The sequence below is a fragment of the Aneurinibacillus thermoaerophilus genome, assembly GCF_900099925.1.
Taxonomy (GTDB): Bacteria; Bacillota; Bacilli; order Aneurinibacillales; family Aneurinibacillaceae; genus Aneurinibacillus; species Aneurinibacillus thermoaerophilus.
In genome coordinates this window covers 1-115,343 of the sequence record NZ_FNDE01000003.1, presented here as the reverse complement: position 1 = coordinate 115,343, position 115,343 = coordinate 1, and the positions used below count along the sequence as shown (strand labels likewise).

Below are 115,343 nucleotides of genomic sequence, written 5' to 3'. Positions count from 1 at the left end.
ATATTAATCCGTTGCTTAATGTGGTGCTCGGTGTGCTGGTGCTGCGCGAACGCCTGACAGGATGGCAGATAACTGCGCTGGCGCTCGCGAGCGTTGGTGTGGCGATTTTGACGGTGCAGCACGGCAGAATTCCATGGATTGCTGTCGCGCTGGCGACTACCTTTGCGCTGTATGGCCTTGTGAAGAAAAAGGCGCAGACGGAGGCGCTGGTTGGTCTAGTCCTTGAAACCGCCTTTATGGCTCCGCTTGCGCTTATGTATATTCTGTTGCTGGAAACGCGGGGAAGCGGAGCGCTTGGATATGGTTCCAGCCTTACGCTGCTGATGTTGGTTGGCACGGGCGTTGTGACGGCGCTGCCGCTGCTTTGGTTTGCCAAGGGTGCGCGTGTCGTGCCGCTATCAACGATCGGCTTTATTCAATATGTATCGCCTACGATTAGCTTGTTAATTGGGGTGTTTGTGTTTAAAGAAGCTTTTACTTTTGTTCATTTGGTCAGTTTTTCGCTGATTTGGAGCGCGCTTCTGTTGTATTCCTTGTCGTACACGAATGTGTTGTCCCCGCTTTCCCGCTATCGAAAGCCGGGTTCGTATTCCGGGCAATTGCGCGAAAAAAAACACTTTCACTAATGATGTGAAAGTGTTTTTTCGCGCGTTTATTTTTTACAAATAATGAGAAAAATCTTTTCATTACTTCACATAAGAAAAAGGCTGTCCCCTCTTTGTGCTCGCATACAGTAAAGCAGGGAGGGAGCGGTATAATGTGGATAAAAGATGAAAAAAGTGTACTCGGCGAGTAGGCGGTATGGGAGTTTTTTGAATTTTTGCTACGGACCGGATTGCCGCAGCGCGTCGCCGCTGCGAAGCAAGAGGAGCGGAGGGAGGAAGGAGATGGAGAAAAGGAGAAATAAGCGTAAAATTTATGTAGGGTGGTATAGGATGTGGACGTAAGATCGTTCCATTTTTTATTTATGAATGCTTATGCGACGGAGTGGGCCTCCACTCCATCCCCATTCATATGTCATAATGATCACGAAATCGACGATGCGGCCGTGGGCGGCGTAATCATGTGCACCATGCCATTCGCCTGTTTTGAGATCGGACGATTTCGGGGCGAGCGCGGTGGACACGAGCAGGCCGTTGTTATGCATAAACGCGGTCAGGCGTTCTAGAAACGCATTGTATAAATTTCGTTGCTCTGGATAAATCCGTTCGAAGTTCACGTTGATGGCGCGGTAGCCTTTTTCCTTCGCGACCCGCAGCACGTTGTTAAATAGGCGGTTTTCCAGTGTGCGATTGGTAAAAATGGCGCTTGTAATCTCTGCTCTGAAGTTTCCCTCTGCAAAGTTCGTAATGACCATCATCGGCGCCACATTATTTTGCAGCGCAGCTTGGATTACGGACGTGTCGTTTATCGGCTCCAGCGAAGCGTCGGACCTTACATGATAGCTAAAAACGGACAGATATGTAAGGTGCGGCGCTGTTTGCCGGACAATCGGGACGTCACGGTTCGGAGCACGCGGCTCAATGTAGCCATTTGTTCCGATTGTTCCGTATTTTTTGCTTACGGAAGGGATAAGCAACACTTGACCAGGCGTGAGAACGTAGGGCGGCGGCAGCGGATTGAGCGTCAGCAGCGCGTCTACGCTGACCCCATAGCGGTTGGCGATGGACCAGAGCGAGTCGCCGGGCCTAACCGTATGTCGTCTGACCCTGGTTGGAATGACAAGCGTCTGGCCGACGACGAGACGATCTGGTGTTCTCCACTCATTAACGAGCGCAATTTCCGCCGGATCGACGCCGTATGCTTGGCCGATAGACCAGAGCGAGTCGCCTGGTTTTACAACATAAATATCCAGAAAGCATCCACTCCTTATTTTTTTCATGATATATTATTCGGCAACAGCCTATTTGGTGCCATTTTTTAGCAGAAGGAGGGATTTTTATGTTGATTTCCCGCATCGCTCTGCCTTCGTCCTTGCCCGATGTAAGCGTCTACCACATTCTGTACAAGTCGGGTGATGCGGTTGTGGCCGGATATTTAGCCCGCCCAAAGGCGCCTGACATATATCCGGGGCTTGTATACTGTCGTGGAGGAATTCGCCGGGTCGGTATGGTACAAATCACATGGATTGAGCATATGGCAGCTTGCGGCTTTGTCGTATGCGCCCCTTCTTATCGCGGGAATGAGGGCGGGGAAGGACATGATGAATTCGGCGGCGCGGACCGCGAGGATGTGTATGGCGCGTTTGATTTGCTTGCACATTTGTCGTGGGTGGACAAAAAGCGCCTCGCGGTTATCGGTTTTTCCCGGGGCGCGATGGGCGCGTTTCTCGCCGCGGCGGAGATGAACTTTGTGCGTGCCGTCGTTTCCTGGGGAGGGGTGGTCGATTTGCATCTTACATACGAAGAGCGCGCAGATTTACGCCGGATGCTCAGACGAGTGGTCGGTCATCCGGTTAAGGACGCGCGCGCCTATATGGAACGTTCAGCGCTGTACCGGGCTGAAGACATCACATGTCCTGTCCTTTTTATTCAGGGAGGAAAAGACGAACAGGTAAGTCCCCGTCATGCGCGCTACATGATAGAACGGCTTGAGCGCCTCGGCAAGCCGTTTACGGCTTGGTATTATCCGCAGTATGGGCACCACTTTCCAAAGGCAGCTCATTATGGAACGATCAGTGAGGCATGCCATTGGCTGAAAGACGTATTGTCGGTCCCATGAAGGGATTACCGAATGAAAAAAATGATAAAATTTTTGAGATTTAGAAATAATATGTTTTCCACTATATGTATGTTACGATTTTAAGATCTAGGTGAATACTAACGATACCACGGTAGAAAGCTATAGGAAAAAGGAGGACACACATATGGCATTTCTCTGGTCTTTGATTGTAGGCGGGATTATCGGCTGGTTGGCAAGCCTAATTGCCGGACGTGACATCCCGGGGGGAGTTATCGGTAACATTATCGCGGGTTTTGTCGGCGCCTGGATTGGTTCAGCGCTGTTTGGTAACTGGGGGCCGGTTATTGGCGGGTTTGCGATCATTCCGGCGGTTATCGGCGCAATTATCGTGGCGTTTGTAGTTAGCTTTATTTTGCGCAGCATGGGTCGCGCTACGAAATAAACAGCTGCGCCAAGAGAAAAACAAAAGAGCCTGCATCCGAAAATTTGGATGCGGGCTTTTCTCATCTGCTTACTTTTGGGAGCGTACTTTGGTCTCCATATAATGGAACATACCTTTTGCGTTCATCTGGATATCGAACTCGAATGTTTTTAGAATTGGATCGTTTTCCGGTACGCCCATTTTGACTAATTCGTTATGGAAGTAGCGGCGTAAACGCTCAGCCACATGCTCCCAGGTCGCATGTTCCGCATATGCCTCTTCGGCGATGCGGGCATACATATTTGTCCGTTCGATATTTTCCGCAATGATGCGTTGCGCGTCCGCATGACGGCCATAATGAGTCATATATATTTGTTCTACATCCAGGTTGGCGAAGCGGCGCAACGTGGCGCTCATTGCTTCCGGGTCAAATTGTGTGGGCGACGAGCTTGGCGTATAGAAGTCAACACCGAATGTTTCTTTTAACCAAGGAAAGCTGATGCCGATGGCGTCACCGCTGAACAATCCTTTACTTACCGGATCGTACACTACAAAATGGTGGTATGCATGCCCCGGACTGTCATAAAATACGAGCGTACGATTATCGTCGATGGCAAGCTCCATTCCGTCTTCCGCGATCATCATTCGCTCTTTTGCAATCGGTATGATCGGGGTAAACAGGCGGTCAAAATCGTCGCCATACACTTGTTTCGCGCCTGCAATTAATTTCGCAGGGTTCATCATATGTTTCGCGCCGCGCGGGTGAACCACCAGCTTGGCGTTTGGCAGTTTTTCGAGCAATAGTCCGGCTCCTCCCGCATGGTCAAGATGAATATGCGTTACGATAACGTATGTAATTTGTGCGGGGGCCACACCCAGCTCTTCAAGCGCGGCGAGCACACGTGGAACGGAAACGCTTGCGCCCATTTCTACGACCGTTTTTTGCTCGCTGTCAATAAAGTAGCCGGTTGAACGACCTTGCTGCATGCGATCCACAAGTTCAATCTGGTATATATTGTCACCGAGATTTACAATATGATTTGTTTTCACTACCATATCTCCTATCATTTTGATTTTTCTAAATTTACTTTATTATAACATAAAGAGCTTGTATATAAGCAAAGTTGAAATGATCACCACAGCGACATTCGGCCTGGAAGTGGTCGTGGTGCGCGAAGGTAAATAATGAGGATACGAAGATGGTAGCCGTGGATAACTTAATAGAATGTTCTGAGAAGAGATAATTGTTCCTTTGTGTGGATGTGATAGCCGTTACACGTACTCGGAATCAAAATCGTGTCGCCGCGTCTTAGTTCCAAATTCTCGCTGTTCGTATCGGTTTCGAGCACACCGCTTCCTTCCGCCACGATCAGTATGTCTGGATTCCCTTTTTTTCCGAGTGATAGGTCACATCCCCCATTTTTAATCAAAAGTTTCTCGATCGAAAAATAAGGGCATGTCAGTAGATGTTCATGTTTCATAGTAGATGTCTTCGAGATAAAAAAGCGCTCCTGGTTCGATTGTGTTGCCAGCGGATTGGAGTTATCGTAAATCATCACATCTGCCGCTTTATCAATATGTAGCTCTCGGCTTTTTCCGTTTTTGTCCACGCGCTCCCAATCGTATACACGATATGTAATATCAGACGTTTGTTGAATTTCGATCAAAATGGTTCCGGATAGTAAAGCATGAAGAGTTTGCGCAGGGACGAAAATCAGCTCGTCTTTTGTAATCTCTTTCGTTTGCAAAAAATAGGGAACTTGTTTCTCTGCAATAGCCCGTAGATATTCTTCCTTATTCTTGAACGTATGACCGTACACGATTTTCGCATTCGGTTTATGTTCCAGGATGTACCATGCCTCGGTTTTTCCAAAGTCACTTTCGACTTCCTTCGCGTAGCAATCGTTCGGATGGATTTGGACGGATAAATCTTCACGGGCCTCAATGAATTTAATAAGCAGGGGAAAACGATCCTGTGGAGAATGGCCTAAATAGTCCTGGGGAAATTCTTCCGTTAATTGAACGAGTGTTTTTCCGGAAAGAGGTCCGTTCATGACAACGCTCATTGCATTGGGATGACTGGATAACACCCAGTATTCCCCAATAGGCTTTGAAGTGCGTACATCAAACCACTCTTTTAATTGGTTTCCACCCCAAATTCGTTCTTGTGGAATAGGAAAGAACTTGACAGGATATGCCTTCATGTTTCATCACCCTACCGATGGATTTTTGAAAAATTCAACAGTCAGGATTAGAAAGATGAAGCAAAACAGCCTAATGCGAGCATTAAGGCGGTTTTTCCTACCATGTATTGGAATTTAGGAGAGGAAAGGTATTTATATTTTTATATCTAGTATGTTTATTCAATCAATTCAACAACGAAAAAAGAAAATGAAGCACAAATAAGGCTTATTTTTTGCAAAAAAAATGGATTTGTTTCTTTTTTCTCTTGCTGACATGCAAAAAAAATGAATCGTATTCAATGGAAAACTAAGCAGGCGTAAACAAGAAAAAAATTTATATTTCAAGAAAAAAATAAATGATTTTGCAAGGAATCGACAGAAAATAGTCAAACATTAACATTGATCGCCGTTGTAAAGAATACGAATGATTTTTATATTATTGTTAGCAGCCGTTTTATATGAGTGCTAATAAGTTGCGTGAGAGAAAATTTCATAAACAGTGGTAAGGTTTTCTCTTTGTTCTCGTTTGAACGTACATACTTTATTGTTAGATTCCCATTGTTGCTAAATTTATCAGATGAACCAGCTTCCATGTAAAGTCTTTCTTCTTGCATTTTCTGCTATTTTTAAACTTTATAACATTATGTAGGAGATGATGTAGATGAAAGCATTGCTGTTGGCTGGCGGATTGGGAACGCGTCTAAGACCGTTGACGGAGAATTTGCCGAAACCGATGGCGCTGATCGGAAATCGGCCGTGGTTAGAGCATCTCATACTGCATTTGAAGAGCGAAGGAATTGCTGATTTTGTGATCGCGGTGAAGCACTATCCAGAGATGATTCGTGATTATTTAGGTGACGGAACTTCATTAGGTGTGCGCATTCAATACGCAGTCGAAGAAACGTTGCTTGGTACGGCGGGCGCGATCAAAAATGCACAGGAGTTTTTGGATGATCGTTTCCTTGTTGTGAATGCCGATATTGTTCATCAAGTGGCTATCCAGCCTTTGCTGGATTTTCATCTGGAGCACGGAGGAGCGGTCACGATCGGATTGACTGAGGTTAAAGATCCTTCGCAGTACGGCGTGGTCGAGCAGGATCCGTTTGGGCAAATTGTCCGTTTTGTGGAGAAACCGAGTAAAGAAGAGGCTCCTTCCAACCGCATCAATGCCGGTATTTATGTAATGGAAAAAACGGTGTTGGAGTGGATTCCGAAAGGGGAAGAGGTATCGATCGAAAGAGAGACGTTTCCGCTATTGATCGAAAAGGGAATGAGAGTCTACGGTAAAGTCATTGATGGTTATTGGCTCGATATGGGAACGAAAGAACGCTACCGTAAGGTTCACTGGGACCTATTGGAGCGAAAGTTCAGGCTTCCTTTGGGAGGAAAGGAAGAAGAAAATGGCATCTGGATCGGTGAAAATACGAAAATTGGGTCAGGGGTGTTGTTTGTTCCGCCGGTGCTTATTGGAAATCGTGTGAAAATTGGTGATCGCAGCGTGATCGGGCCTTATGCGGTCATAGGGGACCACTGTGAAATCGGGCAAAACGTCCGCTGCTCGGAAACGATTATGTGGAACAGATGCAGGGTTCACAATGCTACACAGTTGAAGAACTGCATTTTTGGCTACGACCTGGAGTTAGGTTCCAAGCATATTCTTTATGAGGCCGTAATGAATCGATGGGCAGGTGGATTACAAGGATGAACGGTATAGCCTATGTAAGTACGTATATTCCAAAAAGATGCGGTTTGGCAACGTATACCCACCATCTAAGGCAAAACGTGAAGGCGGCAAAAGGATGGAAAGGGTTAGATCCGGTTATCGTTATGATCGGATCTAAGGAACAATCGATGTACCAAGAGCCTGATCCAGCTCTTTGGCCTTTGTTGCGTGATAAAAAAGAAGCGTATACCAAAATGGCCAGAAAAATTAACAACAGTCATGTTTCGCTCGTCTCGCTGCAGCATGAATTCGGTATTTTCGGCGGTCATGCGGGCGAGTATATTCTTGAATTTATTGAAAACGTAAAGAAGCCGCTCGTTACTACTTTTCATACGGTTTTTCAAAAGCCGGAAGAACCCTATCGTTCCATTCAACAAGTGATCGCGCAAAGAAGCGACCGTATTGTCGTAATGAATCGAAAGGCGATTCCATATTTAGTGGACGCTTTTTCGATACCGGAAGACAAAATTGTTTTTATTCCACATGGCACTCCGGTTCCGGAACCCGAAAAAAGGGAGCAGTTCAGGGAGCAACTGCAATGGACAGGCCGAAAGGTTTTGCTTACGTTCGGACTTCTAAGCAGGGGAAAAGGAATTGAAATGCTCCTGCACACATTATCAATGGTTGTAAAAGTGGTGCCTGATATACTGTATGTCATTGTTGGTCAAACACATCCTGAGGTAAAGAAACGGGAAGGCGAATCGTATCGGCAAGAGTTGCAGGAACTGATCCGCGAAAAAGGGTTAGAGCAACACGTGCTGATGATCGATCGGTATGTAGCGGAAGAGGACTTGGTGAAGTATATAACGGCATGCGATCTCTATGTCACTCCTTATCCGGGAATGCAGCAGATTACGAGCGGAACGCTCGCCTATGCCGTAGGATTGGGACGACCTGTAGTGACAACTCCTTACACGTATGCGCAAGACCTGTTACGAGGTTATGAAGAATTGTTGGTTCCGTACAAAGATTACACCGCCTGGGCGCAAAAACTGATCCGGCTTCTTTCCAATCCAGACGAATTAAGACAATGGGAAAAAAGGATGGAGCAAATCGGGCGAACGATGCACTGGCCGCATGTGGGAGCGGAATACGCCCGCCTTTTTGCCCGGGTCGCGCAAACGGCTCAGACGCTTTCACCTCGGGGAGAAGGGCAAAGAGAGGTGAAAGAAATTGTATCCTTATACAGTTAGTTTTCGCCATCTGGAACGGATGACGGATGACACGGGGCTGTTGGAGCATAGCTTAGGAATGATTCCCCGGCGCAAAGAGGGGTATACAACCGACGATAATGCGAGGGCGTTGTGGGTTTGTCTCGAGTGGCTTCATTATTATTCGTTAATCCCCAACGAGTCGCAAAAAGAAAAGCTTTTTCATCTTATTGACCGGTACCTGGCTTTCCTGTTATGGGCACAGCGTGAGGACGGCCATTTTCATAATAACTTCGCATATGATCGGACACCGGAACCAGAACGTCCTTCCGACGATTGTCTTGGGCGAGCGCTTTGGGCAAGTGCGATTACGATCGTCAAATTAAGGCATGATCAAGAGCGCTTGCTTGCAGCTGAACAGATATTCGATAAAGGAATGGAACCATGCGCCCAGATGGCTTATCCCCGTGGATGGGCTTATGCGCTCGCAGCATGCAGCTTACTGGCAGGTAATCTCACCAAAATTAAGGAAACGCTGGAGCGCTGGGGGGCGGGAATGGAATCCGTTTTACGCTCCCGTGTAAGACTTTTTGAAAATAAATTAACGGAACTTTATCGCTGTCACGCCCGGGCTGGATGGCATTGGTTTGAACCGGTGATGACCTACAGTAATGGTGCTTTTCCGTGGGCGATGCTTCATGCTTATAACGTCACGGAAAAACAGGAAACACGCCAGATTGCCAAAGAAAGCCTTGATTTTTTGATTGAGAAAATGACCGCGCCTCAGGGGTGGATCAGACCCATTGGGAACAGGGGCTGGTGTACGGAAGAGACGAGAAGCAAGTGGGATCAACAGCCGATCGAAGTGATGAAATTGGCGCTGGCCTCAGCGCAGGCGTATCGGGTACTGGGAGATCTTATATATTGGGAAGTGCTTAACAAATGCCGTTCTTGGTTTTACGGAAATAATGACTGGCAAACGCCGCTGGTTAATTTCCAGGAAGGTAGCTGCCATGACGGTTTAACACCGAAAGGAATCAATGGAAATCAAGGTGCTGAATCGACGATCGCGTACTTGCTAACGGAGGCCAACTATTCCATTTTGAAATTGGAGGTTGAGGCAAATGTCTGTTGTGTCTGAGAATGCTGTGATGCCCGCTCACGTTTTTAGGGAATATGACATAAGAGGAAAAGCGGGAGCGGATATTGATCAGCGGTTCGCGTATCTGTTAGGCAGAGCTTTTGGCGACAAAGTGAAAAAAAGAGGAGTAAGTCAGGCCGTAGTTGCAAGGGATAACCGAACGTCTTCACCGGAATTGCATCGTGCTTTAATTAGTGGGCTTCATCGGTCAGGTTGCGAAGTGATTGATGTTGGTGAAGTGACGACCCCGATGTTTTACTACGCGTTGGAACATTTTAATATATCGTGCGGGGTAATTATCACCGCAAGTCATAATCCGGGGGACGAAAACGGATTTAAAATTGCGATGGATAAGACTACCATTTACGGAAGTGCCATTCAACAATTGAAGACGGTGATGAAGGAGCTTAACGCTTCGGAAGCGATACCGGATTCATTTGATTGGGATAAGAATTTGTTGAAACCACGCGATATTGAAACCCCTTATTTGCATATGCTGCGGGAAAAAATCAAGCTGGGGCCGAGAAAATTGAAAGTGGTTGCTGACTGTGGAAACGGAACCCCGTCGCCTTTTGTGCCGAAGGCGTTAAAGGCTTGGGGATGCGACGTCATACCGTTATATTGTGAATCTGACCCGAGCTTTCCGAATCATCATCCCGATCCGGTCGACCCGAAAAATTTGCAGGATTTAATTTCTAAAGTAAAGGAAGAACAGGCGGATCTCGGTATCGCTTTTGACGGCGATGGTGACCGCCTTGGAGTGGTGGATGAGAAAGGACACATATTATGGGGCGATCAGCTCATGATTTTGTTTTGGCGTGAAATTTTGCCGAAGTATCCTGGATGCGAAGCGCTGGTGGAAGTTAAATGTTCCCAGGGGCTGGTTGAGGAGATCGAGCGGTTGGGAGGGAAGCCGGTCTTTCACCGGACGGGACACTCCCATATTAAAGCGACGATGAAAAGAATCAACACGCCTTTTACCGGAGAAATGTCGGGACACTTGTTTTTCCGTGACGAGTACTACGGTTTTGACGACGCACTTTATGCGGCGGGAAGATTGTTACGCATTCTGTCGCACAGCGAGCGTCGTTTGTCTGATTTATTTTCGGATGTGCCCCAATATTTTTCTACCCCTGAAACGAGAGTCCCATGTGAGGAAGGGCAAAAGCAGCCGGTACTGGAGCAGGTCAAACGGCATTTCAGCGGGAAGCATGATATTATTGATGTCGACGGAGTAAGGGTTTTATTCGGAGACGGCTGGGGATTGATACGAAGTTCCAACACTCAACCGATTTTGGTGTTGCGAGCGGAAGCCGAATCAGAACAGGGTTTGAAGCGGATCAAGAAAAAAATGGAAAAGGCGCTTCATGCGGCATGTTCTGACCTTTTTATTTCTTGGTGACAGGCATAAACTGATCAAACATGAAAAAGGAGTCCTACCTTTTGATAAATCCTGTGAGCTTTAAGGGAGGACTCCTTTTTTGTTAGCAGGCCAAGTTGATTTTGTTGGATAGGCGGAAGGATTGATTTATTTTAACGGCACTTGATATTTATATTTATATTATGAGATGGTGGATTCCAAGCTTGGGATCGCTATGTTTAATGCTATGTATAGAATAAATGTACATATTTTTTATTTATATCAGCGTTTTCGGCTTTCGGGTCGTGAGATTTCTAGAATTGGAACTTTGGTACAAGGGGGTATGGAGGTGAAAGTGAAACCTTTCGCTGTTGGAGTAGATATCGGAGGAACGAAAGTGGCGATTGGAATCATCGATGCCAAGGGCTGTGTTGCCGCATCGACGATAATTCCAACGAATGTATCGATCCTTGCGACGGAAATGGTTGCACAAATTGCAGAACACATTTTACGCCTGCTTGATAAGAAGGGAATAACAATGGAACAAGTTGCAGGAATTGGCATCGGTGCCCCGGGACCTTTAGACGCAAAACAGGGTAAGTTGATTTGCCCGGTGAATTTGCCGTCTTGGGACGATTTTTGCGTAGTTGAAGAACTAAAGCGAAAAAATTCGGTTCCGGTCCTGCTTCAGAATGACGCAAATTGTGCCGCTCTTGCCGAAAATTGGGCAGGTAATGCCCAAGGGTGCGAGCATTTTATCTATTTGACCATTAGCACCGGAATTGGGGCCGGTGTAGTTATCGATAAAAAATTGGTTTCCGGCTATCGCGGGAATGCGGGCGAGGTCGGCCATATCGTGATTGATCCGGCACAGGGAAGATGCGCTTGCGGACAGAAAGGCTGCTTTGAGTGGGTTGCATCAGGAACAGCGATTGCCAGGCGCGCGTCCGAGGTGATGGGAACGAAGCTTACGACAAAAGAGGTGTTTGCCCTTTACCGAAAGAACGAACCTCGGATCGTACCTCTAATCGAGGAAACATTTACATATATTGGCATGGGATGCGTCGCTTTAATTAATTTGTTTGATCTGGAGAGGATCGTGATCGGCGGCGGTGTAGCGGAAGTGCGATCCTCTATTTGCAGCGGTTCGAAAGTATGTGAGAAACCATACGCTAAACCCGGCGGCACGCAATACTCCGATCGTTCCAGCGCTGTTGAAAAAAGATGCGGGAATGATCGGCGCAGCCGCTTTGATACATGTAAACTTTGAAAAATGAGGAAGGCTCCGTCATTTTTTCGCGAAAGTAGGTGGGTCGGCGTGCGGCCTGGCCGTTTGGCTTCGTCATGGAAAACGGACGCGCGGGTACATTACTTTCCTTTTTCATTCAGTAAATAGCGCAGGGTGCGGACGCTAATATTTAATAGACGGGCAGCCTTTTTCTGATTGCCCAGTGTTTCACGTAGCGCTTTCGTGACAAAGGCTTTTTCAATTATTCGTTCCAGTTCTTTTATGCGTTTCATAATCGATGGGAAATCGATGTGCTCTATGCTGCTTTGCCATTGTGCAAGCAGCTCTTGTTTCCATGATTCAAGATAGTCTTCAAATGGCAGAAGCGCTTGTCCTTCGTTCCTGGGAGAAGGGGAGGAAGTTTGAGATATACGGACTGGCTTAACGATGGAAGCAGGTAAATAATCGGGAGTAATTCTTGACGTTTCTCCATCTGCCAGCGTAAGTGCGCGTGCTACCACATTGGATAGTTCTCTTATATTTCCAGGCCAGTCATACTCTTGCATCAGAGCCAGTGTTTCAGAGACGAAGAACATTTCGCCGGTTTTGTGTCGTTTGGCAAGGTATTGCACGAGATATGGAATATCTTCTCTTCGTTCGCGCAACGGCGGAATAGAAAGCTTGACTACATTCAAGCGGTAGAGTAAGTCCTCACGGAATTTTCCCTGCCTGACCGCTTCATGCAAATTGACATGAGAAGCGGCAATAATGCGTGCGTCCGTATGACGGTGCTGTTCGCTTCCGATCCGCATAAATTCCCTTGTCTCTAAGACACGCAACAGTTTAACCTGAATGGAAGGGGAAGCATCGCCAATTTCGTCGAAAAATAACGTGCCTTTGCTGGCGATCTCAAATAATCCTTTGCGTGTTTGGGTGGCGCCGGTAAAAGCGCCCTTTTCATGGCCAAACAATTCGCTTTCCAGCAATGTTTCCGTAAACGCTCCGCAGTTGACCCCGATAAAAGGTTGTTGCTGTCGTGCGCTGGCGTGATGAAGAAAGCGGGCAAGCACTTCTTTTCCTGTACCGGTTTCTCCTTCGATCAATACGGTAATATTTTTGCGCGCAATTTTGTAGGCGAGGGATAGCAAATGATGCATCTCGGTACTTTGACCGACAATAAATCCGGTTTGTTCGGCCAGGCGCAGCATTTCCGTTTGTCGCTGATTCACAGGAGAGGTGAAGAGACTGTGAATCAGCCTTTCTAGTTCATCAATATCATCGAACGGCTTCTCGATATAATCTTCCGCACCGAGTCGGATGGCTTCAAGCGCTGATTTTACCGTACCGTAACCGGTCATAATGATAACTCTGCACCCGGGCATTTTTTCCTTGATGGCTTTTAAAATATCGAGTCCGTTCGTATCTGGCAGCTTTAAGTCGACAAGAGCGGCCTGATATGGTTCGCCGGCGAGCGCTGCCATAACTTCATATGCATTGCTAGCAAATGAAAGATGGATATCTTTCCTGTGCAGTAGATAGGAAAAAAACGTTTGTACCTGTGTTTCATCGTCAACAATTAGCATTCGATTCATATCATTTCTCCTTATCATTGTTCGTTTCTTTCATACAGAGCCGGAAGAATAAGGGTAAAGCAACTTCCATGTCCAGCTTTGCTTTCCATTTCGATGGTTCCGCCGTGCGCCCGGGCGATACCAAGGCTGACGGAAAGACCGAGTCCTGTGCCTTGTTGCGCTTCCTTCGTTGTAAAGAAAGGGTGAAAAATCTCGTCTTTGTTTTCTTCTGCGATTCCGCAGCCGTTATCCCTGATGTGCAGGCATATAAACCGTTTGTCTTTTTGAACGGTTTGGATAGCGATGTTTTTTTGTTTTTTCCCGTTTGCGTTGACGGCATCTTTTGCATTGAGCAATAGATTGAGAATGATTTGCTCGATTTGCTGGATGCTTCCTTCTATAAGCGGTAAGTCCGTCTGGAGTTGTACGGTAAGCGAAATATTGCTGCGCTCAATTTGATAACGAACAAGGCTGAGCACCTGATTGACCGCGTCATTTAATGAGCATTCATAAAACATGTAATCTTCTTGGCGGGAAAACGTAAGAAGATTTTGAATAATGTTTTTGCATCGTTTACCGCAAATAAGAATATCGTGCAGCAATTGATTCTTGCGTGTTCCATTTTCACTTTCCCGCAATAGAAGTTGCGTATTTCCAAGAATGGCTGTGAGGGGGTTATTTAATTCGTGTGCAACACCAGCTGCCATTTCGCCGATTGCCGCCAATTTCCCGGATTGGATTAGCTGTGCTTCGATGTGTAGCTTTTTTGTTACATCTTTTATGTAAAGAATCGCTCCGTACATCTCGTTCTCTTCATTCAGAACCGGATAAGCAAATACATCACAAATGCGTTTGCCGACAAGCTGAAGTTGTTGATAGGCGGTTTGCCTCGTACGGTAGCATTCGCTTAACGGGCAAAGCGTCCATGTATGAGTCGGGGGACGAAATAATTCGTCGTATTTTTTTCCATAAATTTTGGTTTCGGGAATGCGGAGAAATTCACAAACTGCTTGATTGAAACGAAGAATATGATAATCCATGTCTACATATAATAGCAAGTCCTTCACGGCACTGAACGTTCGTTCCCATTCCCGCTTGCTTTGTAGCACCTCGTTATAGAGCCGCGAATTTTCGATGCAAACCGCTAGTTGGTCGGCCAGTTGCTGTAGAAATGTTAAATCGGAATGATTATATGTATCAGAAGATGTACCGCCAAGGTTGAGCGCGCCGATAGGACGATTTTTGCTGAATAAAGGAACAGCAAGCATTTGCACGATATTTACATTTGACAAGATTCGTTCTTCTGCATAAAGCCCTTGTTGATCCAGAGAAGGGGTGACAGTATGTAACAGCACTTTTTTTTCATGAATGGCTTTCCAGCATAATGAATCGTCCGGGGTTAATAGGGTGCCTGGTGGAATGACCACATGGTTCTGTGGATAGGCGTTGCTTAGGATAAGGCTACCGTTTTCAAACATAGAAAGGGATAGGTAGTCAAAGGAAAAGATATTTTTCAGCTTGTCCATGACATTTTTCAGCATATCGTCTATGGACATATCTACATTGAAACTTTTTACAACCTGATTAATAATTTCAAGTTGCATATTCTTCTTTTTAATTTTGCGCAGGTTCTTTTTTAATTCGGTGTAGTAGTTGCGTTTGGAAGAACGGGCGCCTGTAAGCAGCTCGATAATATCTCGCTTGTTTTCCATCATATATAACCGCCTCCTATAAAGCTTTCCGAAAGATCATTTCCAGTTCATGAATGCCGATGTCACGGGGATTGGTAACCAGGCACACGTCTTCGCTGGCCGCCTGGCTCATTGGCAGGATTAAGTCCTCAGTAAATCCGATATCAGAAAGACGTTGCGGGATGCCGATGTCTGAAGCGAGTTGCTTAACATGGTAGACCGCACGTTTCGCGGCTTCGGCCGCCGTCATATCGGTAATGTTTTGTCCCATCAAAGCGGCGATTTGTCCGAACCGCTCGGGAGCGGCCAAGAAGTTATATTCCATTACATAGGGCAAAAGAATCGCGTTTAGCTTGCCGTGCGGAAGATCGAGATACCCGCCTACCGCATGAGCCATAGCATGGACGGCGCCGAGAATCGCATTTGAAAAGGCGAGCCCCGCTTGCAGGCTGGCCATCGCCATGGCCGCTTTTGCTTCCTCGTTTGTGCGTGAAGCGGTGGAAGCTCGCAAATGCTTAGACACGAGTGAGATGGCGTTTTTAGCTTGTACATCCGTTAGCGGAGTAGCCGCCACGCTGACAAATGCTTCGATGGCATGAGTGAGTACATCCATTCCCGTTTCTGCCGTTAATTCCGCATCCTTTGTAACCAGCGTTTGTGGATCGGTAATCGCGATGTCCGGTACAAGTGACTTGGAAACAATGGTCATCTTGATTTTACGGGAAGAATCCACAATGACGGAAAACTGGGAAACTTCCGAGCCAGAACCCGCAGTCGTTGGAATCATCAGAAGCGGTGGGAGAGGTCGTTTGATTTTATCGGCTCCTTCATATTCATGAATGATCCCGCCATTCGTAGCAAGAATCGCGATCGCCTTGGCCGCATCCATTGCGCTGCCGCCTCCGATGCCAAGGACGGCATCACATTCGCTGAACTGGTAGCGCTGTACACCTTTTTCGATTTCATAGTCTTTCGGATTGGATGTAATATCATAGAATAGCTCATAGGCTAATCCGCTCGCCTGGCATACTTTGATAATCTTTTCGACCCAACCGGCAGCCATGACGCCTTCATCGCTAACAATGAATACCTTATTGGCTCCGATCCTTCGACAGCATTCTCCTGTCTGATGCAAGGAGCCTCGCCCGAAGAGAATTTCCGGTGCAGCGAATTTAGAAATGTGCATGTGTCGCCCTCATTTCGGAGATTTGATACATTGTAACAAAAAATTGGCTAAAAGCGCCGAATTCTTGCTCTTTTTTCCCGCGATTTTTTGCTTCTGAAAGCGGAAGCGCATAGAAAACGCTTATGAAATATATTTTTTGTCTATTTATACTAATCGGAAAATTTGGCATAATCTTTGCGTTAGATGAATAGTGGAAGCGAAACAGCAGGGAGGGAACTTCCGCCTTCCTTCTTTTTCTTTCCTTCATAAGTAGAATTATAGCAACGGTGCAACGAAAAAGAAAATATTTTCATGTAAAGAATTTGAAAGGAGAGAAGAAAAATGGAAAATCAAGTGTTTGGATTTTACATGCCGGCTGTGAATATAATGGGGATTGGCGCGGCAAAGGAAATCGGGGAACGTATGAAATCATACGGCAAAAAGAAAGCGCTTATCGTCACAGATGCAGGGCTTTATCAATTTGGCGTAGCCGATCAAATGGCTGCCTATGTGGAAGAAGCGGGTTTACAAGCTGCGATTTTTCCCGGAGCGGAACCAAATCCGACGGATAAAAATGTAGAAGCTGGTCTTGCCATGTACCGTGAAGAACATTGCGATTGTATCATTTCACTGGGCGGGGGAAGTTCACACGATTGCGCGAAAGGGATTGGTTTGGTCGCCGCTAATGGCGGAAGGATTCATGATTATGAAGGAGTGGATCGTTCCCAATCGCCAATGGTGCCCTTGTTTGCGGTAAACACGACTTCCGGTACGGCCAGTGAAATGACCCGCTTTTGCATCATTACCGATACATCGCGCTCGGTAAAAATGGCAATTGTAGACAAGCATGTAACGCCAACGATCTCCATTAATGACCCGATGCTGACAGTAAAAAAGCCGCCTGCTTTGACCGCGGCAACTGGGATGGATGCATTGACGCATGCGGTAGAAGCCTATGTTTCAACCGCCGCCACCCCGATTACAGACGCATGTGCGCTTCAGGCGATTCGCCTGATTAGCCGGAATTTGCGCGTAGCCGTAGCAAACGGCGAAAACCTACAGGCGCGCGAAAATATGTCGTACGCGCAGTTTTTGGCAGGCATGGCCTTCAATAACGCTTCACTTGGGTATGTGCACGCGATTGCGCATCAGTTTGGCGGTGTGTATAACTTGCCGCACGGCGTATGCAATGCGATTCTCTTGCCGCATGTCGAGCGTTTCAACTTAATTTCCCGAGCCGAGCGATTTGCCGATATCGCTGAAGCCATGGGTGAAAACATCAGCGGCCTGTCGATGCGGGAAGCGGCGGAAAAAGCAATTGAAGCGATTGAGACGCTGGCGCGCGATGTAGGCATTCCGAGAGGATTTGCCGAACTGGGTGCTAAGGAGGAAGATATCGAGCTGTTGGCCGTGAATGCGATGAAAGACGCGTGCGCATTGACCAACCCGCGCAAAGCAACGCTGGAAGATATAAAAGAAATCATTCGCGCCGCATTTTAACATGGGACAGGTCGTGCACCTTGTCCCTTCCACACAGAAGTAAAACCGCCTCCTTGCTGTTCTTTTCTGCTTACGCAAACAGGAGAAGAGCAAGGGGGCATGATAGGACGCTATTCGATCTGGATATTGTATTTCTTCATTCTGTTGTACAATGTTACACGCGAGATGCCAAGTAACTGAGCCGCAGCCGACTTGTTGCCGTATGTTGTCCGGAGCGCTTCCACCAGCTCCTCGTATTCATTTCGTCCTGTTATTTTGCGAGGAAGAGAAGCTTGAGGAACCAGTGGTGTCTGGGAGGGGAGAAACCCTTCGGGAAGATGCTCCGGCTCTATCCGTTTTTGATCCGTTAAAATAACAAGGCGCTCCATCAGATTGCGTAGCTGTCGGATGTTTCCTGGCCACGCGTATTCCAGCAGCAATACGATCGTTTTCGGTGCCAACTCTGGAAACGGTTTGCCATATTTGACTGCAAACTCCTTCAAAAACAGCTGTGCCAGTTCCGGAATATCCTCTTTTCGTTCGCGCAGCGGGGGGATAGCCACGGATATAACATTCAGTCGATAGAACAGATCCTGGCGGAACTGTCCCGCTTCCACCATTTCCTCAAGGTTGCGGTTGGTTGCGGCTACAATACGTACATTGGTCGGAATCGGTTTATGTCCTCCTACACGGTAAAACTGCCGTTCTTGCAGAACACGTAGCAGTTTCACTTGTTGATCAAGCGGAAGTTCACCGATTTCGTCAAGAAACAGCGTGCCTCCAGCAGCCATATCGATCTTTCCTTTTTTCCCTTCGTGAACCGCGCCGGTGAAGGCGCCTTTTTCATAGCCAAACAGTTCACTTTCAAACAGGGCAGCCGGAATTGCGCCACAGTTCAGCGCAACAAATGGCCCCTCTTTCCGCGGGCTTGCGCGGTGTACCGCTTCAGCAAACAATTCTTTTCCGACACCGGATTCTCCGGTGATTAACAGGGTTGCGTCAGTATGGGCCACTTTTCGGGCCAGTTCGATTGCGTGTGTGATCGCTGTGCTGCGCCCTTTAATCTTATAGAACGGATCTTCCTGCTGTTCGGCGTATCGTTCGGTTTCCAAATTGTGCAGGTGGGCAGTCGTGCTGGAAAGCTGGTCATGCAGGCGCACCACATCGCTGATGTCCTTTTCTGCAGAAATGCCGCCGATAATGCGTCCAGAAAGTATTACCGGAGATGTATTGATAAGTACGTGTGCTCCTTCGCGTGGCTGATTGTAATGACGGGAGATGGAAGAACCGTCACGAATGCTTTTGAGCAACATGATCGCGTCTTTTTTAAAATGGCGGGTAATGTGGTGGTGCAGAATGTCCTCCGACGGGATGCGATACATTGCTTCCGCCTGTTTGTTCCAGCCGATCACGTTTCCTTCCGCGTCGACAATAGTCAGCGAATCATCAACCGTATGCAGCACTCCTTCATAGAACGCGAAGCATTCGCGCAGTGCGCGGGAAAGCGCTTGTACCAGCGTTTCCGCCGAAATATATCCGACCGTTTCCCCGGCTTCGGAGATGACGTCGACATCGATGGCGTCCGGCTTGTCTGAAATTAAGTCGAACAGGCGAAGTGTTTCTTTAGCCCGAACGGAAGCGAAACGTTTGGGCAAAGTGGAAAGCGGTTGCATAAGATTATGAAGGAGCGGGTTATAAAAAGAAAAGGGATATTTTTTCATTTGTAATCACCTAGTTTATTATAATTAACAAAGTTGTATAAAATATGGACGGAAAAACCGGGATGATTTACAAAAATGTAAAGGTGGTAACAATATCATTATACAATTAAAAGAAATGAATGTACAATTTTTGGCGCATGGATGGCAGGAGAGAAGCGATCCTGGGGATACGGGAAAGACGTAGGACAGGAAGGTGAAAGATATGATCATCGAGACGGCTATGAAAAAATTTTTTCTATTTCTGTCGCAAAACAGGACGCTGAATCGGGCGGCGAAAAAGTGGGGCCTTCGCTTCGGCGCGCACCGTTTTGTAGCAGGAGAAACGATTCGTGAAGCGATCAACAAGGTAAGAGAATTGAATAAGCAGGGGCTCGTATGCACGCTTGACCATCTCGGCGAGTTTGTCTCGAGCCGAGAAGAGGCGGTGGAAGCAGCTGATTATTGTATTCGTACTCTTGATGCGATTCACGCGGCAAGAGTCAAAAGCAATCTTTCGCTAAAGCTGACTCAGCTTGGACTTGATATTGACAGAGACTTGTGCCGCGTCAATATGCAACGTATTTTGGAAAGGGCGAAGAAATACGGAAATTTTGTAAGGATCGATATGGAAGATTACAGTCATTGTCAGATAACGATTGACTTGTTGCGTGAATTGCGCCGGGAATACAGCAATGTGGGGACCGTAATTCAGGCTTATTTATACCGGGCGGAAAAAGATGTGGAAACGCTGCGTGGTGTGCCGCTCCGGCTCGTTAAAGGTGCGTATAAAGAATTACCTGAGGTGACGTATCCGGACAAGAAAGACGTGGATGAAAATTATAAGCGTATCATTAAAGCGCATCTTTTGAGTGGAAGCCATACGGCAGTGGCCACTCACGACGATAAAATTATTGAATTTACAAAGCAGCTTGTTGCAAGGTATAACATTCCACGGCACAGATTTGAATTTCAGATGCTGTACGGCATCCGTCCCCAGTCACAACTTGAACTGGTGCGCCAGGGCTATACGATGCGTGTTTATGTACCGTATGGCAATGACTGGTATGGATATTTTATGCGTCGTCTGGCCGAGCGCCCGGCTAACGTAGCCTTTGTGTTGAAAGGAATGCTGGTAAAATAATAGGGCAAAAGACTCTTTGTGTTTTCCTATCCACTTGTCTTCTACGATGAGAAACGAATGAATTTTATGGCAAAAGCCTTGAATATTTATATAAAGAGGAGGGAATAAATCATTCTAAATAACTATATTGTAGATAGATATATGCTGTTTTAGTGCTCATTTTCGTAGTATTATAATAACAGGAAAATGAGGTGGACGAATATGGGCACAGAAAATGGATGCACGATTCATAAAAAAAAGAGCAAAAAAATTAGTGATTCAGTATTCACTTTCCTTTTTGGAGATTTAGTAGAGTCGGAAAAGATTAAGTTGTATATGGATGAAGTGACACAGCGTGTTTACGAAGAGAAGATGGAGCCGGATGAACTCAGAAAGAGCTTGTCGGAATTGACTGATCGTTATGTTATGGATGAAATGAATCCGGCTGACCAAGCGAGTGTGATTCGTTATATTAGCGCGTTTGCCAAAATAGAAAATAACGTAAAGGCCAATCTTCGTATCATGAGATTTAGAGAAAGGCATCGAGGGCTAGAACAGGAAGAATTGAATGAAGCGATACGGAAAATCATTTGCCAGTATCAAGGGACACAGAAGGTAATGAACGAATGGGTTAGACAGTATGCCGCCCAGAGGGGGCTTAGACCGGAATGGGTGGCGACGCCGGACTTAGAGTGGATCGACAAGGAAGAGTAACGGGGGCGCATTAAAATATGTGGCCCCTAAGTTGTGCTACATAACTATAAAAAAAAGAGCCTGGAAGAAGGCTCAATTGAAAAGAGGTGTGCCCATATGCTCCTAAGCTCGGGTAAGAGGCAGTGGGACAAGACTATGCTTAGTTTTAGAATACACGCAGAATACGAATTTTGTATCATCATTTTGTTAAGATTGTGTTAAAAATTGTCCCGGCTAAATGGCCGGGACCAAAGAGAATGGGGCTGCCACAGAATGTGGCATGATTTTGGAGATCAATCCACTCATTATACTACTATAGGTATGTAAGTATTTTGTTTTGTTAGCATTAAGATTATATTAAGATTGGCACAAGTTTTTTTCATGTCCGACTAAGATAAAAAGGAGGAAATGTTATGCTTGGACAGGAGGCTGCAGCTTTGCTTTTGAAGCTGCGTGAAAAAAAACCGCTTGTACATAATATAACAAACGTAGTGGTAACAAATTTTACGGCTAATGGGTTATTGGCGCTTGGCGTTTCCCCGGTGATGGCGTACGCTCCTGAAGAAGTAGCTGATATGGCGAAGATTGCGGGTGCCCTTGTGCTGAACATGGGCACGCTCACGAGGGAAACGGTAGAGGCAATGTTGATCGCCGGAAAATCGGCCAATAAGCACGGGGTTCCGGTTGTGTTTGATCCGGTCGGAGCCGGGGCGACGCCATTTCGGACGGAAATGGCGCGTCGTATTGTCAACGAACTTGATATTGCCATTATTCGCGGCAATGCAGCGGAGATTGCCAATGTAATCGGCGAGTCATGGGAGATTAAAGGTGTGGATGCCGGAGAGAAAGGCGGAGATACGGAAGAACTTGCCAGAAAGGCGACGAAAGCGCTGGGCACGGTTGTTGCGATTACCGGTAAAACGGACGTGGTGGCCGGGCCTGACAAGCTGTATATGATTCGTAACGGAGACGAGATGTTGACCCGGGTTACTGGCACCGGGTGCTTGCTTACTTCCATTCTTGGGGCTTATGCCGCCGTAGAACAAGATTTCGTGTTCGCGGCAGCCGCGGGACTTGCGAGCTACGGTGTCGCTGCGGAACTGGCGCGACAAATTGTATCTGCCCCGGGTTCGTACCAGATTGCACTTCTTGATGCGCTGTACAATCTCGAAGAAGCACAAATTATCGAAATGGCAGATATTACAGAAAAATAAACAAACAAAAGAAAAGAGAGGATAGCAATGAACCCAGAAGCATGGCAGGAACGTTTGGGCGTCTATCTTGTGCTTGGCATCGATAACGCGGGAGGACGTAGCGCACTGGAAACTGTCCGCCTGGCTATCGAGGGCGGTGTCGATGTTGTGCAATTACGCGAGAAAAAAGCCCCTCTCCGGCGGGTATTGGAAGTGGGGCGGAAAATGCGGGAACTATGCCGTGAGCACGATGTGCTATTTGTTGTCAATGACAGGGTAGATGTAGCGATGTTGCTGGACGCGGACGGAGTGCATGTCGGACAGGATGACCTTCCAGCGGGTGAGGCGCGTAAACTGATTGGTGACCATATGTTTATCGGTGTTTCGGCGTCTTCGGTGGCAGAAGCGCGCTGGGCAATTGAGCAAGGAGCCGATTATCTAGGAGTCGGCGCGATTTACGCAACCGGTAGCAAAGCGGATGCAGGCGATCCAGTAACGCCAGCGTTGATCGGGGAAATTCGCAAGTTTTCGGCTTTGCCGATCGTGGGGATTGGTGGCATTACTGCTGAAAATTGCGCAGAAGTTATGGAACAGGGGGCAAATGGCGTGGCCGTCATTTCAGCGATCGTCGGGCAGCCGGACCCGAAACAGGCGACCGTTCGCCTGAAGCAGGCGGTAGCCCCGTTTATCGGAAAATAAACAGACATGGAGCGGAAGCTGTATCCGCTCCGTTTTTCTTTCTCTTTTAAAAATTCTGCACACAAACAAACGTTCTTGTTCTTTGAAGTTTTGTGTATAATAGAAGAGGAAACGAACGGCAGCTAAATTGGCGAATATTGCTTTTCGCTATAAAAACAAGTACATTGTAATGAAAGAAACAGGAGGGGATAGATTTGAGTCATCCAAGCGTATCACTGAATGTAACAGCATATAGCGATGATGATATTCGTGTCCTCAAAGGTTTGACCGCTGTTCGCGTCAGACCTGGGATGTATATCGGTTCAACCGGCAGCCGCGGCTTGCACCATCTTATCTGGGAAATTATCGATAACTCCAAAGACGAGGTGTTGGCCGGTTATTGCGATACCATTAAAATTACGATTCATCCGGATAAAAGCATTAGTATCGAAGACAATGGCCGCGGAATCCCGACCGGGATGAATAAAGACGAAGGCATTCCGACGCCTACTGTCGTCTTTACCGTTCTCCATGCCGGGGGTAAGTTCGGCGGCGGAGAAGGATACAAGAAGTCAGGCGGACTACATGGCGTGGGAGCCAGCGTCGTGAACGCGCTTTCCGAATGGCTTGAGGTAGAAATTTACCGTGACGGCCATATCTACCGCCAACGTTTTGAATATGTGGAGGGAGCGGACGGAGATTTTAAAGCCGGTCATCCTGTGACCGACCTTGAAATCGTCGGCACGACGCGAAAAACTGGAACAAAGGTCACATTTCTTCCAGATAAGCGTATCTTTGGCGACATTAACATCCAGTATAACATTTTGCGCGAGAGGCTGCGCGACAATGCATTTTTGTTAAAGGGCGTCACCATTCATCTGCACGATATGCGCCCGGGTGCGCCTGGGAAGGAGACGTTTCACTTTGACGAAGGCATTAAAGCGTTCATTGAATATTTAAATGATGGAAAAAATACGCTGCACGATATCGTATATTTTGAAGGCGAAAAGGACGGAATTGAAATTGAACTCGCTTTTCAATATAACGATAACACGTCGGAAAACCTGCTCTCCTATGTCAATACGATTCCGACCATCGATGAAGGAACGCATGTGTCCGGTTTCCGCAATGCGTTTACGAAAGTGTGCAACGAATACGCGCGTAAGAACGCGCTTTTGAAGAAAAATGACAAAAACCTGACCGGGAATGATTACCGGGAAGGGTTGATGGCGGTGCTCAGCATTCGGATGGACGATCCGCAGTTTGAAAGCCAGACAAAAGACAAGCTGGGCAGCGAGGAAGCTCGGTCTGCGGTCGAAGCGTTTGTCAGTGAGAAAATGAGCTTCTTCCTTGAAGAGAATCCAGATATCGCCCGCTTGATTATTGAGCGGGCCATTGAGTCACGCCGCATTAAAGAAGAAATTAAGAAGGCGGCGGAAGCGTTGCGGGGTTCCGGAAAGAAAGGCAAAAAGAAGGGCAAGCGAACCATAAGTGACAAGTACACGCCACCGAGCAAAAAAGACCCTGCGCGCAATGAATTGTTTATCGTTGAGGGTGACTCGGCGGGCGGTTCTGCCATTAATGGTCGCGACCGCAGTTTTCAGGCAGTGCTGAGTTTGCGCGGGAAACCGATTAACGTGGAAAAGAAGAAAATTTATGAAGTCATTGGCCCGAACGGGAATGAAGAAATCAACACGATTGTCGAAGTTCTTGGCACGGGGATCGGTGATGAGTTCAATGCCAACGATTGCGCGTTTGACAAAATTATTATTATGACGGATGCCGATTATGACGGCGCGCATATTCAGATTTTACTGCTAACGCTGTTCTACCGTTACTTCCCTGAACTTATCAAACGCGGCAAAGTATTTATTGCGCAACCTCCGCTGTACAAGGTGTACAAGCAGGGAAAGAAAGGGCAGGAAATCATCTATGCCTGGACGGACGAAGAGCGAATTGTTGCGCAGAAGAAAATGGGCAGCCAGGCAGAAATTCAGCGCTACAAAGGGCTTGGCGAGATGAACGCAGAACAGTTGTGGGACACGACGATGAATCCTGCTACACGCAAGCTGATTCAGGTGGATTTGGAAGAAGCGTCAGAAGCGGAGCGAATTGTCACTATTTTAATGGGCGATAAAGTACCGCCGCGCCGCGAGTGGATCGAAAACAACGTGAAGTTTGTAATGGAGGAGGAATAAAGAGCTAATGTCATTACCGCATGAAGAGTATTTACAGATGAGCGTGCGGGATGTATATCGCTCCAGGTTCAGCGATTATGCCCGCTATATCATTTTATCGCGGGCCATCCCGGATGTGCGGGATGGCTTAAAGCCTGTGCAACGCCGAGTATTGTATTCAATGTACAAAGAAAAAAACACACCAGATCGTCCGTATCGCAAGTCGGCGAAGACGGTTGGTGACGTTATGGGAAACTATCACCCGCACGGTGATTCATCCATCTATGAGACGATGGTGAATCTGGTTCAGCCGCACAAAATGCGCGAACCGCTCATTGACGGGCATGGTCATTGGGGTACGGTAGATGGCGATACCGCCGCGGCGATGCGTTATACGGAAGCGCGTCTTATGCCGATCGCGATGGAAATGTTGCGTGATATTGAAAAGGATACGGTTGATTTTATTCCGAACTACGACAATACATCGAAAGAGCCGACCGTGCTGCCTGCGCGTTTTCCGAATTTGCTCGTAAACGGCGTGACCGGGATTTCCATCGGGTTTGCCACCGAAATTCCGACGCATAACCTGCGGGAAGTTATAAATGGGACGATTGCGCTGCTTCATAATCCGGACATTTCGCTCGATGAGTTGATGAAATATATTCCGGGCCCCGATTTGCCGGGCGGCGGCATTATCCAGGGTCGGGAAGAGATTAAAAAAGCGTATGAAACGGGAGCCGGTCGGATGATTATCCGCTCAAGGACCCATATGGAAAACGGCAAGCAAGGACGAAAGCTAATCGTGGTCGATGAGATTCCGTATACGGTGAAGAAAAAAGCGCTTGTCACGCAAATTGAAGAAGAAATTATTGAGAAAAACGTGGATGGCCTGCTTGAAGTACGGGACGAAACGGATCGCGAAGGCATGCGAATTGTGCTTGAGGTGCGCAAGGATGCTGATGTGGATGGCATTTTACACTATCTGTTCAAAAAGACAGATTTGCAGATTTCATACAGCTTCAATATGCTTGTGATCGCTGACGAGCGTCCCCAGCAACTCGGTTTGAAAGGCATTCTCGGCGCTTATATCGCACACCAGAAAGAAGTAATTACCCGCCGGACGACACATGATTTGGAGAAGGCGCGAAAACGTCTGCATATCGTAGAAGGAATCATTAAAGCGATTTCCATTCTGCGCCAGGTGATCGATACGATTATGGATTCGGACGGACGGGAAGACGCGCGAAATCGTTTGATGGCGAATTTTGCTTTCACGTATGAGCAAGCGGAGGCCATTCTTGATATTCGCTTGCATCAGTTAACACGCCTGGATATTAAAAGGTACGAGAAAGAAGAAAAAGATTTGAACAAGAAAATTTCCGCTCTGGAGGGAATCCTAAAGAGCGAGAAAAAACTGAACAAAGTGCTGGAAAAAGAACTGAGCGAAATCCGCGATAAATACGGCGATGATCGCCGGACGACGCTCGAAGATGAAATTGAAAACCTAGAAGTTGATATTTCTGTTACCGTGCCGGCAGAGGAAGTGATCGTTACGATTACCGAGGAGCAATACATTAAACGGACGTCGCTGCGTTCGTTTAACAGTTCCGGTGCTTCTATCGAAACGGCTGGCGTCAAAGAAAGCGACACGATACGCTATTTTTTCAGGACAAATACAATCCACCACCTGCTTTTATTTACGAATGATGGATATTTCTATCAGATTCCGGTTCACGAAATTCCAGATGGCCGCTGGAAAGACATTGGCACCAGCTTGGTCAATGTCTTGCCCCTTAGCAAAGAGCAGAAAATTGTGGCCGCATACAAAGTAGATTCACTGGATCGTGTAGCGGATGAATCGTTCGCATTTGTGACCGAAGGCGGTATGATTAAGCGGACAAAAGGAGAAGAATACAGCAAAACCCAGAAAAAGCGCGGCATTGTCGCGGTGAAGCTAAAAGACGATGATAAGATTGAAACAGTGCATATGTGTGGCGAGGAAGATGAGTTCCTGCTTGTGTCTTCCGGTGGTATGGCGATTCGGTTTCCTGTGGCTGAGGTGCCGCTGACTGGACGAAATACGGCAGGTGTGCGTGGCATGAAGCTTGAGGAAGGTGAGCGTGTCGTGGCTTCTTTCGTAGTGAAGCCAGAAGCGGAAGATGTGTTACAAATCATCACAAAAGAAGGGGTCATCAAGCGCACTTTCGTCACCCAGTTTACCACGCAGGGCCGGAGCGGTAAGGGCGTGCTCGTAATTCGGCGCCGCAAAGTGCAGCCGCATGAGGTGAAAGTTGCGTTCCTTGAAGGAGAGATGAAGCACGGTCTACTGGGTCGCACGGATAAAGGCCGTGAAGTACGGATCGACTGGGAGGCGTACTGCAAGCATTTATCAGTAAACGATCAGGGTTCTGTCGGACGCACCATGGTACAGCTTGATCCTGGCGAAGAAGTAGCGTCTATTTTGTTTACAGCGCGCGCGGAGGAAAAACAAGCCGGAGAAGGTGTGGACAGTTGCTCCGAGTAAGCAAAGGAGTACCTTTTTGGTAAACTGGAAATACTGTAATAGAAAAATGACGCATGATGACTTGTATTTTGCTGGCCGCAAAGTTCTTTATTATTCTTTTTGTTTCATGTATAGTAAACGTATAGTAAATTCTTTTAGGGGGAACATTTTTTGAGTAACATCGCTGTCGGCAATATTTTGGAAGGTACCGTTGTAGGAGTTCAATCTTTTGGCGCTTTTGTTAATCTCGGAGAGAACAAGCAGGGACTCGTCCATATTTCACAAATTGCTTCTTCTTATGTCGAGGATATTAACCAATTTGTCAAAGTAGGAGACAAAGTGACTGTAAAAGTGCTGGAGATTAAAAACGACGGTAAAATCTCGTTAACTATGAGGATCAATGAAGAAAAGAAGGATGACCGTCGCGCTTTTAAGAAGCGGGATGAGAACCGCAGTCAAGGCGGACGTCAGAACAGCTCGAAAGAAGATTTTGAAGCCATGATGAAACGCTGGCTGAAAACGAGCGAGGACAAGATGGGCGACCTGGGCAAGCGTGAAAAACGGCGCTGAACGGGACCTTACCACTCTTTTAGTAGATTCAACCACTCTGATTTTCGTCAGAGTGGTTTTCTATGCACTCATATACATATGAAAGGAGAAACCATCGTGTTACTGTACCATGTATTAGGAGCAAAGCAATTTACCCGTCCGGAATTGGACGAGATTTTTGTAAAAACCAAAGAAATGGAACGGGTGGTGGCGGAAGGTGGAAGCGATCGCTACAGCAATAAAGTGATGACGACACTTTTCTTTGAGCCGAGCACCCGGACGCGCCTGTCGTTTGAGTCGGCAATGTCCCGTCTTGGCGGCAAGGTAATCGGAACAGAAAATGCGGCTCAATTTTCGTCCACCATTAAGGGGGAAACATTGGAAGACACTATTCGTGTCGTATCCAGCTACAGCGATGTTATCGTTATTCGCCATACGGATATTGGAGCGGCTGAACGCGCTGCTGCGGTGGCGACCGTACCGATTATTAACGCAGGAGACGGCGCGGGGGAACACCCGACGCAGTCGCTTTTGGATTTGTACACGATTAAAAAAGAACTCGGCCGTCTGGATGATCTGCATATCGTCATGATCGGAGATTTGGCGAACGGACGTACGGTTCATTCCTTGTCTTATTTGCTTGCCAATTATAACAAGATTCACATTTCGTTCACCGCTCCGGAAAACGTACAAATTCCCACATATGTGAAAAAATATCTGGATGAAAAAAGGGTTTCGTACGAAGAAGAACACGATTTGGAGAAAGTGGCAAAAACGGCAGATGTGCTCTATCAGACCCGCATCCAAAAAGAGCGTTTTACGTCGCTTGACGAGTATGAGAAAGCCTGCGGCAAGTATATCATTGATAATGCCTTGCTCTCGGTGATGAAAAAAGATAGCATCGTACTGCATCCACTGCCGCGTGCTGGCGAGATTGCGGTCGAGGTGGATCATGACCCGCGCGCCGCGTACTTCCGTCAGGCGGAAAACGGCCTGTTCGTCCGCATGGCGCTCATTGACAAGTGTTTCTCTATGTAGAAGAAGAAAATTACATATTTCCCTCTTTCTTTGCAAAAAATTAGGAAGAAAATGCAGAGAAGGAGGCGGATGGGGGCAATGCGCAAAAAGTTGCTGATTCCGTTCGCAGGTATGGCGGTTGGTGTATGGCTGATTGTGGGCAGCGGGGGACTCGGGGTTCCCACATTCCGCACAGCGGAGAGAGCAACTCCCCCTACCTTGCACGAGCGCCCCGCTATTGCGGATACATGGGACCTTACAAGGTTGTACGCTTCATCAGATGCTTGGCAAAAAGATATTCAATCGATTGTGAGAGAGGCTGCGCTTATCGCTTCTTATAAAGGAAAATTAGATCATGCACATCATTTATATGAGGCGCTTTCGAAGCAAGAAGAAGCATCCCGTAAGCTAGAAAAGGCATATGTATATGCCCAACTACAATTCGATACGCATACTACCGATTCAATCGCACAGCAAAGATTGCATGAAGCGCGGCGGACGGCGCAAAAGCTGACGCTCGCCACTTCATTTATTGGCCCGGAGCTCGCAAGGCTTGATGACAAAAAGCTGGAACGGATGTACCATGCAGAAAAAAAGCTGGTCAAATATAGGCGCTATATTAGTGAGTTACGCAAAGAACGAGGCCATATTTTATCCGAGAAAGAAGAAAAATTGCTTGCGTTGACCGGGGAAGCGATGGGGACAGCCGCTCAGGCTTACCGGTTTTTGCTTGATACGGATCTTGCGTTTCCTTCCATCAAAGATGAAAAAGGAAAAAGCGTGCCGTTGACCCGCGAACGTTACGTTTCTTTCATGACTTCCCCGAAGCAAGCCGTGCGCCGCCGTGCGTTTGAAGCGGTCTATGGCACATACGCGCAATATGGGAACACGTTCGCTTCATTGCTTGCAGGAGAAGTAAGAAGGAATGTCGTATATGCGCAGGCGCGGCGTTATCCGTCTGCCCGTTACGCCGCGTTGCACGCATCCGACATTCCGGAAAGTATATATGATCAATTAATTTCAACCGTGCGCCATCGCATTCATTTGCTGCATCGTTATACGGCGCTACGAAAAAAAATGCTGGGGCTTTCAGCGCTGCATAAGTATGATTTATATGTTCCTTTCATTCGAGGAAAAAAGCGGGAGTACACGCTTAGCGAAGCGAAAACGATGGTGCGGGAAGGACTTGCGCCGCTTGGCGCAGAGTATCAGCAGAAGCTGGAGGAAGCATTTAGAAACCGCTGGATGGACGTCTACAGCCGCACAGGAAAAACGGGCGGCGCCTACCAGACTGCGGTGTACGGGTATCCGCCGTACGTACTTTTAAATTACAACGGAAGGCTGGATGATGTGCTGACGATGGCGCACGAAATGGGACATGCCATGCATTCGTATTACGCCAATAAGACACAAAACTATTTGAACGCAAATTATGATATTTTTGTGGCGGAAGTCGCATCGACAGTCAACGAATCGCTGCTTTTGCGCCGCTGGATTGAAGAGGCCAAGGATAAAAAAGAACGGGCCATGTTGTTAAACCGCTACCTGGACACGTTTCAAGGGACGCTGTTTGCCCAGACGATGTTCGCCGAATTTGAACGCGATATATATCAGGCGGCGGAGAAGGGAGAAGCGTTGACAGCCGATGATTTGGTGCGACGTTATCGGAAGCTGGTGGCCGAGTATTACGGGCCGGCGCTTACGCTAGATCCGAATGTTGGCTATGAGTGGGCGCGTGTGTCGCATTTTTATAAAAATTTCTATGTGTACCAATATGCGACCGGTTTTTCGGCAGCGACCGCGCTCGCGGATAGGCTTTTGCACGGCGGCCCAGAAAAGCGGGAACAATACCTCGCATTCCTGAAAGCGGGCGGCTCGGCACCGCCGCTTGATGTACTTAGAAAAGCCGGGGTTGATTTGCGGAACCCTGAAGTTATTTCACGGGCGCTTGATGTGTTTGAACAAGCATTGAACGAATTGGAGAAATTGGCGTAAGAAGTGTAAGAGAAGCGGATGAGCTGGGCTGGGAGCCTATTTTGTGCAAAAAGAGGGGCATTCGCTTTGCATGATCATAGTGTAGTAGCATATGAAGACTACATTAAGAATGAATGTGGAGGCTCATTATGGAAAACAAACAACCCGCTTTTACCTATGAACAGCATTCATTTCCGTACACTGAATATGTGTATCCTGTGTCATATCCGCACCACTATGGTTATGTACAGGATGAGCGCGGCTCGATCTGGCCCATTATTCCGTTTTTGTTCCTAACCCCGTTCCTTTTTGGACACAGTAAAAAGTATGTGCCGTATCCATATCCGGCACCGTATCCGTACCCCGCTCCGTATCCGACACCATATCCATATCCGTTTGCACCGTATTAAAAAGTAGCTGAAGAATAAGGAGACAGAAACCAGAAAAACTTGCGAGACATTTGTTCACAAGTTTTTCCGGCTTTTTTTAATGATTTATTGCGCGATTTTGTAATAGCTTGGATAATTTTTTTCATATTCGGCGATTTTGTCTTCATGCATCAGAGTGATGCCAATATCGTCCAAACCTTTGAGCAGGCACTCGCGGCGGTATGCATCCACACTGAACGCAATTTCAAGGCCCTGCTCATCTGTAATCTTATTGTTTTCCAAATCGACGGTCAGCTTATAGCCTTCGGTTTCTGTTATGTTGCGGAACAGCCTGTCCACCGTCTCTTCCGGCAGTACAATCGGCAAAATGCCGTTTTTAAAGCAGTTGTTATGGAAGATGTCCGCAAAAGACGGTGCAATAATTACTTTAAAACCGTAATCGAGCAAAGCCCACGGCGCGTGCTCACGAGATGAGCCGCATCCGAAGTTGTTGCGCGCAAGCAAGATGTGCGCTCCTTTGTAGCGCGGCTTATTTAATTCGAAATTCGGATTCGGGTTGTTGTTTTCGTCAAAGCGCCATTCATAGAACAGGAACTGGCCGAAACCGGTGCGTTCAATGCGCTTCAAGAATTGTTTCGGGATAATTGCGTCTGTATCGACATTGACACGGTCGAGCGGAGCAACCACGCTTGTAATCTTTTTAAACGGTTCCATGTGCTTTTTCCTCCTTTGCTTTTACTTCCCAGTTACGGACGTCGACGAAATGGCCGGCGATTGCGGCTGCCGCTGCCATTTCCGGGCTTACGAGGTGCGTGCGTCCACCGCGGCCTTGGCGTCCTTCAAAATTGCGGTTTGAAGTGGAAGCGCAGCGTTCGCCGGGAGCGAGTACATCCGGGTTCATCGCTAGGCACATGCTACAGCCCGGCTCGCGCCATTCAAAACCAGCTTCAATGAAGATTTTATCCAGCCCTTCTTTTTCCGCCTGCTCCTTTACCATCCCGGAACCTGGTACAACCATCGCCTGCACATGCGGCGCAACTTTGTAGCCGTTGGCGATTTTCGCTGCGGCGCGCAAGTCTTCGATGCGTCCGTTCGTACAGGAACCAATGAACACGCGGTCGATCTGGATTTTAGTCATCGGCGTGTGTGGCTCGAGGCCCATGTATTCCAGCGCTTTTTGTGCCGCTTTGCGCTCATTTTCCGTCGCAAAATCTTCTGGCGCCGGAACTACGCCGGTAATGCCGATTCCCATGCCCGGGCTTGTGCCCCATGTAACCTGCGGTTCGATGGTGGATGCGTCGATGACTACGCGACGGTCGTATTCCGCGCCCTCATCGGTCACGAGCTTCCTCCAGGCTTCTACCGCCTTATCCCATTCTTCGCCTTTTGGCGCGAACTGGCGTCCTTTTAAATATTCAAATGTCGTCTCGTCCGGCGCGATCAGCCCTGCGCGTGCGCCTGCTTCAATTGACATATTGCAGACGGTCATTCTCTCTTCCATGGACAGTTTTTTGATAGCTTCGCCCGTATATTCAATGACGTATCCGGTGGCAAAATCTGTGCCCCACTTTGCGATAATAGCAAGAATCAAGTCTTTTGCCGTTACGCCGAGCGGGAGGTCGCCTTCCACATGCACTTCGAGCGTTTTTGGCTTTTTTTGCTGCAGGCATTGGGTCGCGAGCACATGCTCCACTTCGCTTGTACCGATACCAAAGGCGAGCGCGCCGAAGGCTCCGTGAGTAGATGTATGGCTATCTCCGCATACGATCGTTTTGCCCGGGTGCGTCAAGCCGAGTTCCGGGCCCATGACGTGAACAACGCCCTGCTCTTTGCTGTCAAGGTCAAACAGCGTGATGCCAAATTCTTTGCAGTTTTGCTGCAACGTTTCAATTTGCTGACGGGAAATTGGATCTTCGATCGGAAGGGAGCGGTTTGTTGTTGGCACGTTGTGGTCGACGGTCGCAAACGTTAAATCCGGACGCCGCACTTTACGGCCCGCGAGACGCAATCCTTCAAACGCCTGCGGAGATGTTACTTCATGCACAAGATGCAGGTCGATGTATAGCAGACTGGGTTTGTTTTCTTCCGCGTGGATGACGTGATTGTCCCAGATTTTTTCAAACATTGTGCGTGGTTTCATTCGTCTCTCCCCTTTTTCTGTAATTGTTTATTACTTTTTTGAATCTTTATATAAGTTTTAGCATAGAAAACTGAAAAGTTCAAAGATATAATATTTATAAAATGTATAGGTTTTTCCTATAAAAATGAAGAAGGAAGATTTGAATGGAATTTAGACAATTGCTGTATGCTGTGACGATCGCGGAAGAAAAAAGTTTTTCAAAAGCGGCGGAAAAGTTGCATTTAGCGCAACCATCGCTTAGCCAGCAAATCGCCAAGTTGGAGAAGGAATTGGATGTTATTTTATTTGAGCGTTCAAGTTCGACCCGCCTGACCGATGCAGGAGAGCGTTTTTATGAATCGGCGACGAGAATTCTTGATGCGGTGGAGCAATTGAAAAAAGAGATGCAGGATATGGTGGAATTGGAAAAAGGGACGCTTACGGTCGGTAGTCTGCCCATTACGGGAGCACACATTTTGCCGCTCGTACTTCCCGTGTTTAAAAGAAAGTATCCTGGCATCCAGGTGCGTTTGGTTGAAGAACCGACCCTTGTGTTGGAGCAATTGACGGCCCGCGGCACAACGGAAATGAGCCTGCTTTCACTGCCGATACAGGAGCCGAATCTTGAGTGGGAGCCGATATTGGAAGAAGAAATTTGTCTAGCTGTGCCACCTGATCATCCGCTTTCCCGGAGAAAGGAAGTAGAGATTCGCGAACTAAATGCTGAAGCGTTTATTATGCTGAAAAAGGGCCAGGGGTTTCGCACCCTGGCCGCCAAATGGTGTGAAGAAGCGGGATTCGTTCCGCAAGTTGTATTTGAAAGCAGCAACATTGAAACCGTACAGTCGCTTGTGGCCGCAGGAATGGGGATTGCCTTTGTCCCCAGAATGATCACGCGTTTCTCGAAAGAGGAGATGCTGCCCGTGTATGTATCGTTGCGTGATCCGACGCCGCGGCGCACGCTTGTTATAGCATATCGCCGCGGCCGTTACCGCTCGCGCGCGAGCCGTGCGTTTTTGTCTACCGTCAAAGAGGTGCTTAGGGAGATGGAACAATCGTTCCGTCGCTTTTAACTGTCGCTTTAGGTGAGATGCGGTCTATGAAGTTCAGAAAGCTTGCTTTTTCCGCTCCCGTCATCAGGCGTGGCCGTCCGTTTATGATGTGAGCTGGAACAAGATTTGCCTGTATGCGCTTGCCGTTGAGTGCCACTTCGAGAATCGCCGTCTGGTTACAGAGGTCCATTTTGCTTTTTGTGAAGACAAAATTGCCGAGCGAGTAGGCAATTAGCTTCCCTTTGTACCATTCCACCGGTTGCATGATGTGGGAGTGATGACCGACAACAAGGTCCGCTCCTGCATCCACCAATTTATGCCCCATTTCTGTCTGATATGCTTCAGGTACGGTCATGCGTTCTTTGCCCCAGTGGATAAAAACGATAACCATATCGGCATTTTTTCTTGCTTCCCGGACTTTGCTGTACATACCTTTTGGATTGTACGCGCTGGCAAGTCCCGGCTTGTTCGCGCCAGCCATCCAGCTTGTGGAAGGTAACACACGGCTATAGTTTAAGAATGCGATTGTTTTGCCGCGCTTGGTTATGTAGTGGATTTGCGTCGCTTCTGTAAGATTTTTACCCGCTCCCATGGGGATGAGCTTCGCTTTTTGCAGGTGCTTAATGGTATCGAGGAGCGAATCTTGACCGAAATCCATCGTATGATTATTTGCGAGTCCAACAAGATCATAGCCGCTATCAGCCATTGCCTGGGCCATGCGCGGGTCGGAGCGGAATGTGAATTGTTTATTTTGCGCTGCTCCTCTGGTTGTCAGTGTCGTTTCTAAATTGCCGACCGCAATATCTGCTCGCGCCAGTATAGGCTTCACGTCGGTGAACGGATAGCTTGTTCCGTTCTTTTTAATTTGTTTAGCTACCGTACCGGTGAACTGTAAGTCTCCTGTAAATGCCAGTGTCACGCGGTCAAGGCTCGTAATCATCACATCGGCGTTTTTGGTTTTGGCGTCAGCTATTACGTTCATTAAACCGCCCGCAAGGAGCCCGAGGGCAAGGATGCCTGCCGCAAGCCAAGCGAAGCGGTATTTTCGGTATGTTTTCATGCTATGTTTTTCCTCTCCCTTAGACATGTTCCTTTTATTTCCTTTCTATCCTTATAACATCATATCACACCTATGTTGAATGAAAAGATTATCTTTCAAAAAAATACCTTTGCGCATTCTTGGGCCCATAGTAAAATGAAAAGAAAAGAGAGGGTGGAAACCGTTGTTCTACGTTGTTTTGACTTTCCATCTGCTGGCGATCACGGCCAAGCTTGCCGTGCTGTTCTTGATTCCACGGCTGCGAAGCGTGGAGCAAACCCGGCGTTTTCTCGCCACATATCGGAAGTTGGACTGCGCGGCCGACGTAGTGCTCTGGAGTACGGGCATTGCGTTTTTCTTCGTTACTTCGTTTCAATATTTAATGCAGATGTGGCTGATTGTGTCCATGCTTTTATATATGTTTGTTTTCTATATGATGAAGCGGTTTCTTATGCGTGGTTTGGTAGAAGTAGCAAACAGTCGCAAAATTTATGCCGAGAAAGAATTGAAAACGCTTCGTTTTCAGAACCTGTGTGTCGGACTTTTTTCCATATTTTTAATGGGCTGTATCGCGTTTATGATGATGAACAAACCGTTCTAAATACGGTTGAAAAAAGAAAAAGCAGGGATGGGAAATTGCCTATCCCTGCTTTCATTTATGCCGTTAGTTAACCCATTCGGCCACGGTTTGCTTCGCTTCTTCCAGTTCGCTTTCATGCACATAGATAGCGGCCCTTTTTTCCACAAATGTCCGGATTCCTTTCTCTTCCAGACGTCGTTGCATAGCTCGTAACCGGAAGTCGTTGCGGTCAAGGAACACAACAACCCATCCTTCTTCCGGTTTTGCTGTACTGCTGAACATTCTGCGCAGTTTCTTCAACACGTTAAGATTCACCACCTTAGGATGCCTAAGTTTGTATAGTATGATCTTCGAAGCGTGGGTGGTTTTTTTGACCGGGGAAACGAGCGGAGCCGTTTGTCTTTCATGCCTGTACACAATCTATACAAATACGTATTGTCATCATGCCATGTGCAGGCGCAAAGGGCAATACGCGAAAAGTCCCGGAAACTATAAGATACAGCAATGCAAGTAAAAGGGACTATTGCCAATTCCATGCAATATTTGCACTGTTAATTAATTGTAGACTTGATAAAATTTAAGGTAAGAAAACAGTCAGCTATTTAAAGATAAAGCATAGGAGGGCATAAAAATGGCAATGAAAGCAACCGGTGTAGTTCGGAAAGTAGATGAGTTGGGACGTGTCGTGATTCCGATTGAGTTGCGTCGCAATTTGGGTATCGCCGAAAAGGATGGGCTGGAGATTTTCGTTGATGAAGAAAAAATTATTTTGAAGCGGTACGCTCCGGCCTGCATTTTTTGCGATTCGGCAGAAAATATCACAAGCTACCGTGGACGCAACATTTGCAAGAGCTGTCTGACGAATTTAAAAGAAATGGAGTAAAAAAACAGTCGGCCTTATATAGGGCCGACGTTCTTTTTTCTTTTCTCTATTTAAAAATTAATCACGATATTATTTAGCGCCGCTACTCCTTCGTATTGCTCCTTGAAATAGGCGAACCCTTTCACAATGATGGAATTTCCTTCAGGTGGTTTCGTAAGATGCAATGTAAAATTGGCAAAGACCAAGCGGTTGCCAGCCATCAATTCGTTGCAGAAGAGCGGAGTTAGCCAGTACTCCCCGTTGTTTTTTCCCTGTTCACTCTCGTTCTCTTGAATGTACTGCCATTCATTTGAAGAGGACGATTCAATCAAAAAGGATGTCTGCTTTTTCGTTTTTCTGATCTTTCCGCTCAGTGTTCCCGCTGGAGCGGGCGAAATCCGGATGCAAATGATCGGCGCATGTAGCGTCGCGTTTCCCGTATTTTTCACAATGAAGTCGCCCATAACAAGCACATTGTTTTCTTCATCTTCATCTGGCAAAATGACCGAGTAATTAAAAAAAGCCGCACTTTCTATCCTGCCCCCGTCGCTTGTTGCTCGCTCCTGGTTATCGTTTGGCTTCTGAATAGGCTTAGTCAATTCTTTTTCAATTAAAGCGGTGTAACGTGAAAGTTCAGCACAGTAAGATAGGATGGTTTGCGTATGGTTCTTGTCCATTCTATTCTCCTTTTTCTAAAAAAGTAATGTAGACAAGAAGAGAGGATTTCTCTCCTTGTCTGAGAAAGAATGCCGATTAACCTGGAAAAACAGTAGGGCATTGCGGCGGGAACGGGCGCGGTGGGCATTCGAATGGCAATTCTGGACGTGGCTGGCAGAAGTCGGCCAAAATTTCGAGCTTAACCATCGCTTCCATTTGAATGTCCTGGCACATGTTGATGGAAATATCGAGCTGGAATTCGTCGGTTCCATTTGTGCCGGTGCAAGGGAAGAAAATGAGCTGCGCATCGCATTCAAAATCAGTAATATGGCACTGTAGGAATGTTCCCGGAGGTGCGCACAGGAAAAACTTCTCTGCTACTTGGAACGGTTTTGTTACACAGCAGATAATTGGTTTCTCACATACGGTTGGCAGCACCTTTAAAACAACGGTGACGAATCCTTTTTTCAGCACTTTCACTTTTTGCAGTGTAACTACTTCGCCTGTAGGCAGCGTAACCTGCACATCTTGACGACCACCCGGCTGCGTGATTTCAACGCAGCAAATCGATCCTTCATCTAACGGATCAAGCGGTTTTCCGAACTCGTCGGATAAAAAGCATTCGACGGTTCCGAATTTTGCAACATCTTGGGTGGTTATTCCTGTGGGTAATGTGCAACCAGGGAAAACCTCAGTAAGAAGACCGCGCTGGCTAATGAGTGGAACGTCGACTTGGCGGGTTACCCAGTCAAACACTTTAGGCACTTTGATACATACAGTTTCTTGTTGTGCGCCTTGAATTGCTTCAGGGTTAAATTCATGGTTTATATGCATGCATAACCATCCTTTCTGAAGTATTGGTGGGGATTGGAACTACTTTATTTTATGGAGAGGGCTCGGAGGCAGTTCTAGGCATTCGCGGAATTTTTTACGATAGGTAAAAAAGAAAAAAATCGTTTAGCATTTTTCACGACGACTTCACCTATATCTAGACGGATGCATAAAAATAGAGAGACACAAGGGACATATATCAAGAAGAGGTGATTGATGATGAAAGATGGTTCGATCGTCCGGTTCGAATCAAGTGATTCGAGCCAATTGCAGTTAAAACAAAAGCTAATTAATTTACAATCTGAGCTTTCGCGCTATAAAGTCATTCTCTCGCGCTATAAAGCGGAGCTTTCTCGTTATAAAACAAGAGTCAAACAGTATAAGAATAGTGGAAATCTTAGCCAGATACAGGAAGAACTGAAGAACAAAATTTTATCACTGCAGGATGAACTGGAAGCACAGAACAGGCGTTTGCACGAATTGAGCGAAGAAAGAAGGCATCATATGGAGGAGAAGGAGCAGCTTTTACAGACAATAGAAAAGCTAGCGTGCGAAGTGGATGTCTTGGAAGGCAAGGTTGCGCAATATGAGAACGATAAAAAGGATTGGCAAAAGCGCGTCAAAAAAATGGAAACAGAAGCGAAGACCCTTCAGACACAGCTGTACGAGCAGGAGCAAAGATATAAAAAAGAATGGGAAAATCGGCTTGTGAAAAGAGAACAACAGATTGCGCAGCTCCAAACGCAGCTTGAGGAAAGAACTGAGGAAAATGAAAAGCAGAATCAGCGAGCACAGCAGCGCATGGAGGAGCTTGAATGCCAGCTAGAAGAAATGCAGACATGCCTGTACAAAAAACAGCAACATATTGAACAATTAGAATGGCAAGCGGCACAGTATGAGGCGGAGAAAGCGGAACTTAAGCAGCGTATGGTTGAATTTGAAGCGCAGCTTCAGCAGGCACAGCAGCAGGTTGCGGATGTGAAAGGAGAGAATGAATTAGCGTTGCGGCAGCAAATCGCGCGCTGCGAAGAAGAACTGAAAAAAGCGCAGGTACATGTAGAGGAACGAGATCGGCAGATTAAGGAACTTACATGGCAGCTAGAACAGCAAGCGGCACAGTATGAAGCAGAGAAAGGACAGTTGCAACAGCAAATCGCGCATTATGAAGCAGATTCGAAAAAAATGCAATGGCATGCAGAAGAACGCGATCGGCAAATCGAGGAACTTAAACAACAGCTAAAACAGAAACGAACGCAATATAAAGCGGAGAAAGCGGAGCTTGAGCAGCGTATGGTTGAACTTGAAGCACAGCTACAGCAGTCGCGGCAGAAACATACGAAAGAGAGAGAAGAGCATGAAAACGTGTTGCGACAGCAAATGGCGCATTATGAAGAAGAACTGGAAAAAGCACAACGGCATGCAGAAGAGCGCGAACGGCAGATTGAAGCGTTTAAACGGCAACTGGAACAGAAATTGGCGCAATATGAAGCGGAAAAAATGGAGCTTGAGCAGCGCGCCGCTGAGCTTGAGGCACAGCTTCAGCAAGTGCGCGAGAAGCGCGCGAACGAGAGAGAAGAAGAAGAAATAAGGCGGCTGCAACAGCAAATCGCGCACTATGAAGAAGAGTTGAAAAAAGCGCAGGTACATGTAGAGGAACGAGATCAGCAAATTGAGGCATTTAGATTGCAATTGGAACAGAAACTGGCACAGTATGGAGCAGAGAAAGCGCAAATTCAGGAGCGTATTCGTTATCTTGAAGAGGAAGTGAAATACGCCGAATCGTGTTTGTTGGAAAAAGAGCAGTTAATTGATGAACAAACACAGCAGCATATTAATGAATTAGAACAAGAATTGTTGCTGGCGCAGGAATATTTAATGGAAAAGGATCAATTAATCGAAGAGCTTAAGCTTCAGTTTGCACAAAAAGTTGAGCGGTATGACGCAAAGGAAAAGGAAGCGGAAGCGATACAAGCCATAAATGATGCATGGCAGCATGAACAATTCGCGGCACAATTACAGCAGCATATTCATGCGCTGGAGGAAGAGGTCAAGCAAGCGCAGGAACAATTGAGCAATAAAGAACAGGAATTTGATAAGTTAAACAGCCGGCTTGAAAAGAGAATTGCTGAACACGAGATAGAAAAAAGGCAATTGAGAGAAGAAATCGAGCGGTTGAAGCGACAGATTAAACGAATGGATGATGAGGTAACGCAAGTCCGGACAGAAATAGAAGAGAAAGAGCAACTTATTGCTAGATTGAAGCAGCGGGAAACCCGGCTGAAAAACGAAAAGGCGCAACTGGAACATCAGCTTGATGAGTACGAGGAAAAATCCAGCCGTGCGCAATTTGAACTTGATAAAAAGGATAAACAACTGCAACAATTGCAATCAAAGTTGGATGAAGAAGTGAAGCAGGCGCAGACACAATTATTTAATAAAGAACGGGAAATTCGTGAGCTAAACGGTCAGCTTGAGAAGAGCATGGTAGAACATGAAACAGAGAAAAAGCAACTCGTGGAAGAAATCGAGCGGTTGAAGCGGCAAATTAAAAAGATGGATGATGAGGTAGCACAAGTTCGGACAGAAATAGAAGAGAAAGAGCAACTTATTGCTAGATTGAAGCAGCGGGAAACCCGGTTGAAAAACGAAAAAGCGCAACTGGAAAGCCAAATTGATGAATATGAAGGAAAAGCGAATTACGCACAAACGGAACTTAATAAAAAAGACAAACAATTGCATGATGAACTTCACAAAAAAGACAAACTGCTTCAACAATTAAGGGTACAGTTCAACGAAGAAATGAAGCAGATGCAGGAGGAGTTATTCAACAAAGATCAAGAAATTCGTGAGCTAAATAGCCGATTTGAGAAGAAAGTGGCGGAACATGAAACAGAGAGAAAGCGACTTGCGCAGGAAATTGAACAGCTAAAGCAGCAGATGAAATTGACAAATGATACGGTAACGCAAGTTCGGATGGAAATGGAAGAGAAAGAGCGACTCATTACCAAGTTGAAGCAGAAAGAAAACTGGCTAAAAAACGAAAAAGCGCAACTGGAAAGCCAAATTGATGAATACGAAGGAAAAGCGAATCACGTCCAAACAGAACTTGATAAAAAAGACAAACAGCTGCATGAACTGCAACAGCAACTGGAGAAGCAGGCGATGCAATATGAAGCTGAGAAAAAGGAACTGGAAAATCATATTGCCCAGCTTAAGGAAGATACAGAAGAGGCACACACTCGTATGGTCGAGAAGGAACAGAAGATTGGGGAGTTAGAAAAACAGGTGGTCGAGTTAACGGCGCTTCCGCAAAAAGAGGCAACACCTGCACCGGAAACAGTGGCCGTAAAGAAGCCGTGGTTTATGCGAATTTTCGAGGAACAGAAGGCGTTTGCCAGGCCAAACCCGTCAGTTATGATGCGGGTTACTGATATGAAGAGAGGACAGATCAACGCAGGAGGAACGTTTAAAAGGTTGCAGCAGATGGCGGCACATGGACAGACGAAGCCTGCCGAAAGCAATAGAACCTTTAACATGCAGCAGATGGCGGTACATGGACAGACGAAGCCTGCCGAAAGCAATAGAACCTTTAACATGCAGCAGATGGCGGTGCATGGACAGATGAAGCCTGCCGAAAGCAATAGAACCTTTAACATGCAGCAGATGACAGCACATGGACAGACGAAGCCTGCCGAAAGCAATAGAACCTTTAATATGCAGCAAATGGCGGTACATGGACAGACGAAGCCGGCTGAAAGTGAAGAAGCCTTGAATATGCAGCAAATGGAAGCGCATGGACAGACCAAGCTGGCCAAAAGTAAAGGGACATTCAAAATGCTGCAATCGCTGGCCACAAACGGACAGATGAAGCCTACTTCCGAAAGTAAAGGAACCTTTAACTCATTTTCTTCTTTCCAGGTATCGGAAGAAGGGGGGCAGCTTTACAATATACATGAACCGAACAGAGCTTTTGCTGAAGATGAAAATACGAGAATAGAGATGTTCACGGAAAATACAGGAGATAGAGTAGAACCTGCAAAAAAAAATGTGATGTTCGGAAAAGAGGAGGAATAATGTTTCCCGCTCCATTTCACCTGCACGAAGCAACATATGAAGAGATGATTGCTTATTGTAAACAGAAGCTTCCGAACGAAGCGTGCGGACTCATTTCTGGTCCGATAGGGGCTGAGATTGGTCTTACGCTCTGGAAACTTTCAAATGAAGCAAAGAAGCCAGATCGCTTTTTATTATCGAAGCCGGCTGTAGCGGAAGTATTGGAGAAGATGAAACAGCAGGGAGAACAATTAACAGGAATTTTTCATTCGCATCCCACAACGGAAGCGTACCCTTCCGTAACGGATATCGCCTACAACCCTTATCCGGAGGTGGCTTACATCATTGTATCGCTAGCAGCTCCGTCTCCGGTTGTACGTTGCTTTACAATGAAAAATAATGAAGTGCGGTCGCTTGAGCTTGTGTTTTTCAGAAGCGATTAAAAAACAGGGTAAGGAGGTTTTCTATTTCATGTAAGAAAGCCTCTTTTTTTACTCTATCACACCATTTTGTGCAGTAAGCATATTGTGTTAATAGGATGGTACATGCTAGTAGAAAGGAGTGGTTAGCATGAACAACCCTAAGTATCGGGTAAGCCCGGGACTTTATCCGAATAAAACCAACAGCAAAAGTACAATCCTAAAGCAGGGAGACAACATATGGGGAAGTTATGGATTTTCACAACAAGCTCGGAATAAAGCGAAAAAAGGCGGATGCGCTTGTGGCGGAGCCAAGGTGGTAAAAAGGAAATAGAGATAACAAAGTGAGAAGCGGAAATCAGACGCTAGGCGCCTGCCTGCTTCTCACTTCTTTTGTTCCTTTTTATCTGAAAATTTTCCTATCACGGTACAAATGTCGGAACATACATGAAGAGATAGATATTATAGAAAGGATATCGATATACCAAATGGTATGAATATAGAAAATAGATAATTTCCCTACGACAGACGCGGAGGCATTTACATACTAGAATAATAGAATATAGTAATCTATCCTTTCGAAGACACTGGTGGGGAACAGAATCGGAGATAAGGAAGATGGATAGGAAGGCTCTTCAGTATCTTGCCGGGGAGCTTTCTTTCGTTTTGAATGAAGGGCTCATTTCCCTCTTTTCTATGCCCCTATTCTTTTGTCAGTCGTGCGAATGTTGGAACATGGAGGATGATGAGCGATTTGCTTGTTGCGTAATTTACGGGAGTCAAGAAGATGATAGACTTTTTTATATGCTGTCTTGCTATAAACGCATTTTGATTTTATAAAATGTGTGAATTCATCAGGGTAAGCGTGGAGTCAATGAGATATGCATGTATATAGAATATAGTAAATGAAAAAAGGAGATGATTATATTGGCTTGTAGTTTTTGTTTAAATTCGTGCTGTCCAGGTTGCCGTCCTGCTAATCCAGTGATCTTTTGCCCGCCTTCATGTCCGCCCCCTGTACGGGGAGAGGAATGTAATTTGCTTTGTGAATTACAAGTAAGCGAAAGCGTGCCGGTTACGCCCCCCCCTACTACCCAACAGCCCATTACTTCGGTGACGATCACAACTGACCAGGTGGGCGATCGGGTGTATTTGGAAGGAACGGTAGAATGGGCTCCGGCTGGCCTTACTACTTTACCGATCACGGTTCTCCCGTTGAGCATTAACTTGGGCGTCCCGGGAACGTTTAGAATCTGGCGGGATGCCATCGGACCGGCTGGCGTGAACGTTTTCGAAATTACGGATACAAGCTCGCTTCTAAACTTAACGCTTTCCGCTCTGGTTCTGCCTCTTACGGTTACCCTTGCGTTCAATCCGACAACGACGAGCTTCCACTTTGTCGATCAGAACGTGCCGCCGGGAACGCATACGTACTTCCTGACTGTAGATGTGCCGCCTACCTCCAGCGGAATTACGACCTCCGCATTTGTCTTTACCGCTGAAGAGATTAACCCGAACCCACCCGTATAATAGGGAAAAAGCACAGAAGCTCTCTGTTAGCATACGCTGACAGAGAGCTTTGTGTTTTGTTGAAGGCGCTGGCGATGCCGTCTGATACGGACGGAAAAAGAGCGAGAAGGCAAACGCCTGCAAGTCGTTCTTACATAATAAGCCAGTCTGCCTGTTAGCCATGGGGAAGAGTCCGAATAAAATTTCTAAATTCATCTTCCAGCCCCTTTTTCGCAATAAAACATTTCATAAGCGAATATGCGCTGATGGTTCGTTGCATATCTTCCTGTTTTTGCTTTACTAATTCACAGGATTTCGTATACAATTCGCGCATTCGGCTGTATTTTTCCCGGTATTCAATCAATAATTTGCGCGACTCTATACATAAATCGAATAGTTCGCTGCACTGTTCATGGTATTCAAGCAGCAGCCGAGTCAGTGTTTCGTTGTGGTATTCTTTGTATTTTCTTCGTATTGTACCGCGTTCTTTTAATAAAGCAAAAGGGATCACTTTTTGTTCTTTGTCCACTTTTATCACCCCACTTTTTAACTATTGTATTATCGTGTTGTCCAGCCTGTCTCGGCTCTTATGGAGGATGAGGATGTATTTTTACTTTTGTGGGGAAAAGGGACATGAATAAAAATTGCCGGACATAAAGACCCGGCAGTTGCAGATGTCCATCAATGCTATCCATTCGTAAGATGGGGTTGAAGAAAGGATGAAGCTTATGTTTTTGACTCAATGAGGGCCGCCGCTCCCGCGATGGCGAGAATCACCAGGAAAATAAATGAGGCTGGCAAGAACCAGTATAACGTGACTACCAGCGCGGCGGACCAAATGCCGACGCACCAATAGCAACTTAAAAGTTTGCCGATTAAGCGACGCAGGCCTGTTCCCTTGATCTCAATGTGCTGGATGGTCTGGCCGTCTACGTCTTCTTCATGCGTTATGGCTAAAAAAGGGGCTCGGATAAATGATGTGATTTCGTCAAATACAAGCAAGTGGGTAAGGCGGAAAGAAGCGAAAATGAGAATAACCAGATGAATCCATGAAAGTTCAGGCAAGCTGTCTCCTCCTTTTCTGAAATAAGTAGCTCTCCAGTCAATATTGTATTTTATGATATCCCCTTGTAGAAAATGAGAAAGCGAAATGTAGGTTCCCGTTCCTTTATGACTATTCCTCTTGCATTTTCTAGTCACATATCCAACCATTAGGAAATACGATAAAAAAGAGGAATCGTGTTGAGGTTGAGAAGAGGATAGAGAATGGGGGGAAGATGTGAATGGGTACCAAAAAAGCAAAAGTAAGCCTGTGTATGATTGTTAAGGATGAAGAACAGCATTTGCCTGCCTGCTTAGAGAGTGTGCAATCGCTTGTCGATGAAATCATTATCGTGGATACTGGCTCAACAGATCGAACCGTTGCGATTGCCAAAAAATATGGCGCTAAGGTGTTCCACAAACCTTGGGAAGACGATTTTTCTAAGGCGCGCAATGTTTCTTTGAAGAAAGCGACAGGAGATTGGATTCTACAGCTGGATGCGGATGAACGGCTCGAACAAGAAGACAGGAGGAAATTTCAGGCATTAATTCAATCAGGGACAGCGGAAGGCTACCTTTTTCAAATTCTCAACCACAACTTTGAATTTACCGGAGATGTATGCGTATTTCCCAGTGTCCGATTGTGGAGGAATAGGCCTGAATACCGTTTTGTTGGCGCTCTTCATGAACAAATTACTTTGTCTATTATTAAACGGAGCACAACGGACAGCTTGTTAATGACACCGATTCGTATTCATCATTATGGATATTCGGCAGCAGTAATGCAGAAAAAACGCAAAGTAGAACGAAATATAAAAATTGCTGAAGCGGAGGTGAAAAAACATCCTGGCCATCCATTTCATTATTACAATCTTGGTACGGAATATTTAAATGTAAAGCGATATTTGGAGGCAAGTCAGCAATTTCAACTTGCTCGCAAGCATTTGCAGGACTTTCAAGAAATCTGGGTAGCAAGCTTGTTCAAGAATTATACCAGTGCGCTACTGGCGATGCGGAACTTTCCCGAAGCCATCCATCTTCTTGATGAAGGAATACAACTTTTTCCGGATTTTACAGATCTCATTTATTTGAAAGCAGTTTGCCTTTTTGAATTAGGTGAATACTCACAAGCGATAGAGATGTTTCACCAATGTCTGGCTATGGGATCATCTCCTATTCATAAGTATCCCAGCAATAAGGCATTAAGTAATGAGAAAGCTCATTATGCTTTAGCGCTTTCTTACAGAAAATTAAATCAAGTCGATAAGGCGGTTCACCATTTCCAGCAGGCATATGTATGTAACCGAAAATGGACGGAGCCTCTTTATCAACTGTTTCCTTTGCTTTGTAAGAAAAGTTCGGTGGAAAAAGCAACGGCGAAATTGCATGAGCTTGTCCAGCCTGCCCAGACCGTAGACTATATGTTGATGGCGCAACTCCTCATAACATGGTATCAATTTACAGCAGCCAAACATTATTTGCTGGAAGCAGAACGGATAGAACCAGCTAATCAACAGATTTTTTACCTTGCGGGAATTTGTGCGTTGCGAGAAGGAAACTATGCTCAGGGCATTTACTGGTTGGAGCGCCTGAATAAAACGTTCCCTAATTATGGCGTATCACGCCTTTTTCTTTACTATTGTTACGCAGCGAGCGGGCAACAAGAAGCCGCCCTTCATTTGATGAGCAGCATTGGAAATAATGAATCTCTTTTGCGCGCGCTTGCGAAAGTATATTTAGAGGAAGCCGCCCTGTTGCTACAGGAAGGGCTGTTTTATCATCCTGATTCTAGCATCATCAACAAAGAACAAATTCATCAAATCCTGGAGGTTATGTCCCTTGCCTAAGTTCCCTTGCCTGAGCTTGTGTATGCTTGTTAGAGATGAAGAAGAGTGGATGGCCCGTTGTTTAAATAGCATAAAAGATGTAGTAGATGAAATGATCATTGTCGATACAGGCTCGTCTGACCGTACGGCAGAAATTTGCCAGTCGTTTGGGGCGCAAGTATTTCGCTTTTCCTGGAATGGGAATTTCGCGGATGCCTGCAATTTTGCTCTAGAACGTGCAACAGGGGATTGGATTCTCTGGTTGCATGCTGATGAAGAACTTGATGAAAATGATCGGGATCAACTGCGCGCAAACCGGGATAAAAAAGAATACCATGCTTTCTGTCTGCCTTTCATTACGTACTATGGCGAAAGCTCCGTAACAGAAAAAGGAATTCAGACATCCCATATCCGACTGTTTCGAAATCGCATGGGTTATCGCTTCATTCATCCGCTCTACGAGAGGCTAAATATTGAAGAGGTAGAAAACGACGCGAAAATTGGATTTCTTCCTGTAAAAATTCATCGTTATGGATACTTACATCATGTGATTGAAAAGAGAAAAGAGGCAGGCTCACCACTCGATGCAGGCATCGATCGTATCTTCCACCCGCTGATTCAATCGCTGATTGCGAAGCGAAACTATATTATGTCGCTTCATATGCTTGAAAAGTTAGAGCATATCGGCCTATCGAATGATTGGCTAAGCAGCATGAAAGGATTATCTTTCATGGGGATTGGATTACTTCCGAAAGCGAAAGCGCTATTGGCCAGTGTGCCGAGTTCAAGCCTGTATTATTTTCAGTCGTTAGAAGCGCTGTGTATCATTGCTTGGGTTGAAGAAAAATTCAATGAAGCCGATATGTACGTAAAGCAAATGGAGACGCTGGCAGGTCATGATAGAAAAACGGTGACCTTCCGCTTGCTTCATCAACGATTTACTACAAACCATATGGACGATACGAAAAACATAGATATCGAAGCCGTTAGTGAAGTATTTGGTAAATGTGTTGAACTTAATGGAAAAAAGCAGCTGGAACAACTTGTTTCGTTCATGCATAAGACAGAAAATACGGTGTTGCAGCAAAAAGTCTCCAAATTAGTAGATGAATTTGGATATGTGCCCATAAATATGCCTTGTTCTGAAAAGACACAAGAGAACCCTTTGTTATATGCCGCCCACTTGCTTTCCCAACAAAAGTACCCGGAAGCGAGAAAACTTTATAAACAGATGATAAACCAGCAGCCGTTGCAAGACGAGATCCGTTGCAAATTAGCGGCGACCATGCTCCTTGAATTGAAGCAACTGTTAGCAACGAAGGTAGCCCTTTACCCCAATTTATACAATTTGTATCAAGCTGTTACCGGTCTACACTCTACATTAGAGTACCCATCCAATCCTTCTGTATGAATCAAGCAGCCGTATCTGGTGTTTTTTTCTAAAGTGAAACGTAACCATCCAATTAACATCATGTGTACAGGGGTTCTAAACATATCATGGGTAAATAAAATACTGGAGGTGTGCGCTTTGAATTCGGATACGTTTAAAATAAACTGGGTAGGCTCACAATGTATCAATCATAGCTTAGCCTTGGTAAACCGGGAACTATGCAAAAGGCTCATCGTCGAAAACAAATTTGATATTGGGATTATTTCCTATGAAGAAGATTCAAACTTTGTTATGGATAAAGAAATGAAGTCAATTAAGGAAAGATACGTTACGAGAGATAGTCAGGCAGATATAACGGTAAGGCATCAATGGCCGCCCGACTTCACCAGGCCAAATAGCGGTAGATGGATTTTAATGCAACCGTGGGAATTCGGCTCCATTCCACGGAAATGGTACATTCCTATGAAATATTGGGTGGATGAAATCTGGGTTTATAGTACCTATAACAAAGCATGTTATGTACAATCGGGAATTCCCGAGAGCAAGATTAAAGTCATCCCGCTTGGTGTCGACGAAAATACGTTCCATTATCATGTGGAACCGATGGCTTTAAATACGAATAAGTCTTTTCGGTTTTTGTTTGTCGGTGGCACCATTTTACGCAAAGGGATTGATATATTATTGCAGGCATACTTAGATGAATTCACACCGGAAGATGATGTTTGTTTGGTGATTAAGGATTTTGGAACGAATTCGTTTTATAACGGGAGGAATTTGGGAGAGCTGATTCAACAGTTGCGGTTGGATAAAAAAAATCCCGAAATATTGTATATAAATCACGAACTGTCCCCTGACGAACTCGCGGGTTTGTACAAAGCATGTGGTTGTCTGGTTCATCCTTACCGCGGAGAAGGATTTGGGTTGCCCATTATTGAAGCGATGGCGTGCGGTACGCCCGCAATGGTTCCTTCTTTAGGGCCGAGCAAAGATTTTTGCCATGAAGGGATTGCTTTTTTGATTTCATGTGAGCAAGAAAAATGGCCAGACAAAAAAATCGGTGACATGGAAACCATTGATTTTCCATGGTGGTTGAAAATTAATAAAAATGAATTGCAAAGAAACATGAGATTCGTCTATGAAAACCAGGATGTAACAAAGCAGAAAGGACAAAAAGCAAGCCAGGAAATTCTCTCTACATTTACCTGGAACCGCAGTGCCCAATTGGTTTCTGACCGTTTACAAGCAATGCTTTCGGAGAAGCAACCAACGAGAGCAAGCGATCAAGAAATTATCAGCACCGAAATCCAAAAAGGGGTGGAGTTATATCAACAAAATTTAGGAAATGAAGCACTGGATACTTTTTTGCGTGTAATGGATGCATATCCGACTTCCCTTCATGCCCGGTATTATGCGGCGACTCTTCTTTTTCGAAAAAATGAGACAAGGGCGGCGCTTGAACAGTTTGAGTTTATCTCTAATATTATGCAGCAGCAGAATGAAACCTTTCAGGCTACGCTCTGGAACTATATTGGTATTTGCTATACGAATCTCAAGGAATATAATAAGGCGCTGGCGGCGTTTCGCAAAGGGATAACAGGAAATCCCGTAAACAGGTCTGAGGTGATCAGTTGTTATCAGAAGATGATACAACAGTGCAAGAAAAAGGAACAACTCATTGAATTGTATCATGATGTAGGCAGGCATTATTTCGAAATGGGCAATGATTTCCGCGCGAGGGAGATGTATGCTAAGGCTTTAGAAATCGACGCCAACCGGCAGGATGTACAACAAAGCCTGCAAAAAGTGCGGGAACGAATATTGCTTACAAAAGAAACATACACAAGCCATCAGGCGGGATTTGAAGGAAAAGACGTTCAGGAATTGTATCATCGTATCGCCCACAAATTTGAAGGAGAGGAAGACGCTATACGTCAGCTTCGGGAATACTGGGTGCCTTATTTTCTTCCGGGAGACAAAGTGTTGGATATCGGGTGCGGCAATGGGCTGCTTATGGAGATGTTGAATCAAGTTGGCGTCGAAACAGTCGGGATTGATTTTGACAAGGAAAAGGTTGTGCAGGGGAGGGCGAAAGGATTAAATATTGAGGAAAAACGAGCAGAAGATTTCCTGGCTGGGAAAGAGGAGATGTATGACGGAATTTTTATGGGACATATTATTGAGCACCTTGCGCCCAAAGATTTGTTAAACTTGTTCATTCAATGTGTCAAATCCTTAAAGAACAATGGAAAGATCATCATTTTGACCCCAAATATTGCCCATCCTCCTGTAGTTGAGAACTTTTGGCTGGATTTGACGCATGTTCGCCCCTATCCAAAGCGGTTAATAGAATCCATTTTAGAAACGTTCGGGCTAACGATAAAAGAGTCCCATTATCAATATAATAACTATGATTATTATGTAGTAGCGCAAAAGCGTGCTTATGAGGTATTATGGCATTCCCCGATTTATAACGCTTCTGGATATGCTGAGGAACAGAAAGTTTTTCTGGATGCATTAAAGCCGTTCCCTTTAAAAGTAAAAATTGAGCCGGCAGAACATCAGCAAAAGCCTGAATTAACAAACACTGAGATGAGAAATTACGTAACAGCTCTGCAAAATAACACATTGAAACAACCGCTTATTCATTATCAAGCCGCCCCGGCTTATTTGTTTTCTTCTCCTTGTGCTCCCATCTCCATTGGCCGTACGATGTTTGAAACAGACTCACTTCCGCCCGGTTGGGTAGAGAAGATGAATGAGTTGACTGAAGTATGGGTGCCCTCTGAATTTAATAGAGAAACATTTGCAGCGGCAGGTGTAGAAAAAGAACGAATCTTTATTTTGCCGGGAACAATTGATGGTAAGCTATATAATCCGGAACGAGTTCAACCTTATCCTCTCGCAAGTGCGCACGCATTCAATTTTTTGTCAGTATTTGATTGGAATAAGCGCAAAGGCTGGGATGTACTGGTTAGTGCCTACTTTAAAGAATTCTCTTCTAAAGAGAATGTATGTTTGATTTTGAAGGTAAGTAAGATGCTGGAAGGAAATATAAACCCTCGCGCAATGATTTTAGAGCAGGCAAAAAGAATGGGAATAAGCGACATTCCTCCTGTACAAATCATTGACTCTTATTTTACCGAAGAAGAGATGATTCTATTATATGCTGCTGTAGACGCATTTGTACTGCCTTCACGTGGAGAAGGATGGGGGCGTCCCTATATGGAAGCGATGGCGATGGCTTTGCCGACGATTGGCACGCGCTGGGGTGGACAGACCGCTTTTATGAACGATACAAATAGTTATTTAATTGATATAGAAGGGCTAGTTCCTATTGAGCGGAGCATTCCATATTTCGGAGAGTTGGATGGCCACAAGTGGGCTGAGCCGAGCGAGAAACATGTAAGAATTTTGATGCGCCAAGTATATGAAAATAGTGAGCAAGCGAAACAGGTCGGGATGAAGGCGAGAAAAGATGTCCTTGACACATTCTCAAAACAAAAAGTAGCTGAACGGATGTACCGGCGAATGGATGAGCTTGTGAAACATTTTTATGGTTGAGAGGGTTCTTATCCTCTTACCACTATACAATGTTGAAACATCAAGTCATATGTGTAGAGAGCATGCGTGTGCAAAAATATGGGCAAAAGGTTGATAGAAAAGTGAAATTAATTTTACTATCCGGCGGGTCAGGAAAGCGGTTATGGCCATTATCCAATCCTTCTCGTGCCAAACAGTTTTTGAAAGTTTTAAAGCATGAAGGCACGAAATTAGAATCTATGGTACAAAGAATTTGGCGGCAATTATGTTCCGCCCAGTTAGCAGATGCGACCTATATTGTCACAAATAAAGAGCAAGTGGATATAATTCAAAATCAAATAGGGGACAGGATTCGGTTAATTGTAGAACCAGAGCGGCGGGATACATTTCCCGCGATTGCCTTGGCTGCTAGTTATCTTTATTCTTTCGCTCAAGTAAGTTTGGATGAGATTGTATGCGTATTGCCTGTCGATACGTATGTAGAAGATCGCTTCTTTCAGAAGATGGAAGAGGTAGAGCAAGCGATTCGTGAATCAAAGGCTGACATTGCTTTAATCGGAGCTTATCCAACCTCCCCTTCCGAAAAATACGGTTACATTGTTCCTGTTCATCATGAATTGATAATGCCTTATATGACAGTACGAAAGTTTATTGAAAAGCCTTATAAAGAGAAAGCGCAAAAGCTAATCGAGCAAAAAGCATTATGGAATTGTGGAGTGTTTGTGTTTAAGCTCAGTTACCTGCTGAATCAATTAGTCAAAAGAAGGCTTCCGCTTCGCTATGAAGAACTGGTTGCACGATATGCTGAATTTCCTAAGAGCAGTTTTGATTATGAAGTGGTAGAAAAAGCGGATCAGATTGTAGTCATACCTTATGAAGGCGATTGGATAGACCTGGGGACATGGGATGCGCTAACAGAGAAGATGGATACTCATGTAATCGGGAAAGGAATGGTAAGCATTGATTCAAACAATACGCATCTGATTAATGAACTGGAAATCCCTGTTGCTGTTCTAGGTTTATCTAATATTGCCGTGATTTCAAGTCCTGATGGGATTTTGGTAGCGAATAAGTCAGCCAGCCCGCGCATGAAAGAAATCGTGAAAGATATCGGACAACGACCGATGTATGAAGAGAGGCGCTGGGGCTGGTACCGTGTCTTGGATTATAAAAAGCTTGAAGATGGAAATGAAGCATTAACCAAAAGACTCAAAGTGCTAGCTGGAAAAAACCTTAGTTATCAAATTCACTTGAAACGAAAAGAAGTCTGGATCATTATTTCCGGAGAAGGCGAATTTATTCTTGATGGAAAGGTGTCGCGAGTAAAACAGGGAGATGTGCTCCAAATTCCTGTTGGTTCCAAGCACGGGGTCAAAGCAACCTCCGATCTGGAGTTGATTGAAGTGCAAATAGGCAGCGAGCTTGTGGAAGAAGATATTATTCGTCTCTGTATGACGTGGGAAGAAATAAAAAGCGTGTGAAGCACTTGCTTCATACGCTTTTTCAATACTTCTACAAAATGCTCCAGTTCGCGCATCGTAATTAGGCACTGGCTTTTGCCGTCGATGGTGGTACATGTAAGCTGGTCTCACCGTTTTTTTCCTTTTGCATAAAATAAATAAGCTTTAGAGGTAAGGGGGTGAAACATATGAATAGACCCATTCAATATATAGATGCTCATACTGTACTAACAACTTTGTTACATGGACCTTATATCTATTTAGATCAAAGGGATGTTTTACAAAATCTTATCATCCAACACGGTTTTTGGGAAAAGTGGGTAACGGATACTTTTTTAGGTCTGGTAAAACCAGGGATGACGGTGTTAGATATCGGCGCCAATTGTGGTTATTATTCCCTCCTAGCTGCAATGCATGTTGGCCCACAGGGAAAAGTTCATGCGTTCGAGCCGAATCCATTTCATCATGATAATTTCATGAAGAGTATAGCGATAAACGGGTTTACGCATGTTGAGTTACACAAAGTAGCATTAACAAATACAAATGGTGAAACGATGCTATATATTCCTGGAACAGGAGGAGCTAGCATTTATAACCCAGGGACTCCAGGGACAGCAGAAGTGAAAGTACAAACCGTTGTGTTCTCGGAATATTTCCCGAAACAGAAGATAGATGTGATCAAGATTGATATAGATGGGTCGGAACCGCTGATGATGGATGGCTTATTCCAGCTTATTGATAGTAATGATGAAATCCAAATTATCATGGAATACTGCCCGGTTCTGTGGAGTGCAGGCGGGTATCATCCTTTACCTATTTTGCAAAAATTCGCCGAACGTGGTTTCAGTTTTCATATTATTGGATATGATAGTCAACTTGTTCCAACAACTGTCGAGGCACTGGCGATGTATTCAAGACCCGAACACCTCGATCTAAAGATTGGAAGGAGTAAAGCTTTATGTTAATCTCTCAACTGTGTAAAGAACAGGACTTTGAAACAGAGTGGTTTAAGAACGCTTGCACGCAGTTGCAGCATCCTCATGTGTATCATCGAAAATTATGGGAGTTTTGTTACATTTATCAAGGGCTTCTTGAACGTGGGATGCTTGCTTCTGGTAAAAAAGGATTGGGGTTTGGCGTCGGCAAAGAGCGGCTTGTATCCCTTTTTGCAGCACATGGATGCCAGATTGTGGCGACCGATTTGGATGTTGATAGAGCGAAAGTGCAAGGGTGGGTAGACTCGAATCAACATAGCAATCATCTTGATGAATTAAATCAATACGGATTGTGCGATGCGGAACAGTTCTGCAAATTCGTCACCTTTGAAAATGTGGATATGAATCATATTCCTGATAAATACGAGAATCGCTTCGATTTCACATGGTCGTCATGCGCATTCGAACATTGTGGTTCCATTGAATTAGGAAAGAATTTTATTATCAATCAGATGAAATGTTTACGTCCCGGTGGCATAGCGATTCATACCACAGAATTCAATGTTTCTTCTAACGATGAGACATTGGAATATGGCATAACCGTCCTTTTTAGAAAAAGGGATATTGAATGGATGGTGGAAACGTTACGGGCAGCAGGACACTCCATTGACATTGATTATTCTCTTGGGAATGGGCAGATCGATTCATTTATCGATGTTCCGCCTTATACAAGCCAGTACCACCTGAAGCTGCAAATTGGCCAGTTTGTGTCTACTTCCATCGGTCTTATTATAAAAAAAGCGGAGGCATAAAGAGCATAAACATGAAAAGAAGCCAGATTTCCCGGAGGAAGGAAACACTGGCTTTTTGCATGGTAACGGGTTGCTACTTCTCTTTCATTCGTGCTAAATCCGCTTCAACCATTAATTGAATCAGTTCTTCAAAACTTGTTTTTGCCTCCCAGCCAAGCTTTTTTCTTGCTTTGGCCGGATTTCCCAGAAGAATATCAACTTCTGCAGGACGATAAAGCTCAGGATCGATGACAAGATAGTCTTCATAATTTAGTCCTGCATAGCTAAATGCAATTTTACACATATCTCGAACGGATGCTGTTTTTCCCGTAGCGATCACGTAATCGTCAGGATGTGGTTGCTGCAACATGAGCCACATTGCTTCTACATAGTCACCCGCATATCCCCAATCCCGTTTTGCATCAATGTTTCCTAGTCGAAGCTCGTTCTGTTTGCCCACCACGATCCGGGCTACGGCGTTGGTAACCTTGCGGGTCACGAATTCTAACCCGCGCAGCGGAGATTCATGGTTAAATAATATACCGCTGCAAGTAAACATATTATAACTCTCGCGATAATTTTTTGTCATCCAATGACCAAACAATTTTGCGACACCATACGGGCTTCGCGGATAGAATGGGGTTTCTTCCGATTGAACAGGTTGCTGCACCAATCCGAACATCTCGCTGGAAGAGGCTTGATAGAATTTAATTTGAGGATTGGTGAGCCGGATGGCCTCCAGCATATGCAAAACGCCCATCCCCGTCACCTGTGAGGTAAGGATTGGCTGCTGCCAGGATGCTCCCACAAAGCTTTGTGCAGCCAAATTGTATACTTCATCCGGCTCTATTTTTTCTATAATTCGGATAAGGGAAGAGAGATCCGTGAGATCGCCATCGCTATATTCTACTTCTGTATCTATGTTTAAATACGATAATCTCCAGAGAGCATTCGTGCTGCGGTGCGCAAGCAGTCCTACAACTCGGTATCCTTTCTTTAACAGCAATTTCGCCAGATAGGCGCCGTCCTGACCAGTGATTCCGGTAATTAACGCCGTTTTCATCCACGCTCACTCCTTTTGCACTCTCCCTTTTTGTTCGCAAAATTCCACTTTCCTATCTTACATACCATATGAAGGAAAGAGCCAATTTGTGATTTGTAGGAGCAAGGGGAGCTACGGCTATGAGCGTACTTTTGGTTCATTCAGAGATGGCGCAAGGCTTTTAGTTATTGCTGCCTTTCTCCTTTAGCTTGTAAAAAAGCGATGCAGTTCGTCCATGCTTTTCGTTAGGCGGGCGGGAGGCAGGCTTGCGAGAATTTCGGAGCCGTACGGCTTTGTATGCAGGCGCGAATCGAGAATCACGACCACGCCGCGGTCGCTTCGCGTTCGGATCAGCCGCCCGAATCCTTGTTTGAGCCGCAAGATGGAAAACGGCAACATATATTCCCTGAAGCTGTTCTGGCCTCGTTTATCGAGACGGTTCATGCGGGCTTTAGTAAGCGGATCGGTTGGTACTGGAAACGGCAACTTGACGATTACGACGCATATTAAATCGTCACCCGGCACGTCGACCCCTTCCCAGAATGATTCACATCCAAAGAGAACGTGATTTGGTTGTGAACGGAATTGTTGCAGAAGCGTGTCACGTGATAATTCCGGTCGGTGTAACAGGCCGGTTAGTCCGTGTCGTTTAAGCCAGGGTATCATCGCTTCATATACTCGGTTCATCTGGCTGTATGACGTAAACAGAAGAAATGTCCTTCCGCGTGTCGTCATGACAATTTCTTTCATTGACGCGATCAAAAAAGCTTCGAACTCTTTTTCCGCAGGAGAGGGAGCTTCATTAGGTACAAGCAGGATCGCCTGCTGTTCATAGCGGAACGGACTTGGCGTTTCTAACGCTTCGTATTCGTCGATGCCCATCCGGTTCGCCACGAACGAAAAATCGCCCTGTGTTGTTAGGGTGGCGGATGTCATAATCACCGTTTTTTGTGTAAATAACTCTTCGCGTAGCAGTTCGCTCACGTCGATTGGGGCCGAGTACAGATGCAATAGCGAAGCCCAGGCAAAATCATCGCGAATGAGCGAGCGATGCCCTTCGGCCCCGGGTTCTTCGTATGCAACCCATGTTGCCCATTCATCGGGAGACTCGTTGCACAGCACATGTGTAACCATTCGTTCCATTTGTTCGATTTGGGAAATGTAGCGGCTGAGTCCGATAACGGTTTCCTCTTCGCCTCCCGCTGCTTTCAATTCTTTATGTTTATCGGCGAACAACGTTTTCCACTCTTTAAAAAGCGGAGCCACTTCGTTGTTTGCGATGATGCTTTTTTTTAGCAAATATTCGTTTTGTGGCCGTTCGGCGAGTGCGCGTGCCAGCGGGGCGAACAGTTCCACAAGCTTTGCTACGAGTCGCGCTCGGATGCTTTCCGTTTGCTGCTGTAAATCTGACGAATCCAGTTCCCGCGCCCAGTGCGCCCGTTTTTTCAGAAAGCGGTTGAATAATATGTTTATTTCTTCGATACTTACATGGTATGTATACTGTTTTGTGACCTGATCTTCCACCCGGTGCGCTTCGTCCATAATGACTGCATCGTATTCCGGTAGAATGCTCGCGCCTTGGCGTCTTAGGATCAAATGAGTAAAGAATAGCGCATGGTTTACTACGATAATTTGCGCATTTTGTAATTTTTTACGGGCGTTTTGAATAAAGCATTGTTTATAGAACGGACTGTTTTTGCCAAGACAGTCATCGCTGTCGCCCTGGATCGCCTGAAACAGCGCAGGCGGAACCGGCAGTGGAATTTCTTCGCGGTCTCCCTTTTTCATCGCCGGGAGCTGTTCTCTCAGCTGCCTTACTATTTCCCGCTCCGGCGTTTCTGTCGTTAAACTGTCTTGCCAAAGCTCCTCCAGTCGCCGTTTGCATATGTAATGACTGCGGCCTTTGGCCAACTCGTAGCGAAACTCTTCAGCTAATTCCGGCGCAAGTTCGCGGATGACTTTATGTGCCATCGGCAGTTCTTTTTCGAGTAGCTGTTGTTGCAGCGTGATCGTATTGGTGGAGATAATGACACGCTTTTCGTTTTTGAGCGCCCACCATACAGCCGGTAGCGTGTAGCCGAACGATTTGCCGGTACCTGTTCCCGCTTCAATAAGGCCATGTGTTTCCTGCTTCAGGCAACGCAGCACGAGATTGGCCATTTCAAATTGCGCCCGTCGCGGTTGATAGGCGGGCACATGCTTGGAAAGGATTCCATCCCGTTTAAAAATTCGGTACAAGGTTTTTGAATATGTCATCATATATAAATAAAATCCTTACTTTTTCTTTCATCATAGCAAAATGAATATTCTTATTCCATATACGTCACGATTATTATTTTGATTTTGCTAGCAAACCCGGCAGGAATCCGCAAAAAAAATGGTGAAAATAAGGTATGGGAAACAAAGAGACGGCCGCTCTTGTTTTTTGTATTCGAGGGAAGCGAATTAGGGAAAAGAAAGGTTATAATAGATAGAGAAGCAGAACGATGCACAAAGAAAGGATGCGAAAGATACTTATGACTCATCAGCTTCAGCAACAAATCCTTCGAGAATTGCATGTCAGCCCTACCATTGTACCGGCTGATGAAGAAAGGCGGCGGATTGATTTTCTGAAAGCATATGTCATTCAGACCGGGATGAAAGGATATGTGCTCGGAATTTCTGGCGGCCAGGATTCTTCGCTGGCTGGCCGCTTGGCGCAGCGCGCGATGGAAGAACTGCGTCGTGAGACGAACAAAGAGTATCTATTTGTCGCCGTTCGTCTGCCGTATGGCGTGCAAAAAGACGAGGAAGACGCGCAGCGCGCGCTTGACTTTATTAAACCGGACAAAACGATTACAGTGAATATTAAACCGGCGGTGGACGCCGCATACGAAGCTTTTAAGGCAGCGACGGGAGAGACGTTGTCCGACTTTTTAAAAGGCAATATAAAAGCAAGAGAACGTATGAAAGTACAGTATGATATTGGCGCGCATTATCGATTGCTTGTGATCGGTACGGATCATGCCGCGGAGGCGGTGACCGGCTTTTTTACCAAATACGGGGACGGCGCGTGCGATGTGACTCCGCTGACAGGACTTACCAAGCGCCAGGGGCGCGAATTGTTAAAGCATATGGGAGCGGACGAACAGATTTATATGAAAGTTCCAACCGCGGATTTAGAGGACGATAAACCGCTGCTCCCGGACGAGGTGGCGCTGGGTGTTTCTTACGAGGAAATTGACGACTACCTCGAAGGCAAGGCAGTGGATTCGAAAGCGGCGGAGGCAATCGAGCGCCATTATATGAAAACGCGCCATAAGCGTCATCTTCCGGTATCACCTTTTGATACGTGGTGGAGAAAATAGAGCGCCAAGGTGCGGAAAGGGAAGTCCGTCGACCGTTCGGAAAATCTTAAGCCGATCGAGGAAATTTTGCAGGGCTAATACATATCAAAGAAAGGAGAACAAGATAGTGGCAAATCCAGAGGATAAAAAAGGGTATACGTTTGCGCCGTACTCTGGCAGAGTGGAAGCGGGCAAAATCCGTGAACTTGCGCTGGCGCTCGGCGACGACAATCCGATCTATACCGATGAAGCGAAAGCGAAAGAGGAAGGGCTCGACGCCATTCCGATCCAGCCTACATTCATGGAAGTAATCGACATGTGGTATGGGTCAAGCTTTGAAGATTTGATGGAGCAGCTTGACATTGACATGAAAAAATTGCTGCACGGTGAACAGGAATACGAATATTTCGCTCCTGTATACGCAGGGGATATGATTTACGCCGAGACAAAAGTCACCGATGTAAAAACAAAGCGAAACGGTATGGCGTTTTACACGCTTGAGACGATATACAGAAATCAAAACAACGAAAAAGTAATGGCCGCCCGCATGATGTTGGTCAAAACGCCGTAAGGAGGAAGAATATGGAACCATATTTGCTTGCGAATCGTGATGTGCAGGTGGGGACCGAACTGCCGCCGCTTGAAAAACCGCCGATTACCCGGATGCAACTCATTAAGTTCGCCGGTGCGTCAGGTGATTTTAATCCAATACATACTGTGGAAAGCGTGGCGCAGGAGGCCGCGCTTGGTGGTGTTATCGCCCATGGGATGCTGATTATGGGGTTTGCTGGCCAGGCGCTTGCTACGTGGGTGCCACGTGCATCGATTAAAAAATTTGGTGTCCGATTTTCTGCCATTACCCGCCCGGGCGATCAGATTACCGTGCGCGGACAATTGACCGCGAAGGAAGAAACGGATGAAGGGACATTCATTAAAATTAAACTTCAGGCCGTAGATCAGAAAGGTGAAGTAAAAGTGAAAGGGATGTGCGAAGCATTGCTTCCACGCGCCTAAGTAGCGGCGGGATTGTAAAAGGCGCTGTACGGCTGCGTACCGTGCTAGATGGCATCTTATTTGACTGGTACCTGTGCTAACGATTGGATTGTGGGTGTAAAAAATATTTTTAGTAGAAAGAGGTGTGGGAAATTTTTGTTTCCCGCACCTTTATGTTTTTTGCGTTTATCGCGGTGGATATGTTGCCATTTGGCCAAGCGGGTAACTGTATTCAATCGGTTCATCAAACGTAACATAATCAAGGTATACCATGAGCAACAAATACCGTGTTCCTGTTTCGGGATCGCTGAGAATGATATGATCGCGGCCAGCAGCTTCAATCACGCCTTTAAACACTTTTGATTCGCTGGTGCCGCCCCGCTCAAATGTCATGTATACGGTTGCTACTTTCCCGCGGTTGAGACGCAAAATGTTTTCAATATAAGACTGTTCCAGCGGCAGCATGCTTGGCATAGGCACTTGTAGCTGTGCTTGCGGCGGGGCGGTCGGAGTTGTAGGCGTAGGACTTTGACTTACACCGGGTGTTTGGTTTTGCGGAATGTTCCATCCGTATAAATATTGTGGATACGTTTGGCGATTTTCAATTGTATAATACGGATAATACATATTGCTCCTCCTTAATACGTTTGGTATACTGCAGGACAATTCTCCGGAACGGGCTGGAAAAAGCAATGAGATTTATACCGGCCAGCATTCGGTTGGTTGAACCATTGAGCAGGACAATCTTCTGTCGGTTTAAAGAACCACAAAGAGAAGCTTGCCGGATGGTATCGCTCTCCATTAATTACTTTTCTTGCTAGACGAATCTCATTCGCTCTTGCCCGTTGATAAAAATATCCCTTTTGTGTAGCTTCGAAACCACCAGGATACTGAAATACCATTTGTCGAATGTCGGTAATGGGTTGGAAATCAAGGCAATTCGCTCTTACGCGATTAACGCCGACATTTCCGACCATAAGCATGCCTAAATTACCTTCGCCTTCTGCTTCCGCGCGTATAAGCCGGGCCAGCAATTTAACGTCCTCTTCTGTTGCACGTACAACAGCCAATTTTTTCACCTCCCGCTTCCTTACTTATCATATTGAGGAAACGAGAAATTGGTGATTCGCCTATACGTTTTATGGCATTTGTTTTATTATGAAAAAGTGGTTCGTTATACACAAAGTGAAGGAGTGAAAAGCATGGCACAGGATGTGAAAAAGACTACGATTGGTTTTGTCGGCACCGGGGTTATGGGCAGAAGCATGGCCGGTCATTTGTTGAAAACCGGTTATCCGTTGCTTGTCTACAACCGCACCAAGGCCAAGGCAGAAGAACTGATTGCGGCCGGAGCGGTTTGGAAAGACACGGTTGCTGAACTGGCGCAAGAAGCTGACGTTATTATCACGATGGTTGGTTATCCGAAAGATGTTGAGGAGACGTATCTAGGTGAGAACGGGATTTTGCCGCACGCCAAACCCGGTACATATGTTATCGATATGACTACATCGAGTCCGCTTCTGGCAAAGAAAATCTATGAAGAAGCGAAGAAAAAGGACATTCATGCGCTGGATGCACCGGTATCCGGCGGTGACATCGGGGCACGCCAGGCAAAACTGGCTATTATGGTTGGTGGGGAAAAAGAAGCATTTGAAAGGATGAAGCCGATTTTTGAGCAAATGGGGACGAATATCGTCTACCAGGGAGAAGCCGGCTCCGGACAGCATACGAAAATGTGCAATCAGATCGCTATTGCGTCCGGCATGATTGGCGTATGTGAAGCAATGGTATATGCGAAGCGAGCAGGTCTTGACCCGGAAAATGTTTTGAAAAGTATTGCCACCGGCGCGGCTGGAAGCTGGTCGCTTAGCAATCTGGCGCCGCGCATGTTGAAAGGTGACTTTGCGCCGGGCTTTTATATTAAACACTTTATTAAAGATATGGGGATCGCGCTAGAAGCCGCAGAAGAAATGGGAATGATGACGCCGGGGTTGAAGCTGGCCAAGTCGCTGTACGACGAGCTTGCGGAGAAAGGCGAGGCAAATAGCGGCACCCAGGCATTATACAAATTGATAGACCAGCAGTTATAAGACGCCAGGAAAAGTAACTTGGCAGAAGAGCTAACAGCCCTGATTTACTGCGGCAAAACGGTAGATCTGCCCGCATCTTTGGGCATTGGTGTTACCGCTAAGCAAAAATAAAAAACGGTAACAAGGAGGAGCACTAAGTGATGAAGCCGTTGTCTTTGATGTTTTTGGCTGTGCTATTGGCGTTGCTGGGGAATGGTTTTCCCGTTGGTGCGGAAAGCGCCGCGTCGAAAAAGAGCGCCTATGTGGATGTGGCGGTGGCTACCTTGTGGATAAAACCGGATATTGTCCGCCCTGTTGATGCTCCGTCGCTCACACATCCTGTCGATATGTGGAAGTGGACGCGCTCCATGACGCTGGAAGAAAAACTTGGCTTGGTTCCAAAACTGGAGACACAGGCATTGTACGGAAACAAGGTCACAATTTTGGAACGAAAAGGAAAGTGGGTGAAAGTGGCGGTACACGGTCAACCCACTCCACGCAATGCACAAGGATATCCCGGCTGGATGCTGGCTACCCAACTGACATATAACGAACGCTTTGCCGCAAAAGATGGCCAGCCGTTTGTGCTGATCACGTCTCCGACAGCGAAGTTGTACAACTCGGCTACTTTAAAACATGAGGAAATGGAAATTAGCTATAATACGCGCCTGCCTTACGAACACGAAACGAAAGACGCCTATCAAGTACTGAAGCCGGACGGTAAGCATGCTTGGGTGAAGAAGCAGGACGCTAAAGTGTACGCGTCAATGAAAGCTATCCCGAAACCGACCGGAGAGCAATTTGTGAAGACGGGTAAGAAGTTTCTTGGTTTGCCGTATTTATGGGCAGGAATGAGCGGTTTTGGATTCGATTGTTCCGGCTTTACGTTTACGGTATATCAGTCGCACGGCATAACTATTCCGCGCGATTCATCCGTACAGGCGAAATACGGAACGCCGGTGGCGAAAGAAAAACTTAAGCCGGGGGATCTTCTGTTTTTTGCGTATAATCAGGGGAAAGGCAAAGTTCATCATGTGGCAATGTATGCCGGGGATGGTATGATGATTCATTCGCCGAATTCGGCGCGTACGGTGGAAATCATTCCTGTAGATACGCCAGAGTACGCGAAAGAATTTGCCGGCGCGCGGCGCTACTTAAAGTAGACAAAGCCCCCCGCCTACACGGAATAAGGCGGGGAGGGGGTAGTTACTTACATTTGGCGGGAGGACGGGAGCGTTTCGTCGCCGTATATTTGGCATTCCTTGAGAGGAATGACTTTTGTGTTTTTGGCGAATTTATAGCTGAGCCACAGCACGATGAATAGCGGTAGTCCAATGTAAGAGACGAGCACGCCATTCCAGTCAATGGTTTCTCCCGTAAACGCTGAGTAATTTTGGCCGAGGATGACAATAAGACAGAGGACGAAAGCAAAAATTGGACCGAACGGGAACCATTTCGCCCTATAAGGTAGCTTGTTTACATCGTACCCTTGCGCGAGATAAGCTTTGCGGAAGCGGTAATGGCTTATGGCGATCCCGATCCAGGCAATGAAGCCTGACATGCCGGATGCGTTTAAAAGCCACGTATACACGACGCCATCTCCAAATACAGAAGCAAGGAATGCGGCTGCACCTACGAATGATGTTAAAAGCAGGGAGTATACCGGAACGCCGCGTCGGTTCACTTTTGCGAACAATTTTGGGGCTTTCCCTTCTTTGGCGAGTGCCCACAGAATGCGTGTGGAAGCGTACATGCCGGAGTTGCCAGCGGATAGTACAGCCGTCAAAATCACGGCGTTCATGACCGATGCCGCGAAGGCAAGCCCTGCTTTTTCAAACACGATCGTAAATGGACTCATGGCAATGTCTTCGATGCCATCATGAACCAGGTTTTCGTTGTTGTACGGAATAAGCAGACCAATAACCAGAATCGCCAACACATAAAACAGCAAGATGCGCCAAAACACTTGCCGAATTGCTTTTGGCACATTTTCTCTCGGATTATCGCTTTCGCCGGCCGCAACGCCAAGCAGTTCCGTTCCCTGGAACGAAAAGCCCGCGGCCATGAAAATGCCAAGCATAGCCATAAAGCCGCCGTGGAATGGTGCGTCATCTACGGTAAAGTTTTTAAATCCTATCGCTTCACCGCCCATAATACCAATAATCATGAGCAGACCAATAACGATAAAAATAATGACGGTCGTTACTTTAATCAGCGCGAACCAATATTCCGATTCCCCGTATCCTTTTACTGATAAATAGTTTAAGCCGAACATCAGAAGAAGAAATAAAGCACTCCAGAGCAAGGACGGGCTATCCGGAAACCAGAATTTCATGAGCAACGTTCCCGCAGAGAGTTCTGCCGCGATCGTAATCGCCCAGTTATACCAATAGTTCCAGCCTAGCGCGAACCCAAGCGCCGGATCGACAAACCGGGACGCGTAGGTGCTGAACGAACCGGATATTGGCATAAATGTAGCCAGCTCGCCAAGGCTTGTCATAAGAAAATATACCATGATGCCAATCGCGATGTATGCGGTGAGCGCGCCGCCCGGACCGGCGTCATGAATCGCGCTTCCGCTTGCGAGAAACAGACCGGTACCGATCGAACCACCGAGAGAAATCATGGTAAGATGGCGGGCTTTAAGTCCGCGTCGCAACTGTCCTGCAGACGCTTGCTCGCGTGGCTGTGAGGAATTCTCCGTTGTTATTTGCATCGCAAAAACACTCCTTTTACTGTTGTGGTATGATGCTAAACTAAAGGAAGGAGTGCGAAATAAAAAATGCCGCCGGAAGGAAATCTCCGGCGGCATTACGTAAAATCCGCATCATACCTTCCATGAAGATAGCGCATCACGTTCGTTCAGAAAGCAAACGTGACAGTTCTGCCCCTGTTCGGTGACAGCCCCAGCCCGCGCGCACGGAGAACGCACACAGACTTCGGCGATTTTTCCTTTCCGACGAATTCATAGACGTTCTCCGCGTCTCTCCCGCCGTACTTATAAAAACCGCGACCTCTACCTCATCTATATGATGATGAGGATTTTTTCTATGAATTTACATAAACAAAAATAAGTATAGTAGAAGTTGAATGATAAATCAATACTTGAAAATTTGGAATGAATTATTGACCCGAAGATGCGTACATCCGGTAGGGTGTAATAACCGTTTGTAAAATAAATTTTGATAGAGATGATTGGAAGGGGCTTATATCATACAGAATTGATACATGTTAATGGAAATACTTATCATTGAATGTGTTTCTTTCGAAGACAAAAGTAAGCAGGACGAGAATGGATACTACCTGCTTCGCGCAAGGTGCATCCGCTTCTCTTTTTCACTCCTCCTGCCTTTTTTGTTTTATTGTATGATACAATAAAAACAAAAAAGGAGCCATGTGTCCTGCTTTTATACGATCACTTGTTTTCTCAACGTTTTTTTCAGTTCTTTTTTCAGGCGCGGGTCAATCGTCTTCGCTTTCATGATCTGCTCGTATGCCCGGCATAGCGAATGCCAGTAGGACGCGTTATTGCGCTCTGGAGCTGTCTTCAAGAACGCGATATAATGCCTGACTGCCTGATCGGTGAGTGGTTTTTTCAGCATTTCATCCGTCACATAGACCATTTTGCGCTTTTGTTCGTCTTTGTACGCCACATACGAAAAGCCGATAATGATACTGAACATGAAGAAGATACAAAGAATTTGCATCATCATTGTTAAACCTCTTTCGTTTTGAACATGAGTTTTGTTCTAGCCATGCCACAGCATAGCAGAATTTATACCTTTTGGCACTAGGGTTTTTGTTTTTTTAAAAAATTATTCAAGAATATGGGGATTATATGTTTATACCTCCAGATACTTTCGCGCAATCAGCCATTCGAAAATGGGTTGAAAATCAGAATATTTCGCTTGTTCAAGTTGCGGGACGTTTGCGGGAATTGCTATACCAGTTTGAGCTTGCGGGGGACAAAAAGCGTGCGGAGCGATGCCGGGATTTGCTCGACAAAGCGGAAGCATCCGAGTTTGTCATCGCATTTTGCGGTCATTTTTCGGCTGGCAAATCGACGATGATTAATGAGTTGATAGGACATGATTTATTGCCAACAAATCCAATTCCGACAAGCGCTAATGTGGTGAAAGTCAAGACAGGGCCTGCGCGCGTGACAGTGACGTTTAAAGAACAGGGGGAAGTGAATGTTACCTACCCGTATGATATGCAAGAAATTCAGGCATATTGTACGGATGGTGATCGGGTAGACCGGGTGGAAATCAGTTACCCAAATGACCAGCTTCCGCCGGGGGTGACAATTCTCGATACGCCAGGTATTGATTCGACAGAGGATGCGCACCGGGTGGCGGCGGAATCGCAGTTGCATACGGCTGACCTTGTACTGTATATCATGGATTACAACCATGTCCAATCTCGGGTGAACAAGGAGTTTATCGAAACGCTGCGAGAGCAAATGAAACCAACCTGGCTCTTGGTCAACCAGATCGATAAACACGTGGCGTTCGAAGTGCGGTTTGCCGAATTTCGGAGCAAAGTTGAGGACGTGTTTACAGGGCAGGAAACGGACGCTTTTCCGCTTTTTTTTACGACAGTGCGTGAGCCGGATCATCCGCACAATGATTTGCCGCTTGTAAAGCATCGATTGGCGGATGCGATCGTCAAGAAGCGGCGTCGGATCGTGGAAACCGTGCTTACAGCAGCTTGTTTGCTGATGCGCGATCATTTAATGTGGCGCGAAGCGACGCGGCGGCCGGAGATTGACGCATGTCATGCGAAACTTGGCACATATCGGATGGAAGATGAAGAACGCATCGCCCGTGAGTTGAGAGAAGCAAAAGAGCGTGAAGCGGCGCTTTCCGAGGAAACCGAGCGGTTTGAACAGGAATTTTTGGCCCAACTTGAGCGGTTGCTTAACAACGCGAATTTGATGCCATATCATACGCGCGAACTGGCGCGTGCGTTCGTTGAATCAACGCAAGTGAGTTTTCGTGTCGGTCACTTGTTTTCGGGTCGCCGGACTAGGATCGAGCGGGAGCGGCGGCTTGCGCGCTTTCACAAAGAGGTATGTGAGAATGCGGCGACATATATTGATATTCACCTTAAAAAAATGATGCTTGAACATCTGGAAGTATACGGGGTGGAAGACGAAAAGCTGCGTCGCTCCATTTACGAAATGAAAGTGCCGATTACGAAAGAATGGTTAACCGTTTTGCTAAATAGGGGCGCGCTGTTTAACCGCGAGTCTGTCATGCGCTATACTTCTGTTGTCGCAGACGCGATTCGCAGGCTGTATTCTGAAATGGCAAAGGAGAAAATGGAAGCAGCGCTGGCTAATTTAAAGAAAAACCGACAGAAAAAAGCGGACGCGCTGGCGGCAGCGCGCAGGAAGCTTACCGAAAAGCTCACGGCAGCGCGGACGCTGCGGACGATAGCGGAAGGACAGGTGCGCGCCTTAAAACAGATGATGGCCGCGCTTGACGGAGCGCGGGATGAATACCATCCGATTGAAGAAGAGGTAGGGGATGTGTCCGCCGCATTCCTGGCGTTTGCCTCGCGTGGAAGACGGGAAAGGGCAAGAGCACGGGTACATATCGGGCGCAAACAGGGAACAAACAGACGCTCGCGCAAAGAAAATGCCGGGCAAATAAAAGCGCGTGCTGGCGCTGCGGTGCAAGCCCTTGAAGAAAGCGCCCGCCTGCTTACGTCTTTACCCGGTTTCCATGAGACGGCGCAAGAGCTTGCGGCGCGTGCGGATCGGATGAGAAGGCGGCAGTATACGATCGCCTTGTTCGGTGCATTTAGCGCCGGAAAATCATCGTTCGCTAATGCCTTGTTAAAAGACATGGTATTGCCTGTATCACCACATCCGACAACCGCGACGATTAACTACGTGCTTCCGCCGGCGGAAGGGCATCCGCATGGTACGGTCGTGGTTAAATTTAAAAGCGAAAAACAGATGTTGAGCGATATGAATCAGGCGCTCGAGCTTTCGGAGCGGCATGTGTCTTCGTTCGCTGAATTGGAAGCACTGCTCGACGCGCATGAAACATTCATGCGGAAAAGGAAGGAAAAACGGGTGAAGGCGGAACGGGAACCGGGCGCTATGGGGCAAGAAAGCGGACAGGCGGAAGCCGAAGAAGAGCGTGACCCGTTGGAATTGTTACGGGATGAACATCTCTTTTTCTTAAAGGCGGTGCGAAACGGGCTTGCTTGGATGCAGGGTCGCTTTGGAACGGAACAGAAAGCGACGCTGGAGGAAATGCCTGCGTTCGTCGCCGTGGAGGAACGTGCCTGTTTCGTGGAACAGGTGCAGCTGTATTACGATAGTCCGCTGGCGCGTCAAGGCGTTATTCTCATAGATACGCCGGGCTCCGGTTCGCTGAATGCGCGCCACACAGAGGTCGCGTTCAATCACATAAAGCATGCGGATGCGGTCGTGTTTGTAACCTACTATAACCACGCGTTTTCGCGCGCGGATCGTGAATTCCTTATTCAGCTAGGCCGCGTAAAAGAGCATTTCGCCAAAGACAAAATGTTTTTCATCGTCAATGCGGCTGACCTAGCTGGTTCTGAAGACGAGATCGACGACGTATTGGCTCATGTGGAACGCAATCTGCTTGCCTGTGGGATTAGAGGAGCCCGCCTATATCCAGTATCAAGCCAAATCGCCGTATTGGCCGAACGGCACGCACGTGGGGAATTGACGGAACAGGAAGCAGCGCTGTACCGCAAGCTAACGGGTACGGGATCGGACGAAGTTCCCCTTAATGGCGCGGAAGGACGGTTTTTTTCCGGGATTACGTTGTTTGAGGAAGATTTTTATCGGTTTGTAATGGATGAATTGACCGAGGCGGCGGTGGACGCGGCATATGAAGAGATCGGACGCGCGCTTGCAATTCTGGACGCTTGGCGCATGGAGGCACGGGCCGGAGAAAAAGAACGGCAGGAAAAACGAGTACAGGCCGATAGGGCAAGACGCGATTCGTTGGATGTAGTCAATCGATTGGATACAGAGATTGAGCGCGGGCTAGTCGAGCAGGAAATTGAAGAATTGCTCTATTATGTGAAACAACGCGTATTTTACCGGTACTTTGACGAGTTTAAGATCATTTTTAACGCGGCGGCGTTTTCGGATGAAAAAGAGGAAATGCAGACCCTGTTGCGTCGCTATACAAACGAGATGCTCCGCTTTGTTGCGTTCGATTTAGCGCAGGAGATGCGGGCGACTTCGCTTAGGATTGAAAACTTTCTTGCACGTATTTTGGGCGGGATTCGTCTCCGGGTGGAACGAGAACTCAAGGAAGTGGATGGAGGGTTCGCGCTTCCGGTGTATGAAGCGCCGGAATTTGCTGCGCTGTCTTTTCCGGCTGGCTTGCATGAGTTGAACGCCTCAGCGTTTGCTGATTTACTCGCCCCATATAAAAGCCGCAATGCTTTTTTTGTGGAAGAAGGGAACCTTAGATTGCGCGATGCGCTCGAAGTTCGGTTGCGGGAACCGGTAAGCGAATATGTGACGGATTGCGAGGTGCGGATGAAGCGGGCGTACCTTCCAGCCTTTGATGAAGAGGTGGCTCGGATATGTCAGGAGATACGACGAAAGGTGGAAGAATACTATACGGGTAAGCTAACTGCGCTTGGAATGACCACTAACATTCAAGCGCTTGACGATGCGTATGAATTATTGCAAAGACTTTATCATTCGCGCCCTAGACGAACAGCATCCACTTAAAAAAGTGATATAAACACTATGCAAAAATTATATAACGTTGTATAATAAAAAAAGTTATAAAGCATGTCCCCTTTTAGCCATTCTATCGTGGTAGTTAGTGTGGCACATTTTTCGCCCTGGAAACAGGGCTTTTTTTTATCGTTCGAGAAATACGTTTGTTGATTATCCAAGGCCACCTTCATTCTCGATTGATTGCAAAGAACGGTTCCCCGGTTTTCGACAGGGAGTTTTCCGGAACGCGGGCAACGTGGTTAATGAACTTCGGGATTACCTGTGATACAATTTTTGAAGATTAAGGAGGAGATCCGTTGTATAAAGTGTTCATAGTCGAGGATGAACCAAAAATCGCTGAAATGCTGGCCGCTCATCTGGAAAAGTACGGATATCAACCGTATGTTGCCTGCAATTTCAAAAATTTGAAGCAAGAGTTTCTGGAGGTTCGCCCGCATCTTGTTCTTTTGGACATTAACCTGCCTTATTTCGACGGGTTTTACTGGTGCAGGCAAATCCGCACGGTGTCCAATGTGCCGATCGTTTACGTGTCGGCCCGTTCGGGCGAGATGGATCAAGTGATGGCAATCGAAAACGGCGGGGACGACTATTTGACCAAACCGTTTCATCTCGACGTCGTACTTGCAAAGCTGAAGAGTTTGTTGCGTCGCACCTACGGTGAATACGCCTACTCGGTTTCTTCTTCAGACATCCTCGATCTGTCCGGGCTGGTGCTCGATCGTTCTCGTTTTACCGCGGAGTTCAGAGACAGATCGATCCATCTGAGCAAGACCGAGTTTCAGCTGTTGGAGGGGCTGGCACGAAAAGCGGGACAGGCCGTAAGCCGGGAGACACTGCTGGAGACGCTATGGGATGACACTACATTTGTGGATGATAACACGTTGACGGTGAATGTAACTCGTCTTCGCAAAAAGTTAGAAGAACTTGGCCTGGGGGACTGCATCGAAACGATTCGCAGACACGGGTACAAGTTGAACGTTCAATGGGCGGATGAACAAGCAGCGTGGATGGGAGGAGAGGAACCGTGACCCTGGCCCGCTTTCTTTGCGATCGTCTGCCACTTTTGTTGCTATACTCGGGCTCGTCCGCATTGGTGCTATTGGTTTCTGTGGTTAGGTTTGCACTTTCGCGGGGTGGGCCTGACAGTATCCGAGATTGCATACATGGCGATTTTGCAAGCTTTCGCCGCGTTCCTGTATCTCGCTTATGACTACATTCGGCATCGGCTGCTCTACAGACAGTTGAAGACCTCTGGCAAAGATTTCGATGATGTGCTGCGCATCATGAGTCCGGTCACCGGCGAGGAAGAAGCATTGGTGCGCCGTTTGCATGACATGCATCGCGTGTATGCGACCGAACTGTTGAAGCACCGGCAGAGTCAGGAGCGCCATCTCGAATACGTCCAGATGTGGGTACACCAAATGAAAACGCCCGTGTCCGTCATCGCCCTTCTTCTGCAGCAGCCTCCAGATACGGCGGAACCGGAGCGCATCCAAGTGGAAACGGACAGGAAATGGCTGCATTTCATGCTGCAGCAGTTGATCTCGAATGCGCTGAAGTATTCGAGGTTAACCGGACGCACCGGGCTGTCCCTCGACCTTCGGGTTCGCCGGGAAGGCCGCGCTGTTTTGCTTCAGGTTGAGGACGAGGGGGTTGGTATACCCCCGGAAGATTTGCCGCGTATCTTCGAACCGTTCTTCACAGGCGAGAACGGTCGTCTGACGAAGGAGGCGAGCGGCATGGGACTATACCTGGTCAAACAGGTGCTCGACCGGCTGGGGCGCCGCATTGAAGTATCGTCTTGCCCGGGGGAAGGTACGACCGTGACGATCGTGTTCGAAACGCGGTCGCTGACAAAATTGACATGACAAAATCCAGGCGAACCTTGCAAAATTGTAAGGTTCGTCTTTCGTTTTGTAAGCTTGAGCAATGTAAAAAATGACCGGTTGCGGTACTATAATGGAGCCAACAGATAGCCAAAATGTAAAGAAGGAAGTAATGATAGGAGGAAGATACCATGCAATTGCACACAAAAGCATCCGGAGCCGCCGCACCGGTTTTGCACGCTGAAGCATTGACCAAAATTTACGGTTCAGCGAAAAATGCCGTTCTCCACAAAGCGCTGGACGAGGTAAATCTGAAAGTGTATCCCGGCGAATTTGTCGGCATCATGGGGCCATCCGGTAGCGGCAAGACGACGCTCCTCAATCTGTTGGCGACGATCGACCGGCCGACGTCGGGCAGGGTGACGATAAACGGAATGAACCCTGCAACCATGAGCGCGAAGGAACTCGCGCTGTTCCGCCGCCGTCAGCTCGGTTTCGTTTTCCAGGATTTCAACCTGCTCGACACGCTCTCGATCCGGGAGAATATTTTGCTTCCGCTGGTGCTTGATAATGCGAAATCGAAGGTTATGGAAACAAAACTGGAAGAACTTGCCCGCCACCTGAACATCAGCCAAATTCTCGATAAGCGGACGTACGAGGTGTCGGGTGGACAGCAGCAGCGGACAGCGATCGCCCGGGCGTTGATCCACGATCCTGCCCTCGTGTTGGCGGACGAACTGACCGGCAACCTCGACTCTAAGGCGGCTCACGATGTCATGAGCGCTCTGAAGGACATGAACGAGCAGCGCGGCGCAACGATTCTGATGGTGACGCACGACCCGTTCGCGGCCAGCTTTTGCAAGCGCGTCCTCTTTATCAAAGACGGCAAGTTGTTCTCGGAGATCCGCAGAGGAGATAACCGACAGGTATTCTTTCAGCATATTCTTGATGCGCTGAGCGTCCTGGGAGGGAATTTCAGTGAAGTTTCGGCATCTCGCAACTAGCAACATTCGAGGCAACTGGCGCCAGTATACAGCGTTCTTTTTTAGCAGCGTTTTCTCGGTTATGATCTTTTTCCTTTACGCCCAGTTCATATTGCACCCGGATGTCGTGGGGGGGGGGAAGCTGCAGGCAGCCAATTACGTGAAACAAGGAATGGTTGCCTGCGAATACATTATCGTCATCTTCTCCTTCTTCTTTGTGTTGTACTCACTGTCGGCGTTCCTAAAGTCACGGAGCAAGGAATTCGGTTTGCTGTCGCTGTTCGGCATGACGAATGGCCAAATCCGGCGAATGGTGCTGACGGAAACGATGGTTATCGCTGCTTTGGCGACCACCGTTGGCATCGGACTCGGTCTGTTGTTCTCGAAGTTGTTTTTGCTTGCGTTGAGGGAAATTTTCAAAGGCGCGCGTTAGGCGACTTACGAGACGCAGATTTGTGGAATCGAATTTAATAACCGGAAACAGGTACGTGAGCTGGATAGAGCAGCTCCGGATGGAATTTTCAAATTTTCGCTTATCATGGAAACAGGTGCCGCTGTTATGTTATCATCGTTATGTCAATACTTTCGGGCAGACAGGAGGAATTGAGCATGATTCACAGCATGTCGAACAACGCGGTCCTGGCGAACGGCGTCAAAATGCCGTGGCTCGGGCTAGGCGTATGGAAGATGAGCGAAGGCGGCGAGGTGGAACAGGCTGTCAAGGCGGCGGTTCGTGCAGGGTACCGAAGCATTGATACCGCGGCCGTCTATGGCAACGAAGCAGGCGTGGGCAAGGCGATCAAGGAGTGCGGCGTACCCCGTGAACAATTGTTTATTACAACGAAAGTGTGGAACAAAGATCAAGGTTACGATTCCACGCTGAAGGCTTTCGAAGAAAGCCGAAACAAGCTGGGTCTCGAGTATGTCGATCTGTATCTGATCCATTGGCCGGGAACGAGCAAGTTCAAGGAAACGTGGAAAGCTCTTGAAAAATTGTACAAAGACGGGCTTGTCCGCGCAATCGGGGTAAGCAATTTTAAAGTGCACCATCTGGAAGAGCTGATGGCTGACTGCGAAGTAGTGCCGATGGTGAATCAGGTCGAGTTTCACCCGCTGCTGACGCAGCAGGAGCTGCGCCATTTCTGCAAGGAGCACCGGATTCAGCTTGAAGCGTGGAGCCCGCTTATGCAGGGACATCTCGATTTGCCGGTTCTGACCGAACTGGCCGGCAAATACGGCAAAACGCCGGCACAAATCGTTCTGCGCTGGGATTTGCAGCACGGTGTGGTGACAATCCCGAAGTCGACCAAAGAAGAGCGCATCCGCGAAAATGCGGACATCTTCGACTTCGAGCTTTCGCTTGAGGATATGGCGGCACTCGATGGTCTGAACAAGGATCACCGTTTCGGCCCTGATCCGGATCAATTTTTCTGATGACTACAGCCCTCCTTTACGGAGGGCTTTTTTCTACCTCTTATGAATCGCTTTACAATAAGTGGAAATAAGTACTCCTAAAGCAGGGATGCCTGGGGATTTTATGCTGCCAAAGTTGAGTAATTAACATGAATTTCCTGGTATGATACCTAGGAAGATGTGCATACCATAAAGTAGTTACACATTTTTGGAAAAGAGGTGTGAAACATGAAACGAAAGTTCGTTACCACTGTAACAGCGGTGACGTTTGCGGTGTCCGTCTTCCCCATGCCGGTTGTGCTTGGCAGCGAAGTCATGAACACGACCGAGATGATTAAAAAGGCGCAGCGGCCGGAATATAAGACGCGTGCGGATATTCCAGCGAGGTACAAGTGGAACTTAGAAGACATTTATATAAGCAAAGAGGCCTGGACAGCCGATCTTAAGAAACTGGAAAGAATGGCAAACGCGTTCCCGGCCCATCAGGGGAAATTGGCGGAATCATATGCTGTGTTTTTGAAAGCGCTTAATGATTTAAGTGATCTTATGCGGTTGCGCGATAAGGTATACGTATACGCATCCATGGGCTTTGATGTTAATGCCTCCAATTCTTCATTGAAAGAATTGTTTGATAAGGCGGAGAAAGCAAGCGTGCTCGTTTCGGAAAAAACGTCTTGGTTTACACCGGAAGTGCTGGCCATTCCACCAAACAAAAGAAAAGCGTATCTGGCCAAAAAGGAGGTTGCCCCGTATAAGCCGTTTCTTGAAGATTTGGAACGGATTAAGCCCCATACGCTGAACAAAGAAACGGAAGCACTGCTGGCCCAGTTTTCACCGCTCGGACAGAATCCAGAAAATGTGTATTCGTTGCTCAGCAAGGATGTGAAATTTCCGAAAATTAAAGACGAGAACGGAAAAGAAGTGCAATTGACGCGTGCCAATTTTACGGCTTATATGGAAAGCAAAAATCGCAATGTCCGGAAAGCGGCATTCGAAGCGTATTACAGAACGCTTGAAGAGTATCAGGATACATTTGCTCAGGTGCTTTCTGGAAAAGTAAAAGCGAATAATACGTACGCCAAGGTACGAAAGTATCGCAACGCGTTGGAAGCGAGCTTAACGCCAAACAATGTGCCGGTAAAAGTGTATGACCAGTTGATTCAAAGCGTCAACAAGGGGTTGCCGCTTTTGCATCGCTATATGGAACTGAAAAAGAGGATGCTCGGCGTCAAAGAGCTGCACATGTACGATATCTATACACCGATTGTAGAGGCGAATTCATCGTATATTCCGTACGAAGAAGCGCAACAACGGGTGCTGGAAGGGCTTAAGCCGCTTGGTGAGGAGTACGGCAAAGTGCTAAGCAAGGCGTTCACAAGCGGGTGGATCGATGTGTATTCGACCGCTGACAAGCGTTCCGGCGCATACCAATCAGGCGCGTACGACACACATCCATATGTGCTATTAAATTATCAGGGTACGACTGATGATATATTTACGATTGCGCATGAGCTTGGGCATGCTATGCACACATATTATACAAATCGAACCCAACCGTATATTACAGCCAATTATCCGATATTTACCGCGGAAGTCGCTTCTACACTAAATGAGGCATTGCTATTTGAAAGCATGTATGCTAAGGCGAAAACAAAGCAAGAAAAAATATATTTGTTGAATCAGCGCCTCGAAAATTTTCGGACAACGCTATTTCGTCAGACACAGTTTGCTGAATTCGAAAAACTGATTCATGAAAAAGAACAGGCAGGCGAGTCGTTGAATGCGGAAGCGCTTAAGAAAATGTATATTGATATCAATAAAAAATATTATGGAGCAGCCATGGTGAATGATAAAGAAATTGCGATGGAATGGGGACGCATTCCGCATTTTTATTACAATTTCTATGTCTATCAGTACGCGACCAGCTTTGCCGCTTCCACAGCGCTGGCTGAGCAGGTGTTGAAAGAGGGCAGACCTGCCGTGGATCGGATTCGGGAGAAGTTTCTATCTGCGGGTAATTCCAAAGCGCCGATTGAAATATTACGGGAAGCAGGTGTTGATGTATCTACATCTAAACCAATCGACGATGCATTGAAAGTGTTTGCAGAAACATTAAATGAATTGGAAAAACTGATAAGCCAAAAATAATGATAGATCATCTTCATACATTATTTTTGCTTTATGTTTTCTATGAATTTTTCCATAGTTGAATATGTCATTGGACCCATAACATGCTGGCGGATGATTCCGTCCGCGTCGATAATAAAACTAGTGGGAACAATAGTAACTTGATACATGTCAGCCACATGCGACTTCCGGTCAAGCAGCACTGGAAACTGCATATTCATTCCTTGGGCAAACCGTTTGACATTCGGCACGCTGCTTTCCGTTTCCGTAAGATTGACAGCTAGAATTTCTACATTTTTCTCTTTATAAGCACGATAAAATTTTACCATATCAGGAATTTCCTCACGACACGGAGGGCACCAGGTCGCCCATATATTCAAAATGACGATCTTTCCTCGCAAGTCGGACAAGTGCATGGTTTTGCCGTCCAGTGTCTCCAACGTAAAATCCGGCGCCTTCTTGCCTTCCTGCACCCCTATTTCTACGCGCTGTGTTTCTTGTTCTGTCTTTGGCTCTATTTCTTTCCTTGTCACTGTTTTATTTGCTGTCGTCTCAGCGCCGGTCTGTGTTTCTTCTTTTTTACTGAGCGTGCTGTAGAGCATGCCGCCAATAAGCACAAGCAATACAAGAAGTACCGCCATTTTTTTCATGGACTCTCTTCCTTCCTTCCATGTTTTTTCCCAATGTACCTGTCCTATAAGTATAAGCCGAAAGCAAGCAAAAATAGAAGTCTAAGAAAAACCCCCGGAATTTTTCGGAGGCTTGCGTTGTATTTGATTTGATTTCTTCTTCTTGTCAGAAATCCTTTCGTATGATATAACTTCATCTGTCTACCATACTAAAGGAGGAAACAGTGTTGTTAAATGCAGTGGTTGTATCTGTGCTTGTTATCGTTGTGCTGTCGCTTTTGCGGATTAATGTTATTTTTGCATTAATCGCCGCGGCGATAACGGCTGGTTTAATGGGGGGACTCTCGCTGAAAGAGGCAGTTTCCACAATGATTGAAGGGATGAGCGGACAAATGGAAACGGCGCTCAGCTATGTGTTGCTTGGCATGTTCGCAGTCATGATTGCTCGTTCTAATATTACGTCCATTCTCCTAAAGAAGTTAATTAGTATACTGAAGGGAAAGCGCGGTGTTTTGCTTGTCACGATTGCGTTTGTGGCATCGTTATCACAAAATGTTGTGCCGGTGCATATCGCATTTATTCCTATTCTTATTCCGCCGCTGCTTTCTCTGTTCAATCAGATGAAAATTGACCGCAGGGCTGTTGCTTCGGCGCTTACATTTGGTCTACAGGCTCCGTATATTATGATTCCTGCTGGTTTCGGACTTATCTATCACGGTATTGTGGCAAAAGAGATGGGAAAAAACGGGATGCCAATTGATGTATCCATGTTTCCGAAAGTGATGCTGATTCCGGGGCTCGGGATGATTTTCGGGCTTTTTATTGCGTTGTTTATTTCATATCGCAAAGAAAGAACGTATGTTGAAAAAGAAAATACGCTTGTGTTATCAACAAAAAATGAACATGCAACAACAGCTTTTACCGGTAAGCACGCGCTTACCCTGACGGCGATTCTAGGGGCGCTTGGCGTGCAACTATGGATGGAATCCCTTGTGCTTGGTACATTAACTGGAATTCTGTTGATGTTTATATTCCGTATTGTTTGCTGGAACGAAGGCGATGAGGTTGTACAGCGCGGCGTGGTCATGATGGGATTTATTGCATTTGTTATGTTGCTGGCGTCCGGTTACGCGTCTGTGCTGCAAGAAACCGGGGCGGTCAAAGGGCTTGTAGCGGCGAGTGGCGCATGGCTTGGAAGTAACAAAATGCTGGCTGCCGCTATTATGTTGCTGATCGGACTTCTTATTACGATGGGCATCGGCTCTTCTTTTGGTACAGTGCCGATTATTGCAACGATTTACGTACCGCTATGCGCCGAGCTTGGCTTTTCGTCTCTTGCGACCGCAGCGCTTATCGGGACAGCGGGTGCGCTTGGCGATGCTGGATCGCCGGCTTCTGATAGTACGCTCGGGCCGACGTCTGGCCTAAACGCAGACGGACAGCATGATCATATATGGGATACGTGCGTCCCGACGTTTTTGCATTACAATATTCCTTTATTTATATTTGGATTCATTGCGGCTATGGTACTATAATTGATAAATAAAATAAAAAGGCGATGGTGTCGTGCGTGTGTGCAGGCAGCCATCGCCTTTGGCTATATTGTCTGAAAAAATTGTGGTTGACGACCAGCGCAATGCCTGCGATGAGTACAGACGGGCTCGCGAGGTAGCAGGCGCATCGGAATGATCCTTGGACGTTTACATAGTCAAGTTTGGTTATATTCACACAATCGTTATATAGTTTAGCTATAATGACAGATAATGATAATAAAGTGTGATAGATTGCATGCCTATTCTTTTGCGGTTCGGGGTTAGATTCCACTATCCTTTGCTACAGGATAGGTAAGATAACAAAGGAAATTCATAAAGGGGAACATAGGAATGGATGAACGAGCGTTATTGCTGTTAGGTTTATTAAAGAATCAGAGCCAGCACGGTTATCAAATTAACGAATTTATCGAACGAAATGTAAGTCAGATTATGAATTTGAAAAAAGCGACGGCGTACGCCATTCTAAACCGACTGCATGAGGCCGGCTATGTGACGTTGCGTATGGAGCAGGAGGAGAATCGTCCGCCGCGCAAGGTGTATTCGATTACGAAAGAAGGAGAGAAGGAGTTTTACCGCCTCTTGCAAGAGAATCTTTCGCATTTGGAGCAGGTCACGCTGCCGGGCGATATCGGGTTGATGTTTCTTGATCATCTTTCGCCGTACGAAGTGATATGTTGCCTTCAAGCAAGGCTCAAAAATCTGGAGGAACAGATTAAAGTGTATGAAAGAGTGCCGAAGCATGAGCATAATCCAAGCGTAGACCTAACCATCGATCGCCGCCTTCGCTTGCTTAAAAGCGATCGGGATTGGCTTCAGGACACAATTGCTCACCTTTTGAAAAAACAGAGACGGGACACATGATATCCCGGTTCCCTGTAAAAATAAAGGAGACATGTAAGAGGGATTGTAAGCGTGCAGAGAGATTGTAGCAATCATAAGGAGGGAAAACAGGGCATGAAATGGATTTATTGGATGGCGCTATTCAACACAAAATTCCAAGCGAGCTGCCTTGTGAAGCGGATGGAGGAAGACTGGTGGACAAAAGGATACAGGAGTCCTCGTGTCATTGAAATTTTTCGGGTAAAAGACGGGCGCTATGGCGTCCGCTATATGTGGTAACGCAGAGTGGATATCATGCGAGTCCAACTCAGCAGGTGCCGTCCCGCCGTCTTTTTCACATTCGTTCGTTAACAGGATATCCTTCACGCACCAAGCGTTTTTCAATGCGTTCGATATGTGCGCGGTTGTTTGTTTCCAGCTCCAGTTCCACTTCTGCTTGACCTGGAACAATGCGCGGGCTGATACGGTGGTGATGGATGGAAATAACATTGGCGCCTTCTTGCGCCAGGATCGATAGCAGGCGATTAAGGTTGCCCGGCTTATCATGCACGGTCGTCGCAATGCGTATATACCGGCCTGATTCGATAAGACCGTGTTCGATGATGCGTGACATGAATGTCACATCTACATTTCCGCCGCTCAAAATGACGGCCACTTTTTTATTGGTCAACGGTATGCGGCGGTACAAGAGCGGCACGAGTGCGGCGGCGCTGGACCCTTCGACGAGCAGTTTGCTGCGTTCCAGCAGATACAACATTACGCGCGAGATTTCGATATCTTCAGCTAGAAACACGTCATCCACGTATTTTTGCACCAATTGATACGTTAGGGTACCTGGTTTCTTGACTGCAATACCATCAGCAATCGTCCCGGTGCTTTCTACAAGTACCGGTTGTCCCTGGCTTAACGATGCGGCCATACTGGCGCATGCCGCGGCTTCTACGCCATAAACCTTCACATGAGGCTTAAGCGTTTTTATCGCTGCCGCAATTCCGGCGATAAGTCCTCCACCGCCAATCGGACAGACGATGGCATCCACATCAGGCAATTGCTCAAGCACTTCCAGCCCGATGGTTCCCTGGCCTTCGATAACACGCGGATCATCGAAGGGGTGCAAAAATGTAGCTCCGCTCACTTTTTGCACTTCAAACGCTCTTTCTAATGCTTCATCAAATGACTGACCGTGTAAAATGACCTGTGCGCCGTACTTTTGCGTAGCCTGCACTTTGCTGAGCGGGGCGCCTTCAGGCATAACGATGGTGCTTGTGATGCCAGCTTTTGTACTGCTGAAAGCAACACCCTGCGCGTGATTGCCAGCGGAGGCCGCCACTACCCCGCACGCTTTTTCTTCTTCGCTTAGGGAAGCGATTTTGTTATAAGCACCACGTACTTTGAAAGACCCGGTTTTTTGCAGATTTTCTAGCTTTAAATAAAGCTGGTTTTCGGCCAGTTCGCTGAATGTGGTCGAGTAGTCGAGCGGAGTGTAGCGGACGACAGGTTGAAGGATAGCTCTTGCCTGCCGGATCCCGTCGAGTGTAATCATGTGAATCCGTCCTTCCGTAAGAAATAGATGGTGCCTTTAATTATAATGATACGAACGTCGATGGATTCCCATTCCCTTCGGCGGCAAGAGAACAGGAAAACTGGAATTTAAGTCAAATGTATCATCAAACTTGTTCCGATATGTTAGATTTTCCTATTGTACTATTTTGTAATTCGGTTTGTCCAAAAGCCACCGTAAAAAAATCTCGGTTCGTACGAAATCACAAACGCTTTCGGCGCCAATTCTTTAATCGTCTGGTACAACTTCTTCTCGTTTCTTCGTTTCGCGAGTACATTCATTACAACACGCTGCCCATCTTTACCGTTTGCTTGCCAACTGGTTACCCCATATCCTTTTTCACGCAGGATACGGCTAATATCATTCTGAGATGAATCAAGTACAATTTGCACAGTTACATAGCCAAGCGCTAACAGTTCCTCGATTTTGCTACCCATATATACGCCGGTGCCCCAGCCAATACAATAAGCCGCAAGATTGAACGGATTATTAAGATTACCAAGCACAAGAGAAAGACCCATCAAATATACGAACACTTCCACCATACTGACGAGGGAGGCTAACAGCTTCTGTCCCTTCATCACCATAATCATTCGGATAGTAAAAAACGATACATACACAATATTAATGGTAAAAATAATGAGCAGCTGTTCCATTGTTTTGCCCCTCCTGTTTCAATGCAACATACAACTTTCTTTCCTTTCATCTCGCATAAAATATCATACTCCTACAAAAACTGTAAAGCTAAAAGCTCACTTCTTAACAAAAAAAGCGATCTCCCTTATGTGGGAGACCGCTGAGCATCATGTTTATGATGTAGCTATTACTTTTTCCGCAATAGCTACCACATGCTCCGGTGTGAACCCGTACTCTTCCATCAATTTTGTGCCAGGAGCGGATGCACCGAACCTAGTAATGCCAAGCACCTTGCCTTTATCGCCTACGTAGCGTTCCCAACCAAGCGGATGCGCCATTTCGATAGCGACGCGAGCTTTCACGTCCGGTGGCAACACTTTATCTTTATACTCTTGCGGCTGCTGTTCAAACAGTTCCCAGCTCGGCATGCTGATTACGCGGATGCGGCGGCCTTTCGTTTCAAGCTTTTGCTTGGCCGAAAGCGCTAGGCTTACTTCTGAACCGGAGGCAATAAGCAACAAATCCGGTGTACCGTCCGTATCAGAGAGTATGTACGCGCCGCGCGCTACCGATTCAGTCGCTTTTTCTTTTGTTCCTTCAAGTATAGGCAGGCCTTGGCGGGACAGAATCATCGCGATCGGCCCTTTGCTGCGGCTTACCGCGTAACGATAGGCGGCGATTGTTTCATTGGCATCAGCTGGACGCAGCACAGTTAAGTTTGGAATCGCGCGCAGCGCAGGCAAATGCTCAATCGGTTCATGCGTTGGTCCGTCTTCACCAACGGCGATGCTATCATGCGTGAATACATAAATGACAGGTACATCCATCAGCGCCGAAAGTCGCATGGCCGGACGGAGATAATCGGCAAATACGAGAAAAGTGCCGCCATATACTTTGACGCCGCCGTGCAGCGCCATTCCGTTCATGATAGCAGCCATTGCATGCTCGCGCACGCCGAACCAGATATTGCGGCCTTCATACTGGCCGGGCATAAAGTTCGGCTCGTCTTTAATCATCGTCTTGTTGGATGACGCCAGATCAGCAGAACCGCCGAGAAAGAATGGCACGGTTTTTGCAATCACGTTAATCACTTGGCCCGACGCTTCACGCGTTGCGACTTTTCCATCTTCTGGAGCGAAGGAAGGCAATTCGCTGTCCCAGCCTACGGGCAATTCTCCGCGCATCGCTTGTTCGAATTGTTTGGCAAGATCCGGATGAGCTTGTTTGTACGCTGCAAACTTCTCGTTCCATTCCTGTTCGGCCCGCTGCCCTCTCATCTTGACTTCCAAGAAGTGAGCTCGCACTTCTTCCGGGACTGTAAACGGTTCATGTTCCCAATCATACGCTTTGCGTACCAGTTCGATTTCTTCGGCGCCGAGCGGCGCACCGTGCGCTTCCGATTTTCCTGCTTTGTTCGGGCTTCCGTACCCGATCGTTGTGCGAATTTCAATTAGCGTCGGGTGTTCTGTTTCGTTTTTCGCCTTGGCAATCGCGCAGGAAATGGCTTCGATATCGTTACCATCTTCCACACGCAAGACATGCCAACCGCATGCTTCAAACCGCTGTTTCACATTTTCAGAGAATGCAAGGCTTAATTCTCCGTCAAGGCTAATATCATTGGAATCGTATAACACAATCAGGCGCCCCAGTTTCAAATGGCCAGCAAGGGAAATGGCCTCAGCCGCTACACCTTCCATCAGATCGCCATCCCCACAGAGGACGTATGTGTAATGATCAACAATATTATGGTTTTCGCGGTTGTATTTTGCGGCAAGGTGGCGTTCGGTCATCGCCATGCCGACCGCCATCGCGATTCCCTGTCCAAGCGGGCCAGTCGTTGCTTCCACGCCCGGTGTGTGACCGTATTCCGGATGTCCCGGCGTAGGACTGCCCCATTGGCGAAAGTTCTGTAAATCATCAAGTGACACATCATATCCGGTCAGGTGCAGCAGGCTATACAATAGCATGGAACCATGTCCTGCCGACAGCACAAACCGATCTCGATTCGCCCAGCTTGGATTGGCGGGGTTATGCTTCATAAAACGCGTCCAGAGCGTGTACGCCATTGGCGCTGCTCCCATTGGAAGGCCGGGATGACCGGACTTCGCTTTTTCTACCGCTTCAATCGAAAGAACACGTAGGGTGTTGACTGCGAGCTGGTCAAGCGTTTGGTTGTTCATTCCGTTCCAAAGCCCCTTTCATGGTTCATCATCTTCTCGATGCATGTGTATGATGTCTTCCTACTTTTCATTATGCCAAAAGCAAGCTGACAAATAAAACTTTTTCCAGTGTATCTTTCATTTGTCGAGAGAACAGCACGTTATCGGGCTTTTGTAATTTGTAATATGGAGCACAGCCTTGTCATTTTTCTTGAATGTTTGGGTGATTGCATCTGCAATAGGGGGATATTTCATGAATTCATCTCAAATATTTCTTTTCAAATGGATGGCAGCTTCTATTAAATAAGTTTGGTAAAGTAAAGGGAATACTGTGTTTATACCGCGGTGTATGAATATGTAAATGACAGTACATAAGGAGGAGGGAATGCGTTGAAAAAAAATACGATTGCCTTCGTTTTTGCACACCCGGATGATGAATCATTTGCATGTGCGTCAACGATTCGTGAACTAGTTGTTCGAGGGAATCATGTTGTACTTTGTGTGGCAACCCTAGGTGAAGCCGGGAAAACGGGGCGTTTGGGCCCCATGACTAAAGAAGAGCTGGCGGCAAAACGGAAACAGGAATTGCAAAAGGCAGCAGATGTCATGGGTATATTTGCAATCCATCATTTAAATTATCCTGATGGGAAATTAGCTAGCATAGATCGTTATCAATTGGTAAATGATATTGTCACGTTTCTTAATGATCAGCAGGCGCAAATTGTTATCACTTTTTCGGAAGATGGTATTTCTGGACATCCGGATCATACCGCAATTCATCATGCTACGCGTGAAGCCATACTAAGTGGGGAATGTCCAACTGTACAAAAATTATATTATGTTGCTAGTCGAGCACTAAAAGAAGCAGGTCATTCTCCAACTGTGAAATTTGATAGTCAAATTCATTGGGAAGTAAAGGTAAAAGCATTATTGGCTCATGAGTCACAAATTGGGTCTGTCAAAAGGGTATTTGGGGATTTGCAGGAACCGCTGAGTGGATTTAGATTCGAATCGTTTGTTTTAGCCTGGGAGCGAGGCGTATATTGGCCGAATAAGAAGGAAACGTTCTTAACAGATGACAGGTAATCTATAAAAATAAGTTGCTAGGTATATGTCTTGGCAACTTATTTCAGCGACATGCCTTCTGGACATTGGGCGTATACTAGCGTAGAATAGGCAATTAAGAAAGGGATTGTAAGCGGCTATCAGGTAAGTGAAGCAAAGTTTTTTTGATATATATGCATTATTTTTTAAAAGGATTGGAAACGATGAACCGCGATGAGACTTGTATGGCGTGCGGTAAGCCGATTCAAGAACGAGTATATGCTGTTTATCGCAGCGCCGCCGAAAACAAAGAAGAAGAGAAAAACGTAGCTGGGTTCTTGTGCAATGTGTGCAGCAAAAGGCATAAAATGAAACCAGTAGGGAGAAAAAACCCGTTTGTCAAGCTGGAAAAGTTGAAAGAGAGGTTGGAAAGGTAGGTGCGCGTATGTCACAGAAATGGGGCGCGGACTGACCAGTAGTCATAGATGCTTGTATTTATTTATCACTATGCTATAATATATAGAAAAAATTGTGCGGCAACGGAGCCACTGTCATATTTGGCAGGGGCTTTTTGCGTTTGCGAGGAGGAAAATGTGCATGGCAGAAGAGAAAAAGCGGTTTATCCAGGAATTTGTGCCGGGCAAACAGGTAACATTAAGCCATTTAATCGCCAATCCGGATGAAGATATGTTTGACAAGCTGGGAATTCCACAAGGGGGTTCCATCGGTATTCTGACGCTGACCCCGAGCGAGACGGTGATTATTGCCGGCGATTTGGCGACGAAGGCGGCCAGTGTAACGATCGGCTTCCTTGACCGGTTTACCGGCAGTCTCGTCTTGGTCGGCAGCGTGTCAGAAGTGGAAACCGCAATGCAGCGCATTAATGAATTCTTAGCGCACAATCTCGGTTATACGCCGGCCATGATTACGAAATCATAGTCAGGGAGGAAAGGAAATGCAGAAAAAACATCGCGCGATGCTGATTGGTGCCATCGGGGCAGGCAAATCCACGCTTACCAATGCGCTCTTAGGACGCGATGTGCCCGCTGTGAAAACTCAATCGCTCATCTATCGGGACTGGATCGTAGATACGCCGGGCGAATATACCGAAAACCCATTGTTCTACAAAAATATCATGGCAACGGCGCTTGAAGTTACCCATGTGCTTTTTATTCAGGATGCGACGAACCCAAAGACCATTTTTCCCCCCGGGTTTGCAACAGGTATCCCGAAGCTTGCTATCGGGGTAGTAACGAAAACCGACGCTCCGGAGGCAGACAGAGAACGGGCGGCGCGACAATTGCGGCGTGCGATTCCGGATGGCCCAATTGTGTTCGTTTCAGCGTATAAGAACGAAGGGTTAGAGGAAATGAAAGCGTTGATCTCGTGCCATTCACGTGAAGAAATGAAAGATTATTGCGCGAATTCTAAATCAGAAAATATTTCTTACATGTAACCCTTTACAGATAATTTTATTTCTATTATCATTAAGATAATAAAATGAATATCTGACAGGCAAAGGCGCCTATCAACAATGAGGAAGTGTGCGTGTTGTTGGAGGAGCCTTTTTTACGTAAAAGGAGTCTTTCAAGTATGATTGATGTCGCAGAAGCAAAACGAATCTACCATTTATGCCAGCAGTACACTCCTCTTAGCGAAGAAGATATTCGAATTATTATCGGAAAAAGTGAAGCGCTACAAATGATAGCGGATGTTTCCCAAGCGAACGTTTTTATCGACTGCCCGGTGAAAGATCGGAGCGCTGTCATTGTGGTGGCGGAAGCGGCTCCCACAACCACGCACTCATTGTATAAGGAGAGCGTTGTGGGAAAAGAAGTGTTCGAATCGTACGAGCCTGGTGTGTTTCGTGCCTATCGGACAGGAAAGCCCGCGATTATGAACCGGGCGTTGACTCAGGAGGGGCACCACGTTAAGCAAAATGTGGTACCGATTAAGAACGGCAAAGGGCAAACGATCGGTATGCTGATTTTGGAGCAGGATATTACACTGCAGGTAAAGCATGAAAAGGAATTGGCTCTTTTATCGGAAACAACGCAGGAATTCAGCCGCACGTTCTGGGATTTGATTTCTAAAGAACAGTCGATTCCGGATGTAATCGAAGAAGCGCTACTTCTATTGCGCGAAGATGGGACAATTCTGTACGCAAACAATTTTGCGATCGGCCTGATCGAATCGCGCAGCGGTCTCACGAGACAAAATTACACGGATAAAAAAGTGGACGAAATTTTTCCGTTCATTGCTGAGAGCGATTATCTCCATGACGGGGTCATTCAGCGAGAGGTACACGACCAAGGCATGGTGTACGTTCTGCGCAGCATTTGCCTGCAGCAAAAAGATAAGAGACGGCGCCTGCTTCTTTATTTGCGAGATATTACCGATTTACGGGATAAGGAGCGCCAGTTAATGGTTAAATCAGCGGTTATCCAGGAGATTCACCACCGGGTGAAAAACAATTTGCAGACGGTAGCCGGGCTGTTGCGTCTGCAAATGAGACGGGGAGTTCCCGATGAAGCAAAGGGGCTGTATCAGGAATGCTTGAACCGGATTATTAGCATCGCAACCGTTCATGAGGTACTGTCATACAACGGAATCGAACAGGTAGCGATGAACCAAGTCATCGAAAAGATCGCGCGCATGCTCGTTTACAATATGGCGTCTGAAGAATGCAAAGTGGATGTTGTCATGGAAATTGAGGAAATCGCTCTCCAGTCCAAACAGGCGGTATCGCTTGCGCTGATCCTGACAGAGTTGGTTCAGAACAGTTTAAAGCACGGGTTTGCGGGACGTTCCTCAGGCGTTGTTCGCATCCATTTTTATAAGCATGGAAATGAGCTCTGCCTTTGTGTAGAAGACGATGGGAAAGGATTTGAAGCGCAGTCAGCAACCGACCAGCTCGGGCTTGAAATTGTGCGAAATTTAACGCACTTTGACCTGTGTGGAGCATTTGAGATTATGCAAAATGAAGGGGGAGGCACGCGAGCAAGCGTCTCCTTTCCGGCAGAACAGGGGGAGTGACGGGTGAGTAAAGGCAGATTGATGGTCGTGGACGACGAGTCTATCCTGCGCATGGATATTAAGGAAATGCTACAGGAAGCTGGATATGAAGTGGTGGCGGAAGCAAATAATGGGGAAACCGCGATTGAACTTGCCGCCCGCCATCGTCCTGACTTAATCGTCATGGATGTAAAAATGCCAAAGATGAATGGATTGAAGGCGGCCCGTATTATTTACCGTTCATTTGATATTCCGACGATTCTGCTGACCGCGCATACGGAAGAAGAGCTCATTGCGGAGGCGAAGGAAGCACATATTTTCGGATATTTAGTCAAACCGATTACCGAAAAAGATTTGATTCCGGCGGTGGAGGTTGCTATCGGCCAGTCCCGGCATGTGAAATCGCTCCTCGGCAACATTAAAGAGATGGAGAAAAAAATGGAGATACGCAAACGGGTGGAAAAGGCGAAAGGAATTCTGATGGATGTCTATCAACTAAACGAGGAACGCGCCTATCAAACGATGCGTACATACTGTATGAATACGCGCAAAACGATGGGCGAAGTGGCGGAATACGTCTTAAAGAACCGTGCGCTTGACATTCATTCGCTTCTTTAACAACAATGTTTTGGTTCATAAAACAAAAAAAGAATAGACAGAGGCAAAGGCGCCCTATGTGACGGACCCCTACATTCCGTCGTATAGGGCGTTTTTTGGATACAAAGAAAGGGGGGGAATCATGCGCCGGGTTGAGCGAGAAGTTGAACAGATTATTAGCGCAGGTATCGACATTGGGACCAGCACCACAAAATTGGTGATTAGCCGCTTTTCTCTGATGAACACGGCTGGAGCCAGCCAGGTGCCGCGCATTGAAATTATTGACACCGAAATTATCCATAAAAGCCCGATTTACCGTACTCCGCTCAGCGCAGATTATTTGATTGACATTCCCGCCGTATTTTCCTTGGTGCGCATGGAGTATGCAAAAGCGGGTATCCGTGCGGAAGATATTCAGACAGGTGCGGTGATTATTACTGGCGAGACAGCGACCAAAGAAAATGCTGAAGAAATGGTACGCCGCTTGTCCGATGAGGCAGGTGAGTTTCTCGTCGCCACTGCAGGACCAGATTTGGAAGGGATGATTGCGGCCAAAGGTTCCGGAGCCTATGAATATTCGAAAGTGACAGGCAGAACGGTGGCCAATATTGATATTGGAGGCGGAACAGCCAATATCGCCGTTTACCAGGCAGGTATATTTAAAGGAACGTGTACGCTTCATATCGGTGGCCGGCTCATTGAATATGAGGATGGACAGGTAAAAAAGATTTCGTCGCCTGTACAGAAGTTGATCGCACAAAAAGGAATTCAACTGGCCCTGGGAGATGCGGCGGACTCTTTGGCCATCCGTGAAGTGACGGTGGCGATGGCGGACACGCTCGGCCGGATTTTAGATGGAAAAGTGGAGCTGGAAGACGAGCCGTTGCTGCTCGGTCACCCGCCGGACTGGAATGTTCCGGTAGAAGACATTATGTTCTCAGGCGGTGTGGGTGAGTGCATATACCATTTGGAAAAACGTGAGGAAGAAACCGGTATGCCTGTCTACAACGATTTAGGCGTACAGTTGTCCGAAGAACTTCGCCGTCATCCGGCGCTTGCACGCTGGAGATGGATTCAGCCTAAGGAGACTGTGCGGGCGACCGTACTTGGCGCGGGAACGCAGACGACAGAAATCAGCGGCGCAACGATTCAGGTCGAGAAGGAATCGTTGCCGATTAAGAATTTACCTGTTTACCGTCTATCATTTGAAAATGAATCGAACGGCACGCGCGAGAAAATATTTCGGGCGGTGGAGCAGGCGATTGCCTTGTATGATCCGAACAGGGAAGGACGGAATTTCGCCCTCTATCTGTCCGATGTGCCGATGCTCAGGTTTTACGAGGTGCAGGAAGTAGCGGCCGCGATTCTGGAAGCATTCTGCAAGCAGCCGGATCAAGGTCAGCCGCTTGTCATTGTCGTGGAAAACGATATGGCCAAAGTGCTTGGGCAATCGCTCATGGCTATGAAAGCGGAGCGCAGTGTGCTTTGTATCGATCAGATACATGTGGAAAACGGGGATTATCTTGATATCGGACGGGTGCTGCAATCAGAGGTTGTGCCTGTCGTTGTCAAAACGCTCGCGTTCCATTCTTGAGAAAGGAAGGTGTACCGATGAGGTTGAAGACGACGCTGCAAAACCAGGTATATGAGTTTAAAGATTTAAAAGAAGTATTTGCCAAGGCAAATGAGGAGAAATCAGGTGACCGGCTTGCAGGCCTAGCCGCCGAAACGGTGCAGGAGCGCATCGCAGCCAAGCAGGTGCTCGCCGGATTGACGCTTGAGGATATTCGCTACAACCCTTTGCTTCCACCGGACGAAGATGAAGTGTCTCGCATCATTGATGAACAGGTCAACGAGACCATTTTTCAGGACATTAAAGGTTGGACAGTGGCAAAACTGCGGGAGTACATTTTGAACGATCGGGTAGGGGACAGGGAATTGAAGCGGCTGAGCCGCGGGCTGACAAGCGAAATGATCGCAGCGGCCGCAAAGCTAATGTCCAACCTCGATTTAATTCACGCTGCGAATAAAATCGAGGTGATTTCCCGTTGCAATATCGCCATTGGACAGAAAGGCACGCTCGCGTCCCGCCTGCAGCCGAATCATCCGACCGATAGCGTGGACGGTATTCTTGCTTCGCTGAAAGAAGGATTGTCTTATGGTGTAGGCGACGCAGTTATCGGCATCAATCCGGTAGACGATTCGGTGGACAGTGTAAAACGGCTCCTGCAAGTGACACATGAGTTTATTAGAGAATGGAAAATTCCGACACAAAACTGTGTGCTTGCCCATGTTACTACTCAGATGAAAGCGATTGAACGCGGTGCGCCTGCCGATATGATTTTCCAAAGCATCGCTGGGACGGAAGCGGCTAACCGTTCCTTCGGGATTACCGCCGCGATGTTGGAAGAGGCGAAGCAAATGATCGCTGAAAAAGGGATGAGCCAGGGGCCGCAGCGTCTGTATTTTGAAACAGGCCAAGGCTCGGAATTGTCAGCGGAAGCGCACCACGGCATCGATCAAATGACGCTGGAGGCGCGAAACTACGGTTTTGCCCGAAAGTTTGATCCGTATATTGTCAACACGGTTGTCGGCTTTATCGGACCGGAATATTTATACGACAGTAAACAGGTCATTCGTGCCGGGCTGGAAGATCATTTTATGGGCAAGATGCATGGCATTTCGATGGGGGTAGATATTTGTTACACCAACCATATTCGTGCTGACCAGAACGACATGGAAGAACTTGGTGTGCTGCTGACGGCGGCCGGCGTCAACTTTATTATTGCCACCCCAATGGGAGATGACTGTATGCTAAATTACCAGTCGATGAGCTATCACGATATCGCGACATTGCGTCAGACGATGGGCAAGAAGCCGGCGCCGAAGTTTGCAGCCTGGCTGGAAGAGATGGGAATTACGGAAGGCGGTAACTTAAGCAAACGGGCCGGCGATCCGACGATTTTTGCACGTTAGGAGGAGAGAAAGTGGATCAGCAGCTAATTGAAACCGTAACCCGTCTTGTCATGGAAAAATTGAAAGCGGTGGAAGCGCAACAGCCTCTTAAAGAACCGAAGCTGAAAGCAGAAACGAGAAGTTATGGCTCCGTGAAAGTATGGGATCATGTAGCATCCGGACGGGAGAAAATCACGGAGAATCCAGTCACCCCTGTAACGGAATCTACCGCCCGGCAGACGAAGCCGGTGGAACCTTCGGCGACTGGTGCTAACGGTGGTAGGAAAACAGGGATTGAAAAGCCGCAAAATAAAGAACAACTGTTAACCTTGATGAAGCAGACTCCGGCCCGGATCGGCATCGGACGCGCCGGACTTAGACCGAAGACGGACACGTGGCTTACGTTTCGCCTTGACCATGCGGCCGCGGTGGACGCCGTGTACGGTACGGTGAATCCGGAGCTGTTGAAACGGCTGAACCTGTTCAGCGTAGCCACCTGCGTAAGCAGCAAAGAAGAGTATATTCTTAGGCCAGATTTAGGGCGCCGTTTGAGTGAAGAGGCGAAAAAGACGCTGCGTGAACGCTGCAAATATAAGCCGAAAGTACAGATTGTTCTCTCTGACGGGTTGAGTTCACAGGCGGTCGATACGAATGCGGAAGATACGTACTTAGCTCTTATGCAATCGCTGAAAAACCTTGGCATTGAAACTGGCACACCTTTCTTTGTAGAGAAAGGTCGCGTAGCGGTGATGGACGACATCGGCGAGGTGCTTGAACCGGACGTAGTCGTATTGCTTATCGGTGAGCGTCCCGGACTGGTTAGCGCGGAGAGTTTGAGCGCGTACTTGTGCTATCGTCCGCGGAAAGGGACAGTGGAAGCGGATCGCATGGTTATTTCCAATATTCATGCGGGCGGGATTCCGCCGGTAGAAGCGGGAGCGTACCTCGGCAATGTAGTCCAAAAAATTCTGAAGTATGAAGCGAGCGGCGTATCCCTCGTGCAGAAAGAAAAATAGAGGAGGTGGGGAGAAGTGGAACTTCAGCCGATTCGAGCAGAAGTGCTGGCGGTGCGCATGATTCCGAATGTAGACGAGGCGCTGGCCGAGCAGTTCAAACTAAAGCCGGGCCAGCGAAGTTTGGGAATGATTACAACCACCATTGACGACGTAGGTTACACTGCGCTTGACGAAGCAACCAAGCGGGCGGAAGTGGAAGTTGTATATGCTCGTTCGTTTTACGCAGGCGCGGCGCACGCGTCCGGTCCGCTGTCCGGTGAATTTATCGGTATTATCGCAGGCCCTAATCCGGACGAAGTGGCCAGCGGTATTGAAGCGATCGAAAATACCATCCGCTACGACGCATATTTTGAGGCGTTGAATGATGAAGGCACGCACACCTTATATGCACATGTAGTGGCTCGCACCGGAAGCTATCTGTCGAAAGTGGCGGGCATTAACGAAGGGGAGCCGCTGGCGTACTTAATTGCCCCGCCCCTGGAGGCGATGTATGGGCTAGACGCCGCGCTGAAGGCAGCGGATGTGAAACTGGCCGCATTTTATGGGCCGCCGTCCGAAACGAACTTTGGCGGCGGGCTTCTTACCGGAACGCAATCAGCTTGCCAGGCAGCAGCGGCCGCTTTTCGTGACAGCATTATTCAAATCGCCCGTCAGCCCCTTGTCTGGTAAGCGAGCAGGAAAGGAGTGAGCAGTTTGCAGTTGGATCGAGATTTGCAATCGGTGCAGACAATGCGAAACGCCGTGCGTCGAGCGAAACAAGCCCAGCAGGAGTTTAAAGGTTACTCACAGGAGCAGGTGGATCGCATTGTCAAAGCCATGGCCGATGCGGCGTACGAAAAAGCGTACGATTTGGCTTGCCTGGCTGTAGAGGAAACCGGGCTTGGCGTTATCGAGCATAAGGTGATTAAAAATCAGGTTGGATCCAAAGGGGTATATGAATCAATTGCCGGTGTCAAAACGGTTGGTGTCATCCGGGAAGTCCCGGAGGAAAAGGTGGTGGAGATCGCCGCGCCGTTCGGTGTCATCGCCGGGATCGTACCAGTTACCAATCCGACTTCGACCGCGATTTTTAAAAGTTTGATCGCTCTTAAAGCACGGAACGCCATTGTTTTCAGTCCGCATCCGTCCGCGACGAGGTGCACGGTGGAAGCAGCCCGCGTCTGCTATGAAGCGGCTGTGAAAGCCGGAGCGCCGGAAGGCATCATTGGTTGGATTGAAGAGCCGACCATGGGAGCAACGGAAGGGCTGATGAAACACCCGGATGTACATTTGATTCTGGCGACGGGCGGCAGCGGGCTGGTACGTGCTGCTTACAGTTCGGGTAAGCCAGCATACGGCGTTGGCCCGGGCAACGTACCAGCCTACATTGAGAAAACGGCGAAAGTGGCGCAGGCCGTTCAACGTATTATTGATAGTAAAACGTTTGACAACGGTACCATTTGCGCCTCGGAACAGTCGGTTATCGTTGATCGTAATGTACGGGAGCAGACGCTGCGCGCATTCAAAAATAATGGAGCATACGTGTTAAACGAAGAGGAAAAGAAAAAAGTTGAACATGTTATCTCTCCCATGCGCGGCAAGCTGAATCCGGCGATCGTAGGCAAGAGCGCGTCAGTGATCGCGGAAATGGCCGGCATCCGGGTTCCGCAGGAAACAATGCTCTTGCTTGCGGAAGAAACGCAGGTCGGCAAAGAGATACCGTTCTCGATCGAAAAATTGTCTCCGATTCTCGCATTGTACACGGTGAACGGTTGGCAGGAAGCAAGCGATTTATGTGAGAGGTTGCTGGCGCTTGGCGGTCGCGGTCATACGCTGGTGCTGCATACGGAAGACGACGAAGTGGCGCGGACGTTTGCCCTGCGTCTGCCTGTATCACGCATTCTTGTCAACACCCCGTCTTCCATCGGCGCAGTCGGGGCAACAACGGGACTTACCGCATCGATGACGCTTGGCTGCGGAACGTTCGGCGGTAATATTACCGGAGATAATATTACGGCGCATCACCTGATGAGTATAAAGCGGTTGGCCTACCATGCGAAAGATGTGACCGTACCGAAGCCGGGAAACGGCACTGTAGACGTTCGTACAGCGAGCGCTAAAGAGAAAAGCGAAACAGGGCAAATCAAGGAAGTGGTAGCTCAGGTGCTGGCCCAAGTCGGACCGGTTGGTCGGATGGACAAGCAGACGGTGGCTGCTATTGTGGATAAAGTGCTCGCGCAACTATAAATTTATCACCGATTTGACGCATCGGCATTGACTTGTGCTGAGAGTGTGTCGGTATAGTAAGCAAGATCTATATGCAAAAGGATGTTATTTTTACAGATTACAATATATGAGGAGGAATAAATGATGGCAAGAGAATTAACAGCCCTGGGAATGATTGAGACGAAAGGCTTGGTTGCATCCGTAGAAGCTGCGGACGCAATGGTCAAGGCGGCGAATGTTCATCTTATCGGGAAGGTGCATGTTGGCGGCGGCTTAGTAACCGTGCTGGTGCGCGGTGACGTCGGAGCGGTGAAAGCGGCGACGGATGCTGGAGCAGCCGCGGCGCAGCGCGTTGGTGAACTTCTTTCCGTCCATGTTATCCCGCGCCCGCACAACGAACTCGAAAGCATCCTGCCGAAGGCGCAGCTTGATTCATAATGATTACCGATAAAGCGATTCTTGAGCGCATCGTTGAAGAGGTGCTCGCCAGGCTCTATCCGGCCGCTGAACCTACGCGGCCGGTCAAACCTGGACTTTTGCTCGTCTATCCGGGCGAACTGGAAGCGAAAGCCGTTGATATTATTGAAAAAGAATTGCAGGCAGGATGGAATGTATATCATGCGCGGGTGGAAGAAATCGAGCATGTGTCTTTGCACCGTGATGTGAAGCAAACGGTATTTCTTGAGACAAGTCAAGATTTAATTGTTCAGGGCGCGTTAGGGCTTACTGGAACCGTGGAAAGCCGGTTGCTTGCGGAAGCGTTGCTGGCGGGCATTCCTGCGTTGCTTGTCCCGTGCGTTTCCTTGAAATGGCTTCTTCATCCAAAAACGGGAGACGCGGTGCTCTCCCAGTCGGCCAAGCGCTACAGACAGCATATTCGCGCCTATACAGACACGCTTCGTTCCTTTGGTGCTACCCTTGGCTCTATTGCGGATGTACTGGCGTTGGCTGACGAGGAGGCACGGATGGAAGAAAGAGCAGAAAAGGGAGGAATGCCGCGTTTGCGCCCTGTAGTATTTGAAGGGAAAGTGCTGACCCACAGCGATGTGCAGCAGGCGAAAGAAGGTGTGATTTACGTATCCCCGTCCACGGTGATTACACCGTTAGCTCGTGATGCAGCGCGTGCAGGGGGCGTTACGATTCAAGTGGATGAGGGGTGATGCACCGTGCGCATAGGAACCGTAGTTGGCAACGTGTGGGCAACACGCAAAGAAGACGGATTAACCGGGCTTAAATTTTTATTTGTACAGTTGGAGGACACAAAAGGCGTGCCGGTAGATGTTCCGCTGATCGCCGCTGACCGCATTGGGGCAGGAATCGGCGATACGGTAATGGTCACGCTCGGCAGCGCCGCCCGGTTTGTCATTTCGGAAAAAGATGTGCCGATTGATGCCGTAGTTATTGGCATTGTGGATTCAATAGATGTGGAAAGCAGGTGAAAGATAAATGGCACAAGCGCTTGGTATGATTGAAACGAGAGGGTTGATCGGTTCGATCGAAGCGGCGGACGCAATGGTGAAGGCGGCTGATGTGAAGTTGCTTGCCCAGGAGAAAGTGGACGCCGCGCTCGTGAGCGTATTTATTGAGGGAGACGTAGGTGCGGTACAGGCCGCACTGGAAGCAGGTAAAGCCGCGGCGGAACGCGTCGGCGAACTTGTATCATGGCATTTTATTCCGCGTCCCGATGAAGAGGTGCGCGCGGTGCTAAAAAAGTCTGATCCGCCTGCTAAGCCTTCTGCCCCAGAAAAAGAAGCGAAAGCGGGCGGTGCCGGAACACGACGCAAAAAAGAAGCAAAAGACGCAGCGCAGCCGCAGGTCGTAGCAGCACCAGACATTTCCTTATCAAAAGATCAGGGTGGCGACGCAAACGGTTCAGAAGATACAGGTAAGCCGTCAGGTAAACGGTAAGAGGCTCTGGGTGGAAAGGAGGGAAAATCATTGAAACTTTCGTGTGTAATCAAAAACACGAGCTATTCTTTCTCGTCCGTAAAAGAAGTGCTGGCAAAAGCAAGTGAGGAAAAGTCCGGCGACAAAATGGCAAAAATCGCGGCTGAGTCTTCGCTCGAACGGATGGCGGCCAAAGTGGTGCTTAGCGAAATGCGGCTTGCGGATATTTATGAAAATCCGGTGATTCCTTATGAGAAAGATGAGGTAACGCGGGTTATTTATGACGGAATAAACCTGTCCATTTATAACGAGATAAAAGACTGGAGCGTTGGAGAGTTACGGGATTATATATTGTCTCACAGGACTGGGGCACACGAGTTGCAGCGCTTAGGTCGTGGGTTGACGAGCGAAATGATTGCGGCGGTCGCCAAACTCATGTCAAGCATTGACCTGGTAATGGCCTCACAGAAAATTCGCCCTACCGCTCACTGTAATACGCTTATTGGCGAAGAAGGAAGGCTGGCGTTTCGTTGCCAACCGAACCACCCGACTGATTCACCGGAAGGGATTCTTTTTTCGATTAAAGAAGGTCTGTCATACGGCTCAGGAGATGCAGTTATCGGGATTAATCCCAATGTAGATACAGTAGAGTCAGTATCGCGGCTGCTGCACATGTCACATGACTTTATAATGAAATGGGAGATTCCGACGCAAAATTGTGTGCTGGCCCATATTACAACACAGATGAAAGCGCTGGAAAAAGGTGCCCCGATCGCACTCATGTTTCAAAGTTTAGCGGGGACGCAAAAGGCGAATGAAGCGTTTGGTGTTGATAAGAAATTGCTTGATGAAGGGCTGGCTATGATGCGTCGCCTTGGCACAGCCGCAGGCCCGAACGTTATGTATTTTGAAACCGGGCAGGGTTCGGAAGTGTCGCTGGACGCTGCACACGGCGTGGACATGCAGACGCTTGAAGCCCGTACGTATGGTTATGCCCGCAACTGGCAACCGTTCATGGTGAACAATGTATCCGGCTTTATCGGCCCCGAGACGCTTTATGATGGGCGCCAGATGATCCGCGCTGATCTGGAAGATTTGTTTATGGGCAAATTGCACGGTTTGCCAATGGGGATTGCTCCGACGTATACGAACCATATGTATGCTGACCAGAATGATCAGGAAATTGCTGGTATGCTGACCGCTTTGGCGGGCGCGAATTTTTATATGGGGGTGCCTGCCGGAGACGATGTGATGTTAAATTACCAGGATACAAGCTACCACGATGATGCGAGCCTGCGGGAAATGCTAGGCTTGCGTCCGTTGCGAGAGTTTGAAAAATGGCTTGAGAAGATGGGCATTATGGAAAATGGAAGGCTCACCGAACGTGCGGGCGATCTTTCCATATTCGATTAGGCGGGGTGAGGATATGAATCAGGAAAAAATTGAACAGGTCGTCGAACAAGTGCTGCGGGAATTGACGAAAAAGCTTCAGGATGAACGAGCGGAAGCGCCTGAGTCGCAGGAAATCACCCATGCCGAGACCATTTATTTTTCAGAGCAAAAAGAAATCGGGGTAAAACACCCGCACAATCGGGCCGCGATTGAACGGGCGCAGCAGGTGACGCCGGCCCGTATCGGCATTGGTCGCGCTGGCACGCGCATGCGGACGAAAGACTACCTGCAATTTCGTATCGATCATGCGGCGGCGCAGGACGCAGTCATGAAAGATGTGTCTGATTCGTTTCTTGCTTCCCTTGATTTGCCTGTCCTCCATACTTGTGCGGAAGATATGGCCACTTATTTGATGGATTTGGATAAAGGAAGAAAGTTGTCTGATGAATCAGCCCGCTGGCTGGAAGAGAACGGCGATAAGCGGAAAAACGTACAGATTCTCGTTTGCGATGGTCTCAGCTCTTCCGCGGTAGAAGCGAATGCCCGCGATTTGCTTGCATCTTTGACACAGGGTCTTACGCTAAAAAATTTGAGCATGGCCAAGCCGCTATTTGTGAAACGGGCGCGCGTCTGGGTGCAAGATCATATTGCTTCCATTGTAGATTGCGATGTCGTTATATCCCTTATTGGCGAACGTCCAGGGCTTGCCACAGCGGAAAGTTTAAGCGCGTATATGATATATCGCCCGAACGAAAAAACGGTAGAAGCGGATCGAACGGTTATTTCTAACATTCATAAGGGTGGTTTTCCACCTTTGGAAGCGGGCGCGTATCTGGCTGATTTAATAGAAGACATTATTCGTCATCAAGCGAGCGGCGTAAAGTATATGCAAAAGAAGAATAGTCAGAATAGTTAGTCTATCGGGAGGATTGCTTTATTTATAAAGGGGGATTAACGTGGCGCAACTCGGTACGTATGTTATCTATTTGCTAATGGCTTCCGCAGTTATCGGAGCGATTGCGGCCATTCGTGACAGCGAAAAAGGATTGGGCCGCGAATTTATGGAAGGTCTGCATTCCATCGGCTATATTTTTGTTCCATCTGCTGGCATTATGGCAGCGATTCCTTATTTGTCGCAGGTCATCGAAGCCATATTTGGGCCTTTATATAATATGGTGGGTGCGGATCCGGCCCTTGCTGCTACTTCCATTATCGCGGTCGATATGGGTGGATATCAATTGGCAGAGAAACTGGCGGAGACGAAGGAAAGCTGGATTATGGCGATGATCACGGGCTATATGGCGGGCGCGACGATCGTATTTTCCATTCCGATGGGACTTGCTATGTTGGACAAGCGCGATCATAAATATATGGCGCTCGGAGTGATGTCAGGGATTTTGACTGTTCCTATCGGTGTATTTATTTCCAGTCTTTTGATTGTTTTGTCCGATGCGAAAGTGAGGAAGATAATTGCGACGGACGGCGAGGCAACGTATCAGCTTGCGCTGAGCTTTGGCCAGATTTTTCTCAATCTGGGTCCGCTCGTGATTTTCGTTGTGCTGATTGCGCTCGGTTTACGTTTCTTACCGGATATGATGATTAAGGGATTTATTTGGTTCGGCCGGATTATGGATGCATTTATTAAGCTTGTGCTTGTATTCTCTATCGTTGAATATTTTACGGGCGTATTTACGAAGCTGCTTGGCAGCTGGGGCTTTGATCCGATTATCGCGGATGCGGAAAACCAGGTGCGTGGTCTTGAAGTTGCCGGTTATATTGGTATTATGTTAGCGGGCGCTTTTCCGCTCGTTTATATGCTCCGGAAATATGGGGCAAGGCCGCTGGAGGCGGTTGGACGCCGGCTTGGCCTGAGCGCTATTGGCAGCGCCGGGTTGCTTGCTACCGTCGCTAACATTCTGGCGATGTTCCGCCTTGTAAAATCAATGCCGCCGAAAGATAAAGTGGTGAATATTTCATTCGCAGTATGTGCAGCATTTTTGTTTGGCGATCATCTGTCCTTTACCGCCAACTTTCAGCCGACACTAATTCTACCGATTATGTTGGGCAAAATCGGCGCAGGGATCATTGCGATCGCACTTGCGTACTGGCTTTCTGTACCGAAGGCGCTGGAACTGGAAGAACAGGATCGCGCCCTTGGTGTGATTGGAGAACATGAATACAAAGAGATGAGCGACAGGGTGGATGTTCCACTTGAAGGCGACGAGCAACCATATGATCCGAAGCTAAGCGGGCTCTAACATTTTGTATATTGGTGTGAAAGAATCAGCAAGCCGCTTCCCACATGTTTCCGGCAAGACGGAAAAAGGGAGCGTGCTTGCTGATTTTTCTGTGGCATTTGCGGAACCAGGCATTTGAAACAGTGGCGCAGAAAATGGTAAAATGCAATGTAAGTTATTTTTGGATGCGTTGTACAATGCGGCATTTTTTAGGAGGTTTATGGATGGAAATTACGGTCAAAGTGAACAGGTATGTCGATGCATTAAAAGAAGTGACATATTATCTCGTATCGGTTAATGCAAGAGAAGGACTCCTTCGCAATGATCATATCGATAAATTGCTTGGCACAAGCTACCGAGATATCGCGTTTGCGCACGGAGGATTTGTTGAGAACGGAAACGAAGTGTATTTTGCGACCCGCGAGGAAGCGGAAGAAGTGCGCGACATCATTAAAGAAATGCTCCGCAGCCGGTTCGAACAAGCGATGGATAAAGAGCTTACAGAAAGCTTCGTCGAGTGGGAGGTTCTTGAGAAAAACGCAGGCGTTGTTATCATTGCCAAAGATTTTCCCGATTTGGACGGAAATCCGGTTATGGTCGTGATGAACGAGGATGTATATTTGCTTCAAGTTCCCGGAGAAGAAAAATATGTTGCTCTTGCTCGATACCGTGAAGGTGAAGCCAATTATAAGGCGGAGAGCGACGAATTTGAGCATTGCATTATGGCACTGACCGATAAAGAAATTGTGCGTGTGGAGCAGGATGCGGATGAAATTTTTACATGGGATGTGCTTGAAGAAATTTCCGAAGTATATAAACGGTTCGCAAACATTCGCAAACAGTATTTGCGTGTCGTAAAATAAGTAGTAAAAAATCCCGCCGATTCGGACGGGATTTTTTCGTAGTTTCAAGCCATGAAGTGAACAGGAGGAAAGCGCGGCATGAAGGTCAGCATTGAATGGACATACAAAGCGGCAGGTCGTACTGCATTCGGAAAAACGAAGCCGCTCAATCCATAGAGTCGAACAATGAGGCGGACGCGCTAGCCGGGCAGGCGTTGCGCGGAGAATTTATCGTAAGCCGCAAGCAACTGTGAAAAAACTGGCATGTTCAGATATTTTAGTATAAGATATGAGTATTCGGAAATATAGAAAAAGTCGTATTGTGACAGTGATGGACGACAGAAGTGGGGGATTAAGAAATGAAAGTAGCAAAGTTCGGAGGTACGTCTTTAGCGAATGCCGAACAAATTAGAAAAGTGTGCGATATTGTGCTTGCGGATCCGGATCGGAAAATTATCGTCGTATCCGCGCCAGGAAAAAGAGATAGAAATGACACGAAAGTAACCGATTTGCTTATCGCCTTGGCGGAGAGGTATTTAGCGGAAGGCGAAGCGGAGGCGGAATTGGCGGCAGTAGTGGAGCGTTATCGAGAAATCGCCCGAGGTCTTGAATTGTCAGAAGAGATTGTGGATGTAATCGAAGCGGATCTGCGCGAACGCTTAAAATTGGATCGCAGCCGACCTGAGATGTTTATGGATGCCCTGAAAGCGAGCGGGGAAGACAACAACGCCAAAGTTGTAGCACGCTATCTGCAAAGCAAAGGCGTTGCGGCCAGCTATGTCAACCCGAAAGAGGCGGGGCTTTTGGTCAGCGATGAGCACGGCAATGCTCAAGTGCTCCCGGAATCGTACGAATATTTGCGCACGCTCCGGGAACGGGAAGGTATTCTTATTTTTCCGGGCTTTTTCGGATATTCTCCGGCCGGAGAACTAGTGACATTCTCACGCGGCGGCTCGGATATTACTGGCTCAATTTTGGCCGCGGCCGTCAAGGCGGATTTGTACGAGAACTTCACGGATGTGGATTCCGTATTTTCCGCCAATCCGAACATGGTAAAAAATCCGCAACCGATTGAAAAACTTACGTACCGTGAAATGCGGGAATTGTCATACGCTGGCTTCTCCGTGTTCCATGACGAAGCGCTAATCCCGGCTTTTCGCGCGGGTATCCCTGTTTGTATTAAAAATACAAACAATCCCTCAGCTCGGGGCACAATGATCGTGTTTGAGCGTGAGCCGAATGGGAATCCTGTGGTTGGCATTGCCAGCGCGGACGGTTTTGTCAGTATTTACGTCAGTAAATATTTGATGAACCGTGAGATTGGGTTTGGCCGTCGGCTGCTGCACATTCTCGAAGATGAAAACCTGTCGTACGAACATATTCCGTCCGGCATTGACGATATCTCGGTCATTTTGAAGGAAGATAGATTCGATGCAGAGATTGAGAAACGCGTGGTAGAGCGTATTCGCAAGGAATTGGCTGTAGATGATGTCGTCGTGCAGCGCGGATTGTCTATGATCATGGTCGTAGGCGAAGGCATGCGCCACAATGTTGGCACGACGGCACGGGCGGCTGGTGCGCTGGCGCGAGCACACGTTAATATCGAGATGATTAACCAAGGATCTTCCGAAGTCAGCATGATGTTCGGTGTGCAAGCGGTAGACGAGGAAAAAGCGGTGCGTGCCATTTATGAAGAGTTTTTTCAAAGCGGCCCCGAAAAAAAGCACGCACTCGAAAAAGAAACAGTAACGAACCGATAAGCGGATTAGCCATAAAAATCGAATAAAAAGGAGGGGGAAGCGTAGAGCCGGCACGATTTGATCTAGTCGGCCCTGCGCGTATCGATATGTATATGGTCATTTACGATGCGATAACGGATTTTGGGTTCCTGTACAAAAAGGTCGAAGCATTCTCTACCTTGGACGAAGCAAAAGCGTTTGCCGTCGAAAAAAAGAAGGAAGGCGCACAAAATATCAAGCTCGTGCGAGAAGTAATGAGTTTGTGAGACAAACGGGGAACGGGGGTAGAAGATGAAACAGCGGATCTGGATCTGCTGCTTTTTGCTTATAGCACTTGTAGCGGCTGGATGTACGGAGCGGCAGGAAAAAATGGTATACTTAGGTGAATCCAAGAATTGGAAAGCGATGCTTACGGCCATTCACACCCCAGGTTCAGACAAAGAAACGCAGGTGCTTCGCCTGTCATACAAATCGCCTGACATTGATTCTGTCTATGATGTAAGCTACACGCTTGCGGGGGTACCGCGGGAAATCAAGGGCAGCGAAGATAATATGAACAATAAAAGTGCCATCACCCGCCGCATCGTATGCCAAGGATGCAAGCTTGCAGGCGAAAGGGATACATTTACGCTAACCGTGGAGTGGAGCCCGAACCGCAAAGAAATGTTTACGCTCAAATTCATACGCAAAGCATAGGCCCTTCCTTCCCGTATATTTAATAGCTATTAGGGAAAAATACGGGACAAGGAGGGGCTCTTTTATGATTGAAGTCAAATTGCAACCTGCTTGTTCGCATATTATGTATTTTGGCGCTGTAAAAGGTGGGCGCTTCTCGTTTTCCCTTCAGGATGACGCGCTTATTGGCCGTCTTTCTTCCTCTGAATTCGCGGCATTTTTGAAAGATAACAATCTGGTGACATATCATGATGCGCTAAAAAGTTACGAAAGCGGAGAAATCGTTGGCCGCTTTGAAACTTTGACGTAGCGTTCCCTCCTGTACTTTACCTGAGCCCTTCTAAGGGTTCTTTTTTGTTTATATGTACTTTGGAACGTTTATACAGTGTAAAAAGATATGGAATTCGAAGAGAAAAATAAGATATTATGGACTTATGAATTACCTAAGATTTTTAATTAGGTATAAAGAATCATACAGGTAGAGAGTGAGGGAACGTACGTTGACATCGAGTTACGTTGATTATTTTACGGACCGGCGGGGAAGGATAACAGCCTGCATGGTAAATACATACGTTAACGATGAAAAATATCATGCGATAAAAATCGAGTTGGGCAAAGAGTATGTAGTGCAACCGCTTAACGCGTTAAAAAAGAAGCATCGGGGCCGGCACTGTATTGTCATCGGGTTTATACAGGATGAAACCGGAATGCCTGTAGACGCCAGGGTCAAATTTTTGGATACGAATCGCACGGGACGAGTCAGTATCCGCGATCTGCGAGAAGCCCGCTTGGTTAACGTGAACGCAGAGTCAGGATTTCACGAATGATTGCTTTTATATTTCCGGTACCTCTTTTTCAATCATTTCTTTGCTTTGGGTGATGTTTTGAAGCCGTAGATTAACGACGGCTTCTTTTGCATGAATGACGTCCTATGTATTATGTGAGTGGTTTTTTTTGAAATTAGGCAGGAAGGTTTCTTTTGTTATCGAAATTATTAAATAATTCATGATAGAAGCAAAAAGCATTCCAAAGCGATAAAAAGCGCAGGGGGAGACGTCATGCATTCGGATGGATGGGATTTATATTTGTTTCACGAAGGCAGCTTATTTCGCGGTTACCGGGTGTTTGGTGCGCATCTGTGCTGCGAACAAAACAAGGCAGGTGTGCGATTTGCCGTATGGGCACCGCGCGCAAAGCAGGTCAGCGTCGTGGGCGATTTTATGGCTGGTCAGGTGCGCGGCACATGATGCAAAAAGTCAACGGGTCGGAAGGTGTATGGTCGCTCGATGAATACCGCCGCTTGAATTTTCTTTTCTAATTCTTGTAGAGTTAACTGATTGAATTCCGAATATCCTGATTGTTCTAGGGAAATTACTTTTCCTTCATGGACGGGATATACTCCCTGCCAGCCTCCAATGATCGTGTATAAATGAGTTCCTGCAACGGATGTAAGAAAACATACGTATTCTCCTTCTGCCATCGGACCTGGATAAACTTTATTTAGAGGATGCGAGGGATCAGGGAGCGGTTCAATCCCGGTCGATAAGACACGAATCGAGCGCGGGCCAGTTCCTTTCAAAAATTTTTTTACATGAAAACTCTGCACAAAATTGACCAATTCACCACCTTCAACCCGTTTTCCTGTTGGCTGCTTCTGGTTCGCGGCATCGAACTTTCCGAAGGCGATGATGGTTGAACTATTTATCAACTCTTTTACGTTTGTTGTAGGTTGACTGTTGATAATAAATTTTGGAATCATATTATATTGGGCCGTTGCGGGTAGATCACATCCCAAAAGCAAAAAGATACAAACAAAATGCTTACATAATTGTTTCATTGACTCTCACCTTAGCATAATATTTGAAAGAACGTTTCACAGATGTTGCTTATTCACTTCATATGATAAATAGTTGGATGAGTAACAGCCGTAATACATCTATATTTTGAGAACGTTCCTTATGTTTTATGTGAGAGCTTTGCGAAAGCTAAATGTTAATTTTTAACATTTGATGATTTTAACCGAATTCGGGGATTTTGTTATTGATGGGTTTACTATCATTCATGTTATCGGACGTTGATTAGCTTCATCCTTTTTTAAACATAGATGAATAGAAGAGGGTGCCCGTTATTTCGGAGCCCCCTCTTTTGATATTATTTGTCTTCCTCTTCCTCTTCGTCTGCCTCATCTTCAGATTCTTCCAATTCCAACTCCACTTTATCTCCATCTTCGAATTCGACGTCTACTTCTGCTACTTCAGTCCAATCAACTTCAGCAAACATACTTTTAATCGTGTCTTCTGACGATTCCTCTAGGTCGTATTTTTTTTCTTTACCGTTCTTGAATTTCACTTGAATTTCTTCAACTTTCTTTTCTCCGTTTAACAATTTTTTAATGTTTTCGGCAAATTGCATGGAGATTCAATCCTTTCTTTATGGTATAAAAAGTTTTCCCTCTATAATACTATGCAATGATCTAGTGTTGTATTATATGCACGAACATCAGAAAGTTGCTTTTATATATAGAGCCTGCTTATCGAACAGGAAGACCGAGAATCCCACGCAAAGTACTGCTTACATGCTTCTTGCTTCAATCCTACTTTAGTGTTGTTTTCTTACGGAAGTGTACTTCTTGAACGCTCTCATTCTTACTGGGGTTTTACTGTTGGGCTTTCAGAGGTACCACCCGCGAAAAGGCGGGCAAAGTTGGATTTTTATATTAGTTTCGCAACAACATCAATATTTGTATAAAATGTTAAAATTATATATTTATTGTTTAAAATTCCAGATAAATTACCTACTATTTAGTTAACTTGCGGATGGATACTAGGGAGGTGGATAAAAGTAAACTCTATTATTTAGCTACGGTAAACTAATAGTTAAAAAGTGCGGTTTGTTTGCTTGATCAGCAAAACTAGATGCATAGCTTATAAAACTTTAGAGGAGAGAACGATATGGGACATGTCATTACAGGAATACGTGCAACAGGAATACCGCACCTAGGAAACTATGTAGGGTCTATAAAACCAATCATTGATTTGCAAAATGAACATACGTTTTTTCAGGTTGTGGAGGATTTACACGCAGTTTCACATGTGAAAAAAGCTGATATTTTAGAACAAAATATCCTGACTATTACTGCCTGCTACCTGGCCTGTGGCATTAATGTAGAGAAATCTATAATCTGGAGACATCACAGGCGAAAGAGCTAACCCGTATCATGTCTGTTTTGTCTGCATGTACATCTCCCGAAGAAGTGGATGAATTAATGGATAGACAGAACAACCAGGGCATGGATTTTCTGAGCTACATGTATCCTTTGCTGATGGCTTCTGATACGCTCATGGTTAATGCAGATTATGTATTCGTTGAAGTGGACCACAAAAACGGCCTGGCGTTTATTAAAAATTTGGCTGAGCGATTTAATAATATGTATGGAAACATTTTACGTGTTCCTTGTTAAGCTTATTGTCGACTTTTAGCTCGATGGAAGAATATGATTCAATTAGTGCAAGCCTTAAAAACAATGAGATTGATTGTGACGGTGTTCGCGAAATGCTGTTTTTGTCAATAAATAAAGAGTTAAATCCAATACGGAAAAAGTTTGCAGAGATTATTAAACATCCCGATTATATTCAAAATGTTTTAGATAACGGATTAAAAAAGATGAGAGAACACAGTGAAAGTCACATTGAAAAGATGTTAAAGGCTGCAGGAGTTTACTACTAGTCGCATCTTATAACTTTAGGAGAAAGTTTGACCCCAACGAACGAGAAAATCCTTGTTTGAAGGGGTCTATTTGTTCTACTTCTATTCGATTAATCCTATAATTTTATTTACCTTGTTTAGATGAAGAGGGTTGATTTTCAATGTATAATTCGGGTGACCAGAACCCCCATAAATGAATGGATAACTTTGTAGACGGTAATCAACTAAATAAGGAAGATCCATTCCTACCAACGGTATGGTGCCGATTTCATACCCGGTAACGCTTTTAATTTCATCCGATTTGGCTAAACGGACTTGAGTGTATCCTAGAACATCACTAATTCGATTTAGGTCTAGTTTTGGACTGTTTCCCGAAGAAATAACAGCAATGTACTCGTCCTCTGCTTTTAAAACAAGAGTAGAGGCGGCCTGCCCTTTGTTAATTTTTAAGATTTCGATGCCGTCTTTTAGCGATAATATGGGCGATTTATGATAGATAAACTCGAAGTCAACTCCTTTATCGGATAATGCTTGTTTAACCTTTTCCATAGAATTTCCTCCTTGATAACACCGGTAATTTTCTTATATGCAAGTTCACGGCGCTTAACAGTATCAGTTCAAGATGTGGTCGCAGCTTTTGTTCTGAAGCATACAAAAAAACATTTTTCTCCCTCGTACTAATTTCTGTGTTATATACTTGGTAAACATCTTTTGCTTGCAGAAAACAGAAGATAGAAGCGAAATCCGAGTGAAATAAGCTCAAAAATGGTCGCTTCTTGATCCTCTGTATAAAAAATAATAGATTTTTGAACCCCTGTATGACTGATTTCCCTTTGTTTGAATAAAGTAGCAGCTTGGACAGAAAATAAATACAGTTCATGGGTATTTTCGGATGGAATTTCATTTACAATGTTGATCTTGCTGTCTATCTCAATTGCAGTAAGGAACTTACATGTTTTATCAAGTGCTCTATGAAGTATATCCTCCTCACTTTTTAGACAGCAAACATTTAACATATTTTTTCACCTGCCGTTCTTCTTTTTTATAGAAATACAGAAAAACTTACGGTTGTATAATAATGTAATTTCAATCCTTTTTATACCAAAATTAAGAAAAAAATTATTGAACATTTAATTCAAAAAATATTCAATTTATTTTACGAAAAACTAGTAATTATACGAGTTTTATAAAAAATGGAATTGTATATAAATGGTTTATTCGGTGGAAGGAGAATTAAAATGGCCCAATTTCTTTTTTTGTTACCGCCCAATCCTAGAGTATACTCAGAAAAATCAACAGAGGTTATAGAAAACTCGTCTCCCCCTTTAGGAATTTCTTATTTAGGAGTGTACTCGAGCAAAAGGAATGTGAAGTACGTATCATAGATATGAATCTAACAGGAATGAATGTAGAAGATATCGTTCCTATTATAGAAAAGGAACAACCACAAGTCGTGGGCATTTCAACAGGCACGCCAACATTTCCAAATGGTGTAAGAATCGCTGATTTAATAAAGGCAGTACATCCACAAACATATATCGTTTTTGGTGGAATCCATGCAACTTCCTTGCCGAACGAAGCCCTGATAAACCCATCAATTGATATTGTATGTCGCGGTGAAGGTGAGCTTGTTATTGCTGATTTATACGAAGCGTTAATTCTATCGAAAAAACCACTTGCTGAAGTTCCAGGTATCTCTTTTAAAATTGATGACCAAGTGATTCACAATCCGCCGCGTGAATATATTACTAATTTGGATGAAATACCATTCCCAGCAAGGCATCTCCTTTCACTGAGTAAGTATTCCCAACGAGGGGCGATGGTTACTAGTAGAGGATGCCCTGCAAGATGTATTTTCTGTTCTTGTGGTGCATTTGCCGGAAGAACCATTCGAACGCGTAGCCCTGAGAACGTAATAGCCGAAATAAGGGTAATGCATGAAACATATGGTATTACTCAATTTCAATTTCATGATGACACCTTTACCATGTTTCCCGATCGTGCCATTGAAGTATGCAAATTATTAATAAAAGAAAATAAAGGATGGGAGTTTGGTTGCCAGTCTCGTGTAACGCAAATTACACAGGAGCTTGCAGACATTTTATACGCAGCAGGTTGTAGAGCTATACAGTTTGGAGTTGAATCTGGAAATCCTTACGTGCTTCGCTCTATACGGAAAGGAATTACGTTAGAAAAAGTAGAGGAAGCTGTAAAGGCGGTACGAAAGGCTGGGATTCCACATATTACTTGTGGATTTATGGTAGCCCATCCTGAAGATACGAAAGAAACAATAAAAGATACTGTAAATTTTGCTAAAAAATTAATTGGATTAGGAGCTACAAGCTGCCCAATGAGTATTTTTACACCATATCCTGGTACGGACATATTCAATAATCCGGAGAAATATGGAATAAAAATACTAAGTAGGGACTGGGAAAAGTACACTTTTTCGCGCGCACACATTGAGACAAAAAATCTGACTCAACGGGAAATACATGAACTATATGTTGAGGGGCTAATTCAAATTCTTGAGGCGCAAGGAAATAAACCTTTTCAGAAGACTTCTTAACCAAATCGAGAGGATAACTTAAGCAAATATTGGTGGGAGGGGTCGGCATGGATGAACGGTTACAAATGTATAAGGAGTTAACAGAGTTACCAGGTGCACCGGGTCATGAGAAAACTATACGCAAAGCAATGGAAAGATATATCCGGGATTATGCTGATGAGTTAAGTACAGACAATCTGGGAGGCTTGATTGCCCGAATAGGGAACAGAGGGCCTAAAATCATGGTAGCTGCCCATCTTGATGAAGTGGCTTTTATAATCACATCAATCACACAAGAAGGCTTTCTTAAGTTTCTTCCTCTTGGTGGGTGGTGGAATCAGGTTATGCTGGCACAGAGAGTAACAATTCATACGAAAAAAGAGGTAATAGATGGGGTTATTGGCTCGATTCCACCTCATGTTCTATCAAATGAAGAGCGTAGAAAACCCGTTGAATTAAAGGATATGTTTATTGATATTGGAGCAACCAGCAGGGAAGAGGTAATAGAATTTGGTGTGTCTCCTGGTGATATCGTGATTCCGGTTTGTCCGTTTACGGTAATGAAAAATCCCAAAGTAATGATGGCTAAAGCCTGGGATAATAGGGTCGGTATCGCTATCATTATTGAGTTGTTTAAACGTTTAAGACAAGTAGACATTCCGAATCGTGTATTTGGAGTTGGTACCATACAGGAAGAATTAGGGATGCGTGGCGCTAAGACTGCAGCATATACCATTTTCTGAAAACAGGGGAGGTTATTTTTATTTTTTGTCTAAGGGTGTTGCAAAACGCATAATTTCTGAATAATGGGTAATAAAAAAACCACCTGTTTGGAAAAAATGGTGAGTATCCAACCATGAACCAAAAAGGTGGATACTCCCATGCTGCCCCAATTTACAATTATGAAAAATAATCGCTTGATTTTCTAAGCATATTTGGACGGATAGCAATATGCTTTTGGGCGTGGTTTATTTGACTGCACCGGAAAAATAAAGCGACTGGACGCGTTGCACCGTATCGTCCAAATTGTTGGGAATCTGCAGGATGGAATACCCCATCAAGTACGGTGAACCCGGTGCGCGCAGCACAATTTTGGCAATAATGTGACCCTGGTATTCATAGAAGAAAATGTTGTAGCTTTTGTATCTTTTATTCATATGATTTAGCAGAAAATGCACGGCAATCTGCACGTAATCCCCCATCTTATAAAGCGATTTCAGGTCGCTTAACACAACGTTAAATTCGGTGAAGCCACCTCGCGGACGGGTCGATAGATTGAATTCGACGCCGGGAGAACGGTCGATGACGATCCCTTGAAAATGTTCAGGCAGAAGGTGTGCGCGGTAATCGACGTCATAAAGCCCGACAATTTGCATATGTGCGTGATAAATCGAACCACCAGAGTGTATGCCGTGATTTTTGAAGAAAATAACAGAGCGGTATTTTCCGCTCTTTTCTATTGCGAGCCAGTTGTGTATCGCAAAATCAAACAGCGAATGCAGATGTTCTTTTCCGTATGTCGACAAATCACCTTCGCACGTCTCTGTTTCTATCAGTACCATCTGGTAGGCGCGCTCAAGCGTCTGAAACTTGTTTTCAATCAATAAAAAGGGGGCTTGCTGGCTAATAATCACTCCTTCTTTAAAAATGGTCTCCCGATCGCAAAACGGGCAGTTTGTTTCCCGGTTCAGAAGAGTTGAAGGTTTTTCCCGTGCGATGTTCGTTTGAAATTTCAAATATGTATGCATAGCCTACCTTCTTTCACCCGTAGAATGTTATATGTGTATTAAAATCATACTTAATTTTTGATAATCTGAAAACGTCTGTACGTGCCATAGGCGGTTTTCACGTTTCATTTAGTGAAAAAACAGGCTACAATAAAAATCTGTGGACATCATCAAAAACGGGGAGAAAGACATGGATTTTACCGTACAGTACCTTTCTTTTTTTGTTGTGCGCGGCGCAGATGAAAACGAAACAGCCGCCGGATACAAACATTATCAAACGCTGGATGAGGCAGGTTACCTGGGCAGCGCGCTTAAAGATTTTCTTGATGGAGAGTTTGCGCGTATTGTAAAGCGCAAAGTGGATCGCAACCCAAAAAATGAACAGGCGCCCACGAAAATCGGCCGTTTTATTGTAGAATCGGGCTACGAACTGGAAAGCAACCCGAATTATAATCTGTTTGCCCGCTTGCAGGAAGCGACCACCAAGGAAGATTTCCGGTGTCAGAGCGAAGAGCTTGCGCGGGCATATGCGAACACGAGCGCGGTTCGCGGGGGAGCATTAATCGTAGCGCGCGCCAAGCTGGACAAGTATTTTGACAAGGCGTTCATATTTATCATGAAATGCGACTTTGAGCCGAAAATCGCTACCATCACCGATGAGAGCAGCCTAATTAGTCAGGTGGAAATGGCGATTAGCGCGAAAAATATGAAGTCAATCCAATATCCGCATATGCCGGAAGAAGGCATGGTGGAGGAGTGGGAGCTGAAAATTCACCAGGCGTCGCATGCCCGTTATTTCGAAGACTTTCTCAAATTTGTTCAGTATGAAAAATCGTTACCGGAAATTATGAACACGCAAGTCATGGGGCTTGTGCAGCAGTATATTGAAATGACGTACGAAGCGGAAAGCGAAGAGCGGCGGCAGGAAGAAGAAGCGATAGAATTGTGGGCCGCAAGTGAGAAGCGCGAGTTGCAGAAGAAATGGTCGAGCGAACAAGTCATTGAAGCGGCGGCCGCGTTGGTGGAGCAGAGGCCGGATTTGGAAATGAAGCTGAAGCTCGACCATATTGCCATTAAAGCGTTACTTGCTGATTTCGGCGAAAATATTCACATTGCAAGACTCGGCGAGCGGTATGTTGTATTAATTGAAGGAAATACGTTTCAGTTTGAAAAAGGAGTGTCTCCGGTTGAATTGCTGCGCCCGGATGAACTGGAAGATGTACTCGCGCGTATCAGGCAAAAACAAACGCGGGGCATGGAGGATGCAATAGCGGAGGACGACAAACCGCCGTTTTAACATGACTAAATCTTTTGCGATGGCTTGTTGGATTCCTGTTGGATGATTCGATGTAAATCGTATTTTTATAGACCTGTATTTTTAAAAGAAATCATAGTGGAGCGAGCTGGCATCGCTGTCGACTGGTTGGATGAGGTCATCCTCGGAAACGTATTTCAATCCGGTGGAAAAGGGAATCTGGCCTGGCAAGCGACGCTAAAGGCAGGGATTCCGGAGACGGTTCCCGCCAAGCAAAAAGCAAGCAGGCAGTCAGAATAGCCTGCTTGCTTTTTACGCATTCGACTGTGCAAAAATCAACAAAATAATCATAAATGCCAAAAGAATGCTGGCTAAAATATATACGAGGCGTCGCACAAATTGCTTTTCATCCATACTTTATTCCTCCGTTTATCAGATCCTTTTCCAAAAATTATAGCACGTACCATTCTTTCATAAAAGAAAAGAGAAAGTACAAACCCAAATTTATTTTCCTATTCTATTGTGTTGTAACAAAAACATGTCTTTTGCTTACGATGGTAGTAGGGAAAACCGAAATGGTCATACAAGGGGATGGGAGGTATGGAGCACTTTAGCGTAGGCGAATGGGTCAGATTCCCATACAATGATAAAGGGAGAATACTGCTTCTTACCGGTTATGTGAAAGAAATGAACAAGGTGCAAATGATGATGACGGTATTTGTTCCGACAGTTAAAGACGGATTTTCCACGGCGGCGCGCAGCGGCCATTTTCGTGTACCGCTCGATGTGGCGGAAAAAATAAAGGATTTACAACTAGAACGAGAGGACTACGACACGTTGCTTGATATGGCGCTTGATAGCAGAGATGAGCAGTGGTTTGAAGAGCTGGTATGCAGGCGGAATAAAATGTAGCGAGGAGACTCGCTGCATTTTTCTTGCCGGAAAAGAAGGATGGATTTTGTGGTTGCTATAAAGGTTATGTCAGGATAGGGAAACAACGGGCTAGAACAAGCGCTCCAATTGCCCGGCGTAGCGTTGGAGTTGTGAGTAGTCGATCATGCCTTGCTCGTAAAAACGGCATAGTTCCGCGAATTCTTCGCTTTTGACCATTTTATAAAAGGATAGCCTTGGAATGTCGCCGCGTAAGCGGTTACGAAATTCTTTTTGCGTCGGAGCCCCCACGGAAGATTCACCTCGGTTAACAGATTGTTTTTTTAGTTTCGGTTTTTTAGCGTGAAAATAAACATAGCAGGCATAAAACAACCGAATCTATAATTTTATGAATAATTTGGAATATGTTAATTGATATCTTCCTAATTTTACTATATTATGAATATATTATAACAATCTCGTAAGTCCTGCGGTAATATGTCAAGTTCCTCAAACTACGAAATTGGAAATTAAGATGCCTCATTTATCGAAAAAAGGCAGCACTTAAAAAACCCAGTTTCATAGTTAAAAACTGGAAATATAATGAAGGATTCAATAGAGGGGCTTTTCCTCTATCGATTCACCTTCCTTCCAGGCGTGTAGATTTGATCGTTGCGTAGCAGCGCATCGATCAAACGCACAAGTTTTCTTGCCGTTAAAACGAGGGCTCTTTTGTGTTGATGTTTCGGTACTTCACGATACTTTTTCTGGTAGTAATCCCGAAACTCCGGTTCATACCGTTTTACCGAGTTGGCAGCCTCCACAAGGTAATAAC

111 protein-coding genes, 2 pseudogenes and 1 riboswitch (1 of these 114 running past the window's edge) are annotated in these 115,343 nt (G+C 46.5%); of the genes and pseudogenes, 81 read left to right on the top strand and 32 right to left on the bottom strand.

Annotation, left to right across the window (positions count from 1 at the left end; genetic code table 11):
- Positions 1 to 626 carry the 3' portion of an EamA family transporter RarD gene (gene rarD, locus BLR88_RS02970; protein ID WP_057899023.1) on the top strand. The gene continues 331 nt to the left of window position 1, outside the view, so the window shows 626 of its 957 coding nt (coding positions 332-957); its start codon lies beyond the left edge, outside the window; it ends in the stop codon at positions 624 to 626.
- Positions 627 to 961: 335 nt separating this feature from the next.
- Here the strand turns inward: rarD and BLR88_RS02965 are convergent, their stop codons facing one another.
- Positions 962 to 1,882, bottom strand: coding sequence for a LysM peptidoglycan-binding domain-containing protein (locus BLR88_RS02965; RefSeq protein ID WP_057899022.1), 921 nt, complete (start codon positions 1,880 to 1,882; stop codon positions 962 to 964).
- A gap of 59 nt (positions 1,883 to 1,941) precedes the next feature.
- On the opposite strand from BLR88_RS02965, the gene BLR88_RS02960 reads away from it, so the two are divergent.
- Together BLR88_RS02960 and BLR88_RS02955 are read left to right on the top strand one after the other, a co-directional pair.
- Complete coding sequence (locus BLR88_RS02960; protein WP_057899021.1) at positions 1,942 to 2,721, top strand: alpha/beta hydrolase family protein; 780 nt, start codon at positions 1,942 to 1,944, stop codon at positions 2,719 to 2,721.
- A 145-nt stretch (positions 2,722 to 2,866) separates the two neighbouring features.
- A complete protein-coding gene (locus BLR88_RS02955) occupies positions 2,867 to 3,124 on the top strand; it encodes a GlsB/YeaQ/YmgE family stress response membrane protein (protein ID WP_057899020.1) in 258 nt (85 codons plus the stop codon).
- Between the two features lie 69 nt (positions 3,125 to 3,193).
- Here the strand turns inward: BLR88_RS02955 and BLR88_RS02950 are convergent, their stop codons facing one another.
- Entirely contained in the window at positions 3,194 to 4,153 is a 960-nt protein-coding gene (locus BLR88_RS02950) for an MBL fold metallo-hydrolase (RefSeq protein ID WP_062731156.1), read from the bottom strand.
- A gap of 167 nt (positions 4,154 to 4,320) precedes the next feature.
- A complete protein-coding gene (locus BLR88_RS02945; RefSeq protein WP_057899018.1) occupies positions 4,321 to 5,307 on the bottom strand; it encodes a type I phosphomannose isomerase catalytic subunit in 987 nt (328 codons plus the stop codon).
- A 640-nt stretch (positions 5,308 to 5,947) separates the two neighbouring features.
- Between BLR88_RS02945 and BLR88_RS02940 the strand changes: the two genes are divergently transcribed.
- From BLR88_RS02940 to BLR88_RS02920, 5 genes are all read left to right on the top strand, one after another.
- The gene (locus tag BLR88_RS02940) at positions 5,948 to 6,991 is read left to right on the top strand and encodes a nucleotidyltransferase family protein (RefSeq protein WP_057899017.1); all 1,044 of its coding nucleotides are present in this window, start codon (positions 5,948 to 5,950) and stop codon (positions 6,989 to 6,991) included.
- Entirely contained in the window at positions 6,988 to 8,202 is a 1,215-nt protein-coding gene (locus BLR88_RS02935) for a glycosyltransferase family 4 protein (protein WP_057899016.1), read from the top strand. Before BLR88_RS02940 ends, BLR88_RS02935 begins: the two co-directional genes overlap by 4 nt.
- The gene (locus BLR88_RS02930) at positions 8,183 to 9,301 is read left to right on the top strand and encodes a hypothetical protein (protein WP_057899015.1); all 1,119 of its coding nucleotides are present in this window, start codon (positions 8,183 to 8,185) and stop codon (positions 9,299 to 9,301) included. The genes BLR88_RS02935 and BLR88_RS02930 overlap by 20 nt, the downstream gene beginning before the upstream one ends.
- On the top strand, positions 9,285 to 10,703 hold the full coding sequence (locus BLR88_RS02925) for a phosphomannomutase/phosphoglucomutase (RefSeq protein ID WP_057899014.1): 1,419 nt from the start codon (positions 9,285 to 9,287) through the stop codon (positions 10,701 to 10,703). The genes BLR88_RS02930 and BLR88_RS02925 overlap by 17 nt, the downstream gene beginning before the upstream one ends.
- A gap of 307 nt (positions 10,704 to 11,010) precedes the next feature.
- Positions 11,011 to 11,931 carry an ROK family protein gene (locus BLR88_RS02920; RefSeq protein WP_236781862.1) on the top strand — a complete coding sequence of 307 codons (921 nt, stop codon included), beginning with the start codon at positions 11,011 to 11,013 and terminating at the stop codon, positions 11,929 to 11,931.
- A 98-nt stretch (positions 11,932 to 12,029) separates the two neighbouring features.
- Here the strand turns inward: BLR88_RS02920 and BLR88_RS02915 are convergent, their stop codons facing one another.
- The 3 genes from BLR88_RS02915 to BLR88_RS02905 are packed head-to-tail and all read right to left on the bottom strand — an operon-like array spanning position 12,030 to position 16,337.
- Positions 12,030 to 13,481 carry a sigma-54-dependent transcriptional regulator gene (locus BLR88_RS02915; RefSeq protein WP_057899013.1) on the bottom strand — a complete coding sequence of 484 codons (1,452 nt, stop codon included), beginning with the start codon at positions 13,479 to 13,481 and terminating at the stop codon, positions 12,030 to 12,032.
- A gap of 14 nt (positions 13,482 to 13,495) precedes the next feature.
- The gene (locus BLR88_RS02910; RefSeq protein ID WP_322787637.1) at positions 13,496 to 15,175 is read right to left on the bottom strand and encodes a GAF domain-containing sensor histidine kinase; all 1,680 of its coding nucleotides are present in this window, start codon (positions 15,173 to 15,175) and stop codon (positions 13,496 to 13,498) included.
- A 13-nt stretch (positions 15,176 to 15,188) separates the two neighbouring features.
- Positions 15,189 to 16,337, bottom strand: coding sequence for an iron-containing alcohol dehydrogenase (locus tag BLR88_RS02905; RefSeq protein ID WP_057899012.1), 1,149 nt, complete (start codon positions 16,335 to 16,337; stop codon positions 15,189 to 15,191).
- A gap of 321 nt (positions 16,338 to 16,658) precedes the next feature.
- On the opposite strand from BLR88_RS02905, the gene BLR88_RS02895 reads away from it, so the two are divergent.
- The gene (locus tag BLR88_RS02895; protein WP_057899010.1) at positions 16,659 to 17,816 is read left to right on the top strand and encodes an iron-containing alcohol dehydrogenase; all 1,158 of its coding nucleotides are present in this window, start codon (positions 16,659 to 16,661) and stop codon (positions 17,814 to 17,816) included.
- Positions 17,817 to 17,926: 110 nt separating this feature from the next.
- Here BLR88_RS02895 and BLR88_RS02890 read toward each other — a convergent pair whose 3' ends face one another.
- Entirely contained in the window at positions 17,927 to 19,516 is a 1,590-nt protein-coding gene (locus BLR88_RS02890) for a sigma-54 interaction domain-containing protein (RefSeq protein WP_175493545.1), read from the bottom strand.
- A gap of 208 nt (positions 19,517 to 19,724) precedes the next feature.
- Here BLR88_RS02890 and BLR88_RS02885 point away from each other — a divergent pair, with 208 nt between their 5' ends.
- The 10 genes from BLR88_RS02885 (at position 19,725) to BLR88_RS19325 (ending at position 31,809) form a co-directional block, all read left to right on the top strand.
- On the top strand, positions 19,725 to 20,636 hold the full coding sequence (locus BLR88_RS02885; protein ID WP_091259921.1) for a proline dehydrogenase family protein: 912 nt from the start codon (positions 19,725 to 19,727) through the stop codon (positions 20,634 to 20,636).
- A gap of 201 nt (positions 20,637 to 20,837) precedes the next feature.
- The gene (locus BLR88_RS02880) at positions 20,838 to 21,329 is read left to right on the top strand and encodes a hypothetical protein (RefSeq protein ID WP_057899009.1); all 492 of its coding nucleotides are present in this window, start codon (positions 20,838 to 20,840) and stop codon (positions 21,327 to 21,329) included.
- A 392-nt stretch (positions 21,330 to 21,721) separates the two neighbouring features.
- Positions 21,722 to 22,522 (top strand): hydroxyethylthiazole kinase, encoded by an 801-nt coding sequence (gene thiM / locus BLR88_RS02875; protein WP_057899008.1) that lies wholly within the window; start codon positions 21,722 to 21,724, stop codon positions 22,520 to 22,522.
- Between the two features lie 27 nt (positions 22,523 to 22,549).
- Positions 22,550 to 23,200 (top strand): thiamine phosphate synthase, encoded by a 651-nt coding sequence (gene thiE, locus BLR88_RS02870; RefSeq protein ID WP_057899007.1) that lies wholly within the window; start codon positions 22,550 to 22,552, stop codon positions 23,198 to 23,200.
- A gap of 194 nt (positions 23,201 to 23,394) precedes the next feature.
- On the top strand, positions 23,395 to 25,377 hold the full coding sequence (locus tag BLR88_RS02865) for a DNA gyrase/topoisomerase IV subunit B (protein ID WP_175493543.1): 1,983 nt from the start codon (positions 23,395 to 23,397) through the stop codon (positions 25,375 to 25,377).
- 7 nt (positions 25,378 to 25,384) lie between these two features.
- On the top strand, positions 25,385 to 27,880 hold the full coding sequence (gene parC, locus BLR88_RS02860; RefSeq protein ID WP_082706007.1) for a DNA topoisomerase IV subunit A: 2,496 nt from the start codon (positions 25,385 to 25,387) through the stop codon (positions 27,878 to 27,880).
- Positions 27,881 to 28,030: 150 nt separating this feature from the next.
- A complete protein-coding gene (locus tag BLR88_RS02855; RefSeq protein WP_057899006.1) occupies positions 28,031 to 28,429 on the top strand; it encodes a S1 RNA-binding domain-containing protein in 399 nt (132 codons plus the stop codon).
- 102 nt (positions 28,430 to 28,531) lie between these two features.
- Positions 28,532 to 29,446 carry an aspartate carbamoyltransferase gene (gene pyrB / locus BLR88_RS02850; protein ID WP_408863343.1) on the top strand — a complete coding sequence of 305 codons (915 nt, stop codon included), beginning with the start codon at positions 28,532 to 28,534 and terminating at the stop codon, positions 29,444 to 29,446.
- 78 nt (positions 29,447 to 29,524) lie between these two features.
- The gene (pepF, locus tag BLR88_RS02845) at positions 29,525 to 31,420 is read left to right on the top strand and encodes an oligoendopeptidase F (RefSeq protein WP_175493542.1); all 1,896 of its coding nucleotides are present in this window, start codon (positions 29,525 to 29,527) and stop codon (positions 31,418 to 31,420) included.
- A 128-nt stretch (positions 31,421 to 31,548) separates the two neighbouring features.
- Positions 31,549 to 31,809 (top strand): hypothetical protein, encoded by a 261-nt coding sequence (locus BLR88_RS19325; protein WP_057899004.1) that lies wholly within the window; start codon positions 31,549 to 31,551, stop codon positions 31,807 to 31,809.
- Between the two features lie 84 nt (positions 31,810 to 31,893).
- Here BLR88_RS19325 and leuD read toward each other — a convergent pair whose 3' ends face one another.
- Positions 31,894 to 32,502 (bottom strand): 3-isopropylmalate dehydratase small subunit, encoded by a 609-nt coding sequence (gene leuD, locus BLR88_RS02835; RefSeq protein WP_091259891.1) that lies wholly within the window; start codon positions 32,500 to 32,502, stop codon positions 31,894 to 31,896.
- On the bottom strand, positions 32,489 to 33,928 hold the full coding sequence (leuC, locus tag BLR88_RS02830; protein ID WP_057899002.1) for a 3-isopropylmalate dehydratase large subunit: 1,440 nt from the start codon (positions 33,926 to 33,928) through the stop codon (positions 32,489 to 32,491). Before leuC ends, leuD begins: the two co-directional genes overlap by 14 nt.
- A 143-nt stretch (positions 33,929 to 34,071) precedes the next feature.
- On the opposite strand from leuC, the gene BLR88_RS02825 reads away from it, so the two are divergent.
- Positions 34,072 to 34,980: a LysR family transcriptional regulator gene (locus tag BLR88_RS02825; RefSeq protein WP_057899001.1), complete on the top strand. Its 909-nt coding sequence runs from the start codon at positions 34,072 to 34,074 to the stop codon at positions 34,978 to 34,980.
- Here BLR88_RS02825 and BLR88_RS02820 read toward each other — a convergent pair.
- Positions 34,946 to 36,019 (bottom strand): CapA family protein, encoded by a 1,074-nt coding sequence (locus BLR88_RS02820; RefSeq protein WP_162265025.1) that lies wholly within the window; start codon positions 36,017 to 36,019, stop codon positions 34,946 to 34,948. The genes BLR88_RS02825 and BLR88_RS02820 overlap by 35 nt on opposite strands.
- Before the next feature lie 163 nt (positions 36,020 to 36,182).
- On the opposite strand from BLR88_RS02820, the gene BLR88_RS02815 reads away from it, so the two are divergent.
- Positions 36,183 to 36,599: a hypothetical protein gene (locus BLR88_RS02815; protein ID WP_057898999.1), complete on the top strand. Its 417-nt coding sequence runs from the start codon at positions 36,183 to 36,185 to the stop codon at positions 36,597 to 36,599.
- Between the two features lie 63 nt (positions 36,600 to 36,662).
- Here BLR88_RS02815 and BLR88_RS02810 read toward each other — a convergent pair whose 3' ends face one another.
- On the bottom strand, positions 36,663 to 36,881 hold the full coding sequence (locus BLR88_RS02810) for a hypothetical protein (protein WP_057898998.1): 219 nt from the start codon (positions 36,879 to 36,881) through the stop codon (positions 36,663 to 36,665).
- A 334-nt stretch (positions 36,882 to 37,215) separates the two neighbouring features.
- On the opposite strand from BLR88_RS02810, the gene BLR88_RS02805 reads away from it, so the two are divergent.
- Entirely contained in the window at positions 37,216 to 37,461 is a 246-nt protein-coding gene (locus BLR88_RS02805; protein ID WP_057900339.1) for an AbrB/MazE/SpoVT family DNA-binding domain-containing protein, read from the top strand.
- A gap of 50 nt (positions 37,462 to 37,511) precedes the next feature.
- Here the strand turns inward: BLR88_RS02805 and BLR88_RS02800 are convergent, their stop codons facing one another.
- Both BLR88_RS02800 and BLR88_RS02795 read right to left on the bottom strand, forming a co-directional pair.
- On the bottom strand, positions 37,512 to 38,117 hold the full coding sequence (locus BLR88_RS02800) for a hypothetical protein (RefSeq protein ID WP_057898997.1): 606 nt from the start codon (positions 38,115 to 38,117) through the stop codon (positions 37,512 to 37,514).
- A gap of 76 nt (positions 38,118 to 38,193) precedes the next feature.
- Positions 38,194 to 38,931: a BMQ_0737 family morphogenetic spore coat protein gene (locus BLR88_RS02795; protein WP_057898996.1), complete on the bottom strand. Its 738-nt coding sequence runs from the start codon at positions 38,929 to 38,931 to the stop codon at positions 38,194 to 38,196.
- Between the two features lie 213 nt (positions 38,932 to 39,144).
- Between BLR88_RS02795 and BLR88_RS02790 the strand changes: the two genes are divergently transcribed.
- The 4 genes from BLR88_RS02790 (at position 39,145) to BLR88_RS02770 (ending at position 44,930) form a co-directional block, all read left to right on the top strand.
- The gene (locus BLR88_RS02790) at positions 39,145 to 43,002 is read left to right on the top strand and encodes a hypothetical protein (RefSeq protein WP_091259889.1); all 3,858 of its coding nucleotides are present in this window, start codon (positions 39,145 to 39,147) and stop codon (positions 43,000 to 43,002) included.
- Positions 43,002 to 43,424 carry a M67 family metallopeptidase gene (locus BLR88_RS02785; protein WP_057898994.1) on the top strand — a complete coding sequence of 141 codons (423 nt, stop codon included), beginning with the start codon at positions 43,002 to 43,004 and terminating at the stop codon, positions 43,422 to 43,424. Before BLR88_RS02790 ends, BLR88_RS02785 begins: the two co-directional genes overlap by 1 nt.
- A gap of 127 nt (positions 43,425 to 43,551) precedes the next feature.
- A complete protein-coding gene (locus BLR88_RS02780; protein WP_057898993.1) occupies positions 43,552 to 43,734 on the top strand; it encodes a hypothetical protein in 183 nt (60 codons plus the stop codon).
- Positions 43,735 to 44,438: 704 nt separating this feature from the next.
- A complete protein-coding gene (locus tag BLR88_RS02770) occupies positions 44,439 to 44,930 on the top strand; it encodes a hypothetical protein (protein WP_139184894.1) in 492 nt (163 codons plus the stop codon).
- Positions 44,931 to 45,084: 154 nt separating this feature from the next.
- On the opposite strand, the gene BLR88_RS02765 is transcribed toward BLR88_RS02770, so the two are convergent.
- Both BLR88_RS02765 and BLR88_RS02760 read right to left on the bottom strand, forming a co-directional pair.
- Positions 45,085 to 45,438, bottom strand: a complete 354-nt coding sequence (locus BLR88_RS02765; RefSeq protein ID WP_091259885.1) for a hypothetical protein — start codon at positions 45,436 to 45,438, stop codon at positions 45,085 to 45,087.
- A gap of 197 nt (positions 45,439 to 45,635) precedes the next feature.
- Complete coding sequence (locus tag BLR88_RS02760) at positions 45,636 to 45,974, bottom strand: DUF1360 domain-containing protein (protein ID WP_057898989.1); 339 nt, start codon at positions 45,972 to 45,974, stop codon at positions 45,636 to 45,638.
- A 218-nt stretch (positions 45,975 to 46,192) separates the two neighbouring features.
- On the opposite strand from BLR88_RS02760, the gene BLR88_RS02755 reads away from it, so the two are divergent.
- The 6 genes from BLR88_RS02755 (at position 46,193) to BLR88_RS02730 (ending at position 55,913) form a co-directional block, all read left to right on the top strand.
- Positions 46,193 to 47,797 carry a tetratricopeptide repeat-containing glycosyltransferase family 2 protein gene (locus BLR88_RS02755; protein ID WP_057898988.1) on the top strand — a complete coding sequence of 535 codons (1,605 nt, stop codon included), beginning with the start codon at positions 46,193 to 46,195 and terminating at the stop codon, positions 47,795 to 47,797.
- Positions 47,790 to 49,187, top strand: coding sequence for a glycosyltransferase family 2 protein (locus BLR88_RS02750; protein WP_062731155.1), 1,398 nt, complete (start codon positions 47,790 to 47,792; stop codon positions 49,185 to 49,187). Before BLR88_RS02755 ends, BLR88_RS02750 begins: the two co-directional genes overlap by 8 nt.
- Positions 49,188 to 49,304: 117 nt before the next feature.
- On the top strand, positions 49,305 to 52,727 hold the full coding sequence (locus BLR88_RS02745; RefSeq protein WP_175493540.1) for a glycosyltransferase: 3,423 nt from the start codon (positions 49,305 to 49,307) through the stop codon (positions 52,725 to 52,727).
- A gap of 101 nt (positions 52,728 to 52,828) precedes the next feature.
- Positions 52,829 to 54,187 (top strand): sugar phosphate nucleotidyltransferase, encoded by a 1,359-nt coding sequence (locus BLR88_RS02740; RefSeq protein ID WP_057900338.1) that lies wholly within the window; start codon positions 52,829 to 52,831, stop codon positions 54,185 to 54,187.
- A gap of 167 nt (positions 54,188 to 54,354) precedes the next feature.
- A complete protein-coding gene (locus tag BLR88_RS02735) occupies positions 54,355 to 55,131 on the top strand; it encodes an FkbM family methyltransferase (RefSeq protein ID WP_057898985.1) in 777 nt (258 codons plus the stop codon).
- Positions 55,125 to 55,913 (top strand): methyltransferase domain-containing protein, encoded by a 789-nt coding sequence (locus BLR88_RS02730; RefSeq protein WP_057898984.1) that lies wholly within the window; start codon positions 55,125 to 55,127, stop codon positions 55,911 to 55,913. Before BLR88_RS02735 ends, BLR88_RS02730 begins: the two co-directional genes overlap by 7 nt.
- A 73-nt stretch (positions 55,914 to 55,986) precedes the next feature.
- Here the strand turns inward: BLR88_RS02730 and gmd are convergent, their stop codons facing one another.
- Together gmd and BLR88_RS02720 are read right to left on the bottom strand one after the other, a co-directional pair.
- Positions 55,987 to 56,955 carry a GDP-mannose 4,6-dehydratase gene (gmd, locus tag BLR88_RS02725; RefSeq protein WP_057898983.1) on the bottom strand — a complete coding sequence of 323 codons (969 nt, stop codon included), beginning with the start codon at positions 56,953 to 56,955 and terminating at the stop codon, positions 55,987 to 55,989.
- Between the two features lie 183 nt (positions 56,956 to 57,138).
- Positions 57,139 to 59,193, bottom strand: a complete 2,055-nt coding sequence (locus tag BLR88_RS02720) for an ATP-dependent DNA helicase (RefSeq protein ID WP_057898982.1) — start codon at positions 59,191 to 59,193, stop codon at positions 57,139 to 57,141.
- 257 nt (positions 59,194 to 59,450) lie between these two features.
- On the opposite strand from BLR88_RS02720, the gene nadE reads away from it, so the two are divergent.
- The 3 genes from nadE (at position 59,451) to BLR88_RS02705 (ending at position 61,274) form a co-directional block, all read left to right on the top strand.
- Positions 59,451 to 60,281 (top strand): ammonia-dependent NAD(+) synthetase, encoded by an 831-nt coding sequence (gene nadE, locus BLR88_RS02715; protein ID WP_057898981.1) that lies wholly within the window; start codon positions 59,451 to 59,453, stop codon positions 60,279 to 60,281.
- A gap of 106 nt (positions 60,282 to 60,387) precedes the next feature.
- Positions 60,388 to 60,831, top strand: coding sequence for a MaoC family dehydratase N-terminal domain-containing protein (locus BLR88_RS02710; RefSeq protein WP_236781860.1), 444 nt, complete (start codon positions 60,388 to 60,390; stop codon positions 60,829 to 60,831).
- Between the two features lie 11 nt (positions 60,832 to 60,842).
- Positions 60,843 to 61,274: a MaoC/PaaZ C-terminal domain-containing protein gene (locus BLR88_RS02705; RefSeq protein ID WP_091259882.1), complete on the top strand. Its 432-nt coding sequence runs from the start codon at positions 60,843 to 60,845 to the stop codon at positions 61,272 to 61,274.
- A gap of 165 nt (positions 61,275 to 61,439) precedes the next feature.
- Here the strand turns inward: BLR88_RS02705 and gerQ are convergent, their stop codons facing one another.
- Positions 61,440 to 61,880: a spore coat protein GerQ gene (gerQ, locus tag BLR88_RS02700; RefSeq protein WP_082706004.1), complete on the bottom strand. Its 441-nt coding sequence runs from the start codon at positions 61,878 to 61,880 to the stop codon at positions 61,440 to 61,442.
- Between the two features lie 11 nt (positions 61,881 to 61,891).
- Positions 61,892 to 62,323 carry a cell wall hydrolase gene (locus tag BLR88_RS02695; protein ID WP_057900335.1) on the bottom strand — a complete coding sequence of 144 codons (432 nt, stop codon included), beginning with the start codon at positions 62,321 to 62,323 and terminating at the stop codon, positions 61,892 to 61,894.
- Positions 62,324 to 62,401: 78 nt separating this feature from the next.
- Here BLR88_RS02695 and BLR88_RS02690 point away from each other — a divergent pair, with 78 nt between their 5' ends.
- Together BLR88_RS02690 and BLR88_RS02685 are read left to right on the top strand one after the other, a co-directional pair.
- Positions 62,402 to 63,343, top strand: a complete 942-nt coding sequence (locus BLR88_RS02690; RefSeq protein WP_257721567.1) for an NAD(P)-dependent oxidoreductase — start codon at positions 62,402 to 62,404, stop codon at positions 63,341 to 63,343.
- Between the two features lie 140 nt (positions 63,344 to 63,483).
- Positions 63,484 to 64,485, top strand: coding sequence for a C40 family peptidase (locus BLR88_RS02685; protein ID WP_091259880.1), 1,002 nt, complete (start codon positions 63,484 to 63,486; stop codon positions 64,483 to 64,485).
- A 47-nt stretch (positions 64,486 to 64,532) separates the two neighbouring features.
- Here the strand turns inward: BLR88_RS02685 and BLR88_RS02680 are convergent, their stop codons facing one another.
- Both BLR88_RS02680 and BLR88_RS02675 read right to left on the bottom strand, forming a co-directional pair.
- Positions 64,533 to 66,038 carry an amino acid permease gene (locus BLR88_RS02680; RefSeq protein WP_057898979.1) on the bottom strand — a complete coding sequence of 502 codons (1,506 nt, stop codon included), beginning with the start codon at positions 66,036 to 66,038 and terminating at the stop codon, positions 64,533 to 64,535.
- A 121-nt stretch (positions 66,039 to 66,159) separates the two neighbouring features.
- A riboswitch (Lysine riboswitch) is annotated at positions 66,160 to 66,349 on the bottom strand.
- A 380-nt stretch (positions 66,350 to 66,729) separates the two neighbouring features.
- On the bottom strand, positions 66,730 to 67,035 hold the full coding sequence (locus BLR88_RS02675; protein WP_057898978.1) for a hypothetical protein: 306 nt from the start codon (positions 67,033 to 67,035) through the stop codon (positions 66,730 to 66,732).
- 125 nt (positions 67,036 to 67,160) lie between these two features.
- On the opposite strand from BLR88_RS02675, the gene BLR88_RS02670 reads away from it, so the two are divergent.
- The 7 genes from BLR88_RS02670 to pepF (BLR88_RS02640) all read left to right on the top strand — a co-directional run bounded on the left by BLR88_RS02670 (position 67,161) and on the right by pepF (BLR88_RS02640) (position 77,442).
- Positions 67,161 to 71,060 carry a dynamin family protein gene (locus tag BLR88_RS02670; protein WP_091259878.1) on the top strand — a complete coding sequence of 1,300 codons (3,900 nt, stop codon included), beginning with the start codon at positions 67,161 to 67,163 and terminating at the stop codon, positions 71,058 to 71,060.
- A gap of 308 nt (positions 71,061 to 71,368) precedes the next feature.
- The gene (locus BLR88_RS02665; RefSeq protein ID WP_091259875.1) at positions 71,369 to 72,100 is read left to right on the top strand and encodes a response regulator transcription factor; all 732 of its coding nucleotides are present in this window, start codon (positions 71,369 to 71,371) and stop codon (positions 72,098 to 72,100) included.
- 135 nt (positions 72,101 to 72,235) lie between these two features.
- Positions 72,236 to 72,940, top strand: coding sequence for a sensor histidine kinase (locus BLR88_RS02660; protein WP_091259874.1), 705 nt, complete (start codon positions 72,236 to 72,238; stop codon positions 72,938 to 72,940).
- A 149-nt stretch (positions 72,941 to 73,089) separates the two neighbouring features.
- Positions 73,090 to 73,902, top strand: a complete 813-nt coding sequence (locus BLR88_RS02655) for an ABC transporter ATP-binding protein (RefSeq protein WP_057898974.1) — start codon at positions 73,090 to 73,092, stop codon at positions 73,900 to 73,902.
- Positions 73,877 to 74,314, top strand: coding sequence for an FtsX-like permease family protein (locus tag BLR88_RS02650; protein WP_091259871.1), 438 nt, complete (start codon positions 73,877 to 73,879; stop codon positions 74,312 to 74,314). Before BLR88_RS02655 ends, BLR88_RS02650 begins: the two co-directional genes overlap by 26 nt.
- Positions 74,315 to 74,490: 176 nt before the next feature.
- Positions 74,491 to 75,315: an aldo/keto reductase gene (locus BLR88_RS02645; RefSeq protein ID WP_057898972.1), complete on the top strand. Its 825-nt coding sequence runs from the start codon at positions 74,491 to 74,493 to the stop codon at positions 75,313 to 75,315.
- A gap of 207 nt (positions 75,316 to 75,522) precedes the next feature.
- On the top strand, positions 75,523 to 77,442 hold the full coding sequence (pepF, locus tag BLR88_RS02640) for an oligoendopeptidase F (protein ID WP_057898971.1): 1,920 nt from the start codon (positions 75,523 to 75,525) through the stop codon (positions 77,440 to 77,442).
- 20 nt (positions 77,443 to 77,462) lie between these two features.
- Here the strand turns inward: pepF (BLR88_RS02640) and BLR88_RS02635 are convergent, their stop codons facing one another.
- Complete coding sequence (locus BLR88_RS02635; protein WP_057898970.1) at positions 77,463 to 78,071, bottom strand: TlpA disulfide reductase family protein; 609 nt, start codon at positions 78,069 to 78,071, stop codon at positions 77,463 to 77,465.
- 206 nt (positions 78,072 to 78,277) lie between these two features.
- On the opposite strand from BLR88_RS02635, the gene BLR88_RS02630 reads away from it, so the two are divergent.
- The 4 genes from BLR88_RS02630 (at position 78,278) to BLR88_RS19320 (ending at position 80,722) form a co-directional block, all read left to right on the top strand.
- Positions 78,278 to 79,585: a Na+/H+ antiporter family protein gene (locus tag BLR88_RS02630; RefSeq protein WP_082706002.1), complete on the top strand. Its 1,308-nt coding sequence runs from the start codon at positions 78,278 to 78,280 to the stop codon at positions 79,583 to 79,585.
- 31 nt (positions 79,586 to 79,616) lie between these two features.
- Positions 79,617 to 79,739: a hypothetical protein gene (locus BLR88_RS20305; protein ID WP_302846653.1), complete on the top strand. Its 123-nt coding sequence runs from the start codon at positions 79,617 to 79,619 to the stop codon at positions 79,737 to 79,739.
- Positions 79,740 to 79,933: 194 nt separating this feature from the next.
- Complete coding sequence (locus tag BLR88_RS02625) at positions 79,934 to 80,464, top strand: PadR family transcriptional regulator (protein WP_057898968.1); 531 nt, start codon at positions 79,934 to 79,936, stop codon at positions 80,462 to 80,464.
- A 93-nt stretch (positions 80,465 to 80,557) separates the two neighbouring features.
- Entirely contained in the window at positions 80,558 to 80,722 is a 165-nt protein-coding gene (locus tag BLR88_RS19320) for a hypothetical protein (protein WP_175493539.1), read from the top strand.
- Positions 80,723 to 80,777: 55 nt separating this feature from the next.
- On the opposite strand, the gene ilvA is transcribed toward BLR88_RS19320, so the two are convergent.
- The 3 genes from ilvA to tkt all read right to left on the bottom strand — a co-directional run bounded on the left by ilvA (position 80,778) and on the right by tkt (position 84,820).
- Positions 80,778 to 81,986, bottom strand: coding sequence for a threonine ammonia-lyase (gene ilvA / locus BLR88_RS02620; protein ID WP_057898967.1), 1,209 nt, complete (start codon positions 81,984 to 81,986; stop codon positions 80,778 to 80,780).
- A gap of 161 nt (positions 81,987 to 82,147) precedes the next feature.
- Positions 82,148 to 82,660 carry a DUF2179 domain-containing protein gene (locus BLR88_RS02615; RefSeq protein WP_057898966.1) on the bottom strand — a complete coding sequence of 171 codons (513 nt, stop codon included), beginning with the start codon at positions 82,658 to 82,660 and terminating at the stop codon, positions 82,148 to 82,150.
- Between the two features lie 153 nt (positions 82,661 to 82,813).
- Positions 82,814 to 84,820 (bottom strand): transketolase, encoded by a 2,007-nt coding sequence (gene tkt / locus BLR88_RS02610; RefSeq protein WP_057898965.1) that lies wholly within the window; start codon positions 84,818 to 84,820, stop codon positions 82,814 to 82,816.
- A gap of 369 nt (positions 84,821 to 85,189) precedes the next feature.
- Between tkt and BLR88_RS02605 the strand changes: the two genes are divergently transcribed.
- From BLR88_RS02605 to BLR88_RS02490, 26 genes are all read left to right on the top strand, one after another.
- Entirely contained in the window at positions 85,190 to 85,885 is a 696-nt protein-coding gene (locus BLR88_RS02605; protein WP_057898964.1) for a PIG-L deacetylase family protein, read from the top strand.
- A gap of 152 nt (positions 85,886 to 86,037) precedes the next feature.
- Positions 86,038 to 86,280 (top strand): hypothetical protein, encoded by a 243-nt coding sequence (locus BLR88_RS02600; protein WP_057898963.1) that lies wholly within the window; start codon positions 86,038 to 86,040, stop codon positions 86,278 to 86,280.
- A gap of 160 nt (positions 86,281 to 86,440) precedes the next feature.
- Positions 86,441 to 86,782 carry an ethanolamine utilization microcompartment protein EutS gene (gene eutS / locus BLR88_RS02595; RefSeq protein WP_057898962.1) on the top strand — a complete coding sequence of 114 codons (342 nt, stop codon included), beginning with the start codon at positions 86,441 to 86,443 and terminating at the stop codon, positions 86,780 to 86,782.
- 16 nt (positions 86,783 to 86,798) lie between these two features.
- Entirely contained in the window at positions 86,799 to 87,299 is a 501-nt protein-coding gene (locus tag BLR88_RS02590; RefSeq protein ID WP_057898961.1) for a EutP/PduV family microcompartment system protein, read from the top strand.
- Positions 87,300 to 87,436: 137 nt separating this feature from the next.
- The gene (locus BLR88_RS02585; RefSeq protein WP_057898960.1) at positions 87,437 to 88,879 is read left to right on the top strand and encodes a sensor histidine kinase; all 1,443 of its coding nucleotides are present in this window, start codon (positions 87,437 to 87,439) and stop codon (positions 88,877 to 88,879) included.
- 3 nt (positions 88,880 to 88,882) lie between these two features.
- Positions 88,883 to 89,476: an ANTAR domain-containing response regulator gene (locus tag BLR88_RS02580; protein WP_175493538.1), complete on the top strand. Its 594-nt coding sequence runs from the start codon at positions 88,883 to 88,885 to the stop codon at positions 89,474 to 89,476.
- Positions 89,477 to 89,597: 121 nt separating this feature from the next.
- Positions 89,598 to 91,049, top strand: a complete 1,452-nt coding sequence (locus BLR88_RS02575; RefSeq protein ID WP_057898959.1) for an ethanolamine ammonia-lyase reactivating factor EutA — start codon at positions 89,598 to 89,600, stop codon at positions 91,047 to 91,049.
- A gap of 17 nt (positions 91,050 to 91,066) precedes the next feature.
- Positions 91,067 to 92,431, top strand: a complete 1,365-nt coding sequence (locus tag BLR88_RS02570) for an ethanolamine ammonia-lyase subunit EutB (protein WP_057898958.1) — start codon at positions 91,067 to 91,069, stop codon at positions 92,429 to 92,431.
- Between the two features lie 11 nt (positions 92,432 to 92,442).
- Positions 92,443 to 93,426: an ethanolamine ammonia-lyase subunit EutC gene (gene eutC / locus BLR88_RS02565; protein WP_057898957.1), complete on the top strand. Its 984-nt coding sequence runs from the start codon at positions 92,443 to 92,445 to the stop codon at positions 93,424 to 93,426.
- 15 nt (positions 93,427 to 93,441) lie between these two features.
- Complete coding sequence (gene eutL, locus BLR88_RS02560) at positions 93,442 to 94,095, top strand: ethanolamine utilization microcompartment protein EutL (protein ID WP_082706001.1); 654 nt, start codon at positions 93,442 to 93,444, stop codon at positions 94,093 to 94,095.
- A 24-nt stretch (positions 94,096 to 94,119) separates the two neighbouring features.
- Positions 94,120 to 95,652: an acetaldehyde dehydrogenase (acetylating) gene (locus BLR88_RS02555; protein ID WP_091259869.1), complete on the top strand. Its 1,533-nt coding sequence runs from the start codon at positions 94,120 to 94,122 to the stop codon at positions 95,650 to 95,652.
- Positions 95,653 to 95,775: 123 nt separating this feature from the next.
- The gene (gene eutM / locus BLR88_RS02550; protein WP_057898955.1) at positions 95,776 to 96,069 is read left to right on the top strand and encodes an ethanolamine utilization microcompartment protein EutM; all 294 of its coding nucleotides are present in this window, start codon (positions 95,776 to 95,778) and stop codon (positions 96,067 to 96,069) included.
- Positions 96,069 to 96,791, top strand: a complete 723-nt coding sequence (locus BLR88_RS02545; protein WP_057898954.1) for a hypothetical protein — start codon at positions 96,069 to 96,071, stop codon at positions 96,789 to 96,791. Before eutM ends, BLR88_RS02545 begins: the two co-directional genes overlap by 1 nt.
- 6 nt (positions 96,792 to 96,797) lie before the next feature.
- The gene (locus BLR88_RS02540; RefSeq protein ID WP_057898953.1) at positions 96,798 to 97,070 is read left to right on the top strand and encodes a EutN/CcmL family microcompartment protein; all 273 of its coding nucleotides are present in this window, start codon (positions 96,798 to 96,800) and stop codon (positions 97,068 to 97,070) included.
- A gap of 7 nt (positions 97,071 to 97,077) precedes the next feature.
- Positions 97,078 to 97,539 (top strand): BMC domain-containing protein, encoded by a 462-nt coding sequence (locus BLR88_RS02535; RefSeq protein ID WP_057898952.1) that lies wholly within the window; start codon positions 97,078 to 97,080, stop codon positions 97,537 to 97,539.
- A 30-nt stretch (positions 97,540 to 97,569) separates the two neighbouring features.
- A complete protein-coding gene (locus BLR88_RS02530; protein WP_057898951.1) occupies positions 97,570 to 98,931 on the top strand; it encodes an ethanolamine ammonia-lyase subunit EutB in 1,362 nt (453 codons plus the stop codon).
- Positions 98,932 to 98,944: 13 nt separating this feature from the next.
- Positions 98,945 to 99,826, top strand: a complete 882-nt coding sequence (eutC, locus tag BLR88_RS02525) for an ethanolamine ammonia-lyase subunit EutC (RefSeq protein ID WP_057898950.1) — start codon at positions 98,945 to 98,947, stop codon at positions 99,824 to 99,826.
- Between the two features lie 40 nt (positions 99,827 to 99,866).
- Entirely contained in the window at positions 99,867 to 101,168 is a 1,302-nt protein-coding gene (gene eutH, locus BLR88_RS02520) for an ethanolamine utilization protein EutH (protein WP_091259867.1), read from the top strand.
- Between the two features lie 203 nt (positions 101,169 to 101,371).
- Positions 101,372 to 102,010 (top strand): hypothetical protein, encoded by a 639-nt coding sequence (locus BLR88_RS02515; protein WP_057898949.1) that lies wholly within the window; start codon positions 101,372 to 101,374, stop codon positions 102,008 to 102,010.
- Between the two features lie 95 nt (positions 102,011 to 102,105).
- On the top strand, positions 102,106 to 102,243 hold the full coding sequence (locus BLR88_RS19315; protein WP_156424049.1) for a hypothetical protein: 138 nt from the start codon (positions 102,106 to 102,108) through the stop codon (positions 102,241 to 102,243).
- A 105-nt stretch (positions 102,244 to 102,348) separates the two neighbouring features.
- Positions 102,349 to 103,749 (top strand): aspartate kinase, encoded by a 1,401-nt coding sequence (locus tag BLR88_RS02510; RefSeq protein ID WP_057898948.1) that lies wholly within the window; start codon positions 102,349 to 102,351, stop codon positions 103,747 to 103,749.
- An 86-nt stretch (positions 103,750 to 103,835) separates the two neighbouring features.
- Complete coding sequence (locus BLR88_RS19310) at positions 103,836 to 103,994, top strand: hypothetical protein (protein WP_156424048.1); 159 nt, start codon at positions 103,836 to 103,838, stop codon at positions 103,992 to 103,994.
- Between the two features lie 25 nt (positions 103,995 to 104,019).
- The gene (locus tag BLR88_RS02505) at positions 104,020 to 104,424 is read left to right on the top strand and encodes a hypothetical protein (protein WP_091259865.1); all 405 of its coding nucleotides are present in this window, start codon (positions 104,020 to 104,022) and stop codon (positions 104,422 to 104,424) included.
- A gap of 64 nt (positions 104,425 to 104,488) precedes the next feature.
- Complete coding sequence (locus tag BLR88_RS02500) at positions 104,489 to 104,713, top strand: hypothetical protein (RefSeq protein ID WP_057898946.1); 225 nt, start codon at positions 104,489 to 104,491, stop codon at positions 104,711 to 104,713.
- A gap of 247 nt (positions 104,714 to 104,960) precedes the next feature.
- Positions 104,961 to 105,230, top strand: a complete 270-nt coding sequence (locus BLR88_RS02495; RefSeq protein ID WP_057898945.1) for a hypothetical protein — start codon at positions 104,961 to 104,963, stop codon at positions 105,228 to 105,230.
- A gap of 231 nt (positions 105,231 to 105,461) precedes the next feature.
- Positions 105,462 to 105,650 carry a hypothetical protein gene (locus BLR88_RS02490; protein WP_057898944.1) on the top strand — a complete coding sequence of 63 codons (189 nt, stop codon included), beginning with the start codon at positions 105,462 to 105,464 and terminating at the stop codon, positions 105,648 to 105,650.
- Here the strand turns inward: BLR88_RS02490 and BLR88_RS02485 are convergent.
- Positions 105,632 to 106,240, bottom strand: coding sequence for a hypothetical protein (locus BLR88_RS02485; protein ID WP_254778204.1), 609 nt, complete (start codon positions 106,238 to 106,240; stop codon positions 105,632 to 105,634). The two genes, BLR88_RS02490 and BLR88_RS02485, sit on opposite strands and share 19 nt — an antisense overlap.
- 314 nt (positions 106,241 to 106,554) lie before the next feature.
- Positions 106,555 to 106,815 (bottom strand): hypothetical protein, encoded by a 261-nt coding sequence (locus BLR88_RS02480; protein WP_091259863.1) that lies wholly within the window; start codon positions 106,813 to 106,815, stop codon positions 106,555 to 106,557.
- Between the two features lie 539 nt (positions 106,816 to 107,354).
- On the opposite strand from BLR88_RS02480, the pseudogene BLR88_RS20015 reads away from it, so the two are divergent.
- Together BLR88_RS20015 and BLR88_RS02465 are read left to right on the top strand one after the other, a co-directional pair.
- A pseudogene (locus BLR88_RS20015) lies at positions 107,355 to 107,863 on the top strand (hypothetical protein).
- Positions 107,864 to 107,886: 23 nt separating this feature from the next.
- Entirely contained in the window at positions 107,887 to 108,129 is a 243-nt protein-coding gene (locus tag BLR88_RS02465) for a tryptophan--tRNA ligase (protein ID WP_139184892.1), read from the top strand.
- Positions 108,130 to 108,210: 81 nt separating this feature from the next.
- Here BLR88_RS02465 and BLR88_RS02460 read toward each other — a convergent pair whose 3' ends face one another.
- Positions 108,211 to 108,657 carry an aminoacyl-tRNA deacylase gene (locus tag BLR88_RS02460; protein WP_057898939.1) on the bottom strand — a complete coding sequence of 149 codons (447 nt, stop codon included), beginning with the start codon at positions 108,655 to 108,657 and terminating at the stop codon, positions 108,211 to 108,213.
- 140 nt (positions 108,658 to 108,797) lie between these two features.
- Entirely contained in the window at positions 108,798 to 109,124 is a 327-nt protein-coding gene (locus BLR88_RS02455; protein ID WP_057898938.1) for a hypothetical protein, read from the bottom strand.
- A 263-nt stretch (positions 109,125 to 109,387) separates the two neighbouring features.
- Here BLR88_RS02455 and BLR88_RS02450 point away from each other — a divergent pair, with 263 nt between their 5' ends.
- A complete protein-coding gene (locus BLR88_RS02450; protein ID WP_322787638.1) occupies positions 109,388 to 110,677 on the top strand; it encodes a B12-binding domain-containing radical SAM protein in 1,290 nt (429 codons plus the stop codon).
- Between the two features lie 47 nt (positions 110,678 to 110,724).
- Positions 110,725 to 111,399, top strand: coding sequence for a M42 family metallopeptidase (locus BLR88_RS02445; RefSeq protein ID WP_057898936.1), 675 nt, complete (start codon positions 110,725 to 110,727; stop codon positions 111,397 to 111,399).
- A 225-nt stretch (positions 111,400 to 111,624) separates the two neighbouring features.
- Here the strand turns inward: BLR88_RS02445 and BLR88_RS02440 are convergent, their stop codons facing one another.
- Positions 111,625 to 112,392, bottom strand: a complete 768-nt coding sequence (locus BLR88_RS02440) for a DUF4931 domain-containing protein (RefSeq protein ID WP_236781856.1) — start codon at positions 112,390 to 112,392, stop codon at positions 111,625 to 111,627.
- 181 nt (positions 112,393 to 112,573) lie between these two features.
- On the opposite strand from BLR88_RS02440, the gene BLR88_RS02435 reads away from it, so the two are divergent.
- The 3 genes from BLR88_RS02435 (at position 112,574) to BLR88_RS02425 (ending at position 114,550) form a co-directional block, all read left to right on the top strand.
- A complete protein-coding gene (locus BLR88_RS02435) occupies positions 112,574 to 113,680 on the top strand; it encodes a DUF3900 domain-containing protein (protein WP_091259858.1) in 1,107 nt (368 codons plus the stop codon).
- Positions 113,681 to 113,722: 42 nt separating this feature from the next.
- Complete coding sequence (locus BLR88_RS02430) at positions 113,723 to 113,938, top strand: thiolase family protein (RefSeq protein WP_091259856.1); 216 nt, start codon at positions 113,723 to 113,725, stop codon at positions 113,936 to 113,938.
- Between the two features lie 300 nt (positions 113,939 to 114,238).
- Entirely contained in the window at positions 114,239 to 114,550 is a 312-nt protein-coding gene (locus tag BLR88_RS02425; RefSeq protein ID WP_057898933.1) for a hypothetical protein, read from the top strand.
- A 90-nt stretch (positions 114,551 to 114,640) separates the two neighbouring features.
- Here BLR88_RS02425 and BLR88_RS02420 read toward each other — a convergent pair whose 3' ends face one another.
- On the bottom strand, positions 114,641 to 114,820 hold the full coding sequence (locus BLR88_RS02420; protein ID WP_091259854.1) for a hypothetical protein: 180 nt from the start codon (positions 114,818 to 114,820) through the stop codon (positions 114,641 to 114,643).
- Positions 114,821 to 115,140: 320 nt separating this feature from the next.
- A pseudogene (locus tag BLR88_RS02415) lies at positions 115,141 to 115,343 on the bottom strand (IS110 family transposase); the annotation flags it as partial.

What these genes read in the sequence shown, in the direction of transcription:
- ilvA (WP_057898967.1), bottom strand. Translation starts at nt 81,986, where the DNA reads ATGATTACACTCGACGGGATCCGGCAGGCAAGAGCTATCCTTCAACCT.
- BLR88_RS02780 (WP_057898993.1), top strand. Translation starts at nt 43,552, where the DNA reads ATGAACAACCCTAAGTATCGGGTAAGCCCGGGACTTTATCCGAATAAA.
- BLR88_RS02645 (WP_057898972.1), top strand. Translation starts at nt 74,491, where the DNA reads ATGATTCACAGCATGTCGAACAACGCGGTCCTGGCGAACGGCGTCAAA.
- BLR88_RS02890 (WP_175493545.1), bottom strand. Translation starts at nt 19,516, where the DNA reads ATGAAAAAATATCCCTTTTCTTTTTATAACCCGCTCCTTCATAATCTT.
- BLR88_RS02800 (WP_057898997.1), bottom strand. Translation starts at nt 38,117, where the DNA reads ATGGACAAGAACCATACGCAAACCATCCTATCTTACTGTGCTGAACTT.
- BLR88_RS02495 (WP_057898945.1), top strand. Translation starts at nt 104,961, where the DNA reads ATGGTAAATACATACGTTAACGATGAAAAATATCATGCGATAAAAATC.
- BLR88_RS02505 (WP_091259865.1), top strand. Translation starts at nt 104,020, where the DNA reads ATGAAACAGCGGATCTGGATCTGCTGCTTTTTGCTTATAGCACTTGTA.
- eutC (WP_057898950.1), top strand. Translation starts at nt 98,945, where the DNA reads ATGAATCAGGAAAAAATTGAACAGGTCGTCGAACAAGTGCTGCGGGAA.
- parC (WP_082706007.1), top strand. Translation starts at nt 25,385, where the DNA reads ATGTCATTACCGCATGAAGAGTATTTACAGATGAGCGTGCGGGATGTA.
- BLR88_RS02965 (WP_057899022.1), bottom strand. Translation starts at nt 1,882, where the DNA reads ATGAAAAAAATAAGGAGTGGATGCTTTCTGGATATTTATGTTGTAAAA.
- gerQ (WP_082706004.1), bottom strand. Translation starts at nt 61,880, where the DNA reads ATGTATTATCCGTATTATACAATTGAAAATCGCCAAACGTATCCACAA.
- BLR88_RS02895 (WP_057899010.1), top strand. Translation starts at nt 16,659, where the DNA reads ATGGAAAATCAAGTGTTTGGATTTTACATGCCGGCTGTGAATATAATG.
- BLR88_RS02945 (WP_057899018.1), bottom strand. Translation starts at nt 5,307, where the DNA reads ATGAAGGCATATCCTGTCAAGTTCTTTCCTATTCCACAAGAACGAATT.
- BLR88_RS02955 (WP_057899020.1), top strand. Translation starts at nt 2,867, where the DNA reads ATGGCATTTCTCTGGTCTTTGATTGTAGGCGGGATTATCGGCTGGTTG.
- BLR88_RS02460 (WP_057898939.1), bottom strand. Translation starts at nt 108,657, where the DNA reads ATGGAAAAGGTTAAACAAGCATTATCCGATAAAGGAGTTGACTTCGAG.
- BLR88_RS02510 (WP_057898948.1), top strand. Translation starts at nt 102,349, where the DNA reads ATGAAAGTAGCAAAGTTCGGAGGTACGTCTTTAGCGAATGCCGAACAA.
- nadE (WP_057898981.1), top strand. Translation starts at nt 59,451, where the DNA reads ATGACTCATCAGCTTCAGCAACAAATCCTTCGAGAATTGCATGTCAGC.
- BLR88_RS02825 (WP_057899001.1), top strand. Translation starts at nt 34,072, where the DNA reads ATGGAATTTAGACAATTGCTGTATGCTGTGACGATCGCGGAAGAAAAA.
- BLR88_RS02435 (WP_091259858.1), top strand. Translation starts at nt 112,574, where the DNA reads ATGGATTTTACCGTACAGTACCTTTCTTTTTTTGTTGTGCGCGGCGCA.
- BLR88_RS02785 (WP_057898994.1), top strand. Translation starts at nt 43,002, where the DNA reads ATGTTTCCCGCTCCATTTCACCTGCACGAAGCAACATATGAAGAGATG.
- BLR88_RS02445 (WP_057898936.1), top strand. Translation starts at nt 110,725, where the DNA reads ATGGATGAACGGTTACAAATGTATAAGGAGTTAACAGAGTTACCAGGT.
- BLR88_RS02670 (WP_091259878.1), top strand. Translation starts at nt 67,161, where the DNA reads ATGTTTATACCTCCAGATACTTTCGCGCAATCAGCCATTCGAAAATGG.
- BLR88_RS02575 (WP_057898959.1), top strand. Translation starts at nt 89,598, where the DNA reads ATGCGCCGGGTTGAGCGAGAAGTTGAACAGATTATTAGCGCAGGTATC.
- tkt (WP_057898965.1), bottom strand. Translation starts at nt 84,820, where the DNA reads ATGAACAACCAAACGCTTGACCAGCTCGCAGTCAACACCCTACGTGTT.
- BLR88_RS02685 (WP_091259880.1), top strand. Translation starts at nt 63,484, where the DNA reads ATGAAGCCGTTGTCTTTGATGTTTTTGGCTGTGCTATTGGCGTTGCTG.
- BLR88_RS02535 (WP_057898952.1), top strand. Translation starts at nt 97,078, where the DNA reads ATGGCACAAGCGCTTGGTATGATTGAAACGAGAGGGTTGATCGGTTCG.
- BLR88_RS02735 (WP_057898985.1), top strand. Translation starts at nt 54,355, where the DNA reads ATGAATAGACCCATTCAATATATAGATGCTCATACTGTACTAACAACT.
- BLR88_RS19320 (WP_175493539.1), top strand. Translation starts at nt 80,558, where the DNA reads ATGAAATGGATTTATTGGATGGCGCTATTCAACACAAAATTCCAAGCG.
- BLR88_RS02720 (WP_057898982.1), bottom strand. Translation starts at nt 59,193, where the DNA reads ATGATGACATATTCAAAAACCTTGTACCGAATTTTTAAACGGGATGGA.
- BLR88_RS02675 (WP_057898978.1), bottom strand. Translation starts at nt 67,035, where the DNA reads ATGATGATGCAAATTCTTTGTATCTTCTTCATGTTCAGTATCATTATC.
- BLR88_RS02805 (WP_057900339.1), top strand. Translation starts at nt 37,216, where the DNA reads ATGAAAGCAACCGGTGTAGTTCGGAAAGTAGATGAGTTGGGACGTGTC.
- BLR88_RS02490 (WP_057898944.1), top strand. Translation starts at nt 105,462, where the DNA reads ATGCATTCGGATGGATGGGATTTATATTTGTTTCACGAAGGCAGCTTA.
- BLR88_RS02570 (WP_057898958.1), top strand. Translation starts at nt 91,067, where the DNA reads ATGAGGTTGAAGACGACGCTGCAAAACCAGGTATATGAGTTTAAAGAT.
- thiM (WP_057899008.1), top strand. Translation starts at nt 21,722, where the DNA reads ATGCTTGGACAGGAGGCTGCAGCTTTGCTTTTGAAGCTGCGTGAAAAA.
- eutS (WP_057898962.1), top strand. Translation starts at nt 86,441, where the DNA reads ATGGCAGAAGAGAAAAAGCGGTTTATCCAGGAATTTGTGCCGGGCAAA.
- BLR88_RS02430 (WP_091259856.1), top strand. Translation starts at nt 113,723, where the DNA reads ATGATTCGATGTAAATCGTATTTTTATAGACCTGTATTTTTAAAAGAA.
- BLR88_RS02960 (WP_057899021.1), top strand. Translation starts at nt 1,942, where the DNA reads ATGTTGATTTCCCGCATCGCTCTGCCTTCGTCCTTGCCCGATGTAAGC.
- BLR88_RS02635 (WP_057898970.1), bottom strand. Translation starts at nt 78,071, where the DNA reads ATGAAAAAAATGGCGGTACTTCTTGTATTGCTTGTGCTTATTGGCGGC.
- BLR88_RS19325 (WP_057899004.1), top strand. Translation starts at nt 31,549, where the DNA reads ATGGAAAACAAACAACCCGCTTTTACCTATGAACAGCATTCATTTCCG.
- BLR88_RS02600 (WP_057898963.1), top strand. Translation starts at nt 86,038, where the DNA reads ATGCATTATTTTTTAAAAGGATTGGAAACGATGAACCGCGATGAGACT.
- BLR88_RS02465 (WP_139184892.1), top strand. Translation starts at nt 107,887, where the DNA reads ATGGAAGAATATGATTCAATTAGTGCAAGCCTTAAAAACAATGAGATT.
- BLR88_RS02905 (WP_057899012.1), bottom strand. Translation starts at nt 16,337, where the DNA reads ATGCACATTTCTAAATTCGCTGCACCGGAAATTCTCTTCGGGCGAGGC.
- BLR88_RS02485 (WP_254778204.1), bottom strand. Translation starts at nt 106,240, where the DNA reads ATGAAACAATTATGTAAGCATTTTGTTTGTATCTTTTTGCTTTTGGGA.
- BLR88_RS02790 (WP_091259889.1), top strand. Translation starts at nt 39,145, where the DNA reads ATGATGAAAGATGGTTCGATCGTCCGGTTCGAATCAAGTGATTCGAGC.
- BLR88_RS02660 (WP_091259874.1), top strand. Translation starts at nt 72,236, where the DNA reads ATGGCGATTTTGCAAGCTTTCGCCGCGTTCCTGTATCTCGCTTATGAC.
- BLR88_RS02590 (WP_057898961.1), top strand. Translation starts at nt 86,799, where the DNA reads ATGCAGAAAAAACATCGCGCGATGCTGATTGGTGCCATCGGGGCAGGC.
- leuD (WP_091259891.1), bottom strand. Translation starts at nt 32,502, where the DNA reads ATGGAACCGTTTAAAAAGATTACAAGCGTGGTTGCTCCGCTCGACCGT.
- BLR88_RS02515 (WP_057898949.1), top strand. Translation starts at nt 101,372, where the DNA reads ATGGAAATTACGGTCAAAGTGAACAGGTATGTCGATGCATTAAAAGAA.
- BLR88_RS02940 (WP_057899017.1), top strand. Translation starts at nt 5,948, where the DNA reads ATGAAAGCATTGCTGTTGGCTGGCGGATTGGGAACGCGTCTAAGACCG.
- BLR88_RS02935 (WP_057899016.1), top strand. Translation starts at nt 6,988, where the DNA reads ATGAACGGTATAGCCTATGTAAGTACGTATATTCCAAAAAGATGCGGT.
- BLR88_RS02795 (WP_057898996.1), bottom strand. Translation starts at nt 38,931, where the DNA reads ATGCATATAAACCATGAATTTAACCCTGAAGCAATTCAAGGCGCACAA.
- BLR88_RS02585 (WP_057898960.1), top strand. Translation starts at nt 87,437, where the DNA reads ATGATTGATGTCGCAGAAGCAAAACGAATCTACCATTTATGCCAGCAG.
- leuC (WP_057899002.1), bottom strand. Translation starts at nt 33,928, where the DNA reads ATGAAACCACGCACAATGTTTGAAAAAATCTGGGACAATCACGTCATC.
- BLR88_RS02615 (WP_057898966.1), bottom strand. Translation starts at nt 82,660, where the DNA reads ATGGAACAGCTGCTCATTATTTTTACCATTAATATTGTGTATGTATCG.
- BLR88_RS02425 (WP_057898933.1), top strand. Translation starts at nt 114,239, where the DNA reads ATGGAGCACTTTAGCGTAGGCGAATGGGTCAGATTCCCATACAATGAT.
- BLR88_RS02680 (WP_057898979.1), bottom strand. Translation starts at nt 66,038, where the DNA reads ATGCAAATAACAACGGAGAATTCCTCACAGCCACGCGAGCAAGCGTCT.
- pepF (WP_057898971.1), top strand. Translation starts at nt 75,523, where the DNA reads ATGAAACGAAAGTTCGTTACCACTGTAACAGCGGTGACGTTTGCGGTG.
- BLR88_RS19310 (WP_156424048.1), top strand. Translation starts at nt 103,836, where the DNA reads ATGTATATGGTCATTTACGATGCGATAACGGATTTTGGGTTCCTGTAC.
- BLR88_RS02915 (WP_057899013.1), bottom strand. Translation starts at nt 13,481, where the DNA reads ATGAATCGAATGCTAATTGTTGACGATGAAACACAGGTACAAACGTTT.
- eutM (WP_057898955.1), top strand. Translation starts at nt 95,776, where the DNA reads ATGGCAAGAGAATTAACAGCCCTGGGAATGATTGAGACGAAAGGCTTG.
- gmd (WP_057898983.1), bottom strand. Translation starts at nt 56,955, where the DNA reads ATGAAAACGGCGTTAATTACCGGAATCACTGGTCAGGACGGCGCCTAT.
- BLR88_RS02545 (WP_057898954.1), top strand. Translation starts at nt 96,069, where the DNA reads ATGATTACCGATAAAGCGATTCTTGAGCGCATCGTTGAAGAGGTGCTC.
- BLR88_RS02500 (WP_057898946.1), top strand. Translation starts at nt 104,489, where the DNA reads ATGATTGAAGTCAAATTGCAACCTGCTTGTTCGCATATTATGTATTTT.
- BLR88_RS02925 (WP_057899014.1), top strand. Translation starts at nt 9,285, where the DNA reads ATGTCTGTTGTGTCTGAGAATGCTGTGATGCCCGCTCACGTTTTTAGG.
- BLR88_RS02455 (WP_057898938.1), bottom strand. Translation starts at nt 109,124, where the DNA reads ATGTTAAATGTTTGCTGTCTAAAAAGTGAGGAGGATATACTTCATAGA.
- BLR88_RS02755 (WP_057898988.1), top strand. Translation starts at nt 46,193, where the DNA reads ATGGGTACCAAAAAAGCAAAAGTAAGCCTGTGTATGATTGTTAAGGAT.
- BLR88_RS02655 (WP_057898974.1), top strand. Translation starts at nt 73,090, where the DNA reads ATGCAATTGCACACAAAAGCATCCGGAGCCGCCGCACCGGTTTTGCAC.
- BLR88_RS02880 (WP_057899009.1), top strand. Translation starts at nt 20,838, where the DNA reads ATGGGCACAGAAAATGGATGCACGATTCATAAAAAAAAGAGCAAAAAA.
- BLR88_RS19315 (WP_156424049.1), top strand. Translation starts at nt 102,106, where the DNA reads ATGGACATACAAAGCGGCAGGTCGTACTGCATTCGGAAAAACGAAGCC.
- BLR88_RS02730 (WP_057898984.1), top strand. Translation starts at nt 55,125, where the DNA reads ATGTTAATCTCTCAACTGTGTAAAGAACAGGACTTTGAAACAGAGTGG.
- BLR88_RS02910 (WP_322787637.1), bottom strand. Translation starts at nt 15,175, where the DNA reads ATGATGGAAAACAAGCGAGATATTATCGAGCTGCTTACAGGCGCCCGT.
- BLR88_RS02480 (WP_091259863.1), bottom strand. Translation starts at nt 106,815, where the DNA reads ATGCAATTTGCCGAAAACATTAAAAAATTGTTAAACGGAGAAAAGAAA.
- BLR88_RS02820 (WP_162265025.1), bottom strand. Translation starts at nt 36,019, where the DNA reads ATGAAAACATACCGAAAATACCGCTTCGCTTGGCTTGCGGCAGGCATC.
- BLR88_RS02625 (WP_057898968.1), top strand. Translation starts at nt 79,934, where the DNA reads ATGGATGAACGAGCGTTATTGCTGTTAGGTTTATTAAAGAATCAGAGC.
- pepF (WP_175493542.1), top strand. Translation starts at nt 29,525, where the DNA reads ATGCGCAAAAAGTTGCTGATTCCGTTCGCAGGTATGGCGGTTGGTGTA.
- thiE (WP_057899007.1), top strand. Translation starts at nt 22,550, where the DNA reads ATGAACCCAGAAGCATGGCAGGAACGTTTGGGCGTCTATCTTGTGCTT.
- BLR88_RS02705 (WP_091259882.1), top strand. Translation starts at nt 60,843, where the DNA reads ATGGAACCATATTTGCTTGCGAATCGTGATGTGCAGGTGGGGACCGAA.